The following is a 113433-nucleotide window of genomic DNA, read 5'->3' as shown; positions in this document are numbered from 1 at the left end:
CGCTCTCCGGCCTGCCTCTGGGCGTGCGCGCGGCGATGGTGGAGCGCTCCAACCGCATCGCGCGCCGCTACGCCGGGACGATCATGGACGGCGTCGCCGAAGGCTCAATCCGTCCCGTCGACGCGCTGGTCGCCGCGCAGGCGCTGATGGCGCTCCAGAACGCCGCGTTCGACATGCGCAAATGGGCCGGCACCATGCCGCGCGAGACCGCGATCCGGATGTACGCGTCGACCCTGCTGTTCGGCCTCTTCGGCGGCGACGCGCCCGCCCCGTGAGGGGCCGCCAAACCATGGGGGCGCATCAGAAGCCCAGCTCCGCGCGTACGCCCAGCACCAGCGCGTCGCGGAGCCGCCGGTCGCCGCTCGGGTCGATCACCAATTGCGCGTCGGGCTGCAACGTCAGCCAGCCGGTCAGCGGCGTGCGGTAGGTGAGCTCCACCACCGTCTCGTGGGACGACGGGACGCCGCCCGCGCCCCTGACCGCGCGCCGATAGGACCGGCCGAACGTCGCGCGGGCCACCGCCAAGCCCAACTGGTCGTCGCGCCCGCGCCGGAGCAACCCCGTGCGCACCACCCCCGCGCCGGCGTAGCGCACGATCGGGTTCACCCGCCCGTTCGCGCCCCCGACCCGCGCGAACGCGGCCCATCCTGCGCCGTCCCTCGCGCCCGACGGGGCGATGCGGCGCTCGAGGAGCAGGTACGCGCCCCGGTTGTCGGCCCGGGCGCCGACCGCGCCCGTCGGTCCCGTCCCCAACTCCGGGAAGCGGGCGGTGTAGGCCCAGCCGCCCAGCGCTACCTTCGTGCGCGCATCCGTCCACGCCAGCTCGCCGACCAGCAGCGCGCCCTCGCCCCGGCTCAACCGGACGCGGGTGCGCCGCGGCCGGTCGGGATCGCCCGGCACCCCGTCGAGCACGGCGCCCCGCGCCGCCCAGCCACCGCCCAGCGCCGCTTCGGCGCGCACCGCGAGCGAGGTCACGGGGAATATGGATGGCCCGTTCCGCCCCGACTGGCCCAGATCCGCCCCGACGCCTTGCGAGGACTGGATGAACAGCGCGCCCGCCTCCGTCCTGTCGAACTCGGAAGCGAGGTCGTACAAGCCCGCGCGCAGCGACCCGCCGGTCCATCGCTTCTCGCCCCAGGCCTCGTAGAGCCGCGCCGCGCGTACGCCCGTCTCGATGTTCGACACGATCTGCGCGTCGCCCACCAGGTCGCCCGACAGGGACGCGCCGTTATTGTACAGGCCATAGGCGAACAGCGTCACGCCGCGCCAGCCCGCCACGCGCTCGGCGTCTACAGTCAGCGCCACGTCCAGGCTGTCGAGGTAACGCCCGCCACCCCGACGGCCGCCCCGCGCGACACGCCAGGTCTCGGCGGTGTAGACCACCGACAGGTCCACCGCCGGCGCGCGACCGTCGTCCGCGCGGGCCGCCGGGGGCGCGGTCCCGTCGCGGCTGCCGCTCTGCGCGCGGTCGGGCTCCTGCGGCGGAGCCGCCGCCGCGAGAAGCAGAAGGAGCGGTGGAAGTCGGGCGGCGCGCACCCGACCGCCCCTAGTCCGCCGGCGCGCGTCGAAGAAGAACCCCCGCCCGCCAATAGTGCCAGATCGCCCAGGGCGTCGCCGAGCCGACCGCGACGAGCGCCCAGCGTAGCGATTCCTCCGGACCCGTGACCGGCCGCAGCAGATCGCTCAGGATCCCGATCAGCGTCGGCCCCAGCCCCAGCCCGATGAGGTTGATGACGAGCAGCGTCACCGCCGCCCACATCGCCCGCATCCTGAGCGGCGCGAGGCTCTGGATCAGCGCGAAGGTGGGCCCGAGATAGCTCGACGCGAACAGGTAGTTGAGCACGTAGAAAACCATTGCCAGCGACTGCGATTCGGTCAGGTAGAAGCCGATCATGAACGGCAGCGCGACGAGCTTGAGCACCGCCACCATCCAGCTCTGCGCGTGGAGGCCGTAGCGGGCCGCCGCGCGGTTCGCGATCGCGCCGCCGGCCAGGCCGCCGACCGTGCCCGCGACCGCGGCGAGCGGCGCGAAGATCAGCGCCACCTCGCGCACCGAGTAGCTGAGCGAACGCTGGAGGAAACTCGGCCCCCAGCCCGCGAGCGCATAGCCGATCATCGACGTGATCGTCACCGCCATCACCAGGTGGAACGCCGGCTTGTTCGCCCACATGGCCGCGAACGCCGACCCCACGCTCGGCATGGGCGACGTGTCAGCGGCGCGGGCGGGATCGGACAGCCCGCGCCGCGGCTCGACGACGAACGCCCATACGAACAGCGCCAGCAGGATGCCGGGCACGCCGACAACGACCATCGCCCAGCGCCAGCCATACAGGCTCGCCACATAGCCGCCGATCATCGTGCCAAAGCCGCCGCCCAGCACCACGCCCGTCGAGTAGATCGCCATCGCGCCCGCGCGCTTCTCCGGCGGGTAGAGGTCGGCGATGATCGAGTGGCTGGGCGGGCTCGACCCCGCCTCCCCCACGCCGACGCCGATACGCGCAAGCAGCAGTTGCGCGAAGTTCTGCGCCAGCCCGCACAAGGCCGTCATCGCGCTCCAGAGCGCGAGCGCGACCGCGATGATGTTGCGCCTGTTCGACCGGTCCGCGAGCCGCGCCACGGGCACGCCCAGCGTCGCGTAGAAGATCGCAAAGGCTAGGCCCGACAGCAGCCCTAGCTGCGTGTCGGTGAGCCGGAGGTCCGCCTTGATGAGCTCCAGCAGGATCGCAAGGATCTGCCGGTCCATGTAGCTGAAGAAATAGGTGATCGTGAGCAGCGCGAGCGTCAGCCCGCGCCGCCGCAGCGCGCGCTCGTCGGCGCTTTCGGGGGCGGTCGAAGAAGCCATGGCTGCTGATCCCAACAAAAAGGCCGCCGTCCGGAGATACCGAACGGCGGCCCGATCACTTCATTCCGGACGCCGGATCAGAACCGGAACCGCCCGGTCAGACCATAGGTGCGCGGCTCGGCCAGGAAGGCGGAGAAGATCTGCGTGCCGCCCGGATACTGCGCCAGCGGGAAGGTGCCGGCGAGCGGCGACGTCGGCGCGACCGGGCCGGTGCCGACCGCCTGAAACGGCGAGTTGAACGCCACCTGCGTGTAGTCGACGTCGAACAGGTTCTGCGCCCAGGCCTCAATCGACCAGCGGCTGTCCGGCCCGCGGATGCCGATGCGCGCGTTGACCAGGGTGAACCCGTCCTGCTCCTTCTGCGGGAACAGGTCGGACCCCGTATTGTAGTCGCTGGTCGTGCGCTGGTCGACGTAGAACAGGCCGCTCAGCCCCGTGTCGCCCAGCGGCGGCGTCCAGGTCAGCGAGGTCGTAGTCACGATCTCCGGCGCGTTGGACAGGTTGTCGCCGGGCAGACGCAGCAGCGCCGGGTCGAGCGGCGCGCCGCTCTCGCCGCCGACCAGGTCGTTGCGGAAGAAAGTGTCGGCATAGGTCAGGCCCGCGTTCACCGTCACGTTGCGCACGGGGCTCAGCGACGCCTCGACCTCGAAGCCCTGGCTGATCACGCCCGGCCGCACCTCGTCCGGGTCGCACGCGCCCGTCGCGGCAGCGTTGGGCACGAAGGGCGCGGTGTCGCGGTCGGCGCCGTTCAGGTCGGTTCCGCACGAGTTGACGTTCTGGACCAGGAAGACCGAGCCGTTGAACGTGTTGAGCTGGAAATTGTCGAACTCTTGGCGGAACGCGGCGACGTTCAGGCTGAACGACCCCGTCGAGTATTTCGCGCCGACCTCGAACGCGGTGTTGATCTCCTCATCGAACTGCAGTCGGCCGACCAGCGCCTGCGCCCCGCCGAAGTCCGCGAAGGTGGTGCGCACCGAGGCGGTGCCGACGCCCTCCACTGGAGCCTTCAGCGCCGAGCGGTCGAGGTTGAAGCCTCCAGCCTTGTAGCCCCGCGCGACCGAGCCGTAGACGAGCAGGTCGGGCGTGATCTTATATGACAGGATCGCGGTTCCGGTGAACTCGCTCTCCTTGCGCCGATCGCTGATCGCGACGCCGTTCAGCTCGGAGGTGGAATTGCCCTGGCAGGCCAGGTTGATGAGGCCCGTCGCCGCCGCCGCGAGCGGCGTGCCGAGGAACGGCCGAAGCGCGGCCTGCTGCGCCGGGCAGGCGGTGTTGTCGTTGCCGAACAGCGCGTCGAACGTCTTGACCTCGCGCGTGTAGCGGGCGCCGATCGTGAAGTTCAGGCCTTCCGTGATCTCGAAGATGTTGTGCGTGAAGAACGCGTAGTTCTCGCTGTTCTGCTCGTACCGGTCGGTCGTGGTGCCGCGGTCGTTGACGGTCGCGAGGCGGTCGAACGCGCCCACGATCGCCGCGCCGCCCGCGCCGAAGGGCGACGGCACGCCCGGCACCTGGTTGCTCAGCACCGCGCGACCCGTGGGGCTCAAGCAGGCGGCAGCACCCGGCGCGTAGAAACTGCCCGGAAATCCGAACGCCTGGACGAGGCGGCACGTCGCGAAACGGCCATATTGCGTGCCGAAGCGCAGATTGTCCTTAACCGTCAGGTCCTCGTTGGCGTAATAGGCACCGACCAGCCAGTCCAACCGGTCGTCGAACGCCGTGCCCTGCAGCCGCAGCTCCTGGCTGAACGTCTCGAACCGACGCGCGCCGCCATTCTCGTTAGCCGCGCGGTACAGGATGTCGACGGGCCCGTAATCCGTGTCCGAACCCTGGAAATTGTCGTACACGCGATAGCCGGTGATGGACGTCAGCGTGCCGAAGCCGAAGTCATAGTCGATCTGGCCCGAGAAGCCGTAATCCTCCGTCTCGCCGTCATAAGAGCGGCCCTGATTGACGTAGATGCGCCGCGAGAAGGGATCGGTGAAGGGCTGCTGGCCGTAGCGCTGCGGGTCGAGGTCCTGGAGCACGCGCACGATCGGGTTGAGCGCGGGGTTGGTCAGGTTCCGGTTGGCGGGCGCGACCGAACCGTTGATGTACACCGCGCCGCAGCACGCCTCCTCGCGCTTGGTGTAGTCGGCGATCAGGCGCACGGTGAGCGCGTCGTCGGGCTGGAACAGCAGCTGCCCGCGCGCGAACAGTCGGTCGCGGTCGTTGACGCGCCGGTCATTGGTGACGTCGTACAGGAAGCCGTCGCGCTTGACGTACACGGCGTCGATGCGCCCCGCCAGCGTGTCGCCGAGCGGCACGTTGATGTTCCCCGCCAGGCGGTAATAGTCGTAGTTGCCGTATTCGGCCTGCACGCCGCCGCTGAGGCGGTTGAGGTCCGGCGCCTTGGACACGATGGAGATGATGCCGGCCGACGCGTTGCGGCCGAACAGCGTGCCCTGCGGTCCGCGCAGCACCTCCACGCGCTCGATGTCGCCCAACTCGTTCAAGCCCACGCCCGAGCGCGAGCGGTACACGCCGTCCACGAACACCGCGACCGAGCTCTCCAGGCCGGGATTGTCGCCCACGGTGCCGATGCCGCGCAGGCGCGCCGAGCCATTAGCCTCGTTGCCGGTCGAGCTGACGAGCAGCGAGGGCGCGACCTGCGTGATCTGCCGGATGTCGGTCGCGCCCGTGCGCTCCAGGTTGGCGGCGTTCACGACCGACACGGCGACGGGCACGTCGGCCAGCGCCTGGGCGCGGCCCTGCGCGGTGACAACGATGTCGCCGGTCGACATCGTCTCCTCCGGCGTGCCCTGCGGGTCGTTGGGCCCGCTGATCGAGCCCTGGTCCGACTGCTCCTGGCCGCTCGCGCTCGTGGTTCCGGGCGGCGGCGTCGTGTTCGCGTCGCCGGGCTGCTCCTGGCCGCCGGGAGCGGGCGGGTTGGTCTGCGCGGCGGCGGGCGCGGCGACGGCCAGCGCCAGCGCGGACGCCGCGGTGGCGGCCAGGAACTGCGGCTTCAGCATTGCTCTCTCCCAAATCGCTCGGGCGTTGATCGCCCGTACTCTATCTTCGAAATGACAACGCGCGCGGATGCGCGTCAAGCACGGTTCGCTGCCGCAAATCGACTGCGGCGTCTCACCTGTGACATTTCGGCTACAGCAAACTCTAGTAGCCGTTGAGCCGCGCGAAGCGCTCGCGGTGGTAGGCGGCGTTGCCCCACATCGCCTCCAGCACCGCCGAGCGCTTGAGGTAGAAGCCCGCGTCGTGCTCGTCGGTCATGCCGATGCCGCCGTGGAGCTGGACCGTCTCGCGGCTCACCAGCCTCAGCGTCTCGCCCGCGACCGCCTTGGCGAGGCTCACCGCCTGGTCGACGTCGGAGCGCCCCGCGTCGATCGCCTCCAGCGCCGCCTCCACGACCGAGCGCATCAGCTCCAGCTCGGTCAGCATGCGCGCCATGCGGTGCTGCAGCGCCTGGAACGTCGACAGCTTCTGCCCGAACTGGACGCGCGTCTTGAGATAGTCGTTCGTCATCGCGAACGCCTGCTCGGCCATGCCCAGCATCTCCGCCGCGGTGATCGCGGCGGCGCGATCGACGACCTTCCCCGCCAGCTCCGGCCCGCCGAGGCGGACAGCGGGCGCGTCCTCGAAACGCACCTCGGCATGGCTCCGACTGTCCGCCATGCGCCGGGACGAGCGGGTGACGCCCTCGTCGCCGGCCACCAGATACATTCCGTCCTGCGCCGATACGACGAACAGCTGCGCGCCGTCGCCCTCGGCCACGAACTGCTTGGTCCCGGTCAGCCGGCCGTTACCGACCCTGGTGATGCTCGCCGCGACGCCCCCATGATGCGGTCCCTCGTCAATCGCCAGCGTCGCGACCACCTCGCCCGCGGCGATGCGCGGCAGCCACTCGGCCTTGACCGCCTCATCCTCGCCCAAGATGATTGCGCCCGCCGCGACCGCGGTGCTCGCGAGCGGCGAGGCAACCAGGTTGCGCCCGAGCTGCTCGACGACGAGGCCCAGCGACAGGTAGCCGAACGCCGACCCGCCATATTCCTCCGGCACGACGATGCCGGCCCAGCCCATCTGCCCGATCGTGCTCCAGGCCTCGCGATCGTACCCCTCCGAGGGCGCTGCGTTGCGCAGCTTGCGAAAGGCGGCGACGGGCTGCTCATTATCCGCCCACTCGCGCGCCATGTCGCGCAGCATCACCTGTTCGTCGTTCAGAACGGCCATGTAGTAAACTCCCTCTCCCCTCCGGGGAGAGGGTTGGGGAGAGGGGCAGTGCGCCACCGTCTCCACTCGGCCCCTCTCCCCTCGCTGCTGCGCAGCTTCGCCCCTCTCCCCAGAGGGGAGAGGGAGGCTGCTCAGCCCGCCTCCGTCATCCCCAAGATCCGCTTGGCGATCACGTTGTTCTGGATCTCCGTCGACCCGCCATAGATCGACACCGCCTTGCCCCAGAGCCACGTCCGCGTCTGCGTCAGCTCGGCCTCGGTGAAACCCTCGCCTTCCCAGCCCAGCCCCTGCATGCCCATGATCTCGACGGCCAGCTCCGCCCGGTCCTGCGTCACGCGCGCGCCGACGTTCTTCATGATCGAGCTCGCCGCGCTCGGCCCCGCATTCGACTTCGCCTCCAGCGCCGCGCGCCGGAGCGTCAAGGCGAAAGCGCGCGCGTCCATCTCGTGCCGCACGAGCCGCATCCGCAGGTCGGCGTCGTCGAGCCGCCCCTCCGCGTCCACGCCGCGGTACTTCTTCGCCACCGCGCTGATCGGCTCGCCGCCCATCATCCGCCCCGTCGAGCCGCCGCCCGACAGGCTCGTCCGCTCGTGCTGCAGCAGCCGCGTGCCGATCTCCCAGCCCTGCCCTTCGCGGCCGACCAGGTTCCGCTTCGGCACCTTCACGTCCGTGAAGAACGTCTCGCAGAAGGGCGACGCGCCCGAGATCAGTCGGATCGGCTTCACCTCCACGCCCGGCGAGTCCATGTCGATCAGGAGGAAGCTGATGCCCGCATGCTTGTGGCTCCGGTCGGTCCGAACCAGCGCGAAGCACTTGTCCGCCCATTGCCCGCCGGACGTCCAGGTCTTCTGCCCGTTGACGACGTAATGGTCGCCCGCATCCTCCGCGAACATCTGCAGCGCCGCGAGGTCCGATCCCGCGCCCGGCTCCGAATAGCCTTGGCACCAGCGCACCGTCCCGTCGGCGATGCGCGGAATGTGCTCGAGCTTCTGCTCCTCCGACCCGTATTCCAGCAGCGTCGGGCCGAACATCATCACGCCCATGCCGCCGATCGGGTTCCACGCGCCCGCGCGCGCCATCTCTTCCTGCAGAACGCGCGCCTCGGCGCGGCTCAGCCCGCCGCCGCCATACTGCTTGGGCCAGGTCGGCACGCCCCAGCCCTTGGCGCCCATCGCCTGCTGCCAGCGCGCCTCGTCCTCGCTCTGGTCGCCCGGCCCCTCGACCGCGGACATCGCGTTGTCCTTTCCGCGCAACGAGGGCGGGAAGTTCTCGGCGAGCCAGGCCCGCGCCTCCTGTCGGAACCGCTCCAGCGGGTCGGCTTGTTGGTCGGCGGCGGTCGCCATGGCGCTGCTCTCCTAGCGTTTATCGAAGATCGGGTATGTTTCCCGGCGACATGCCACAGGAGCGCCCCGCTTGCCAAGCGCCGCGCCGATTCGTCGCAAGCCCGTCGCAACCCGCGACGCCCCGCCGGCCGCCAATGGTAATGGGCGCGTCATTCCGAACCCCGGAGCCGATCATGAAGCAGATCACCCTCGCCGCCCGCGCCCTCTTTCCCGTCTCCGGACGCGAGGCCGTGCGCCCGCCGCGCCGCTCGGGCTCGTCGACGCTGCTTCAGCAGTTGCTCGCCGTCACCTTCGCCGCGACGCCGCTCGTCATCCTGATCGACGCGGTCGCCCAGACGGCCTGAACGGGATCAGCCGTCGAGCACCGGCACCGGCATCGCCGCCCGCGCCGCGCGTGCCTTTTCGGTGCGGCGGCTGCGCTCCGCCATCGCGATCCAGGCGGCTTCGGACCTGAGGCAGCGCTCGCGCACATTGGCCAGCGTCGCCGCCGCCGCCTGGTCGCGCGCGGATCGCGCCAGCGCCTCGTAATTGTCGCTGTCGGCCATCGTCGTAATCTCCTTCAGCCCTCGTGCAGGGGAGGTATGGGTGATGCGTCGTACGCGCCGCCGCCCGGTGGCAGCGCCGCGCGCGCCAGGCCGAAGCCGCGCATCCACTCGCGCCGATCGTCCAAGCGCGCCGCGTCGAAGGGGCAGTCGCCCGCGAAGCTCGCGCGGTCGGCGCCCGCGGCCGCGCCCAGCTCGAACGGCGTCGCCCCGTCCGCGCTCATGCGCGCCGCTCCGGGCGAGCGGGCATGACGAAACCGAGGTCGGAGGATGCCCGCACGTTCGGCTCCGGGTAAACAGGCGAAAGCGCGAAGTCTCTCAGTCGGCGAGGCCTGGGACCGAGTCCCGCCGATACGGGCAAAGCGAAGGGAGGGCGTATTGGTTCCGGCGGCGCGGTCGGCCCTGTCCTACAGCGCGCGATCGTGGTTAAGCTTCCCGGTGCACGCCCGACCCGCCCTCCTCCCACCGACACCGGCCAGCGCCCGCGCCGTGCGCAGCCGTCCAGAGGCGTCAAGCAACTGCGGCGCACTCGGCTCTTTGCGGATCAATGACTTAGCGGCGCCGACATGCCGTTCTGACTTCATAAAACCCGCAGATTGGGCGTCTTCACGTAAAGCACGTCAAAGTCGTGAACTTCGGACCGGGCCGCCGAGCCTCATCGCGAGTGTCGAAACACGCGAGTACAACGACTTAGCTCCCGCACGGCCGGAGACGCCGTCGCGGAAGGTGACGCCGACCCGTCGAACGGCCCCTCACATCCGTAAAGTCTTGCGCTACCGCCCGGCTGCGCGACTCGCCCGTCCCGCATCCCCACCCGTCGATCTCGGACGCCCATGACCCGCTTCCCCCACCGCGCCGTCCCCATCGTGCTCGCCGCCGTCGTGATCGACGTGATCGGCTTCGGCATCGTCATGCCCGTGCTGCCCGCGCTCATCACCGATCTGGGCGACGTTGACCTCCCGGAGGCGACGCGCATCGCCGGCTGGATGCTCGCGGTGTTCGCGGTGGCGCAGTTCTTCGCCGGGCCGGTGCTGGGCTCGCTCGGCGACCGGTTCGGGCGGCGGCCGGTGCTGATCTTCTCCATGCTCGCCTTCGCGATCGACTATCTGCTCATGGCGGCGGCACCCACGCTCGCCTGGCTGTTCGTCGGCCGCTTCGTCGCGGGCGCGGCGGGCGCGGTGTTCGGGCCGGCGGGCGCGGTGCTCGCCGACGTGTCGCCGCCCAAGAAGCGCGCGGAGACGTTCGGCCTCATGGGTGCGGCCTTCGGCGTCGGCTTCATCATCGGCCCGGCGGTCGGCGGGCTCGTGTCGGACCTCGGCCCACGCGCGCCCTTCATCGTCGCCGCCGCGCTCGCGGGACTGAACGCCGCCGCGATGTTCTTCCTGCTGCCCGAAACGCTGAAATTCGAGAACCGCCGCCCCTTCCGCCTCGCCGACGCCACAGTCGTCGGCGCGTTCCGCCCGCTGTTCCAGGCGGGCAACGCCGCGCCGCTGCTCGTCGCCTGGTTCCTGTGGCAGCTCGGCACGCAGGTCTATCCCGCCACCTGGTCCTTCTGGGCGTCGATCCGGTTCGGCTGGGACGCGGAGGCGATCGGCTGGTCGCTCGCCTGGGTCGGGCTGCTGAACGTGCTGGTGCAGGTCTTCCTCACCCGCCGCGTGCTGGGGCGCACCGGCGAGCGCCGCGCAGCGATGATCGGGTTGTTCGTCGCGACGGCGACCTTCATGGCCTACGCCTTCACGACGCAAGGCTGGCAGGTCTACGCCTATTACCTGTTCGGCTGCATCGCCGCGCTCGCCTATCCGGCGCTCAATGGCCTGCTCTCGCGCATGGTCGACGCCACGCGCCAGGGCGCGCTCCAGGGCGGCATCGGCTCCATGAACTCGGTCGCGCAGATCTTCGGCCCGCTGGTCGCGGCGCAGTCGCTCGCCGCCGGCTCCGCGCGCGGCTTCGCGGGCGCGGCGTTCCTGGTCGCCGCCGCGCTCAACCTCCTGGCGCTGCTTATCATCGCGTGGCGGACACCCCATCTGCGCCCCGCAACCGAGGGAGCGCCCGCATGATCGACCTGCACTACTGGCCCACGCCCAACGGCCGCAAGATCACGCTCTTCCTCGAGGAGGCGCAGCTCCCCTACCGCATCGTCCCCGTCGACATCCGCCGCGGCGACCAGTTTCAGCCCGACTTCCTGAGGATCGCGCCCAACAACCGCATGCCCGCGATCGTCGACCGCGAGCCCGCCGACGGGGGCGAGCCGGTGAGCGTCTTCGAGTCCGGCGCGATCCTCCTCTACCTCGCCGAGAAGACCGGCCGCTTCCTCCCCGCCGACCCGCGCGGCCGGACGGAGGCGATCCAGTGGCTCATGTGGCAAATGGGCGGCTTCGGTCCGATGCTCGGCCAGAACCACCATTTCAACCGCTACGCGCCCGAGAAGATCCCCTACGCCATCGAGCGCTACAACAACGAAACCAAGCGCTTATACGGCGTCCTGGACAAGCGTTTGCAGGATCGTGACTTCATCGCCGGCGACTACGGGATCGCCGACATGGCCTGCTATCCCTGGGCCGCCGCGCACGAGTGGCACTATGTCGACCTCGCCGACCACCCCAACGTCCGCCGCTGGCACGACGCGATCAAGGCCCGCCCCGCCACCGTCGCCGCTTACGCCCGCGCCGACGAGGTCGGCTCCCAGAACCAGGAGATGACGGAAGAGACCCGCCGCGTCCTCTTCGGCCAGGGCGCGGCCAAGTAGAGCCGGTCGCCCGTTTCCCAATTCTCCGTCATGCCGGACTTGATCCGGCATCCATGCGCGTCCGCTTGTTCGGACACACCTTCGCGAACGGACGCGCCGCGCGTGGACCCCGGGTCAAGCCCGGGGTGACGGGTTAAGTGGATGTGCCTACAAGTCCCGCCCCGGCCGCCGGCTCAAGCCGATGTCCAGGTGTGCGCCCGCGTCGATCAACGTCACCTCGCCCGTGATCGCGCGGCTAGCGGGATCGAGCAGGTGGACGATCGGCCCCGCCACGTCGTCCGACCCGGTCGCGAACCCCATCGGCACCGCCCCCGCGATCCGCTCGTTCAGCCGCGCAAAGCCCTCCTCGCCCAGCCGCTTCTCGAACCAGCCCGTCCCCACATAGCCCGGCGCCACCGCGTTCACCCGGATCGCGGGCGCCAGCACCCGCGCCAGGCTCTTGGTCAGCGTGATCATCGCCCCCTTGGTGCAGGCGTACGCCACCGACGATCCGATCCCGAACACCCCCGCCACCGACGCGACGTTCACCACCGCCCCCATGCCGCCGTCCCGCATCGCCGGCGCGCAGGCGCGGATCATCTGGAATGCCGACACCGTGTTCACCCGGTACAGGTCGAGGAAGTCGTCTGCCTCCAGCGCCTCCAGGTCTTCATGGTTCGCGAACTTGGTCCGCCCGGCGTTGTTGACGAGGAAGTCGAGCCGACCCCAGCGCTCGACCGCCGCCCGCGCCAGCGCCCGGCAGTCCGCGTCGGCCGCGACATCGCCCCTGACCGCGATCCCGCCCGTCTCGCCCGCGACCGCCTCCGCTTCGTCCCGGCTCGACGCGTAGTTGACCACGCACCGGACGCCGCGCGCCGCCAGCTTGCGCACCACCGCGGCGCCGATCCCCGTGCCGCCGCCCGTCACCACCGCCACCGCGCCGTCCATAGCTTCGCTCGCTTTCCGTTTGGAAGATCGCGTATGGCATTCGGCTGGCCGCTCGCCTAGCGTCCCGGCTATGACGGCCGCCGACCTGCTCGCCTCACCCTTCGCGACGCTGCCCGACCTCATCCGCGCCCACGCCGCCGAGCGCGGGGCCAAGACCGCCATCGCCGACGAGCGCCGTGCACTCACCTACGCCGAGCTCGACCGCTTGGTGGACCGCGTTGCCGCCGGCCTGCAACGCGACGGCGTGCCGCAGGGCGCGGCGGTCGCGATCGTGGCGTACCCGTCCGTCGAACAGGCCGCCGTCTTCCTCGGCACGGTGCGCGCGGGCTGCCTCGCCACGCCGATCGCGCCGTCCGCCACCCCCGACCAGATCGCCGCCATGATCCGCGACAGCGGCGCGCCCCTGGCCTTCGCGGACGCGGCCAACGCCGCCGCCGCGCCGGACGCCGTCTGCCTGGAGGAACTCGACACCTGGCTCCCGCCCGACGACGCTAGACCCGCCCCCGTTGAGATCGCGCCGGAGGACGGCTTCAACATCATCTACTCCTCCGGCACGACGGGCACGCCCAAGGGCATCGTCCAGAGCCACGCGATGCGCTGGCAGCACCTCGGCCGCAACAGCGCCGCCGGCTTCGGCGACGCGGTGACGATGGTCGCGACGCCGCTCTACTCGAACACGACGCTCGTCACCTTCCTGCCGACGCTCGGCTGGGGCGGTGCCGCCGTGCTTATGGCCAAGTTCGACGCCCGCCGCTTCCTCGAGCTCGCGGAAAAGCACCGCGCCACCCACGCGATGCTCGTCCCCGTCCAGTACCAGCGCATCATGGCGGTCCCCGACTTCGACCGCTTCGACCTGTCGAGCTTCCGCCTCAAGACCTGCACCAGCGCGCCGTTCAAGCCCGAGCTGAAGGCCGACGTGCTCGCCCGCTGGCCGGGCCTGCTGATCGAATATTACGGCATGACGGAGGGCGGCGGCACCTGCGTGCTCAATTGCAACGCCCACCCCGACAAGCTCCACACCGTCGGCCAGCCGCTCGACGGCCACGACATCCGCCTCATCGACGACGAGGGCCGCGAGGTCGCGCCGGGCGAGATGGGCGAGGTCGTCGGCCGCTCGGCCGCGATGATGAACGGCTATCACGGCCGCGAAGGCGCGACGCGCGAGGCGGAGTGGTACGACGGCGAAGGCCGCCGCTACATCCGCCACGGCGACGTGGGTCGCTTCGACGAGGACGGCTTCCTCATCCTGCTCGATCGCAAGAAGGACATGATCATCACCGGCGGATTCAACATCTACCCCTCCGACCTGGAGGCGGTGCTGCTCCGCCACCCGGCGGTCGCCGACGCGACGGTGGTCGGCGTACCGTCCGAGGCCTGGGGCGAGACGCCCGTCGGCTTCTACGTGTCGCGCGACCCCGGCGCGAACATCGACGCCGTCCTCGCCTGGTTCAACGGCCAAGTCGGCAAGACGCAGCGCCTGTCCGCGCTCCACCAGGTCGACGAGCTGCCCCGCAGCGCCATTGGCAAGGTCCTAAAACGCGAGCTGCGCGACCGCCTGCTGGGCCAGACCGCATGACGTCGCTCCCGCAGCTCCTCGCCGCGCTCGAACCGCTGGAGGATGGCTGGCGCGGCGCGATCCCCGAGACCTGGCTCCAGGGCCGCACCGCCTATGGCGGCCTCTCGACCGCGCTCGCGCTCCACGCCGCCAAGCAGGTCGAGCCCGACCTCCCCCCGCTCCGCTCGGCGCAGGTGTCCTTTATCGGCCCGCTCGCGGGCACGGTGATGCTCCGCGCCTACACGCTCCGCCGCGGCCGCAACGCCGCGTTCGTCCAAGCGGATGTGGAGAGCGAGGCCGGCCTGGGCCTGCGCGCCGTGTTCGTCTTCATGCGCGACCAGGCCTCCGCGATCGACCACGCCGTCGTGCGCGCCCCCGACTTCCCCAAGCCCGACTCCGGCGACCCGATCTACTCGGGCAAGTCGCGCGCCGGGATGCCCGGCTTCCTCGCCAACTTCGAGTTCGTCGACCGCCGCGAGCCTGCGGACGGCGGCGCGGAGTGGCTCCGCTGGTGCCACCTCAAGGAGCGCGACGGCCTCGACCCGGAGGTGGAGCTCGCCGTCATGGCCGACTGCCTGCCGCCCGCCGCGCTCAAGCTCATGCGCGACTTCGTGCCGCTGAGCTCGATGACGTGGCTCCTTAACGTGCTAGGCCCCGTGCCCGCGAACGAGGAAGGCTGGTGGCTGCTCCGCGCCCAGACCGACTACGCGCGCGCCGGTTCATCGAGCCAGGAAATGAATATCTGGTCCGCCGACGGCACGCCCGTGGCGCAGCAGATGCAGAGCGTAGCCATATTCGGGTGAGGCGCCGGGCGCACGCGCCGAGCGAAGCTCGAAGCGAGACGCCCAAGCCCGGCCGGCGTAGCGCAGCTACGTTCGACGACGCGGCTTCGCCGCGGCGCTCCCCCGTTTGAGGATTACGCGTCCCGCGGCACCCTGAGCATCGCCAACGCCGCCAGCACCATCACCCCCGCCGCGAACGCCATCGTATAGATCGGCTCCGTCGGGAAGAACCGCTTGGTGATCGACCCCATCACGGTCGCCACCAGCAGCTGCGGCACGACCACGAACACGTTGAACAGCCCCATGTAGATGCCGAGCTTTCGCTGCGGCAGGCTCGACGCCAGGATCGCATAGGGCATGGCGAGGATCGACGCCCAGGCGATACCCACGCCCACCTCGCTCAGCAGCAGCATCTCGGGCGTTCGAAAGACGAAGAAGCTGGCATACCCCGCCGCGCCGCACAGCAGCGCCACGACGTGCGTCATCACCCGCCCGATCCGCCGGGCGAGGAACGGCAGCAGCGCCAGCGCCGCGATCGCCGCCACGCCGTTATAGACCGTGAACAGCACGTTCACCCAGTTCGCGCCCTCCTGATAATTCGGGCTCTCCGCCGTCGGCGCGCCGAAGAAATACTGCGCCACCACCGGCGTGGTGTTGATCCACATGATGAACAGCGCCGACCAGCTGAAGAACTGCGCCAGCGCCAGCCGCTTCATCAGCTCCGGCATGCCGGAGAAGTCGCCGACGATGTGCCCCAGCATGCCCGCCCCGCCGCCCCGCTTGGCGAGCGCGATCGCGACCGCGCTGGCGAGCCCGTAGGCGGCGAGCAGCCCGCCGAGCAGGTAAACCTCCTTCTCCAGCCCCCAGGCGACCACGGCTGCGATCACCGCCGCGCCGGCCGCGATCCAGACCGCGCTGGAGGTGAAGCCGCGGCCGGCGAGCACGCGGACGTTGTGGTCCGCCGCGGCCTCGTCCGCCGGCCCGTCGAACGCCGCCATCTCGTCCGGCGAGTATTCGTTCGTCGTCAGCACCGTCCACAGCACCGCCGCGAACAATGCCGCGCCCCCGAACCAGAAGGCGTAGCGCACCGTATCCGGTATGCCGCCCGCCGCCGCCTCGTTCGACACGCCCATTCGCTCGAGCAGATAGGGGAAGATCGACCCCACCACCGCGCCCGCGCCGATGAACGCGGTCTGCACCGCATATCCGGCCGCGTGCTGGTCCTTGCCCAGCATGTCGCCCACGAACGCGCGGAACGGCTCCATCGAAATGTTCAGCGACGCGTCCAACACCCACAGCATGACCGCCGCGAACAGCAGCGCGGGCGCGAGCGGCATGACGAACAGCGACAGGGCCGCCATGATCGCGCCCGCCAGGAAATAGGGCCTGCGCCGCCCCAGCCGCCCCAGCCAGGTCCGGTCGCTCATATGCCCGATGATCGGCTGGACGAGCAGCCCCGTCAGCGGCGCCGCCACCCAGAGCGCGGGCAGGTCGTCGAGCGACGTGCCCAGCGACTGGAAGATGCGGCTCATGTTCGCGTTCTGCAGCGCGAAGCCGATCTGGATGCCGAAGAAGCCGAACGAGATGTTCCACAGCCCCGCGAAGCCCTGGCGCGGTTTGGTCTTCAGCGGGATCTCGGCGTTCACGTCCGTCCTTCCGTGGACCGCCGCACCACCAGGCGCGTCGGCAAGGTCATGCTCGCGACAGGCTGGTCGCGGATGCGGCCGAGCAGCGTCTCGACCAAGGTCCGCCCCGCCGCGCCCGCGTCCTGTGCGACCGTGGTGAGCGGCGGGTTGGCGAGGCCGGCCGCGGGAATGTCGTCGAAGCCGACCACCGCCACGTCTTGCGGGACGCGCAGGCCCGCCCCCGCCAGCACGCGCATGGCCGCCAGCGCGATCAAGTCGCTCGCCGCCACGATCCCGTCGAACGCGACGCCGCACGTCAGCAGCTCCTGCGCCGCCCGCGCGCCATCCTCCTCGCTCGACAGCGCGTGGACCTGCGCGACCACCTCCAGCCCCGCTTGCCCCAGCGCATCGGCGCAGCCGCGGTAGCGGTCGCGGAATTCAGGGTAGTGGTCCGTCGCATCGCCCAGGAAGGCGATCCGCGTCCGCCCGCGCTCCAGCAGGTGCCGAGCCGCCGACGCGCCCCCGCCGCGATTGTCGCAGCCCACCGTCAGCCCCGGCTCGCCCGGCTGCACCGACCCCCAGCGCACGAAATGCGTCCCCTGCGCCACGAGCTGGTCGAGCTTCGCCTTGTAATCGGCATAGTCGCCGTACCCGAGCAGGATCAGCCCGTCGGCGCGGTGGCTGTCCTCGTAATCCTTGTGCCAGTCCGACCCCATCTGCTGGAACGACACGAGCAGGTCGTGCCCGTTGTCGGCGCAGGCGCGCATCATGGAACCCATCATCGCCAGGAAGAACGGGTTCACCGCGGAGTCGTCGGGAGAAGGATCCTGGAACAGCAGCGCCGCCAGCGTCCGCGTGTGCCCCGACCGCAGGTTGGAGGCCGCACGGTCGACCGTGTAGTTCAGCCGTTGCGCGATCGCCTCGATCCGCTGGCGCGTCGCCGGGCTGACCGTCGGACTGCCCCGGAGCGCGCGCGACACCGTCGGCTGCGATACGCCCGCTAGATGGGCGATGTCGAAGGACGTCGGCTTACGCTGCATCGGGGGTTACGCACGCTCTCCAGCCCGTCCGTTCACCGGCGGACGTGACGGCGCGACAACAGCCTAGATCAGTGCCTCCGTCAACGCGCACGCGCGGACTTTGAGGCCGATGTGGCCGAAAGAGCACAGCGCCGCCTGCATACGTATGAGAACGATTGAATACGTATGTACCTGTCTTCCCTGCGAATGCGCCTGACTTCATTCCGTTCCGATCCACGAACGAGTCCGTCGGGCACGACGGCCAAGGTCCATCCGGGGGAGGTTTCTTATGTCCAGTCGCGCTACTGCGCCCATCCGCCACCTTATGCTCGGCGCCAGCGTCGCCGCCCTGTCACTCGGCCTCGCGGCACCGGCTCATGGGCAGGCGTCGACCAACCTGCCCGACCCCGCGCAGAGCTCGTCCAGCTCGGGCAACCCGAACGAGCGCGGCAGCGCCGAGGAGGCCCGCGCCGACAACGCCGCCGTGACCGGCGAGACCACGCCCGCTCAGGACCCGACCTCGACGGACGCGACCGAAGGCGGCGACATCATCGTCACCGGCTTCCGCGCCGCGCTGGAGAACGCGGTCGCCGAGAAGAAGAACCGCGACCAAATCGTTGAGGCCATCTCCGCGGAGGACATCGGCCGCCTACCCGACGCTTCCATCGCCGAGTCGATCGCACGTTTGCCCGGCCTGACGTCGCAGCGCGTCAACGGCCGCTCCAACGCCATCTCCATCCGCGGCTTCGCGCCCGACTTCTCGACCACGCTCCTGAACGGCCGCGAGCAGACCTCCACCGGCGACAACCGCGCCGTCGAGTACGATCAGTACCCGTCGGAAGTCGTCAACCAGGTGCTCGTCTATAAGACGCCTATGGCCTCGCTTGTCGGCCAAGGCCTGTCGGGCACCGTCGACCTGCGCACGATCCGCCCGCTCGAGTTCGGGCGTCGCGCCTTTTCGATCGGCGCGCGCGGCACCTATGTCGACCTCGGCAAGCTGAACGTCGAGTCCGAAGAATATGGCTACCGCGTCAACGGCACCTATGTCGACCAGTTCGCCGACGACACGATCGGCATCGCGCTGTCGGCGAGCTACCTGGACGAGCCGTACCAGATCCAGGAGTTCAACGCCTGGGGTTACGCCGGCACCGGCGCGAACGGCGGCCCGCCCTATGTGATCGGCGGCTCCAAATCCTATTCCACCTCGACGACGCTGAAGCGCCTCGGCCTGCAGGGCACGCTTCAGTGGCGCCCAGACCCGCAGCTCACCGCTACGCTGGACGCCTTCTTCTCGGATTTCGAGGATGACCAAATCAAGCGCGGCATCGAGCTCCCGCTCGGCTTCAACGGCAATCCGCTGACCAACACGACGGTCCAGGATATCTTCGTCACCGCCGGCACCTTCGCCAACGTTGAGGGCGTGGTGCGCAACGACGTGTTCCAGCGCAAGGCGAAGCTCTACTCGTTCGGCTACAACGCCAAGTACGAGGGCGACGACGGCTGGAACGCCATGCTCGACGTCAGTCTGTCGCGCACCGAGCGCAACGAGCTGACGCTCGAGACCTATTCTGGTACCGGCCGCGGCCAGGGCGTCGGCGCGACCGATACCATCAGCTTCACCAGCAACGAGAACGGCACCCGCTTCCGTCCGACGCTGAACTACGGCGATTACAACCTGATCAAGCTCACCGGCCCGCTGGGCTGGGGCGGCGACCAAATCCTGCCCGACGGCACCGGGTTTCGGAACGGTCAGGACGGCTATTTCAACGACCGAATCATCATCGACGACCTGAAGCAGTACCGCGTCGAGGTGGAAAAGGAGGTCGAGGGCTTCTTCCGCTCATTCCAGGTCGGCGTGAACTACACCGACCGGCTGAAGGACCTCACGCCCGACGAGTCGTTCCTATACCTGACGGCGCGCAACACCGGCATATCGGACGTCATCGTCCCCGAGCAGTTCCGCCTCGGCACGACCAACCTCGAATATCTCGGGCTAGGCCCCGTCATCAGCTACGACCCGAACGCGCTGCTCGACGCCGGCGTCTACAGCCGCGTGCGGAACCCGTACGGCGACGTGGTCGTGAAGTCCTACCGCGTCGAGGAAAAGCTCATGACGGGCTATTTCCAGGCGAACATTGACCAGGAGCTGGGGTCGGCGCAGCTGACCGGCAACGCCGGTGTGCAGGCGATCTTTACCGACCAGAACTCACGCGGCGCCACCGCCGTGTTCCTGGGCGCGCTGCCGAACGGCGCGCCGATCATCGGCTCCACGCCGCGCAACGAGTCGGTCGACTATCTCGACGTGCTGCCCAGCGCCAACCTGTCGCTGCGCACCGCGAGCGACTTCATCATCCGCGCCGGCGCGGCGCGCGAGATCATCCGTCCGCGCCTGGACGACATGCGCGCGTCATTGAGCTTCGGGTACAACATCCAGGATCCGGACGGCGCCGGCCCGGCGCTCGGTCTGGCCACGGTGACGGGCGGCTCGGGCAATCCCGAACTCCGCCCCTGGCGCGCCAACGCGTTCGACCTGACGTTCGAGAAGTATTTCGGCACCAACGGCTTCATCGCCGTGCAGCTCTTCTACAAGGATCTGAAGAGCTACATCTACAATGCCGACATCGAGATCGACACGGCGTCCATCGCGCTGCCGCCGCCGTCCGTCGACGCGCAAGGCCGCGTGGTGCCTGTCGCGCCGACCGGCTTCCTCAACGTCCCGATCAACGGCGACGGCGGCGAGTTGTACGGCGTCGAGCTCGCGGGCACCCTGCCCTTCGGAACGATCGTGTCCGCGCTGGACGGGTTCGGCCTGACGGGCGGCGTCTCGTACACCGAGTCGAAGATCAAGCCGTCGCCCGACGAGGAGGAGAGCGCGCTTCCCGGCTACTCCAAGTGGGTGGCGAACGGCACCGCTTTCTTCGAGAAGTACGGCTTCAACATCCGCGGCAGCGTCCGCTACCGGTCGAGCTTTATCGGCGAGGTGTCGGGCTTCGCGGCGAACCGCGTGCGCCGTCGCGCCGCGCCGGAGCTGATCGTGGACGGACAGATCGGCTACGACTTCCAGGACGGCTCGACGCTCCAGGGCCTGTCGGTCTTCCTCCAGGGCCAGAACCTGACGGACGAGCCCTTCCGGACGTCGTTCCCGCAGGACGACCGCGCCGCGATCGACTTCCAGCGCTATGGCCGCCGCTTCCTGGCGGGCTTCAACTTCAAGTTCTGATCGACAGGTCGCCCGCGATGTTCCACGTCGCGGGCGGCATCTTCTAGCGTCGGAGGCGGATGGTGGACACCACCGGCCGGACGATCGTGATCGTCGGCGGCGGCACCGCGGGCTGGATGGCGGCGGCGGCGCTCAGGCGCTTCTCGCCGCCGACCACGCGCATCCGCTTGCTCGAGTCGGACCGGATCGGCGCCGTCGGCGTCGGCGAAGCGACGATCCCGCAGATCCGCCTGTTCAACGCCGGCCTCGGCATCGACGAGGACGAGTTCGTCCGCGAGACACAGGGCTCGTTCAAACTCGGCATCGAGTTCATCGACTGGTCGGGCCGGGGCTCGCGCTACATCCACGCCTTCGGCACGATCGGTCGCGGGCTGGGGCTCGTGCCGTTCCACCACTACTGGCTCCGCCACGCGCAGGCGGGCGGCGCGTCTCGCTACTGGGACTACTCCCCCACCGCGCTTGCCGCGTCGCGCAACGCCTTTGCACGTGACTTAGGCCGTCCCGAGCTGCCGAGCGGCGTCGCCTGGGCCTTCCACTTCGACGCCGGCCTCTACGCCGCCTATCTCCGCCGCTACGCCGAGGCGCGCGGCGTCGAGCGCACCGAGGGCGAGGTCGCCCATGTTTCGCTTCACGGCGAAACCGGCCACATCGAGGCCGTCACGCTCCAGGGCGGCGAGCGGCTAGCCGGCGATTTCTTCGTCGACTGCACGGGCTTTCGCGGCCTGCTGATCGAGGACGCGCTTCAGGCGGGTTACGACGACTGGCGTCGCCTCCTTCCCTGCGACCGCGCGCTCGCCGTACCCAGCGCCGCCGCCGGCCCGCTCACGCCCTACACCCGCGCCACCGCGCGCGAGGCCGGGTGGCAGTGGCGCATCCCGCTCCAGCACCGCACGGGCAACGGCCTGGTCTACAGCTCCGCGCACCTGTCCGACGACCGCGCGGCCGAGATCCTGCTCGCCAACCTCGACGGCGCCCCGCTCGCCGAGCCTAAGCCGTTGCGCTTCGTCACCGGCCGCCGCCGCCGCGCCTGGGTCGGCAACTGCGTCGCGCTAGGCCTCGCCGCCGGTTTCCTCGAGCCGCTCGAGTCGACCAGCATCCATCTCATCCAGTCCGGCATCGCCCGCCTGCTCGAGCTGTTCCCGACCGATCCCGTCTCGCCCGCGGACGTGGACGAGTACAACGCCCAGACCGAGCGCGAGTGGACCGCGATCCGCGACTTCCTCGTCCTCCACTATCACGCCAATGCCCGGCCCGAACCCTTCTGGGCCGAGCGCCGCGCCCTCGCGATCCCCGACACGCTCCGTCACCGCATGGAGCTGTTCCGCCAGACGGGCCGCGTGACGGCCCGCGAGCACGATCTGTTCAAGGAGCCCGCCTGGATCCAGGTCCTGCTCGGTCAGGGCGTGGTCCCGCAAGGGCATCACCCGCTCGCCGACGCGCTCCCGGCCGACCAGCTCGACCAGCTCCTCTCGCTCGCCCGCGCGCACGCCGCGCAGGTCGCAGCCCGTATGCCCGCCCACCAAGCCTTCATCGCCGCCCATTGCGCGGCCCCTCGGAAAGCCGCCGCATGATCAAGCATCTCGCCCTCCCCCTGCTCGCCCTCGGCCTCGCCGCGCCCGCCCTGGCGCAGACAGCCCCGCCCGCGGGTGTCACCGACTATCGCGACCGCCTGCCCGAGGACGAGGTGATCTACTTCGTCCTTCCTGACCGCTTCGAGAACGGCGACCCGTCGAACGACCGCGGCGGCCTGCGCGGAGGTCGGCTCCAGACCGGGTTCGACCCGACGCACAAGGGCTTCTTCCACGGCGGCGACCTCAAGGGGCTGACCGCGCGGCTCGACTATATCCGCGGCCTCGGCGCGACCGCGATCTGGCTGGGCCCGATCTTCAAGAACAAGCCCGTCCAGGGCCCGAAGGGCCAGGAGTCCGCCGGCTATCACGGCTACTGGATCACCGACTTCACCACCGTCGACCCGCATCTGGGCACCGAGGCCGACATGAAGGCCTTTGTCGACGCGGCGCATGCGCGGGGCATGAAGGTCTATATGGACATCATCGCCAACCACACCGCCGACGTGATCCAGCTGCGCGAGTGTGGCGTCGGCACGCCCTGCGAGTATCGCGGCCGCGCCGCTTATCCGTATCAGCGCCGCGGCGGCCTCGCCGGCCGGCCGATCAACGGGGGCTTCCTGGGCGACGACGTCCAGACGAGCGAAAACTTCGCGCGCCTGACCGACCCCAACTACGCCTACACGCCCTACGTCTCCGCGGCCGAGCGCAACTCGAAGACGCCCGCCTGGCTCAACGATCTCACGCTCTACCACAATCGCGGCAACTCGACCTTCGCGGGCGAGAGCTCGACCATGGGCGACTTCTCCGGCCTCGACGATCTGATGACGGAGGACCCGCGCGTCATACGCGGCATGATCGAGATCTTCGGCGACTGGATCGACAAGTACGGCGTCGACGGCTTCCGCATCGACACCGCCCAGCATGTCAATCCGGAGTTCTGGCGCGAGTTCGTGCCCGCCATGCGCCAGCGCGCGAAGCTCCGCGGCATTCCCAACTTCCACATCTTCGGCGAGGTCGCGATGGGCGACATCGACCCCGGCCGCCTCGCTTGGCACACGTGGAACGACGACCTGCCGACCGTGCTCGACTTCGCCTTCCAGGTCGGCGTCGGCGGCATCGTCGCGGAAGGCAAGCCGACCAGCGACGCCTTTCGCATCTTCCGCGGCGACCAGCTCTACAAGGGCGGCGAGGAGACCGCGCGCAGGCTTCCCACCTTCCTCGGCAACCATGACGCCGGCCGCATCGGCTATTTCCTTCGCCGAGCGAACCCGAGCGCGAGCGACCAGGAGCTGCTCGCCCGCGACCTGCTCGGCCACGCCATGCTGCTGACGCTACGGGGCGTGCCGACCATCTACTCGGGCGACGAGCAGGGCTTCACGGGCGACGGCGGCGACCAGGACGCGCGCGAGGACATGTTCCCGAGCCGCGTCGCCATCTACAACGACAATAAGCTGATCGGCACCGCCGCCACGACGGCGCAGGCCAATTTCGACCAGCAGCACCCCGTCTATGCCGAGATCGCCCGTCTCGCGCGCGTGCGGCTGGGCACCCCCGCCCTCACCCGCGGCCGCCAGGTCATGCGCGCCTATGGCGACAAGCCCGGCCTGCTCGCCGTATCGCGCTTCGACCCGACCACCAACCGCGAGGTGCTGCTGGCGTTCAACACGTCGAACCAGCCGATCACCACGCCCGTCGAAGTCGAGGTCCGCTCGGCCGCGTTCGACGCGCTCGCCGGCCCCTGCGCCGCGCAGGCGAGCGCGCCCGGCTCGGTCCAGCTGACCCTCCCCGCCTTCGGCTACGCCGTGTGCGCCGCGCGATGAGCACCGCCCCCGACACCGCGGCCGCTTCCGCCCACCCCTGGTGGAAAGGGGCGGTCACCTACCAGATCTACCCGCGCTCCTTCGCCGACTCGAACGGCGACGGCGTAGGCGACCTGCCCGGCATCACCGCGCATCTCGATTACGTCGCGTCCTTGGGCGTGGACGCGATCTGGCTATCGCCCTTTTTCACCTCGCCGATGAAGGACTTCGGCTACGATGTCGCCGACTATCGCGACGTCGACCCGATCTTCGGCACGCTCGCCGACTTCGACGCCCTCGTCGCCCGTGCGCACCAGCTCGGGCTGCGGGTGATCATCGACCAGGTATACAGCCACACCTCCGACGAGCATCGCTGGTTTCAGGAGAGCCGCCGAAGCCGCGACAACCCGTATGCCGACTGGTATGTCTGGGCCGACGCCAAGCCCGACGGCAGCCCGCCCAACAACTGGCAGTCCGTCTTCGGCGGCCCCGCCTGGACCTGGGACGCGCGGCGCGGGCAATACTACCTGCACAACTTTCTGAAGGAGCAGCCGCAGCTCCACGTCCATCACCCGGCCGTGCAGCAGGAGCTGCTGGACACCGCGAAGTTCTGGCTCGACCGCGGCGTCGACGGCTTCCGCCTCGACGCGCTCAACTTCGCGATGCACGACCCGGCGCTGACCGACAACCCGCCCGCGCCCGACACGGGCAAGGTCCGCACGCGCCCCTTCGACTTCCAGCTCAAGATCCACAACCAGAGCCACGACGACATCCCGCGCTTCCTGGAGCACCTGCGCGCGCTCCTCGACGGCTACGGCGACCGCTTCACCGTGGCGGAGGTCGGCGGCGACAACGCGTTGGCCGAGATGCAGCTCTACACCGCGGGCCAGAGCCGACTGAACAGCGCCTACGGCTTCGACTTCCTCTACGCGCCCGCGCTCACGCCGGGAACCGTCGCCGACGCGATCGGCGCCTGGCCCGCGACGGAGGGGGTGGGCTGGCCGAGCTGGGCGTTCGAGAACCACGACGCGCCGCGCGCCGTCTCGCGCTGGATCGAGCCCGAGCACCGCGACGCCTTCGCCCGCGCCAAGATGCTGCTGCTCATGTGCCTGCGCGGCAACGTCTTCCTCTACTATGGCGAGGAGCTGGGCCTGACCCAGGTCGACGTGCCCTATGAGCGCTTGCAGGACCCGGAGGCGATCGCCAACTGGCCGCTCACCCTGTCGCGCGACGGCGCGCGCACGCCGATGCCTTGGGCGAGCGACCGGCCCCAGCTCGGCTTCTCCGACGCCGAACCCTGGCTCCCCGTCGGCCCCGACCACCCGGGCCTCGCGGTCGACCGGCAGGAAGCCGACCCGCGCTCGCTCCTCCACCTCACCCGCCGCCTCGTCGCGCTCCGCCACGCCCATGCGGCGCTGCTATGGGGCGACCTCCACGTCGTCGAGGCGACCGACACGATGCTCGTCGTCGAGCGCGTCGCCGATCACCAGACGATGCTCTGCGCCTTCAACCTGTCCGCCGAGCCAGCCGCCTGGGCTCCCGCCCAGCCCGCCCGCTGGCGCGCGGTGGAGGCCGTGAACGGCGTCGCCGACTGGCGTTTCCCTCCGTACGGCGCGCTCGTCGCGCAAAGGATCGCTTGATGAAACATCTCCTCGCCCTCTCCGGCCTCCTCGCCTCCGCCGCCGTCGCGCAGGACGCGACCCCCACCGTCGCGCAAGGCGCGCAAGCCCCCGGTCCGCGCGTCGAGACCGTCGCCTCGCCCAACGGCGCGATCACCGTGTCGCTCACCACGGACGGCGACGGCCGCGCGCTCTACAGCGTCGCCCGCGGCGGCAAGACCGTCGTGAACCCCTCGCGCCTCGGTTTCCTGTTCACCGACGCGCGCAAGATCGAGCGCGGCCTCCGGATCGCGGACGCGACCCGCACCTCGCGCGACGAGACTTGGGAGCAGCCCTGGGGCGAGTGGCGCACCATCCGCTCGAACCACAACGAGCTGCGCGTCCGCCTGATGGAAACCAGCGCGCTGGGCCGCGTCATGGACGTGGTGTTCCGCGTGCAGGACGACGGCGTCGGCTTCCGCTACGAGTTCCCGGAGCAGCCGAACCTGAGACAAGCCAACATCGCCGAGGAGCTGACCGAGTTCAACTTCGCGTCCGGCGGCGAGGCGTTCTGGAAGCCCGCCTTCCTCTGGAACCGCGAGGAGTATCTCTACAACCGCACGCCGATTAACGCGGTCGGCACCGCCGCCACGCCGATGACGGTGAAGCTGGAGGACGGCATGCACGTCGCCGTCCACGAGGCCGCGCTGGTCGACTATTCCTCCATGGCGCTGCTTCGGAACGAGAACGCCAACGGCTTCAAGGCGCAGCTCACCCCCGGCGCGGGCGAGCCCAAGGTCGTGAAGGCCGGCCCGTTCAACACGCCATGGCGCACGCTCATCATCGCGAACGACGCGCCCGGCCTGTACCACAGCCACCTCATGCTTAACCTCAACGAGCCCAACAAATTGGGCGACGTCAGCTGGGTGAAGCCCGGCAAGTTCGTCGGCGTGTGGTGGAACATGATCAAGGGCGACTGGACCTGGGCTCGCGGGCCCAAGCACGGCGCCACCAACGCCAATGTCCGCCGCTACATCGACTTCGCCGCCAAGAACCGCATCCCCGGCGTGCTGGTCGAGGGCTGGAACGTCGGCTGGGACGGCGAGTGGTTCGGCAACGGCAACGACATGGATTTCGACCGCCCGACCGAGGACTTCGACGCCGACGCGCTCGCCGCCTACGCCAAGCGCCGCGGCGTCAACCTGATCGGCCATCACGAGACCGGCGGCGCCGTCAGCCACTACGAGGACCAGTTCGACAGCGCGTTCAAGTTCGCCGCCGACCATGGCGAGCGCGTCGTCAAGACGGGCTATGTCGCCGATGCCGGCCAGCTCGAGCGCCGCATGCCCGACGGCACCGTCAAGCGCGAGTGGCACGAGGGCCAGTGGATGTCGAACCACCACATCCGCGTTCTCGAGGCCGCGGCCAAGTACAAGGTGTCGATTGACGCGCACGAACCGATCAAGGACACGGGTCTCCGCCGCACTTACCCGAACTGGATGGCGCGCGAGGGCTCGCGCGGGATGGAGTACAACGCCTGGCCGGGCAAGAACCCGCCCGAGCACGAGGCGAACCTCGTCTTCACCCGCATGCTCGAAGGCCCGATGGACTTCACGCCGGGCGTGCTCAGCCTCAAGGGTTCTGGCGACAGCGACATCCTGTCCACCATCGCCAAGCAGCTGGCGCTCTATGTCGTGCTCTACTCGCCCGTGCAGATGGCCGCCGACACGCCGGAGAACTACGCGAAATACCCGCAAGCCTTTAAGTTCATCCGCGACGTCGTCGTCGACTGGCAGGACACGCGCGTGCTGAACGGCGAGGTCGGCGACTATGTCACGATCGCGCGCAAGGATCGCAATTCGGACAACTGGTTCCTCGGCGCGGTCGGTGACGAGCAGCCCCGCACCGCGCCCGTCACGCTCGACTTCCTCGACGAGGGCCGCACCTACACCGCCGAAATCTACCGCGACGGCGAAGGCGCGGACTACCGCACCGCCGCGCGCCACAACATCGCGATCGAGAAGCGCACGGTGCGCAAGGGCGACCGCCTAGAGATCCCGATGGCGCCGGGCGGCGGCTATGCGGTGATGTTCAGGGCGGGACGGCAGTAACTTCTTCCAGTCCCTCTCCCGCCGGGAGAGGGAGGGAGCCGTGCGAAGCACGGCGGAAGGGTGAGGATGAGGGTGACCGGCTGGCGTCGTGCACGTCACCCTCACCCCGCGCCGCTTCGCGGCTTGCCCCTCTCCCGACGGGAGAGGGGTAGGAGTTCAATCCTCCACGATCCGGCTGAACCGCTTTGGATCCGGCATCCTCAGATACACCACCAGCGACACCGCGATCATCGCGGTGGCGTAGCCGTAGAACCAGCGCTCCACGCCCTGCTCCTTCAGCCACAGCGCCACGAACTCCGCCGTTCCCGCGAAGATCGTGTTCGAGATCGCGTAAGGCAGCGCCACGCCCAGCGTCCTGATGTGCGCCGGGAACATCTCCGCCTTCAGCACCCCGCTGATCGACGTGTACCCCGACAGCACCACCAGCGCCGCCGCGATCAGCGCGAATGCTACCCACGGATTCGTCACCCGCTCCAGCGCCAGGAACAACGGCACGGTACCGACCAGCCCTATGACTCCGAACCCGACCAGCAGCGGCTTTCGGCCGACCCGATCCGACAGCGCGCCCGCGACCGGCTGCGCGACCGCGAACAGCGCGAGCGCCGCCGTCATGACCCTGCTCGCCGTCTCGCGGTCGAAGCCGCTCGTGTTGACCAGGAACTTCTGCATGTACGTGGTGTAGGCGTAGAACGCCAAGGTGCCGCCCGCCGTCAGCGCCATCACCGTCCAGGCCTCGCGCGGATGCTCGCGGAACAGGCGTAAGCCGCCTGAACGCCGCTCGCCCTCCACGTTCCGGAACGACTCCGTCTCCAGCAGCCCCCGCCGGATGCGGAACACCACGACCGCCAGCAGCCCGCCGATCGCGAACGGGATGCGCCAACCCCACGCCTCCAGCTCCGCCTCCGACAGGACCGCCTGCAGCACCAAGAGCACGCCCAACGCGGTCAGCTGCCCGCCGATCAGCGTCACATATTGCCAGCTGGCGTAGTAACCGCGCCGCTCCCGCCCCGCCATTTCGGACAAATAGGTCGCGCTAGCCCCATATTCGCCGCCGACGCTCAGGCCCTGTAGCATCCGCGCCAGCACCAGCATCGCCGGCGCCGCCGCGCCCGCCGCGGCGTAGGTCGGCGTCACCGCGATGATGAGCGAGCCGACGCACATCAGTGTGACAGACAACGTCAGGCCCGCTTTCCTGCCATGTCGGTCGGAGTAGACGCCCATCGCCCAGGCCCCGATCGGCCGCATCAGGAACCCGACCGCGAAGATCGCCGCCGCCTGCAACAGCTGCGCCGTCCGGCTCGCCTCCGGAAAGATCACCGGCGCGAAGTACAGCGTGAACGCCGAATAGACGTACCAGTCGTACCACTCGACCAGATTGCCCGCCGATCCGCCCACGATCGAGCGTAGCCGCCCCCTGTCAACGCTCATCCGATCCCCTCTCCTGTTCGAGCACCCTAGCGTGCCCGCCGCGCCGGTGGAACGATCCGCCGTTGCGTCGGCGGCGGCTTGACCTAGAATGGCGGCGATGGGTCGAGTTCGCGTGTTCCGGGCGGAGGTCGTTCAACGATGACCGACGCCGACGTTCAACCGTCCGCCTTTCCCGCCGACGGCGGCGAGATGGGGGCGCTGATGCGCACGCACGACTGGTCGCGCTCCCCGCTCGGCCCGCCCGATACTTGGCCCCAGTCGCTGCGCGCCGGCGTCGCGCTCATGCTCGAGTCCAAGTTCGCGATGTTCATCGCCTGGGGGCCGGAGCTCGGCTTCCTTTACAACGATGTCTACTCCGAGCTGATGGGCGACAAGCACCCCGACGCGCTCGGGCGGCGGTTCGACGAGATCTGGGCGGAGATCTGGCCCGACATCTCGCCCATCATCGACAAGGCGCTCGCCGGCGAGGCGTCCTACTACGAGGACCTGCCGCTCACCATAAACCGGCACGGCCGGGACGAGCTGACCTGGTTCACATTCTCCTATTCGCCGCTCCGCGACGACGCGGGCGCGGTCGCGGGCATGTTCTGCTCGTGCCACGAAACGACGGGGCGCGTCCTCGCCGAGCGCCGCGTCGCCTCCGAAGGCCGCCGCTTCGTCGAGATGTTCGAGCAGGCGCCCGGCTTCATGATCGCGCTGAGCGGGCCCGAGCATCGCGTCGAGTTCGTCAACGCCGCCCATCGCCGTATCTTCGGAAGCCAGGACTGGGTCGGCAAGCCGATCCGCGAAGCGTTCCCGGACGTGCGCGGCCAGGGCTTCTTCACGCTGCTCGACCAAGTGTACCGGACCGGCGAGCGCTACACCGCCGACGCCGCCTCCGCGCGATTCCGCTCGCCCGACAGCGACGAACCGACCGAGCATTTCCACAGCTTCGTCTTCGAGCCCATACGCGACGTCCGCGGCGACGTGTCCGGCATCCTGGTTCAGGGTTTCGACGTCACCGACGCTCACCGCGCACAAGAAGCGTTGCGCGAGAGCGAAGACCATTACCGCCACGCGATCGAGCTCGACCCGCAGACGAGCTGGACCTCGGCGCCCGACGGTCAACTCGACCGCGTCAACCGGCGCTGGTTCGAGTGGACGGGCACGACCGGCCTCGGCGATAGCTGGGCGCAAGGCCTCCACCTCGACGACCGCCAGCGCACCTTCGATGTCTGGGCCCGCTCCGTCGCCACCGGCGAGCCCTATGACATCGAGCATCGCGTCAAGATGCTCGACGGCACCTATCGCTGGATGCACTCGCGCGCTTTCCCGCGCCGCGACGATCAGGGCCGCATCGTCAAGTGGTACGGCAGCACCCGCGACATCCACGACCGCAAGGTCGCACAGGATCAGCGCCGCTCGTCGGAGGACCGCGAGCGCTTCCTGCTCGACCTTTCCGATCGGCTCCGCGGCGCGCCCGACCCGATCGCCGCCGTCGCGACCTCGACGGAGCTCCTCGGCCGACAACTGGGCGTCGCCCGCATCGCCTTTGGCGAGATCGACATGGATCAGCGGGTCACGCGCGTTCCACGCGATTGGACCAGCGGCCCGGAGGTGACGAGCCTGGCCGGCGTGGTCGCGCCGTTCGACGTCGCCGACCCTGTGCTGCTGGCGGAGGCGCGCGCGGGGCGCACCGCCGTGATAGACGACGTGGACACGGACGAGCGCGGCGACCCGCGCGCGACGGCGGCGTGGCGCGAGCTCGGCGTGCGCGCGATGGTCGTGGTGCCGCTGATCCGCGCGGGCAAGCTCCGCGCCACGCTCAACGTCCACGCGGCCGAGCCGCGCCGCTGGTCGGACGCCGAGGTGGAGCTGATCCAGGCTGTCGCCGAGCGCACCTGGGACGCGGTCGAGCGCGCGCAAGCCGAAGCCGCGCTGCTCGAGGAGACGCGCACGCTCGAGACGCTGAACCGCGTCGGCCGCGCGCTCGCGGGCGAGCTCGACCTCGAACGGCTGGTCCAGATGGTCACCGACGCCGGCGTCGAGCTGACGGGCGCGAAGTTCGGCGCCTATTTCCACAACATCCTCGATGAGACGGGCGAGCAGCTTTACCTCTTTACCCTGTCCGGCGCGGAGCGGTCCGACTTCGAGAAGCTCGGCCGCGTCCGGGCGACCGGCGTGTTCGGCCCCACCTTCCGCAACGAGGGCGTGGTCCGCTCCGACGATATCCTCGCCGATCCGCGCTACGGTCAATTCGAGCCGCATCGCGGCATGCCCAAGGGCCACCTGCCCGTGCGTAGCTATCTGGGCGTGCCCGTCGTGTCGCGCGGCGGCGAGGTGCTGGGCGGGCTCCTCTTCGGCCATCCCGAACCCGGCCGCTTCACCGAGCGGCACGAGCGCCTGATGGTCGGCGTCGCCGCACAGGCCGCGATCGCGATCGACAATGCGCGGCTGTTCCAACAGGTGCAGCAGGCGAACGAGACGTTGGAAACGCGCGTTGCCGAGCGCACGCTGGAACTCGAGCAGGCGCACGACGCGCTCCGCCAAAGCCAGAAGATGGAGGCGGTCGGCCAGCTCACCGGCGGCATCGCGCACGACTTCAACAACATGCTGGCCGTCGTGGTCGGCTCGCTCGACCTGCTCGGCCGCCGGATCGGCGCCGACGATCCCCGCGCGCGCCGCTACCTGGAGGCCGCGTCCGACGGTGCGCGCCGCGCCGCGCAGCTCACCCAGCGCCTGCTCGCCTTCGCGCGCCAGCAACCGCTCAGGCCGGAGCCGATCGACGCGAACAAGCTGGTGGCGGGCATGTCCGACCTGCTCCGCCACTCGGTCGGCCCGGACATTCAGCTGGAGGCCGATCTCCAGCCCGGACTCTGGCGCATCCATGCCGACCCGAACCAGCTGGAGAACGCGATCCTCAACTTGGCCGTCAACGCGCGCGACGCGATGCCTGACGGCGGGCGCCTGACGATCGCGACACGCAACGACGGTGACGATCAGGTGGTGATCACCGTGAGCGACACGGGCGTCGGCATGCCTCCGCACGTGATCGCCAAGGCGTTCGATCCGTTCTTCACGACCAAGGAGGTCGGCAAGGGAACCGGCCTGGGCTTGAGCCAGGTCTACGGCTTCGTGCAGCAGTCGGGCGGCCGGATCGAGATCGGCTCGGAGCCGGGGCGTGGCGCCAGCATCGAAATCCGGCTGCCCCGCTATCAGGGCGTGGAGGACGGCGCGGGCGCCGAGGCCGACGCACCCGGCCTCGCGCTGAGCGCCGCCCGGGACGTCGTGCTCGTCGTCGAGGACGAGCCCGCCGTGCGGCAATTCTCGACCGATGCGCTGACGGAGCTGGGCTATCGCGTGCTGGAGGCGGACGGCGCGGCCGCGGCGCTGCGCCAACTCGATGCACACCCGGACGTCTCTCTACTTTTCACCGACGTCGTCATGCCGGAGGTGAATGGTGCCAAGTTGGCCGAGGAAGCGCGCCGCCGCCGCCCCGACCTGCGCGTGCTCTTCACCACCGGCTACGCCCGCGACGCCATATCGAGGGACGGCGCGCTCGATCCGGGCGTCGAGCTGATCGGCAAGCCCTTCACCGTGGAGGAGCTCGCCGCCAAGGTCCGTGACGTGCTCGACGCGCCGGTGGGCTGATCGAGGTTAGCGCCCGGAACAGGAAGCGTTAACGGCGGTTCTCCGGCGGCCTAATCCGGAGAAACGCCATGTCCCAGCCCCCGCAGAGCCAGCCCGTTCCCGGCTTCGAACAAGAGATGACGCCCAAGGCCGACCATGGCGAGGCGAGCTACAAGGGATGCGGCAAGCTGACGGGCAAGGCGGCGGTGATCACCGGCGGCGACAGCGGCATCGGCCGCGCGGTCGCCATCGCCTACGCCCGCGAAGGCGCGGACCTGCTCATCAGCTATCTGCCGGAGGAGCAGGAGGACGCCGACGAGACCAAGCGCCTGGTCGAGGAGGCCGGCCGTCGTTGCGTGCTCTTCTCCGGCGACCTCGCCGACCCCGCTTATTGCCGCTCGATCGTCGATCGCGCGCTGCAGGAGTTCGGCAAGCTCGACATCCTGGTCAACAACGCCGCCCATCAGATGAGCTTCCAGTCGATCGAGGAGATCCCGGACGAGGAGTGGGACCTGACGTTCCAGGTGAACATCACCGCCATGTTCCACACCTGCAAGGCGGCGGTGCCGCACATGAAGCCCGGGTCGGTTATCATTAACACCAGCTCGGTAAACTCGGACAGCCCCAAGCCGACGCTCCTCGCCTACGCGACCACCAAGGGTGCGATCGCGAATTTTTCGGCGGGGCTGGCGCAGATGCTGGGCGACCGCGGGATACGCGTGAATTCGGTGGCTCCCGGCCCCGTCTGGACGCCGCTGATCCCGTCCACCATGCCGCCCGAGGACGTGGCGGAGTTCGGCAAGAGCACGCCGCTCGGCCGCCCCGGCCAGCCGCGCGAGCTGGCTGGGATCTACGTCCTGCTGGCGTCCGACGAGGGCAGCTACATGAGCGGCGGCCGCTACGCGGTCACCGGGGGCGCTCCGATCCTGTAGGGGTTGGTGCGGGCGGTCGGGCTCGAACCGACACTCCTTGCGGAACCGGATTTTGAGTCCGGCGCGTCTACCAATTTCACCACGCCCGCACGCGTCGCGGGTCAGGCCCTTGCCACAGCGCGGGCGGACGCGTCCAGTGGCTTGACGACCGGTCCGCGGCGGCCCCAAGGACCCGGCGAGGCCGCTCGCCCTCCCTAGAAGCGGTCCCGCCCGATCGGATCGCCCACCACCGGCCCATGTTCGTCGACGCCATCCGCCGCTTCAAGCCGTTGCGCGGCCTGCCGATCTGGGCGCGATGGCTGCTCAGCGCGGCCGTCGTGTTCATCGAGTTCGGTCTGCGACTGGCGACCGGCGTGCAGACGGTCCCTTACCTGTGGTTCATCCCCGGCGTCATCGTCACGTCGTTCGTGTTCGACCGCGGCTCGGGCTTCGTCGCGACGTTCCTCTCCGCCGGGCTCGCGCTCTACTTCTTCGTGACCCCGCGCGGGAGCTTCGAGATCGCCGATCTCGACCAGCTCGTCGCGCTGGCGGCCTTCACGCTGTCGGGCCTGCTCGTGGCGGCGGTCATCGAAGCGCTGCGCCATACGGTGGAGGAGCTGGAACGGAAGAGCCAGGCGCTGCAATCGGCCGACGTCCAAAAGGCGCTGCTGCTCGCCGACATAAACCACCGCATCAAGAACCACCTGCAATCGGTCGTCGGCGTGCTGGACATCGCGGCGCGGCGCGCCGGAACGCTCGACGAGGCCAAGGCGGCGCTCGACCAGGCGGCGTGGCGGCTCGGCATGCTGGGCCGGGTCTACGACCAGCTCCAGCTGCGCGACGACGCCACCGCGGTCCCGGCCGACCGCTTCCTATCGGACCTGTGCGGCGACCTGCGCGCGACGCTGGTCGGCCTGCGCCCGATCGCGCTGCGCGTCTACGCCGACCCGGTCGAGCTCGACCCGACGGAGGCGGTGAACGTCGGCCTGATCGTCAACGAGCTGGTGCAGAACGCGCTCAAATACGCCTTTCCCGACGACCGTGCCGGAACGGTGGCCGTGCGCCTGGAGCGGCGGGACGACTGCCTGTTCCTGGAGGTCGCCGATGACGGGATCGGGCGGGCCGACCCTGCGGAAGCGGGGCCGGCGGGCACCGGCTCACGCCTGCTGCGCGCGCTGGCGCAGCAACTCGGCGGCGCGCTGAAATGGTCGGGCCCGCCCGGTACGCGCGCGACGCTCGAGTTTCGGCGTCACGCGACGGCCGATCTTGCGTGAGTTAGCGGAACACCTCGTTCAGGTCCGCCGTGCCGGACGGGTCCTTGGGGTCGGGACCGAAGCGGTTTGGCCCACGCGTGCCTTCGATGCAGAAGAACACCAGCAACACCAGGCCGAGGATGAGGCCGATGCTCGTCAGGATCAGACCCGCTCCTGCACCCGCCGCGGCGCTGTTCGCGCCCGCGCCGCTCGCGGCACCGAATAGCCCGCCCACCATGACGAGAACGCCCAGGATGTATGGCAGGACGGGCGCGAGAAGCCACCAGCCGCTGCGGTTCGTATCATGGAGTCGGCGCATCGCCACAGCGATGCTGGGGATCAGCGATCCGAGCCCGAAGATCAACGATAACAGGCCTATGCCCCCGATCGCTGCGAGCGCTCCCACTCCATCACCGCCGCCCAGCGACAGCCCGAGCACGCCCTGTGTGGCAGTGAGCGCGATGTTCACGATGATGGTGAACAGCAGAAACATCCAGTACTCCTTGCGCCGCGATCGCCCGGAGAACTCGGCGTAGCGCCTGTACGGCAGGATCATCCACTGCACTGCGTCGTCCCCTTTCTCGTTGCCCGACCCAAGCGTGCGCCGATGCTGGCTCGCGCGCAAGCCGGTCCGTTGTCCCCTGACGGAGCGGCCGCTTCAGTTCCGCGGCGGCTGACGACGGTAGCTCAGCGCCTCGGCGACGTGGATGCGGCCGACCTGCTCAGCGCCCGCCAGGTCGGCGATCGTGCGCGCGACGCGGAGCACGCGGGTGTAGCCGCGCGCGGATAGGCGCATCGCCTCGGCCGCCTGGGTGAGCAGCCTGCGGCCCGGCTCGTCGGGCGTGGCGACCGCTTCGAGCACCGGCCCGTCGGCCTCCGCGTTGGTGCGCGCCGCCTCGTCGCGGAAGCGCGCCGTCTGCACCCCGCGCGCGGCGGCGACGCGCGCGGCGACCTCCTTCGATCCCTCGCTGGGCGGGGGCAGCACCAGGTCGGCGGCGCTGACCGCTTGCACCTCGACATGGAGGTCGATGCGGTCGAGCAGCGGGCCCGACACCTTCGCCTGATAGTCCGCCGCGCAGCGCGGCGCGCGAGCGCAGGCGAGGCTGGCGTCGCCCAGATGCCCGCAGCGGCACGGGTTCATCGCCGCCACGAGCTGGACGCGCGCCGGGTAGGTCACGTGCGCGTTGGCGCGCGCGACACTGACCGTGCCGCTCTCCAGCGGTTGCCGTAAGGAGTCGAGCACCGAGCGGTTGAACTCGGGCAGCTCGTCGAGGAACAGCACGCCCAGATGCGCGAGGCTCACCTCGCCCGGCTTCACGCGCAGGCCGCCGCCCGTCAGCGCCGCCATGGACGCCGAGTGGTGCGGGTTCCGGAAAGGCCGCGTCCGCGTCAGCCGTCCGCCCGTTAGCGTGCCCGCGACCGACTGCACCATCGACACTTCCAGCGCCTCCGACGGGTCGAGCGGCGGCAGGATGCCGGGCAGGCACGACGCCATCAGCGACTTGCCCGCGCCCGGCGGCCCCACCATCAACAGATTGTGCCCGCCCGCCGCCGCGATCTCCAGCGCGCGTTTGGCGGTCTCCTGGCCGCGCACTTGGCGCAGGTCGGGGCCGTGGCCCGGCTCCTCCACCTCGCCCGGCTCCGGCCGCCCGAGCAGGCCGTGACCCTTGAAGTGGTTGATCAGGCTCAGGAGGTCGGGCGCGGCGAGCACCTCGGCCAATCCCGCCCAGGCCGCCTCGGGCCCTTGCGCGGCGGGGCAGACGAGGCCCTTGCCTTCGCCGCCTGCGTGCATGGCCGCGAGCAGCACGCCAGGACTGGGCGCGATCCGCCCGTCGAGCCCGAGCTCGCCGACGACGAAATACTCGCTCAAGCTCTCCACATCGACCACGCCCATCGCGCCCAGCAGCGCCAGCGCGATCGGCAGGTCGAAATGCGAGCCCTCCTTGGGCAGGTCCGCGGGGCTCAGGTTCACCGCGATGCGCTTGGGCGGCAGCGCCAGGCCCATGGCGGCGATCGCACCGCGCACGCGCTCGCGGCTCTCGCCCACCGCCTTGTCGCCGAGTCCCACGACGTTGAACGCGGGCAGCCCGGGAATGAGCTGCACCTGCACCTCGACCGATCGCGCCTCCAGCCCGAGATACGCCACCGTGGACACGATCGCCGCCATGCAAGCCCTCCCCCGAGGCGTACCATAGCGGCTCCGGGCCGATTCGATAGCGTATCGATCGTCTAGGCCGCTCGGCGGCTCCGGCGCGCTTCGCTGAAACCTTCGAACCAAGCGGCGCGCAGCTCGGGCTCGCACTGGTAGTCGTACGGGCAGTCGGCGGCGCTGCCCACCTCGAAAGTGCCGATGACCCGCCCGTCCTCGAAGGCGGCGCGGATTTCCGCTTCCCCGCTCTGCACTGCGTCCCCCAGACCTCTCTAACTAATTGCTCCCAAGCTATAATTCTTCACATCCACACCCGCATTGATCAGGATCAAGCGGAGCGGATCGATGCGTCGCGGTTGCGCCCGCCGCCACGTCGGCCCATCTATATCCGACATGGCCCTGTTCTCCCGCCCCACGGCCCGTACAGGGCAGCTCACGCTGGGATTGTTCCTGATGGGCGCGTCGCCGCTCGCCGTGCCTCTGCCCGGCCCCGGCGGTATCATGGTCTTTTCCGGCGGTCTGGTGCTGACGCTGCGCAGCTCGGCCAAGGCCAGGCGCATCTTCGCCCGCCAGAAGCGCCGCTATCCCCGCACGGGCGCGCTGCTCGACCGCGCCATGCGCCGCCGCTCCGCGCTCCGCCGAATCGCGCGGGCGAGAGAGGCCGTCCAGATTGACTAACGGGCGGTTCCGCCCTATGCGCGCCGCCCAAGAGGCCGTCCCCGTGGCGGCCCTTTTCCATTCAGCAGTACCTCGAGGATGAACGATGAAGCGGACCTTTCAGCCGAGCAACCTGGTGCGCGCCCGCCGGCACGGCTTCCGCGCGCGCATGGCGACGGTGGGCGGCCGGGCGGTGATCCGCGCCCGCCGCGCCCGCGGCCGCAAGAAGCTCAGCGCCTAACCGTCCTTAGCCGCCGCCGGGATTTCCTGGCGGCGAACGCCGGTCGGCGGGCGCCCATGCCGGGCTTCGTGCTCCTGGTGCGCCCGCGCGGCGACGACTCGTCGGAGATGCGGGTCGGCTACACCGTCACCAAGAAGATCGGCAACGCGGTCGTCCGCAACCGCATGAAGCGCCGCCTCCGCGCGCTCGCCCGCGAGCTCTTGCCGGTCGAGGGCCTGCCCGGCGCGGACCACGTCCTGATCGGCCGCGAGGGCGGGATCGAGCGGGATTTCGCGCAGCTGCGGACGGAGTTGTCCAAGGCGCTCGCGAAGGCCCGCCAGAAAAAGCCGACGTGACCCGCCTCCTCATCCTCCTCGCCCGCGCCTGGCAGGTCGGCCCCTCCGCCGTCCTGCCGCCCACCTGCCGCTACCAGCCCAGCTGTTCGGCCTATGCAATCACCGCGCTCCGCCGCTATGGCGCGCTCAAAGGGGGCTGGCTCGCGCTGAAGCGCATCGCGCGCTGCCATCCTTGGGGCGGTTACGGCCCCGACCCGGTTCCATGAGGCTCGAGTGACCGAAGACCGTCGCAATTTCGTCCTGTTCGCGGTGATAGCAGGACTGATCCTGTTCGGCTGGCCGCTCGTGCAGGAATATTTCTTCCCGACCGCGCGTCCGCCGGTGACCAAGATCGAGGACGGCAAATCCGTCCCCCTGCCCCAGCCTCAGGCCGATCCCACCGCCGACGCCCCCGCCGCGATCCGCGACCGCGCTCAGGTGCTGCGCGAGACGCCGCGCGTCCGCATCGAGACGCCCACCCTGCGCGGCTCCGTCAATCTTCAAGGCGCGCGCATCGACGACCTGGTGCTCGTCCGTCACCGCGAGAACATCACGCGCGACGCGCCGCCCATCCGCCTGCTCTCGCCCGCGGGCACGCGCGACAGCTACTTCGCCGCCTGGACGTGGCGCGGCCAGGGCCTCAGCCCCCCCGCGCTCGACGCGCGCTGGACGGCGTCGTCGCCGGTGCTGGCGCCCGGCCGGCCCGTCACGCTCACCGCGCCCGGCGGAAACGGCCAGCAGTACCTGATCCAGCTCGCGGTCGACGACGCGTACATGTTCACCGTCCGCCAGACGGTGCTCAACCGCGGCCCGCGGCCCGTGTCCGTCTCCAGCTTCGGCCTCGTCAACCGCCAGGCGCCGCAGGTCAACAACGACACGATGACCATCCACGTCGGTCCGATGTCGGTGCGTAACGGCAACGCGCGCTACGCGCCCAACTACGACGATCTGCGCGAAGATGGCCCGGAGCGTTTCACCACGACCGGCGGGTGGCTGGGCTACTCCGACCTGTACTGGCTCGCTGCGCTGCTCCCCGATCAGAGGCGCCCGTTCGACGGTCAGTTCCGTCCGGGTCCCAACAACGCTTTCCAGGCCGACTTCACCGCCGCCCCTCAGAGCCTCGCCCCTGGAGCGGCTCTGACGCAAACGAGCCATTTCTTTGCCGGGGCGAAAGAGGTCAGGCTGCTGGACCGGTACACGGATCGCGAAGGCGCGACCATGCTGAACCAAGCCATCGATTGGGGCTGGTTCGAGATCATCGAGAAGCCGATCTTCTACTATCTCGACTGGCTGTTCCGCCTCGTCGGCAATTTCGGCGTGGCGATCATCCTCCTGACCGTCACCTTCCGCCTGCTCGTCTTCCCCATAGCGCAGCGCCAGTTCCAGTCCGCCGCCGCGATGCGCCGCCTTCAGCCCAAGATGAAGGCGCTGCAGGACCGCTACAAGGACGACAAGGTCAAGATGCAGCAGGAGGTCATGGCCCTCTACCGCACAGAGAAGGTCAATCCGCTCGCCGGCTGCCTGCCGACGCTCCTCCAGATCCCGATTTTCTACGCGCTATACAAGGTGTTGATGCTCGCGATCGAGATGCGTCACCAGCCCTTCGTCGGCTGGATCAAGGATCTGTCCGCGCCCGACCCGCTGACGCCGGTCAACCTGTTCGGCCTGCTCGACTTCACGCCGCCCGCGTATATCGGCATCGGCATCATCCCGATCCTGCTCGGCGTCTCCATGTACTTCCAGTTCAAGCTCAACCCGCAGCCGATGGACGAGACGCAGCAGCAGGTGTTCAAGATTATGCCCTGGGTCTTGATGTTCGTCATGGCGCCGTTCGCGGTGGGGCTGCAGATCTACTGGATCACGTCCAACCTGCTCGGCATCCTGCAGCAGCGCATCCTGTACGCGCGGCACCCCGAGATGGTGGGAGCGCCGGCGAAGTGACCGACGAGGCTCCTTCCGAGGATCGGGAGGAGCTGATCGAGGCCGCGCGGAAGCTCTTCGCCGGCCCGGTCGGCTTCCTCCGCTCCGCGCCGTCGCTAGAGTTCCTGCCGCCGGCCGACGCACCGGAGATCGCCTTCGCCGGCCGCTCCAACGTCGGCAAGTCGTCGCTCCTGAACGCGCTCGCGAACAGGAACGGCCTGGCGCGCACGTCCAACACGCCCGGCCGCACGCAGGAGCTCAACTTCTTCGACGTGGGCGAGCCGCCTCGCCTGCGGCTCGTCGACATGCCCGGCTACGGCTTCGCGAAAGCCCCGCCGCAGGTCGTCAAGAAATGGCGCTACCTCGTCAACGACTTCCTGCGCGGCCGCGCGGTCCTGAAGCGCGCGCTGGTGCTGATCGACGCGCGCCACGGCGTGAAGGACGTCGACCGCGAGATCCTCGACATGCTCGACCGCGCCGCCGTCAGCTACCGGCTCGTCCTCACCAAGGCCGACAAGGTCAAGGCGACCGATCTCGACGCGGTCCGCCGCGGCACGGAGCAGGAGGCGCGCCGCCGTCCCGCCGCGCACCCGGAGGTGATCGCGACGTCGTCAGAAGGCGGCATGGGCATCGCCGAGCTGCGCGCGGCCGTGCTGGAGGCGATCGGCTGACCCGGAGGTGAGTCCGCCGCGCCACACCCGCAAACGATTTATAACCGACCCGGCCATTCTGCGACGAACCGCGCGCGTCGACTCTTGACGATTTTGTGACGCCGGAGCAGCTTCACGTTCAACGGGCCTTCATCATCCCCTTGCTAACCAGGGACGTTCGTTGATGGCCCGGATGTCCCGGGGGGGATGTGAACATGAGTAAGAGTAGCTATGCGGACGTGCTGTGCCCGGATTTCGGGTTCAGCACGGGGTGCGAGGCCCTGAAGGAGCGGGGCACGCTGGTGCGGATCGGCAGCAACACGGGCCCGGTCTATGAAGTCGTCGCGGTGGAAGGCGGAACCGCATGGGTTCGCGAGCCGCGTACGTTCCGGAACGAAGCGCTGGTGCCTCTCCATCGGTTGCGGCTGGCCGAACCGCTGGCCGCGTGACCCGGGCCGCGCGGACGCGCCGTCGCCGCGCTCGCGCGCTTTCGGGGTCACGTTCCGACGCCCTAACCACCCCTTAACTCTTCCCGCGCATCGTCTCCGCACAGGAGGGGAAAACCATGCACATGACCGGCTACGCCGACGTCCTCTGCCCGGACCACCGCTTCGCCACCGGCTGCAACAGCCCCAAGGAGCGTGGCAGCCTGGTGCAGATCGGCACCAACCGCGGCGCCATCTACGAGATCGTCGCGATCGAAGGCGAGACCGCCTGGATCCGCGAACCCGTCACCTACCGGAACGAGACGCTGGTCCCGCTGTCGCGCCTCCGCCTCGCCTACCCGGCTCTCGGCTGATCCTACCGCAGCGTCCAGACCGCCCATCCGGCGGCGAGGCAGAGCAGGAACAGGAGCGCCGTGCCGACCCACAGCTCGGCGCGCGGCACACGCTCGACGCATTCGCTTTCGATGCGCTTGGCCGTCCTCGTGTAGCGCCGCGCCGCCACGAACAGGATCACCAGCGCCAGCGCGACCGGCACCGTCGCCGCCGCGCGCACAGCCCAAGCGGGCTCCACCTCCTCGTAGATCTTCACCAGCGCGATCGCCGCCGCCAGCGACGCGATCACCGTGCGCCACCACGCGGCCAGCGTCCGCTCGCTCGCCAGCATCGTCCGGTCGCTCGCGAGCGAAGTCCGGTCGTCCGCCAGCTCGGTCCGCTTCTCGCCCCTAGGATGATCGTCCGCCACTTACCCCTCAGAACGGAAAGAACAGCCGGATCGCAACCACCGCCGCCGCCATGGTCAGGAGGTTGAGCGGCAGCCCGACGCGCACGAAGTCGGTATAGCCGTACCCGCCCATCTGGAACACGATCACGTTCGTCTGATAGCCGAACGGCGTCGCGAACGCGGCGCTGCCCGCCATCATCACCGCGACCAGGAACGGCCGCGGGCTCACCCCCAGGCTCTCGGCGAGCGCCACGGCGACGGGCGTCACCAGCACCGCCACCGTCGCGTTGGACAGGAGCTCGGTGAGCACCAGCGTCGCGCCGTAGAGCACGATCAGCGCGGTCAGCGGCCCCACCCCGTCCATCGTGCCGATCAAAGCGCGCGTCGCGTCGGCCGCCAAGCCGCTCTCCTCCATGGCGATGCCGACCACCACCATGCCCGCGATCAGGATCAGTATCTCGGGCCGCAGTCCGCCATAGGCCTCGTCGGCGCTGATCACGCGCAACAGGATCAGCAGCACCGCGCCCGCGAACGCCGCTGCCGCGATCGGCACCACGTCCAGCGCCGCCGCGGCGATCACGCCGACGAACACCGCCAGCGCGGTAAAGGCGCGCGCCGGTTGGAACGGGCGCGGCTCGGCGAACAGCTCGGCCGCGCCGACATGCGCGTCCGACACGTCCGACTCGGCGGGCACGTCCGCGACCGGCTTTCGCCCGTCCTCGCCCCCCATCAGCTTGCCGCTGAACAGGAACAGGTACGCCGCACCCGCTAGCGCGACGGTGACGCCGACCGGCGTGATTTCGAACAGCCCGAACTGCGGCTGCCCCGACACGCGCGCCATGTCGTTGACGAGCAGGTTGGTCGACGTGCCGATCAGCGTGCAGCACCCGCCCAGCACCGCCATATAGCTCAGCGGCATCAGGTAACGCTTGGGCGGCAGCTTCAGCGTGTTCGCCACATCGCGCACCACCGGCGCGCCCAGCACCACGATCGGCGTGTTATTGAGGAACGCGGACAGCGCGCCCGATATGCCGATCAGCAGCCAGATGCCCGCCGCCCCGATCCGCCGGCACAGCGCCACCCCGGCCGCGATCACCCGGTCGAGCAGCCCCGACAGCTCGAGCGCGTAAGCGATGACGAACAGGCTCGCGAGCGCGATGATCGCGGGGCTGGCGAAGGCGCCCTGCACCTCGACCGGCCGCACCACGCCCGTGATCAGCAGCACCGCCGCACCCGCCAGCGCCACCACGTCCGCGCGCACCCGATCCCAGATCAGCGCGGCGACGACCGCGACGAGCACCGCGAGCGTGATGATCTGGTCGACGCTCACGCGCGCCGGTCTCGTGGGGCGGACGGGCCGATGGCGGATGCTCCCGGTCAAACCTCCGGGGTGGAGGTCCAGCCCCGATCTGCTATCAGCGGGGCATGGTGGAGCCAAGCCGCAGAACCAGCCGCCTCGCGCTCGCGGGCGGCGTCGCGGCGTCGCTGGGCCTGCTGGCGGCGGGTTTCCTGCTCGGCCGCGCCGCCGCGCCCGAGCCCGCACCGGTCGCCACCCCCGCGCCCCTCCCCGTTCCGACGCCGACCCCCTCGCCCACCCCCGTCGTCCGGACGGCGCTCGACCGCGCGGCGCTGCTCGAGGCTGCCCGGCTCGCGGCCGACGCCTTCGCGTCCGGCGGGCCCGCGCCGGCGCAAGTCGCCGAACTGGCGGGCCGTCGGTTCGAGCTCAGCATGGCGTTCGGCTGCGCGGGACCGTCGGCGGTGCTGAACGCGCCGCTCGGCTGGCGCTACGACGAAGCCGCGGAAACCCTGCGCGTCCGCGCCCAGCCCGTCCTCTGGGAGCCCAGCGCGTGGGTCCCGCTCCGGTCCGTCGAGCAGGTGGAGACCGTCGAAGGCTTCTGGATCCCGCGGCCCTGGACGGTGAGCGACGCCTGTCCGTCGAACCCGACGCTCGGCGCGGGCGGCGCGCCCGACGAGCAGACGCTGGCCGTCGCGCAGTTTCACACCGTCGGCGGCTCTCGCCTGGGCCGCAGCCGCGGCGAGGCGTTCGAGGCGACCGAGCGCGTCGCGCCCGACGCGTTAAGCCTCGCCCAGGGGCTGCGTCTGCGCCTCACCGGCCGCGTCACCCCCGCGCCCGGCGACGGCCCGATCGTCTGCCGCGCCGTCGGCGGCCCCGAACGCCGCCCGACCTGCCTCGTCTCCGTCTCCTTCGCCGAGGTCGCGATCGAGAACCCGACCACCGGCGCGACGCTGGCCACCTGGGACGTGTCGCGGAGCGGGACGCCCGGCGGCTGACGCCGCGCCGCCGCGTGCACCGCTTCTTTACGCGCACGGCTTAGGCGGGGCGCATGCGCCACGACACGATCCGCGCCGCCGGCCCGGCCAGCCCCATCGACGCCCTCGCCATGATCCGGGCGACGCCGCACAGCCCGCTCGCGCGGCTGCGGCTGTGGTACGAGATGGTGGCGCTCGGGAACGAGCGGCAGGCCGCGCTCGCCAAGGAGGCGGTGCTGCGGCTCGTCGGCGGCAGCCCGGACGGCCTCGCGGCGCTCGCCTTCGACGCGGTGCGCGTCGGCGCGTTCGCCCAGGCCGAGGAGTTGCTCGACCTCGCCGGCCCGCGCTACGACTACGAAACGCTGCTGACCCGCTCGGCGCTGCGGCTGGAAGCGGGCGACCCGGCCACCGCCGCCGCGCTGCGCCGCATCGCCGCCAAGGCCGCGCCCGTGGTCATGTCGCCCTCCGCGCCCGACGCGCCGCTGATCCTCAAGACCCGCAGCATGGACGCGGCCCGATTCGAGCTGCGCTTCCGGGGCGAGCGCGGTTTCGTGGGCAGGTTCAAGGGAGGCCATCTCCCGCTCGAGCGCCTGATCGACGTCTCCGCGCGCCGGATCGCCGCCGTCAACCTGTTCGACGACGAGCGGTCGTTCGCCGTCGCCGGCACGCCCGCGCTCATCATCAACACCGTCGCCAGCCCCGATCTCGGCGCACCCGCGCTCGACGCGATCGGCCGCCATCTGGCCGCCCAACCGCGCGTGCCGGTGATCAACCGTCCCGAAGCCGTGGCCCGCACCGCGCCCGACCGCGCCGCGGCGCTGATGGGCGGCATCGCCAGCGTGCGCTTCCCCACCGTCAGGCGCTACGGTCGCGACGCGTCGGCGGAAGCGATCGAGCGGGACTTCGCCTACCCCTTCCTCGCCCGCGAGGTCGGCACGGAGCCGCTGGAGCTCGTCGCCGACCGCGACGCGCTGACGGCGCGGCTCGCCTCCGCGACCGACTTCCACATCGCCTCCTTCGAGGACGCCCGCGACGCGCACGGCACCTATCGCAAGGCGCGCGCCGTCCTGGTCGACGGCAAGCTCGTGCCGGTCGCCTTGCTCGGCTCCGACGAGTGGCGCGTCCGTTCGACCGATCGCCGCGCGATGCTCGCCGACGAGCGCCTGCGCGACGACGAGCGCGACTATCTCGCCGATCCCGCCAAGCTGCTTGGCGCGCGCCGCTGGTCCGCGCTCCGCGCCGTCTGCGTCGCGACGCGGCTCGATTACGTCGGCGTCGACTTCGCGCCGACCGCCGACGGCGTCCTGGTGTTCGGGCTCGACGCCGCCATGCGCCACGACCTCGGCCCGGCCGACGGGAATGCGGAGCGCGTCTCTGCGGCGTTCCAGGCGATGGTCGACAAGAAACTCCGGTGATTGCCCCGCGCCGCCGCGTGCCTTAGGCCGCGGCGCCATGAAGCTGATCATCGGCAACAAGGCCTACTCATCCTGGTCTTTGCGCGGCTGGCTCGCGTGCAAGCACTCCGGCCTCCCCTTCGAAGAGGTGGTCGTCCCCCTCTACGACCAGGACTGGGACAAGCGCCGCGAGGGCGCGGAGTTCGCGCCATCCAGCGGCAAGGTCCCGATCCTGTGGGACGGCGACGCGGTCGTCTGGGACAGCCTGGCGATCGTCGAGTATCTCGCCGACAAGGTCGGCCGCGACCGCTTCTGGCCCGCCGACGACGCCGCCCGCGCGATGGCGCGCTCCATGGCCGCCGAGATGCACTCAGGGTTCACAAGCCTGCGCCGCAAGCACGCCATGAACATCCGCCAGCAGTTCCCGGCCAAGCGCCCCGACGACGACGTGCTCGCCGAACTCGCCCGCATCATGGAGCTCTGGGCGCAGGCGCGCGCACGGTTCGGCGGGACGGGCGACTTCCTGTTCGGCGAGTGGAGTGCCGCCGACATCATGTACGCGCCCGTGGTGACGCGCATCGTCACCTACCAGCTCCCCGTCGCCCGGTTCGCGCTTCCTTACATGGACGCGGTCCTCAACCACAAGTGCATGCAGGACTGGATCGCCGGCGCGCAGGAGGAAGACTGGGTCATCCAGCAGTACGAGCAGCCGGCCACCAGCTGATGTCAAGTCGTATCGACCCCCTATGTCGGCGAGTGGAACGCCTATCCTTCCCCCGCCGTCATCCTGAACTTGTTTCAGGATCCAGCGCGGTACGTGCGACTGAGCCTGGGTCGTCCGCACGGCCCTGGATGCTGAAACGAGTTCAGCATGACGGCAACGGGCTGATGGCGCGGACCCGTTCCAGTGCTGAATGCCGATATGGTCTAGAAGCTCGAGCCGTCCTTGCGGCGGAAGCCCCGCCCGTCGAACAGGTGCATGTCGATGTCGGGATAGTGGCAGTCGCTCGCCGCCGGCCGTCCGATCGCGACGAACACGCACGGCTCCGCCGAGCGGTTCTGGAGCACATGCCCGTTGCCGTCGCCCTTGGGAAAGGTCGCGACGTCGCCCGCCCGCATGACCTGCTCGCCCGCGTCGTCGACCAGCACCGCCTCGCCCGCCAGCATCACGACGGCCTCGTCCTCACCCTCGTGCCAGTGCCGCTGCGACGACCACGCACCCGGCTCAAGCGTGACGTGGCTCACCCCGAACTCGGACAGCCCGCCCGCCGGCCCCAGCCGCTTGTACCACCGCCCCCGCACCGCCTCGGCGTACTGGGGCGGGTAGCCGGTCGCGTTGGTCGCCGGGATCGCGTCGAGGTTCAGCTTGGGCATGGCGGCTTCGGTCCTCCCCACTTCCGTCATGCCGGACTTGATCCGGCATCCACGCGCGTCCGTTTGGATGCGAACGACGGTCCCGAACAGAGGAGCCGCGCATGGACCCCGGGTCAAGCCCGGGGTGACGCAGAGAGTGTGAGCGCGTGAACCCCCTCCCCCTCGCCCAAGCCCTGCTCCGCGCCGAGAGCGTCACCCCCGCCCGCGGCCCCGTGTTCGACGTCGCCGAAGCCGCGCTCGCCGCTCAAGGTTTCCACGTCGACCGCTTCACCGCGGGCGAAGCCCCCGACGGCCCCGTCGAGAACCTGCTCGCCGTCCGCGGCGACGGCGGCCCGCACTTCGCCTTCGCCGGCCACCTCGACGTCGTGCCCCCCGGAGAGGGCTGGCGCGGCGACCCCTGGTCCGGCGAAGTCCGAGGCGGCCTCCTCTACGGCCGCGGCGCCGTCGACATGAAGGGCGCGGTCGCCGCCTTCATCGCCGCTGCCGACCGAGCCCCGCGCATCGGCACGCTCAGCCTGATCCTCACCGGCGACGAGGAAGGGCCGGCCGTCCACGGCACCCGCGCGCTGATCACCCGCATGGCCGAGCGTGGGCTCAAACCTGCGCAATGCTTGGTCGGCGAGCCCACCTCCGCCCGCCGCCTCGGCGACACCGTCAAGATCGGCCGCCGCGGCTCCGTCAACATCTGGATCGACGTCCCCGGCCGCCAGGGCCACGTCGCCTACCCGCACCTCGCCGACAACCCGATCCCCAAGCTCGTGGCTGCGCTTCGAGAGATCGACGCGATCGAGCTCGACCGCGGCAACCGCTGGTTCCAGCCGTCGAACATCGAGTTCACCGACCTCCACGTCGGCAACCCCGCCACCAACGTCATCCCCGCCGCCGCGACCGCGCGCCTCTCCATCCGCTTCAACGACGAGCAGCGCGGGGACGACCTGATCGACCGCATCCGCGCGATCGTCGCCCGCCACGCTCCGCAAGCGAGCGTCCGCGGCATCGTCTCCGGTGAGGCGTTCCTGACCGAACCCGGCCCCCTCTCCACGCTCGTGTCCGCCTCAATCGAGCGCCGAACCGGCCTCCAGCCCGAGCTCTCCACCACCGGCGGCACGTCAGACGCGCGCTTCCTGTCGAAACTCTGCCCGGTGGTCGAGTTCGGTCTCCTAAATGCGACGATGCACCAAGTTGACGAAGCCGTCGCGGTGGACGACCTCGAAGCGCTGACCGACATCTACGCCGACGTGATCGCGCGGGCGCTCACGAGGTGACCGTCACCCCGGCCTTGAGCCGGGGTCCCGCTTACCTTTCCGCCAGCATAGGCACGAGATATGAGTTCCGGAGAACCGTTTCGTATGGAAAGCGGGTGCGTGAAAAGTGGGGTCGTCAGATGCTTTCGCACATGTTTCAGCCGATCTCGCTGATATCATTGCTGCTTTGCGGATGCGCCAGCATGTCGCTGGATGAGCGACCCTTGGTCGAGTACGGCTGTGGTGACCTCGTTCTGATCGGGCGCGCCGAGACGCTCAGCTACACCGACCTATCTGGTCCAGAAGACGCCCTCAGTCATGGGCTGTACGAAATGGACATCTCAATTCGGAAGGTCCTCCGAGGCAAGGTGGACAGCCGTCGCCTGCGCGCTAGCCGGGCAGCTCATGGACAGCTGCGAAGCGACTTGGACTTCGTTTTCGTTCTGCACCTCGACTGGGACGAGTGGAGGCTTGATAAGGCGCATCTAGCCTCGTCTAAGCCCTTGGTTGCGACGAACTGCACCTGACTTCCATTGAGGGTTGCAAGCAGACCTCGCTGAAACCGCTGTCCTACAGCCCTCCACACGTGCCACGCTCTCCGGCGACTCGGCCCTGTCCGGGCCGCTGGTCTTTCACATCGTCAGCCCCAAGCTCGTCATCCCAGCGCAAGCTGGGATCGAGTGGTTCGGACCGGGTGCCCTCTCGGCTCACGACCCCAGCTTCCGCTGGGGTGACGACCGGAAGTGCCACGCACTCGGTTTGTCGCGTCGAGTAAGTAGGCCTTCCCCGGCGAAGGCCGGGGCCCAGTAACGATGGCCTTCGTGGGTGATCGCCCACGCTTGCGACGTGGCCCTAGCTGGACCCCGGCCTTCGCCGGGGCAGGCGCAGTCGCTGCGACCAGGCAGTCGCGACTCGGCCTACGCTCCCCGAGCCCGCCTGAGGACGATGTACAGCGCCCCCGTCCCCCCGTGCTTCGGGTGCGCGCCCCTCACCGCCGCGATATGCCCCGCATGCCGCGACGCCGCGAGCCAGTCCGCCACCGCCGCGCGGATGGCACCGCGCGCGTGCGGGCGCTCGCTCTCGGGCCGGGGCGGCTTGCCGGTGACGAGCAGGATCACACGGTCGCCCCGCGCCACCGCGCGTTCCAGGCTGGCGTCGAGCAGCGCGTGCGCCGAGCTCAGCGTATGCCCGTGCAGGTCGACCACGTCGTCGGGCGCGACCGTGCCGCGGCCGAGCCGCCGGTCCCATCCGCCGTCCAGCGTCGTGCCCGGCCCCGCGACCTTCCTCGGCGGCGGCAATGGCGCGGGCTTCGGCGCGACCGCTACCCTGACCGGCTCGGGTTTGTGGACCGGCGGCGCGGCGGTAGGTGCTACCGCCCGCAACGGCCGCACGCTCGTCATCACCCGGCGCCAGAGCGCGTCCTCGTCAGGGCTGAGCGAACGCCCCGCCACCGGCCCCTCCCAGCCGCGCGAGCGTGCCCACGGGCAGCAGCAGGAACGCCGTGCCCCGCCCGGACATGCCGCCTGCGATCGCCTCGGCCTCCGCGCCTGCGCCCCAGAAGGTGTCGTAGCGGTTGGCGCCCTTGATCGCGCCGCCCGTATCTTGTGCTACCCACAGCCCCGTCGCGTCCGCGCGGTCGAGCGACAGGAACACGGGCGCGCCCAGCGGCGTAAACTTGGGGTCCGCCGCCGCGCTCACCCGACCCGTGACCGGGTAACCCATCGCGCCGATCGGCTCCGTGGTGATCTCGCGGAAGAAGACGAAGCTCTTGTTCTCGCGCATCAGATCGCGCCCAGCTTCCGGGTTCGCGCGCAGCCACGCGACGATCCCCTGCATCGACGCCTGCCCGGGTGCGAGCAGCCCGCGCTGCCGCATCAGCTGCCCGATGCCGGTGTAGGCCCGCCCGTTCTGCGTGTCGTAGCCGATCCGCATCACCGACCCGTCAGGCAGCCTGAGCCGCCCCGAACCCTGGATCTGCAGGAAGAAGAACTCGACAGGGTCCGCCGCCCAGGCCAGCACGCGCGCCTTGCCGTCGAGCGCGCCCTCCTCGATCTGCGTGCGCTCGTAATAGGGCACGAACTTCGCGCCGGCCACGCGCCCACGGATCGTGCGGCCTTTCAGATTGTCGGCGAACTGGCCGAGATCGACGTCGACCAGGTCGTCGGGCCGCGCGTAGATCGGCACGTCGTAGCCGGGCCGACGCTCGCGCGAGCCCGCGATCTCCGGTTCGTAATAACCGGTCGCGAACGCCTTGCCGTCGCCGACCTGCACCGCCTCGAAATAGCGGGCGAAAAAGTCGCGCGCGCCGCCCGGCTGGACCGCGCGCGCCGCGTCGCAGGCCGGCTTCCAGTCGGCCCCGCGCGCCAGGCCCGACGCGTCCGTGCGGCGCTGGAGCCCGGGACAGCTCGTCAGGAACGCGACGCGCCCGGCTTCCGCCTGCGCCTCGGTCATCGGCAGGTCCGCGACGCGCGGCCCAGGCAGCACACCCGACGCGGCGGCCGTCGCCGCACCCGCGGGCACCACCGCCGGAGCCGCCGGCAACGGCGTCGCGGGCGTGATCCGCACCACGGGGGCCGGCGGCCACACGGCCGGCGCGCCGGCGCTACGCGTAACAGGCGCGCGCGGCGCGGGAGCGGCGACCGGGGCGGAACGAGCAGACGGAGGCGGCGTACCCCCGCCGACACAGGCCGCGAGCAGCAGCCCGGTCGTCAGCGCGGCGACATTCCGCATCAGGCTTCGTCGGTGTCCGCGAGCTTCCAGTTCGGGTCGGGCGCGCCCAGCGTCCGCGTGAAGGTCCACACGTCGTGCGTCTCGACCGCATCGTCCATCGACCCGGCGACGACCTTGCCTTCCGCGTCGCGCGTAACGGCGGCGATCAGCGCGTCGAAGCGGACGGACACGCGAGCCTCGCGGCCCGCCACCCGCGCGTCGGCCACGGCCGCGCGCTCGATGGAGATCAGGCGGTTGTCGAGCGTCTCGCCCGCCTCGCGCCGCGCCGCGATCGCGTCCGCGAAGGCGTCCGCGACGTCGTCGGTCGCCAGCTCGCGCAGCTCCGCCTCGTCCCCGCGCCAGAACGCCTCCAGCGTCATCCGGTACGCGGCCTTGGCACCCTCCAAAAAGCGCGACACGTCAAAGCCCGGCTCGGCGGCCACGATCTGGCGCAGGCCGGCCTCCGCGCCCGCCTCGATCGGGCGGGGACCCACGTCGCGCGGCTCGGGCTGCACGTCGAGAGCGCGCGGCATCGCCAGCGGCGGGCTACGCTCCTCGGCGGGCTTGGGCAGCGGCTGCTCATGGCCCGTGCGCTTGCCCAGCACCGAGTAGAGCCTCAGCGCCAAGAAAGCGGCGACCATGGCGAGGAGAATGACGTAGAACACCCGAGCCTCCGATTGCAGCCTCCCACATAGGCAAGAGACGCGACCTATTCAAACCCGCACGAGCGTTGAAAGGGTCCGTCTGCGCTGCTAACCGCGCCCCTTCTCTGAACAGGGCGAATGGACGATGGACGAGCAGAACAACGGCGGGCAACCGGTCGCGAACGGCGAGGACACCGCGCCCGCGGCGGGCCTGATCTCGCAATATGTGAAGGACCTGTCGTTCGAGAACCCGAACGCGCCCGCCATCTACCAGAGCCAGGCCCAGCCCGCGATCGACGTCCAGTTCAACATCGCCGCCGCCCAGGTCGGCGACGAAGTGCACGAGGTCACGCTCAAGATCGAGGTCCGCGCCGAGGCGGAGGGCCAGACCGCCTTCATCGTCGACCTGTCCTACGCCGGCCTGTTCGGGCTGCGGAACGTGCCGGCCGAGCACGTCCAGCCCTTCCTGCTCGGCGAAGCGCCCCGCCTCATGTTCCCCTTCGCGCGCCGCGTCGTCGCCGACACGATCCGCGACGGCGGCTTTCCGCCGCTGCTGCTCGAGCCGATCGACTTCGGCGGCCTCTACATGCAACAGCTCGAGGCGCAGCAGGACCAGCAGAGCGGCACCGGCTTCGGCCAGGCCTGATTGGGACCATACCGCATCCCCTCTCGCCGTCATGCCGGGCTTGACCCGGCATCCACGCGCGTCCGCTTACCCGCGACTGCCTCCGCGAACGGACGTACCGCGCGTGGACGCCGGCTCGAGGCCGGGGTGACGAAGAGGAAGGTGCGGACACCAACGCTCGCGCTAGCACACTCATGAACCTCGTCCGCTCGCTTACGTCGGTCGGCGGGCTGACGCTCGCCAGCCGGATGCTGGCGCTGGTGCGCGACTCGCTCCAGGCCACGTACGTCGGCGCGGGCTTCGCGTCCGACGCATTCCTAGTCGCGTTCCGCCTGCCCAACATGTTCCGCTCGTTCTTCGCGGAGGGCGCGTTCTCGGCGGCGTTCATTCCCATGTTCAACCGCAAGGTCGGCGAGGAAGGCAACCTCAATGCCGGCCTCATCTTCGCCGAACGCGCGCTGGCGGTGCTGTTCCCCGTCCTCGTTGCGATGACGGCGTTCATGATTCTCGCTGCCTGGCCGATCACCTGGTTGCTGTCGGGCGGCTTCAACGACCCGACCCCGCAGCAGTTCGAGTTCGCGGTGCTCCTGTCGCGGATCACTATCCCCTATCTGGCGCTGATCTCGCTCGTGTCGCTCCTGGGCGGCATCCTCAACTCGCTCGACCGCTATTGGGTGAACGCGGCCGCACCCATCCTGCTCAACATCGCCATGATTGCAGGCCTGTGGTTCTTCCACGGCGACGACCCGTACGAGACCGCACGCGTCCAGGCGATCTCGGTGACGGTGGGCGGCGCGCTCCAGCTCCTCTGGCTCGTGCTCGCCTGCCGCAGCAACGGCGTGAAACTGCGCCTCAGGCCGCCGCGGCTCGACGACGACGTCCGCCGCCTGTTCAAGCTCATCGTCCCCGCCGCCGCGGGCGCGGGCGCGACGCAGATCAACCTCGTCATCTCCACCGCGCTCGCGGGTTCGCTGCTCGCGCCCGGCGCGATCTCCTACATCTATTATGCGGACCGCTTGAACCAGCTGCCGCTGGGCCTCATCGGCATCGGGCTCGGCACCATCCTGCTCCCCACCATCTCGCGCCAGCTCGCCCGAGGCGAAGACGCGCAAGCGATGGACACGCAGAACCGCGGCGTGGAGCTCGCGTTGTTCCTGACGCTGCCCGCGATGGTGGCGCTGATCGTCGCGGCCGAACCGATCGTCCGCGGCCTGTTCCAGCACGGCGAGTTCACCGCGACCGACACTCGGCTGTGCGCCCAGGCGCTCGCCGCCTTCTCCATCGGCCTGCCCTCCTACGTATTGGTGAAGGTGCTGACGCCGGGCTTCTACGCCCGCGAGGACACGCGCACCCCCGTCCGGTTCGCGACGGCGTCGATCGGAATTAACATTCTCGCGAATCTCGCGTTGATTCCCACGATCGGCCATGTCGGCCCGCCGCTCGCCACCGCGCTGGCGTCGCTCGTCAACTTAGGCCTGCTTTACCGAGCCCTGCGCGCGCGCGGCCATTTCCGCGCCGACCGCCAGCTGAGCCGCCGCCTGCCCCGCCTCGCCGTCGCCGCACTGCTCATGGGTGCGGCGATCTACGGGCTCGACAGGCTGCTCAACCCCTACCTCACCGGCTCCGTCCTAGAACGGATCGCCGCGCTGGCGGTGCTGGTCGCGGGCGGCGGCGCGATCTACGGCGCGGCCTGCTTCCTCACCGGGGCCTTCCGCCCCTCCGATCTCAAGGCGCTCCTGCGCCGCCGATCGTCGCCCAAGACAGGATGATAGAATGCGCGTCGTTTCCGGCATCCAGCCCACCGGCAACCTGCACCTCGGCAATTATCTGGGCGCGATTCGGCAGTGGGTCGCGATGCAGGACGGGATGGGCGCGGGCGACGAGTGCCTGTTCTTCCTCGCCGACCTCCACGCGCTCACCGTCTCGATCGACCCCACCGAACTGGCGTCGAATACGATCGAGATGGCCGCGACGCTGCTCGCCGCCGGCATCGACCCCGACCGCTCGATCCTGTTCAACCAGTCGCGCGTGCCCGCCCATTCGGAGCTCGCCTGGATCCTGGGCGGCACGGCCAGGATCGGCTGGCTCAACCGCATGACGCAGTGGAAGGACAAGGCCGGCAAGAACCGCGAAGGCGCGTCGGTCGGGCTGTTCACCTATCCCGTTCTCCAGGCCGCCGACGTCCTCGCCTATCAGGCGACGCACGTCCCCGTCGGCGACGACCAGAAGCAGCATCTCGAGCTCGCCCGCGACATCGCCACCAAGTTCAACACCGACTTCGGCGTCGAGCTGTTCACGCTGCCCGAGCCCTTCGTCTCCACATCCGCCCCGCGGATCATGAGCTTGCGCGACGGTTCGGCCAAGATGTCGAAGTCCGATCCGTCCGACATGAGCCGCATCAACCTTTCCGACTCGGACGACGAGATCGCCGCCAAGTTCCGCAAGGCTCGCACCGACCCCGACCCGCTGCCCGACAACGCCGAGGCGCTCGGTGAGCGGCCCGAGGCGCGAAACCTGGTGACGATCTACGCAGCCTTAGCGGACGAGCCGGTCGACTCGGTGCTCGGCCGATTCGCCGGCCAGGGCTTCGGTCGGTTCAAGCCCGCCCTCGCCGACCTCGCGGTCGCGACGCTCGCGCCGATCCGCGACCGGACGGCCGCGCTGCTCGCCGACCGTGCGGCGGTCGCGTCGGCGCTCGCGCGGGGTGCCGAGCGGGCGCGGGATCTGGCAGCGCCGACGCTGCTGGCGGCGCAGAAGGCAGTCGGCCTGCAAGTCTGAGTGCGGCGCGCAGCAGCAGCGCCGCCCAGGCCCTCAGAACCCTGAGGACCGCACCCACGGCTCAGGCCTCCAGCTGCCGCAGCAGCACGCGCACCGCGCCGTCGACCTCGCGGTCCTGATCGCGCAGTTCCTCGATCTTGCGCACGGCGTGGATCACCGTCGAGTGGTCGCGACCGCCGAACTTGCGCCCGATCTCGGGCAGCGAGCGCGTGGTCAGCCGCTTGGCGAGGTACATCGCGATCTGCCGCGGCCGCGCCACCGCGCGCGCGCGGCGGGCGGAAACTAGATCTAGTGGCTTAAGGTCGAAATGCTTGGAGACGAGCTTCTGGATCTCATCGATCGTGACGCGCCGCTGCGCGCCCCGGAGCGCGTCGCCCAGCGTCGCCACCGCGAAGTCGACGTCGATCCGCTCGCCCGTCAGCTGGGCATAGGCGGCGACGCGGTTGAACGCGCCTTCCAACTCGCGGATCGACGAACCGATGCGGTCGGCGAGCAGGTCTAGCACTTGCGGGGGTACGGGCAGGCCGAGGTCGGCGACGCGGCGCTCCAGCACCGCGCGGCGCAAGCTCGGCTCCGGCGCCTTGATGTCGGCGACGAGGCCCAGGCCCAGCCGGCTCACCAGCCGCGCCTCGACGCCGTCCAGCGCCTGGGGGCAGCGGTCGGCCGAGATGACGAGGCGCTTGCCCGCCGCCATGATCTCGTTGACGGTGTGGAAGAACTCCTCCTGCGTCGCGTCCTTGCCCGCAATGAACTGGAGGTCGTCGATCAGCAGCAGGTCGGCACCCCGCAGCCGCGATTTGAACGCGTAGGTGTCCCGCGCGCGCATCGCCGACACGAAGTCGAACATGAAGCGCTCGGCGGACATGCAAAGCACCACCGCGTCGGGGCTGTGGCGCAGATACTCGTGCCCGATTGCGTGCATCAGGTGCGTCTTGCCCAGCCCCGTGCCCGAGTGGAGGAACAAGGGGCTGAAGCGTGGGCTCCCCGGCTCGGCGAGCGCGCGGGCGGCGTTGAACGCCACCATGTTCGAATTGTCGACGACGTAGCGGTCGAAGGTGAAGCGCGGGTCGAGCGTGGGGCGTTCAGCGGCGACTCGGGGCTCCGGGCTCGGCGCGACCGGCTGGGGCGACTGCGCCGCCGGCGCGGGCTCGACCGCCAGCACGGACACGGCCGCATTGGCGGACCGGGTCTCGATCGACACCGAACGGACCTGCGGCAGTTGCTGGCGGAACTCCAGCAGCAGGCGGTCGGCATAGTGGTTGCGGACCCAATTGGTCGCGAACGGCGTCGGCAGCGTCAGGCGCACCGTGTCCGCGTCGCCGCCGTCCACGAGATCCATCGGCTTCAGCCACTGCTCGAACAGGCGCTGGCCGGCCGACTCGCGCAAGGAGGCACGCACCCGGGTCCAGGCCCTGGCCTGCTCGCTCTCCCGCGTCATCATCCGCCCCTGGTTCACGCGCATCTCTCCTCCCGGCCGGACGCGTCGATCGCGCCGGGCCGGCAATTCAGATCGGCAAAGTCTTCCCCACCGCCGAGTCAGGCCGACTCGACGTCAAAGTAACCGCTGCTGGTCAGTCCGCGCACGGTGATCACCGGCGCTGGTTCGGTCAGTTATGCGCCCATCAACGAGGCGATCAAGTCGCCGCTCCGACCCTAAACTGAAATAAACCGGATTGACTTGCTGTTTGCCGCAGAAATGCGTCGAAAAAAATGACAAGCCATTGAGAACGCTAGGATTAACTCACGCCCGAGCCGCCCGACTCACGCGAGTCGGCTGATTCGACCTGCGACGAATCGCCCGAATTCAGCGCTTTGCCGAAGCGTTTCCGACCTGTTCCGGAGACGCGAAAAGGCCCGCCGGAGCCAGCTCCGACGGGCCTTCCGATGGTTAACGGCGGGCCGTTTCAGGCCAGCGCGGACAGGCGCTTGGTCAGGCGCGAGAACTTGCGGCTGGCGGTGTTCCTGTGAAGCACGCCCTTGGCGACGCCGCGCTGCAGCTCCGGCTGCACGGCGGCGAGCGCGGCGGTGGCGGCGGCCTTGTCGCCCGACGCCAGCGCGGCCTCGACCTTCTTCACGAAAGTGCGGATGCGGCCGATGCGATTGCCGTTGATCTCGGCGCGACGGTCGTTGCGGCGGATGCGCTTCTTGGCCTGCGGCGTGTTCGCCATGTACGTCCTCTAGTCTCTCTGAAACGGAAAGAGAGCGCGGAAGAGGCCTTCTCGCGCTCTCGAAGTGGGCGGGCCTTAGCTTTCCGGCTCCGAATCGTCAACCGCGCTGGCAGACCGGGCACCAGAAGGTGGAGCGCCCGCCCTCTGCCCGCCGCTTCACTGTCGCGCCGCAGCCGCAAGGCTGGCCCTCCCGGCCGTACACGCGCCACTGCTTTGCGAAATAGCCGAGCTCGCCGTCGGGCTGGGCGTAGTCGCGGATCGTCGACCCGCCCGCGGCGATGGCGGCGGCGAGCACGTCGCGGATCGCGTCCACCAGCCGCTCCAGCCTGGGCAGCGCGATACGCCCGCCCGCCCGGTTCGGCGCGATGCGCGCCATGTGCAGCGCTTCGCAGACATAGATGTTGCCCAGCCCCGCCACGACCCGCTGGTCGAGCAGCAGCGCCTTCACCGGCGCGCTCCGCCCGTCGAACGCATCGTATAGATGGCGGGCCGACAGAGCCTCGCCCAGCGGCTCCGGCCCTATGGCGGCGAAAGGCGGGTACGCCGCCAGCGCGTCGGTGCGGACCAGGTCGACGAAGCCGAACCGCCGCGGGTCGTTGAGCGCGGCGACGCGGCCCGCTCCGGTCTCGATCAGCAGGTGGTCGTGCTTGTCCGCCTCGCTCGGATCGACGCGCCAGCGGCCCGACATGCCGAGGTGGAAGACGAGCGTGTCCTCGCGGTCGGTGTGGATCAGCCCATACTTCGCGCGCCGGCCGAGCCCCGTGACGGTCGCGCCGGTGAGCCGCTGGCCCAGGTCGGCGGGGAACGGGTAGCGCAGGTCGGCGCGGCGCATCACCACGCTCGCAAGGCGCTGGCCTTCCAAAACCGGCGCGAGCCCGCGCACGGTGATTTCGACTTCGGGGAGTTCGGGCACGGGCGGGAGCTAAGAGCCGTTTGCCCCGCCCACAAGGCCGGGCTAGGGCGTGGCGCCATGAACGACACCGTCTCCTTCGGCTACGAGGACGTCACGCGCGAGGAGAAGACCGCGCGCGTCGGCGGCGTGTTCACGTCCGTCGCGAGCCGCTACGACCTGATGAACGACGCCATGTCGGCGGGCATGCACCGGCTGTGGAAGGACCGCTTCGTCCGCCGCGTCCAGCCCCGTGGCGGCGAGCAGATCCTCGACATGGCGGGCGGCACGGGCGACATCGCGTTCCGGCTCGCCAAGTCGGGCGCGAGCGTCACCGTCGCCGACATCAACCCGTCCATGCTGGAGGTCGGCATCGAGCGCGCCGCCGAGCGCGGCATCGACGGCCTCGTCTGGACGGAGGCGAACGCGGAGACGCTGCAGTTCCCCGACCGCTTCTTCGACGCCTACACCATCGCCTTCGGCATCCGGAACGTGACGGACATCCCGGCCGCGCTCCGCGAGGCGCACCGCGTGCTGAAGCGCGGTGGACGGTTTTTCTGCCTGGAGTTCTCCACCGTCACCTGGCCGGGCTTCGCCGACGTGTACGACGCCTACTCGCACCACCTGGTGCCGCGGCTCGGTAACCTGCTCGCGGGCGACGCCGACAGCTACCGCTATCTGATCGAGTCGATCCGGCGCTTCCCCGACATGCCCACCTTCGAGCGCATGATCGGCGAGGCGGGTTTCGTGCGCACGCGAGTCGAGCCGATCATGGGCGGGCTGGTCGCGATCCACTCCGGGTGGCGGATCTGACGCGTTGACGTCCACCGCGACGCACGTCTTCCGCCTCGTCCGCTGGGGCCGCATCCTGGCGCGCCACGGCGCGCTGCTCGGCATCGAGCGCGACCCGAACGCGCCTGCCCGCCTGAAGCGGCTCGCGCGCCTCGCCCGTTTCGGCGCACGCCTGCCCGCCCGGCCGCGCTACGCCGAGGCGTTCCAGGCGATCGGCCCCGCCGCGATCAAACTCGGCCAGACGCTCGCCACGCGGCCCGACATCGTCGGCGAGGACGCCGCGCGCGACCTACAGCGCCTCCAGGACCGGCTCCCGCCCCTGCCCTTCCCTGCGATCCGCGCCCAGATGGAGCGCAGCTTTCGCCGCCCCGTCTCCGACCTGTTCCTCTCGGTCGAGGAGGAGCCCGTCGGCGCCGCGTCCGTCGCCCAGGTCCACCGCGCGGTGACGACCGAGGGCGCCCAAGTCGCGGTCAAGGTGCTCCGCCCCGGCGTCGAGGAGGAGTTCGCCGACGCCATCGAGACCTACGAATGGGCCGCCGCCCAGGCCGAGGCGATGGGCGGCGAGCTCGCCCGCCTGCGCCCGCGCCTGACGATCGAGACGTTCAAGCGCTGGACGCAGCGCGAGCTCAACTTCCGCCGCGAAGCCGCCTCCGCGTCCGAACTCGCCGAGGCGATGACCGCGGAGCCGGACTTCACCGTCCCCACGATCGACTGGCGGCGCACCACGACCAAAGTTCTCACTCTCGAGTGGATCGACGGGATCAAGCTGTCGCACCGCCAAGCGCTCCTTGAGGCCGGTTACGACACCGCCGCCATGGCGCGCCTCCTCGTCCGCGCCTTCCTGCGCCAGGCGATCGCCGAAGGCTTCTTCCACGCCGATCTCCACCAGGGAAACCTGTTCGCCATCCCCGGCGACCGCATCGCGGCGATCGACTTCGGCATCATGGGCCGTCTCACCCGCCAAGCGCGCGTGTGGCTGGCGGAGATCCTCTACGGCCTCATCACCGGCGACTACCGCCGCGTGGCGGAGATCCATTTCGAGGCGGGCTACGTCCCCCAGCACCATGACGTGGGCGAGTTCGCGACCGCGCTGCGCGCGGTGGGCGAGCCGATGCGGGGCATGGCCGCCCGCGACATGTCGATGGGCGGCATGCTCGACACGCTCTTCTCGATCACGCGCGACTTCGACATGGTCACGCAACCCCATCTGCTACTACTCCAGAAAACCATGGTCGTCGTGGAGGGCGTCGCGACCGCGCTCGATCCCGACATCAACCTCTGGGAGGTCGCCGAACCCTATTTGCGCGAGTGGGTCCGCAGCGAGCTCGGCCCCGAGGCGCTGGTGGCCGACCGCCTCGTCAAGGACGCGCGCACGCTGGCCCTGCTGCCCGAGCTCGTCCGCCGCGTGGAGAGCCGCTACCTGCCCCCGCCGGGCGGCGAGCCGCCCGCGCCGCCGCTCGCGCGCGTCGAGGTGGTCGGCCTGAAGATCGGCTGGCGCTACGCTGCGGTAGCGCTCGTGACGGCGGCGGCGAGCGTCGCCGCGACGCTGATGGCGGTCGGGTGATCCGGGAGGCCAAGCCCTTCTGGCTTGCCCGGCCGTCGCGCTTCGCCGGCTGGCCGCGCGGATCGGCGCTGCTGACGCTCGGCGTGCTGCTGCTCGGCCTGCTCGCCTCGCTCGACGCGCTCGGCGCCGATGTCGAGTTCGACGCGAGCGCCTATGCCGGTGCGGTCGAGACGATGCGCAACGGCGGCGAGTTCCACCCCGCGCTGGCGAGCTCGCTGCGCGCCGCGGGCGAGCCGGTCGGCCTGCTCGACTTCGCGCCGCCGACGCTCGCCGTCGTCGCCGCGAGCCTGCCCGGCTGGGCGCTGTCGGCTTTGCTGTTCGCGCTGGCGGGCGCGGTGTTCATGGCCTGGGCGCCGCAGCTCCAGGCGGCGACGCGCGGGCGGGGCCGCTGGGCGGCCCCGCTGCTGCTGGCGGCGGGGCTCGCGACCTATATCTGGCTGTCGCCCGTCGCACCTCCCGCGCTCGCGGCCGACCATAGCATCTATCTCCGCCCGCTGCTGCTCCATGCGCCCGAAGCCTGGGCGGGCCTCTTCGTCGCGCTATCGCTAGGGCTATGGGCGCGGGGTGGCTGGCTGGAGGCGGCGGCGTTCGGGCTGGCGGCAGGCGTGGTGCGCGAGGTCGCGGGCGCCTATCTCCTCGTGATGCTTCTCTTCGCCCTCCGGACCGGCCCGCGACGCGAGGCGAGCGCCTGGGCGCTGGCGCTCGCCGTGCTGGCCGGCGTCGTCGCGGTCCACTGGCGCGCGGTCGGCGGCGAGTTCGGCCCGCTGGACCGCACGAGCGTGTGGGAGTTCAACGGCTTGGGCGCGTTCGTTCAGGCGCTCGCGCAAGCGTCGCCGCTCTCCGTTCTGCCGCTCTGGCTCGCCGCACCCGTGATCGTGCTGGCGGCATTCGGCTGGATCGCCCGGAGCGCGCCCGTGGCCCTGCGCGTGGCTACGACGCTCGCGGCGCTGGCGGCGCTCCACGCGCTCGCGCCCGGCGCGGATGCAGGGTGGGCATACTTGATCGCCGCACTACTCCTCGTCGGGCTCGCCTTCGCGCCCGACGGCCTGCGCGACCTTCTCCGCGCAGCGGTCGGCGACCGGCGCCGGATCACCGTCAGGCGGGTCGTTCGGTGAAGCGTGTCCTCCTCATCGTCGGTGGTGGCATCGCAGCGTACAAGTCGTGCGAGCTCGTCCGCCTGCTCCGAAAGCGCGGCCACGCGGTGCGCTGCGTGCTGACGGAGGGTGCGAGCCACTTCGTCACCCCGATGACGCTCGCCGCCCTGTCCGAGGACCAGGTCTACACCTCGCTCTGGGACCTCAAGGACGAGCATGAGATAGGCCATATCCAGCTCAGCCGCCAAGCCGACCTCGTCGTCGTCGCCCCCGCCACCGCCGACCTCCTGGCGCGCATGGCGGGAGGCCACGCGGACGACTTGGCGACTACCGTGCTCCTCGCCACCGACAAGCCAGTGCTCGCCGCGCCTGCGATGAACGTGCGCATGTGGCTCCACCCCGCGATGAGGCGCAACGTCGAGCGGCTGCGCGCTGACGGCGTCGCGATCATGGAGCCCGAAGAGGGCGCGATGGCCTGCGGCGAATGGGGACCCGGCCGGCTCCCCGAACCGGAGGCGATCGCGGACGAGATTGAACGGCGTCTTTCGCCTGGGCCTAAGCCGCTCGCCGGCCGCCACGCCCTCGTCACCGCCGGCCCGACGCACGAGCCGATCGACCCCGTGCGCTACATCGCCAACCGCTCGTCCGGTAAACAGGGCTTTGCTACCGCCGCCGCGCTCGCCAGCCTCGGCGCGCGCGTCACGCTCGTCGCGGGACCCGTGACGCTGTCCACGCCCGCCGGCGTCGACCGCATTGATGTCGAGACTGCGCAGGAGATGGCCGACGCGGTCGAGACCGCCCTGCCCGCCGACGTCGCCGTCATGGTCGCCGCCGTCGCCGACTGGCGCGTCGCCCCGGCGGCGCAGAAGGTCAAGAAGGGCGAGGCCGCGCCCGAGCTCCGGCTCGTCGAGAACCCAGACATCCTGGCCGGCCTCGCCCGCTCGCCCCGCCGGCCGGCGCTGCTGATCGGCTTCGCGGCGGAGACGGAGCGCGTCGTCGAGCACGCGACGGCCAAGCGCCTGCGCAAGGGCGCGGACTGGATCGTCGCCAACGACGTGTCGGGCGATGTGATGGGCGGCGATTCGAACGCGGTCCACCTCGTAACCGCTGCGGGCGTGGAGGAGTGGCCCCGCGTCAACAAGGCCGAGGTGGCCCGGCTGCTCGCCCGGCGCATCGCGGACGCGCTCGGAAACCCGGGTTAACATTGTTCAAGCAATACGTGTTCGCAACGATTTCCGCCCTGCGCTATAGTCGGACGCGATGATCCGCGTGCCCGTTCTTCGCCTGCCGCACGGCGCCGGCCTGCCGCTCCCCGCTTACGCCACCGCGGGCGCGGCGGGGATGGACGTGGTCGCGGCGGAGGACGTGGTGCTGCCGCCCGGCGGCCGGTATGCGGTGGCGACCGGCTTTGCGGTGGCTGTTCCCGAAGGCTACGAAGTGCAGGTGCGGCCGCGCTCCGGCCTCGCGCTCAAGCACGGCGTCACCTGCCTCAACACGCCCGGCACCGTCGACAGCGACTATCGCGGCGAGGTGAAGGTGATCCTCGCCAATCTCGGCCAGGAACCCTTTCACGTGACCCGCGGCGAGCGGATCGCGCAACTCGTCCCCTGCCCCGTCACCCGCGCCGAGCTGCACGAGGCGGACGCGCTCGACGGCACCGCCCGGGGTGCAGGCGGGTTCGGATCGACAGGACGGTGACCGTGCTGGCGGCCCTGCTCCTTCAGGCCGCCGCGCCGCCCCCCATGCCGCCCGCTGACTGGACCAATCTGCCGGAGTTGCCGGTGCCCGCTGCGTCCGGGCCGGTCTCCTCCAGCTTCGTGCGCCGCGAGGTCGCCCGGAACCGCTGCCAGGTCGCGTTCGACGGTGTCGTCGCGGAGATCGAAGCGCCCGTCGCCGTGCTGGTGGACGAGGCCGGCGCGGTGCAGCGCGTCGTGCCGCGCGCGATCGACTGCCCGATCGTCGAGCAGTACACGGCGGGATACGTCTCCTCGCTCGCCCGCCGCGCGGGCGTGCTCAAGCCGGGCTGGTACAAATTCACCATGACCTATCGTTGGCAGGGTTGATCTTCTCCGACAACGAACTCGCCCGCTACGCCCGCCACATCGTCCTCCGGGAGTTCGGGGCCGCCGGCCAGGCGCGGCTCAAGGCCGCCTCGGTGGCTGTGGTGGGTGCGGGCGGCATCGGCTCGCCGGCGATCCAGTATCTGGCGGGCGCGGGCGTCGGTCGGCTCATCATCATCGACGACGACCGCGTTGACGCCTCCAACCTTCAGCGCCAGACGATCTACGCGACCGGCGACTCGGGCGCGCTCAAGGTCGAGGCGGCGCGCGCCGCCGTCGAACGCCTGAACCCGCACGTCATCGTGGAAACCCGCTCGGCCCGAGTCGACGCGGGCAACGCCGCCGCGCTGATCGCCGGCGCGGACGCGGTGCTCGACGGCTGCGACAATTTCGCGACCCGGTTGGCGGTCGCCGACGCCGCGCTCGCCGCGCACGTGCCACTCGTCTCGGCGGCGGTGGCGCAGTTCGAAGGCCAGCTCGCCGTCTATCGCGGCTGGGAACGCGCCCTCCCCTGCTACCGCTGCTTCGTCGGCGCCGCCCCGGAACGCGATGGCGGCACCTGCGCCGAGGACGGCGTACTCGGCCCCGCAGCCGGCGTGCTGGGCACGCTAGCCGCCCTGGAGGCGGTGCGCGCCGTCGCGCCGTTTGGCGAGGACTCGACGGGCAAGCTGCTGCTCGTCGACCTGTTGGCGGGACGGTTCCGGACGATACGGTTGCCCAAGGACCCCGGCTGTCCCGCGTGCGGGGCGTCCGGGACCTAGCTCACCCGCGCCCGCGCGAACTCCCTCACCGCCGGCCCGATATCGTCCCGCTCCAGCGCCAGCGCGAGGTTCGCCTGGATATACCCGGCCTTGTCGCCGCAATCGTAGCGCTCGCCATCGAACGTGTAGCCGTGGAACGGCTGCTTCCCGATCAGCTGCGCCATCGCGTCCGTCAGCTGGATCTCGCCGCCCGCGCCCTTCACCGGGTTGTCGAGCACGCGCATCACCTCCGGCTGCAGGATGTAGCGGCCGGGGATCATCAGGTTCGACGGCGCGGTCCCCTGCGCGGGTTTCTCGACCAGCGCGGTGACTTCCGTCAGCCGCCCATCGACGCGGCCCGGCGAGATCACGCCGTATTTGTGCGTCTCCTCATCCGGCACCTCCAGCGCGCCGACGATGTTGCCGCCCACTTTTTCATACGCCACGACCATTTGCGCCAGGAAGTTGGGACTGCCTTTCATCAGCTCGTCGGGCAGCAGCACCGCGAAGGGCTCGTCGCCGACGATGTCGCGCGCGCACCAGACCGCGTGGCCCAGCCCCAGCGGCTCCTGCTGGCGGACATAGACGGGCGATCCCGGCTTCTGCCGGATGCCCTCGATCGCGGCCAGCGACTTGCCGCGCTGCGTCATCGTCGCCTCGAGCTCGTACGAGATGTCGAAATGATCCTCCAGCGCGCCCTTGCCGCGGCCGGTGACGAAGATGATCTGCTCGACGCCCGCCTCCAGCGCCTCCTCGACCGCGTACTGGATCAGCGGCTTGTCGACGACGGTCAGCATCTCCTTGGGCATCGCCTTGGTGGCGGGGAGGAACCGGGTGCCGAGACCGGCGACGGGGAAAACGGCCTTGCGAACGGGCTTGAAGCTCATGAGTCCTCCCTTTTCGGCCCCGCGCATAACGGCCTTGCTGCGCCGCCGCAATTGACCTGGGCTTAAGATCGGACGGTTAAGGGACGCGCTATGAAGCGCCCCATGATTCTCGTCGTGTTCGGCACCCGTCCCGAGGCGATCAAGCTCTTCCCCGTCGTCCGCGCGCTTCGCGAGGCGGGGGCCATGGAGGTCCGCACCTGCGTCACCGCGCAGCATCGCGGGCTGCTCGACCAGGTGCTCGCCATCGCCGACCTCGCGCCCGACCGCGACCTCGACCTGATGGAGCCGGGGCAGACGCTCGATCGCCTCACCGCGCGGCTGCTCACCGGATTGGGCAAGGTGATGGACGCGGAGAAGCCCGACCGCGTGCTCGTCCAGGGCGACACCGCCACCGCCATGGCCGGCGCACTGGCCGCCTACTACCGCCGAGTGCCCGTCGGTCATGTCGAGGCGGGCCTGCGCTCCCACGACATCTACCACCCCTGGCCCGAGGAGGTGAACCGCCGCATCGTCGCGCCGATCGCGGACCAGCATTTCGCCCCGACGGAGACCGCCGCGGACGCGCTGCGGCGTGAGAGCATCGACCCGCAAACCATTCACGTCACGGGCAATACCGTCATCGACGCGCTCCACTGGACGCGCGGCCGCATCGACGCCGACCCGAGCCTCGCCGCGGGGCTCGACGGCGTCGCCGAGCGTTTCCGGGGCAAGCGGGTCGTGCTCGTCACCACGCACCGTCGCGAGAATTTCGGCGGCGGCATGGAGTCGATCGCGCGCGCCATCGGCCGCATCGCCGAGCGTCCGGACGTGGCGGTGCTCTTCCCCGTCCACCCCAACCCGAACGTCGTGTCGGTGATGGACCGGTTGTTGGGGGACCGCGACAACGTCGCCCGCATCGACCCGCTCGACTACCCGCACTTCATCCGCGCGCTGGGCCTATGCCACCTCGCCCTCTCCGACTCGGGCGGCGTGCAGGAGGAGGCGCCCGCGCTCGGCAAGCCCGTGCTCGTCATGCGCGAGACCACCGAGCGCCCCGAAGGCGTCGCCGTCGGCACCGCCAAGCTCGTGGGCAGTGACGAGGACCGCATCGTTTCCGAAGTCTTCACCCTTTTGGACGATGACCGGGCGTACGGAGCGATGGCCCGCGCCCACAATCCGTTCGGCGACGGCCACGCGGCAGGCAGGATCGCGGAGGTAGTCGCGCGTGGTTTCGGACTCTGAACTCCAGGTCGTCGTCCTAGGGCTCGGTTACATCGGCCTTCCCACCGCCGCGGTGATCGCGCGGACGGGCGCGCATGTGCTGGGCGTCGACGTATCCGCATCGGTGGTCGACACCGTCAACTCGGGCCGCGTTCATATCGAAGAGGTGGACCTGGACGGCCTCGTCTCCGGCGTCGTCGCGCGCGGCACGCTCCGGGCGTCGACGCAGATCGCGCCGGCCGACGTGTTCGTCATCGCCGTGCCGACGCCCTTCGGCAACGATCACGCGCCCGACATCACCTACGTCCTCCAGGCGGCGACCTCGGTCGCGGCGGTGCTGAAGCCGGGCGACACGGTGATCCTCGAATCGACCTCGCCCGTCGGCACGACCGAGCAGGTGCGCGACCTCCTCGCGCGGCTCCGGCCCGACCTGAAGGTGCCCGGCCGCACGGGCGAGCAGGCGGACATCGCCGTCGCCTACTGCCCCGAACGCGTGCTCCCCGGCCGCATCCTCCAAGAGCTGATCGACAACGACCGCGTGATCGGCGGCGTCACCCCGCGTTGCGCGCGCAAGGCGCTCGCCTTTTACCGCCGCTTCGTCCGCGGCGCGTGCGTGACGACCAACGCGCGCGCCGCCGAGATGACCAAGCTGACGGAGAACGCCTTCCGCGACGTCAACATCGCCTTCGCCAACGAGCTGAGCCTCGTGGCGGACACGATGGGCGTCGACGTGTGGGAGGTGATCCGGCTCGCCAACCGCCACCCGCGGGTCAACATCCTCAACCCCGGCCCCGGCGTCGGCGGCCACTGCATCGCCGTCGACCCCTGGTTCCTCGTTCATGCCGACCCGGCCAACACGCCGCTGATCCGCACCGCGCGCCAGGTCAACGACGGCAAGACGGACCATGTCGTCGCCCAGGCCGCCGCGCTGATCGAGAGCGCACCCGGCCCGGTCGCCTGCATGGGCCTCGCGTTCAAGGCCAATATCGACGACTTCCGCGAGAGCCCGGCGCTCAAGGTGGCGCTCACGCTCGCCGAGCGGTTCGGCGACCGCATCCGCGTCGTCGAGCCCTATGCCCGCGCGCTTCCCGCCGCCTTCGCCGGCACGGGCGCGGTCCTGACGGACGTGGACACCGCGATCGAGACCTGCCCCGTCATGATCGTGCTCGTCGACCACGACGTCTTCCGCTCCGTGCCGCTGGAGGAGCGGGCCACCAAGCTGGTGCTCGACACGCGCGGCATCTGGCCGGACCAGCCGCGTCGCCGCGCCCAGCCCGCGCTGCGGGTCGCCGTCTAGCGCCGGTCAGCCGTCCACGAGCAGGTCGGCCAGGGCCCGGCTCTTCTCGCGCCCGTCATAGTGCCGCTCGGCGAAGCGGCGGCCTTCCCGGCCCATGGCGACGATCTCGTCCGGGTGCTCGATCAGGCGAGTCATCGCGCGCGCGAGGTCGGGAACGTCTCGCGGCCGGACGATCAGCCCCGTCCGTCCGTCCTCCACCGTGTCGCGGCAGCCCACCACGTCCGTGGTGATCACCGGCTTGGCCATCGCGGAGGCCTCCTGGCTGCTACGCGGCAGCCCCTCGCGGCACCAGGCGGGCAGCACGAACGCGCTCGCCGCCGCGAGCATGCCCCGCACGTCCTCGACATGGCCGGGCCACTCGATCGCGCCCCGCGCAACCCAGGGTTCGATGTCCTCGCGCGCGAGCGAGTCGGGATTGGCGTCGAAATCGCCGAGCAGCACGAACCGGGCCCGGGGGTGGCGCTCCTTCACCAGCGCGGCGGCTTCCGCATACTCCAGCACCCCCTTGCCGCGCAGCAGCCGCGCCATCAGCAGAAAAGTCGGCGGGTCGGTGACGGGCGGCGCGGGCGCGAACTGGTCCAGGTCGACACCGATCCCGCCGATATTGACCACCTTGCCCGGCGCGACCAGCCGCCCGGCGAGGAAGAAGGCTTGATCGTCGCGGTTCAGGAACACGACCCGGTGCGCGCCCGCGAACGCCGCCCGGTACAGCCCGCGGGCGAGCAGCTTGACGAGCTTGCGCCGCCCGCTCTCGCCCGCGCTGCTGTCGAACACGAATCCCAGCCCCTCAACCATCGCGACGCGCCGCTTCACGCCCGCCGCGCGCGCCGCCAGCATGCCGTAGACGTTGGGCTTGGCGAAATAGGTCAGCACCGCGTCGGGCCGCAGCCGCCGCAGCGTCGCGGTCAGCCGGACGACGTCGAGCGCGTCACGCCGCGGGCTCAGTCCCGTGCGGCTCAACGAGATGTCGACCGGCTCCGCGCCCAGCGCGCCCGCGCGCCGTCGCGTCGCATCGTCCCAATCGGGCGCGAGCGCCAGCACCCGGTGCCCGCGCCGCTTGAGCTCCTCGATCAGCATGCCGCGAAAGTTCGCGACCGAATAGGCGCCGCTGGTCACCAGCGCGACGGTGCTCACCGCCGCGCCTCCGACGCGACGGACGCGAACAGGTCGACCAGCGCGGCGCCCGCGACGTCGATCGAGTAACGCTCCTCGACGCGGCGGCGCCCCGCCTGCCCCATCGCTTCCGTGCGCGCGGGATCGGCGGCGAGCATCCGGATCGCCTCCGCCCACTCGGCCGGCGTAGTGGCGAGCAGCCCGACCTCCCCGTCCACGATCTCCGCGTTGACGCCCACCGGCGACGCGATCACCGCCCGCCCGCTCGCCATGTACTGGATCAGCTTATAGCCGCACTTGCCCCGCTCGAAGGAGCGGTCGGGCAGCGGCATGACGCCGACGTCGACCGTCGAGAGCAGCCGCGCCTCGCTGTCCTCGCTCCAGTCGTGCGCCTCCTGCTCGACCGGGAAGCCGTCGAGCCGCGGCGCGCCGATCGTCACCAGGGTGACGGGCGCCTCGTCGCCCAGCAGGCGGATCGCGTCGGCCACCACCGACAGGTAGCGGGCGTTGGCGGGCGTGCCGATCCAGCCCAGCCTCAGGCTCGCGCCCCGCGCGCGCGGCCTCGGGTCGTAACGGCGCGGGTCCACCACGGTCGGCACCGTCACGACGCGCCGCGCGCCGTGCTCCGCCATGTAGCGGGCGAGGTAGGAGTTGCCCGGCGTCGCCGCCGCCGATCCCCTGAGCGATGCGTCGAACTTGCGGCCCAGGACCCGCCGCACCGCGGAGCAGGGGTGGCGGTCGTAGCGGTGGAACACCGCGTCGTCCCAGTCGACCACGTACGGGATGCGCCGCGCCCTGAGCGCCCGCTCGAAGCCGCCCGGCAGGAACGGGAACAGCTCGCGCTCGATCCAGACCAGGTCGGCCCGCTCCCGCGCCAGCGCCGCCGTGCGCCGGGCGTAGGCGCGGAGCGAGCTCAGCTTCGACTTCGAACCGCTGCCGAACAGCGCGCGGAGGTAATCGTCGTCGAAGAAGGGCGACGACCGCACCGTCGCACCCGCCCCCTCCAGCCGCGGCGCGAACTGGCCCATCCGGAGCCGGCTGCTCGGACCGAGCTCGCCGTAACGCGGCAACATGAGGATGGTGCGGCCCGACAGGTCGCGCCGGAGGTCGTCGGACATGAAGGTCGAGGGAACCCGTGGTGAGCGCTCGGCCGCCCCCTAGCATCGCGCATCCGCAACGCCTAGCCGTGCGGCCCGTTGAGCAGCCGTGGCGAGATCATGGGAAGCGTATGAAGCGTAGATTGCTATTGGCGGCCGCGGTCGCGGCGCCGGCCGCCTGGTCCCTGCGCGGGCTCGCGCGCGGTGCGGCCGACGACGCGGACGGCCGAGCCTCCCTGCCCGACTTCCGGCGCGACGGCGATGTCGACGACTCGGAAGCGTTCCGCCGCGCCGCCGCGACCGGCAGGCCCGTCCACCTCCCCGCCGGCCGCGGCCGGGGACCGGGCGGCCGCTACCTCATCGCGAGCACGCCGCAGGACCGGCTTCCCTCGGGCGTGCAGGTGCTGGGCGACGGCATCGACCGCACGATCGTGGCGCGCTCCTACCGCCGTTCCGCGCCCTTCGTGTTCTTCTTCGACAGCGACTCCGCGGACCCGGCCAGGAACGGCCGGAACATGATCTTCCGCGACTTCACGATCGAGGACGAGGTCGAGAAGCGCGGCTATGCCGAGTTCGACTATCTCATCATGCTCAACGGCGTCTCGGGCGCGCGGTTCGAGCGCGTCGGCTTCCGCGGCTTCCGAGGCGACGGGCTGCACCTCGGCTCCGGCACGGTGCTCGGGCACGAGCGGCACAATCTCGACGTCTCGGTCGTCGATTGCGTGTTCGACGGCATCAACGCCAACAACCGCAACGGCATCTCGGTGATCGACTGCGACCGCCTGCTGGTCCAGGGCTGCCGCTTCCTCAACTGCTCGCGCTACGGCGACGGCACCGTTAATAAGGGCGATCCGTTCAACCCGCGCACCGGAGTCATGGCGCCCGGCCCGATCGACTTCGAACCGAACGACGACGGCTTCGCGGTGATCCGCGCCGTCACGATCCGCGACAACCTGTTCCGCGGCGGCGGCGGCTATGCCGTCACCTTGAACCTGCGCGCCAACGACCGGGTCCGGAACGCGCAGAGCGGCTTCGTGATCACCGGCAACACGATCGAGGACCGAGACGGCGCCTTCACGACCGCCGGCTATGGCGGCGACCAGGCGATCCGCGCGGATCAAGGCTATGGCGTCACTTTCTCGCGGAACACGATCCGGCGGTGCCGCACGCCGTTCATCCTCAACGGCATGCGCGGCGTGACGATGGCGGAGAACCGCTTCACCGACTGCGCCTCGCACTCGGAGATCGGCAACACCGCCTGGAACGCGGAGGTCACGCTGACGGGCAATCGGTTCGAGCGCGTCGGGCTGCGGCCCGCGGGCTACGCGCTCTGGGTGCGCGAGTGCGACCGGCTCCGGTTGGAGCGCAACGAGTTCGTCGATTGCGGTCTCGCCGACCGGCGGTTCGGCGTCGGCCTCGCCTTCGTAGGCGGGCGGATCACGCGCTTGGCGATGCTGGACAACCTTTTCTCAAGCCCCAACGGCCGGATGACGCAGACCGCGGTCGCATTCCAGGACGCGCGCATCGACGCGCGCACCGCCACCGTGGGGCCGCAGCGCGTCACCTTCGCCGCCCCGCCCGTGCGCGAGACGCTGAGGCTAGCGCCCGTCTGACCGCTTGGCGTAAGCGGCGTCCCCTGTCCCGAGGAGACGCCGTCGCCCATGCGCCTGTTGTTCGTGCACCAGAACTACCCCGCCCAGTTCAAGCATTTGGCGCCCGAGATGAAGCGCCGCGGCGCCGAAGTTGTGGCGATGTCCATGTCCGCGCCGCCCGCGGACAATCCCTTTCCCGTGCTGCGCAGCGGCAGCACGTACGGCACCAGCGCCAAGCACCCCTGGGCGCGCGACTTCGAGACCAAGGTCATTCGCGCGGAGGCGACGCTCCGCACCGCCGCCAAGCTGCGCGACGGCGGCTTCTCGCCCGACGTGATCGTGGCGCACCCGGGCTGGGGCGATTCGCTGTTCCTGAAGCAGGTCTGGCCGGAGGCGCGGCTGGGCGTCTATTGCGAGTATTTCTACCGCTCGACCGGCGGCGACCTCGACTTCGATCAGGAGTTCGGGCCGCGCACGGACCCGCTGGACGCCGTCTGCAAGTTCCGCCTGCGCAACCTGCCGCAGCGTCTCAATCTTGAGTACGCCAACGCCGGGATCTCGCCGACCGAGTTCCAGGCCGGCACCTATCCCGATCGCTACCGGCGCATGATCGACGTCATCTTCGACGGCATCGACACCGACCATGTCGCCCCCGATCCCTCCGTCCGCCTCAAGGTCGGCGGCGTCGAGGTCGCCCATGGGCAGGAGGTCATCACCTTCGTCGCGCGCAACCTGGAGCCCTATCGCGGCTACCACATCTTCGTGCGCGCCCTGCCCGAGCTGCTGCGCCGCCGCCCGAACGCGCGCGTGCTCATCGTCGGCGGCGAAGGCGTGAGCTACGGGGCCGCCCCGCTGCAAGGCAAGGGCAGCTGGAAGCAGATCTTCTGGTCGGAGGTCGCCGACCGCGTCGACCGCTCGCGCGTCCACTTCCTCGGCAATCTCGACTATTCGATGTTCCTGTCGGTGATGCGGACGTCGGCGCTCCACGTCTACCTGACCTATCCCTTCGTCCTGTCCTGGAGCCTCATGGAGGCGATGAGCATGGGCGTGCCCATCCTCGCGAGCGACACCGCGCCCCTGCGCGAGGTGGTGACGCCCGGAGAGAACGGCCTGCTCTTCCCCTTTTTCGACCCGGAGGCGCTGGTCGACGGCGCGTGCGCGCTTCTCGACGATCCTCACACCCGCGCGCGCATGGGCGCGAACGCCCGCGCGCTCGTCCACGAACGCTACGACCTGCACCAGGTCTGCCTCCCCCGCCAAATCCACTGGATCGAGAAGCTACGCGCGGCCGACCCCGTCATTCCCGACATGGATTGAGTTGGCCGCGCGCGCGGCTAAAGCGTCCCGAACCTTCTTCTCCGGAGCATCGCCTTGAACCCCGTCCTATCCGTCTTCGACTTCGTCCGACGTCTCGTGAACGGCGATCGACGTCGCGGCGAGGCGGGCTGGAAGGCGAACGACGCCTTCGTCCACCAGGCCCCCTCGGCGCAGCAGGCGGTGGACATCTTCAAAGGCGATTGGGCGTCCAAACTGCCCATCGAGGGTGTGACGAGCGGCGCGGTCGATCTGTTCGACGACACACGCATCCGCTGGCTGCTCGAACGACTGGGCGACGTCGGCGGCTGGAACGTGCTGGAGCTCGGACCCCTGGAGGGCGGTCACACCTCCATGCTGACGCAGGCCGGCGCGGCGTCCATCCTCGCGATCGAGGCGAACAAGGCGGCCTTCCTGCGCTGCCTCTTGGTCAAGGAACTGCTCGGCCTGTTGCGCGCGCATTTCGAGTTGGGCGACTTCGACGCGTTCCTGGCGCAGTCCGACCGCCGCTACGATCTCCTGATGGCGAGCGGCATTCTCTACCATATGGTCGACCCGCTCCAGACGCTGCTCAACATGGTGAAGGCGTCGGACCGCATCTTCGTTTGGAGCCACTTCGTCGACAAGGCCGCCATGCTGCCCGGCGATCGCCGCTGGCGTCCGATGACCGGCGAGGTGACGTCGCGCACGCTGGGCGACGACACCATGACCTACTATGTCCGCAGCTACCGCGGCACGGAGGCGAAGAGCGACTTCTGCGGCGGCGTCATGTCGCGCTCGATCTGGCTCGACAAGGACGAGGTGCTCGCCTTCTTCCAACGGCACGGATACGCGGTTGAGACCGCGTTCGAGGAGCCGCAGGCGGTCGCCGGCCCCTCCGTCTGCATGCTGGCGCGCCGGGCCTAGCCGCCGCGGCCGGGGTTCGCGACCACGCCCAGCCCGAGCACGGGCAGGAAGTACATCCACTGGAACACAAACGACTCGATGTACGGGTTTGTGAACGCCGCGAACGCGGCCGCCGCGAAGCCGCCCGCCATGTACACGTCCTCGGGCCGGAGCAGCCGTCCGCCGCTGCGCCGGGCCAGCTCCAGCCCGTAGACGATGAACGTGGACATATAGACGAGCGTCCCGATGAACCCGACACGCAGCAGCGTCGCCATGGGGATTACCTCATAGCGCCAGGGGAACTCGGCGCTGCGAAGATAGGGCACGCCGATGCCGTGACCCACGCCCAGGCCGTAAGACTGCTGAACGCCCTCCCATAGCGCGCCCACCTGCTCGGTGCGCTCCGACCCGCCGCCGCTGGTGAGCTCGTCGTAGAAGATTTCGAAGATCACGAAGAGGTCGAACCAGTCGACAAACAGGTCGATGACGACGAGCACCGCGAAACCGACGACGCCGAGCGTAATGGTGGGCAGCAGCACCGACAGGCCCTGACCTTCGCCGTGGCCCTTACGGATGCGGCCGCGCAGCAGAGCGCCGACGAGAGCGCCTATCGGTACCGACAGGATCAGCGCCGACCGGCCGGACGTGAGCGCACACAAGATGAGCAAGCCCGGCAGTATGAGGCGCGCGAGCCTGCCCTTGATCATTGTGGGCTGCGCGAAGACCGCACCCGTCAAGAAGATGAGCGACCCGTAGACGAGGATGCTCGCGCCCGCGAAACCCTCCGTCACGTTCACATTGGCGTTTTCGTTGAGGACGCGCACCGCCTCCACGCCGAACGCCAGGAACAGGTAGAAGAACGCCGCCACTGAGGCGATTGCGGCCCAGGTAAGCCGGATCAGGATCCTCGTCACGCGCTCCAGGCCGAACTGCTGGTACAGGACCGTGCCGATCATCAGCCACATGAACGGCGCGACGATGTAGACGATGATCGTCTGGTTGGACGCCGCCCGCGGCGCGCGGTGCACCGTGCCCAGCCAGATGTAAAAAGCGGTGATCGCGACGCCGAGCAGATAGGTCGTCATCAGCCGCTGCAGCCAATCGGATTGACGTACGACCAGGAGCGACAGGATCAGGCTCATGCCGAGCAGCGCGGCGGTGGCGACCTGGAACGAGTGCGGCACCACCACGCAGACGGCGAGCGTCAGCAGCAGTACGATTCGCGCGATCGGCGCGGCGAGGTCGCTCTTGGGAGCGACGGCGATGGGGGAAGCAACTATTCGGTTCACCGCGCCCGCTCCGTCCGACCGCGCGCCCCGCGCAGGATGCGCAACGTCTTGGGCAGGTCGCGATAGACCATACCGAAACCGCGCCACGTGAACCACAGCTCCTCGGGCGATCGCCGGAATAGCGCGCGCGCGGTGCGCGACACGGGCTCCACCAGCAACGTGGTCCCCACCACCCCGACGGCGGCGGGCTTGGGCAGGTGCTTCCAGGCGTAGATCATGTTGCTGTTCATGGCGTAAAACAGGCGGTGCGCCTTGACCTTCTCGGACGTCCCGCCCTGCTTGTGATAAGCCTCGGCGTCGACAAGGTAGTGGATGCTGTAGCCTGCGTCGTAGACGCGGCGCGAGAGGTCAAGATCCTCCAGGTACACGAAATAATCGTCGTCGAAACCGCCGATCGCCTCGAACAGCTCGCGCCGGATCAGGTAGAAGGCGCCCATCACGTGATCGACCCGCCGGCTCGACCCATGATCCCAGTCGAGCATCAGCACGGGCGGGAAGGAGCGCTTCAGCAGCCGCGTCAGGCCCAGGCTGTTGCCGATGAAGTTGCGCCAGGTCGGGAAGCGCGCGCAATGGCGATGGACATGGCCGTGCTCGTCGGTCAGCCTGACGCCGACCACGCCCACCTTCGCGTTGGCGGGATCGCGCATGAAGCCGAGCGCGCGGTCCAGCGTGTCGGGGCGCAGCTCCGCGTCCGGGTTGAAAAATAGGAGGAACGGCGCGTCCGCCCGCTCGGCCGCTAAGTTGCACGCGCGGCCGAAGCCGAGGTTCGCGCCCGCCCTGATCAGTTCCCAGTTTAGGTCCGGCACGTCCACGTCCGCCGACCCGTCCGCCGACCCGTTATCGACGACGTAGGTCCGGCGCACCGCGCCGCCGCCGTGCCGCGCGATCGACCGCAAGCAGTTCGCCAGCAGCGCCCCCGAGTTCCAGTTCACGATGATGATGTCGACGAGCGGGCCCGACGCCGCCCCACGCCGCCGGCCCCCGTCGGCCGCGTCCAGTTCCGTCATGGGCCCGCCCTATGCCCCGAACCGCACCCGTTTACCAGCCGCGGGGCGCGCGCCTCGACACGGGCGCGGGGCGGCCTATGACCCCGCCGATGCTTCTTCGACCGACGCCCGAGCTCGCCGCGTTGCGACAGGACTGGACGTTCGCGCCCAATAAGCCACCATGGCGCGTGCAGGTGCGGCGACTGGGGCAGCGCGTTCTTCGGCGCGTGCCGGCGCCGGCCCGGCGCGTGCTGCGCTCGCCTGCGGGCGTCGGCGCCTGGACCATATATTTCGTCTTCACGCCCGACGGCCTGCTCCAAGCGCCGCACCGGTTTGCGTTGGACCGGCTGCGCGCACTCGGCCGCCCTCTCCTCGTCGTATGCGCCGCGCCGTCGCCCGCCGACATTCCCGCCGACCTCGCCGCGGCCGCCGACGCGCTCGTCTGGAAGGATCTGCCGGGCTTCGACTTCTCGGCCTACACCGCGGGCCTCGCGACACTCGCAGAGCACTGCCCCGGCAGCGACGCCCTGGTGCTGAACGACTCCACCTTCGGGCCGCTCGTCGACCTCGCGCCGTGGCTGGCGCTGGCGCGGTGGGACCTGACCGGGTTCACGGCGACGGCCAACGTGGAGAACCACATCCAGAGCTACGCCTTCCACCTCAAAGGCGTGACGCCCGCCCGCATGCGCGCGCTCGGGCCGGTGCTGATGCCGGCGCATGCCTATGACCGCTTCTGGGGCGTGGTGCTCAATCAGGAGACGCGTTTCGCCCGGGTGGCGAGCCGGTCGATGAGCGTGGGATCGCTCCTGTTCTCGGACATGCTCGAAGCCGAGGACCCGACGCTCCAGCTCGCGCTGCCGCTCGTCCGTGCGGGTTTCCCCTTCCTCAAACGGTCGCTGCTGGGCGGCAAGCTGGCGCATCTCCATCCCGAGCACGAGGTGCGCGACGCGCTACGGGCAGCCGGCTATCCGGCGTGACCCGCACGGCTATGCGCCGTGAGGTCGATCGGATAAGGCGCGGCGATGACCAGCCTCAGTGAAAGGCCGCACGCTGGGCGTCGCCTCTGCTACTTCGCGCACTACGACCCTGACCCGATCGTCGGCGATCATGTGATCCGCTACTTGTCGGCGTTGCGGGACGCGGGCTTCTCCATCGCGTTCGGAACGCCGTGCGCGCTGGACGAGACGGAGCGCGCCAAGGTGGCCGCCGTCGTCGACACGGTGTTGTTGCGCGACAATATCGGCCTGGATTTCGGCACCTGGATCGACCTGCTCGACCGTCAGCCGCCCGGCGAAGATGACCTCGTCCTCCTGTGCAACGACTCCGTTTACGCGCCGATCGGCGACCTCCGCGCGTTCGTTGACGACCTCCTCTCCCATCGGGCCGATTTCTTCGGCGCGGTGGCGAGCGGTGAGGTGACGTCGCACCTGCAGAGCTGGTTCATGATCTTCGGCTCGCAGGCGCATCGCTCCGCCGCGTTCCGCTCGCTGCTGCGGCCTGGCGCCATCACCGCCGAAACGACCAAGACGGAAATCGTGTACGGGTTCGAGATGGGCCTGACCCGGCGTCTGGTGGAGGCGGGCTTCCGCTACCATGCGGCTTACGACTGGCGGCGCGACAGCCGGATCGCCAAGCGCACCCCTTTCAACCCCACGCACCTGCTCTGGGACGAGCTGGTCGCAGCCGGCGTTCCGTTCATCAAAGTTGAGCTGCTGCGCTACAACCCCGCTTCGGTCAGGGGCGTGGAGGACTGGCGGTCGCTGGTCGGCGCGCGCGCGCCAGAGATGCTCCCCTTGATCGAACAAGACCTCGCGCGCCGGGGTGGACGGGGCCGGGCCGCGCCCATTGGGACCGCGCCGTCGGGATCGCGCCTGAAGGGGGCGCCGGATCCCGTCTACCGACGGCAGATGCGCCGGTTGCTCATCCGGGACTACAGGGCCGTGCGGCGCGGCCGCCGGACCGCAGCCGCCGTCAACGCGGCGCTGGCGCATGCCGCGTGGCAATATGCGCGGTTCGGGCGGGTCGTGAAATGGACGGTGCTGGACGGCTTGGCGGCGCTGGCGCGGCGCGCGCGGCGGGCCGCCTGATGGCGCGGAAACGGCGGGGCCGGTGAGCCTGGCCCGCAACACCGGCGTGAACCTCGCCTCGTCCGTCCTGCTGGTCGGCGTGGCGCTGGTCTCGGTGCCGCTCTACATCGAGCTGGTCGGGCTGGAACGATACGGCGTGTTGTCGATCTGCTGGCTCCTGCTCGGCTATCTGGGCCTGTTCGACTTGGGGCTCGGGCGCGCCGTGACGCAGGGCATCGCGGCGCTGCCTCCAGGCCACAGCCCCGAGGCCAACCCCGACCCGATCTTCTGGACTGGCTTGTTCGCCAGCGTGGCGCTCGCGCTCGTCGCCTTCGCCGTCGCGCTTCCGGCCGGCTATCTCGCGCTGCGCTCGATCGACTTCACGGATCCGGCGCTGGCGGACGAAGCGCGGCGCGCCGTGCCGCTGATCGCCTGCGCAGTGCCCGTCAACATCGTGGCGGGCGTGTGCACGGGCGCGCTGATCGGCCGCTCGCGCTTCGGCGTGATCGGTTTGATTGACACCGCGTCCAGCCTCGCCGCAACCGCGGCCCCGCTGGTCGTCGCGGCGCTGGGCTCGTCCGACCTGCCCGCGCTCGTCGCCGCTTCGCTCGTAGCGCGCGCGCTGTCCGGCCTGTGCGCGGCGCTCGCGGCGCGGCGTTTGGTTCCGATCGGCCCCGTCCGACGACCGTCGCGCGCGCTGCTGCGCCGTATGCTATCGTTCGGCGGGTGGGTCAGCCTGTCCAACACCGTCGGTCCCATCCTGTCGATGTGGGACCGGTTCGTCATCGGCGTGATGCTCGGGCCCCGCGCGGTGTCCGTCTACGTCATCCCGTTCCAGGCCGTCACCCGGTTGCTCATGGCGCCCGAAGCATTGCATCGCGCGCTGTTTCCCCGTCTGTCCGGGATGGATCAGGACGATGCGGCGAAACTCTGCTCCGTGAGCGTCGGAGCGTTGTCGCTCCTGATGACGCCCGCCGTGCTGGCGGCGCTTCTCGCGATCCACCCCTTTTTCGAATTGTGGATTGGCCCGGCGCTGGCGCTCGAGGCGGCGCGGATCGCCTACCTGCTCGTGCCCGGCATCTGGGCCAACGCGTTGGCGCTGGTCGCGTTCGCGCTGCTCCATGCGCAGAGGCGCGCTTCCGCCTCGGCGCTGCTCCATCTCGCGGAGGTCGTTCCTTACGTCGTGCTGCTCTGGCTCGCGATACGCTGGTTCGGCGTCGCGGGCGCGGCGGCCTTGTGGAGCCTCCGCACGGTCGTCGACGCCTGGGTGATGTTCCGGATTTCATCGGCGGGCGTCGCACCGGTCGCCGGCAACCTCGGCCCCTTCGCGGCGGTCCTGTCGGCTAGCGCGGCCGCGGTGCTGCTACCGCCCGGCGGCGGCGCGCAGGTCGCGGCGCTGCTCGCGGCGCTCGCGCTCGGCTCGGCGTTGGCGTATCGCGCGACGCCGCCCGAAGCGCTCGCGCTGCTGCGCGTATTGGCGGAAGGCGTCCGCGGCCGCCTCGCCGCACGCCCACTCAGGGCTCGCGGAAGCAGCTGATGTTGAGCTGGAGGTCGAATCCCTGGTCCGACCGCTCCACGAACGGCAACCGGACGCAGTGCGCTCCGTTGATGATGTAGCGGAAGCCCGCCCGGCCTACTAGATTCAGCAGGTCGCCCAGCCTTTGCGGCTCGCCCGTGTGGCTGTGGTATTCGAAGAACAGCTGGTCCACCTGCGCCAGCTCGGGCTCGATGTCGAACAGGACGCGGTTCTCCGCCCCTTCGATATCGATTTTGAGGAAATCGACTGGTCGCTTGGCGAGCTCGTCCTTGAGCCGCTCCGCCCTGACCGTGACGGGCGCCGCCTTGTGCGCGAAGTCGGTCGTAACCGACCCCGCAAGCGAACCTTCGGCGTAGAAGGTGAGCTCCGTATCTTCGATCCAGGCGGCCGCCTGCCGAACATCGACGCCGGGCAGGTCGGCGACGTTCCGACGCAACATCGCGCAGATCGCCGCGTCGGGCTCGTAGGCGACGACCGTGGCCTGAGGATAGAGACGTTTGAAGTACAGGACGCTCAAGCCGATATTCGCGCCCGCGTCGATGATGTGCGGCGCGTCCGTTTTGGCGCGAAAGCGGTACACCTCGTCGTAGAACAGTTCCTGGACCGAATGGAGGAAGCCCTGCCGGTCCGAATAGACGACGGGCCGGTCTAGCAGCCGCGTCTCGCCCGGGGTGAAGAGCGGCTGCCCGCGTACATGCCGATATGCGCGCGCGCTCATCACCTCGCGCATGGGCGAGAGACGCCGCCTCACCCGTTCGATCACGCTCATCAGCCCGCTTTCCCTCCGTTGCGCTCCGCCGCGGACGTCACCGCGCGCCATGCCCCGTCAGCATCGTACGGATCGTCTTGGCCACGATCAGCAGGTCGATCCAGGGCGAGTAATTCTTGATGTAGTAGAAATCGTAGTGGAGCTTGCTGCGCACCTCCTCCACCTCGGCGACATGGCCCTGGACGACCTGCGCCCAGCCGGCGATCCCCGGCCGCACGATATGGCGGTACAGGTAGAACGGGATCTCAGCCTGGTACCAGCGCGACAGCACTTCCGCCTCGGGCCGCGGGCCGATCCAGCTCATCTCGCCGCGCAGCACGTTGATGATCTGCGGCAACTCGTCGATGCGCGTGTAGCGGAGGAACCGGCCCAGCTTGGTGACGCGCGCGTCCGCGTCGCGGGTCATCGCGGCGGCGCGCGCGTCGGTGGGATCGTCCGCCACCGTCATGGTGCGGAACTTGTAGACCTGAAACGGCCGGCCGCGATAGCCGATGCGCGTCTGCCGGAACAGCGCGGGCCCGGGCGAGCTCAGCTTCACCGCCACCGCCACCGCCAGCAGGAACGGCAGCAATAGGAAGCCGGCGACCAGCGCCGCCACCCAGTCGATCAGGTGTTTGACGGTCATCCACGCCGACACGGGCGCCAGCGAGCCGAAATTGTTCTCGGACAGGTGCTCCAGCTCGACGCGCCCCGACAACGATTCGAACAGGTGCTTGATGTGGAGCACGGGCATGCCGTCCAGCGCATACTCCGCCAGCCGGCGCTCCCAAGCCTCCGGCAGATCGACGCGCAGGTCCGCCGCCACGGCGTTCAGGCCCGACACGTCCGCCGTCGGCGACGACAGCGGGACCCAGGTGATGCCTTCGACCTCGGGCCGCTCCTTCGCGCTGCCGAAGGTCAGGAGGCCGATGCGCAGCCTCTGCTCCCGCTGTGCGCGGCCTTGCGTGAAGAACAACCAGGTCAGGCTCCCCGCAAAGGCGAGCGATAGCGTAAGGCGGCTATAGTCGAAGCGCGCGAGCAGGAACACGAGCAGCACCGCGCCGTAGGACAGCGACATGGCCGGCAGGACGTATCCGCTCGCCTCCACGCCCGGATAGGTGCTGACGTTGCGCAGGAGCCAAATGCCCAGCAGGTTGGCGACGACCGCGCCGAGGAACGTCTCGTGGACCGGCCCGATCGCCTCCAGGGGACCGAGCGTCGCGATCCTGATGAGGTACGGCACCAACGCACCGAACAGAAGGCATCCGGCCATCTGGGTACGTAAGCGTTGCCATGGGGAACGGTGGATGCCGACCGCGACCATATTGTCCTGAAAGGTCTCACTATTGCCGGATCGGCCGCCCGCCCCGTTCCTGAAACGGCGACACCGGCCTCCCGTCCGACGCCTGTCCGCACCGGCGCGGGGGACGCGCCGGACATGCCCGCATAAGCGCTCGGCGCGCGGGGCGCAATGCGGGCGCGCGAGTGCAGGCGGCGATTGAGTGCGGGCCGCCCCGCCCTATATGCGGGCCTTTTTCCGAGGATTAGCCGTTCGTGCTGAGTAAGTTGTTCCGAAAGTCCCGAGCCGTCGCCCTGCCCCGTGCAGCTGACGGCGAGCGCGTCTATGCGATCGGCGACATTCACGGCCGGCTCGATTGCCTCAACGACATCTTGGACCAGATCGCCACCGACGACGACGGCCGCGGCCCGGCGTGCACCGTCCTCGTCTTCCTGGGCGACTATGTCGACCGCGGCCCGGATTCGCGCGCGGTGGTGGAGCGGCTGATGGCCGTCGAGGCCTCGGACACGCCCTGCATCTTCCTCAAAGGCAATCACGAAGAGATGCTGCTCCGCGCCGCCAAGGGCGACCGCAGCATCCTGTCGACCTTCGACCGGGTCGGCGGCCGGGAGACGCTGATCAGCTACGGCGTCTCACCCGAGCTGTACGACGATAGCGGACTGGCCGATCTCCCGGCCCTGATCGAGGAGCATGTGCCGCCCGAGCACCTCGCCTTTCTCGACCGCGCCCAGGACCATCATCTCTCGGGCGATTACCTGTTCGTACACGCGGGCGTTCGGCCCGGCGTCGAGCTGGAGCAGCAGAAGCCGACCGAGATGCGCTGGATCCGCGACGAGTTCCTCCGATTCCGCCAGGATTTCGGCCATGTCGTCGTCCACGGCCATACCGTGACCAACGACATCGACGTCCATCACAACCGCATCGGGATCGACGTCGGCGCCTACGCCACGGGGCGGCTCGCCGCCATCGGCCTGGAAGGTGCCGACCGCTGGTTCCTGCTGAGCGACGCCGACGAGCGCGACTGAGCGCGTCAGCGCACCGCGACCCTTCCCACCGAGCCCGACACCGGCGTAGGGCCCTCGGCGGAGGGCACATGCAGCTCGAGCCACTGGGCCGGACAGCCTGAAGGCACCGAGAACCGTGCGCGGAACGCCGCGCCCGTCGAAGCTGCCGAGGGCAGCGGCGCGTCGGACAGCACCCGCGCGCCGCCCGCGCAGACAAGCCGGAAGCTGGGCGACACGCCCCCGCCACCCAGCACGACATCGTACGCCGTGCCCGAGAGCTCGTGGGCTCCGGGTGCGAGCAGCAACAGCTGCCGCGCGGCGACGCCCCCGGCCCCCGACGTAGCCTCGAAGCGCAGGGTGCCGCCGTTGTCGCCCAGCGGCTCCGCGGCCAGCCCGGGCAGCTGCGACAAGTTCCAGTCGAACGGGGTCGGCGCTTCTTCCGTGCGGGCGAAGTCGCCGTTCCGCACGCCGGCGCGCGGCGTTCCCGGATTGAAGCCGGCGTAGAGCGACCACGCCTGTCCGAACGCCCCCGCCTCCACCATGCGCGCGGTCGCCGCCGCGATCGTGGGCTCCGGCACCAGCCCGCCCTTCCGGCGGACGGCCTCGTACAGCGCCGCCATCGCCCGGTAATCCGTCCCGGTCTGCGCCAGCTGCTGCATGAACTGATATGACCAGACCGGCCGACGCGCGAGCGTGGTCGACAGCGGCGCGATCATGTCGTCGCCGGTCACCGCCTGGACGAGGACGGGGAACAGCACGGAAGGGGCGAGCCTCGACGTCCGCAGCGCCACGTCATAGTGGTGGAGCGCGCCCTCGACGTCGTTGCGCCGCACCGCGTCCTCGATTAGCCAGATCCGCGTCGCGAAATCGCGCCGGGACAGCTTTCCCGAGTAGCGCATGAGCCGCGCCGCCTCCGCGGGCCGCCTCGCCAGGTCTTTGACCAGGCCCGCCGCCACGACCGCGTCGACATTGCCCGGATCACGCGCCAGCGCGCGGGCGGCGAGCGCCATCGCCTCCGCGCGAGCCGCGGGGCTCTGCTCCGTCTGGATACGCTTGCGCGCCTTCTCGCCCAGCGCGCGCGCGTTGCCGGGCGACAAGCGGAGCGCGAAGTCGGGATCGCGCCCGGCGAAGACGTTGCCCGCCGTGACGCGCGCAGCGAAGACGAGCAGCGCCGCCAGCCCGGCGAGCAGCAGCACGCGCGCGATCAGCCCGCGACCCATGAACCCGGCCCCCGACGACCCGGCCCCCGACGACCCGGCCATAATCAGGCCCGAGCCGCCCCCCGGCTGGCGTCGCCGTAGCCGTAGCCATACTCGTAGCCATAGCCGGTGCTGGCCCGCTTGGGCTCGAATTTAGTGAGCACGACGCCGATGATGCGCGCGTTGGCCGCCGCGAGCCGCTGCAGCGCGGTGCGGGCCAAACCGGCTCGGATACCGTGCGACTCGACCGCGAACACGACCGCCTCGGTCCGGGTGCCGATCAGCGGCGCGTCGGCCAGGCCCATCACCGGCGGCGCGTCGATGATGACGTGATCATACGTCCGCAGCAGCGCGTCGATGAGTTGCGGCAGGCGCGCGCCGGTCAGCAGCTCGGCGGCGTTGGGCGGGATCGGCCCGGCCGTGATCGCGTCGAAGTCGAACTCGTCGACATGGACGACCAGCGAGCCCAGATCGTCCGTGCCGGTCAGGTAATTGCTGACGCCCCGCTCGTGCCCGGTGCCGATCAGGTGGTGGACCGACGGCGAGCGGAGGTCGCCGTCGACCAGCACGACCTTGCGCTTGGAGCGCGCGAGCAGGGTCGCCAGCGCGAGCGCGGTGGTAGACTTGCCTTCGGCGGGCCGCGTGCTGGTCACCGCCAGGGAGCGCGGAACGCCGCTCTCCGTCGAGAACTGCAGGCTCGTCTGGATGGCGAAATAGGCATCCACCAGCGGCGACTTGCGATCGCGCAGCGCGTCGATGGGCGCGCGGCCGGTCAGCTTCGGCACCGTACCCAGGAGCGGCACGCCCAGGCTCCGCTCCACTTCCTCCGCATCGTCGATCGACTCGTGCGTCTGCTCCAGGTAGAAGGCGAGCATCACGCCGATCGCCGAGCCGGCCAGCAGCGCCAGGATCATGTTGAGCACCAGGCGCGGGCTCGACGGACGCTCCGGCACGTCGGCGTCGTCGACGACCGACACGTTGTTGACGCCCACGCCGCCGGCGACGCCGATCTCGCGGTAGCGCTGGAGCAGCGCGTTGTAGAGCAGGCGGTTGGTGTCCACCTCGCGCTGCAGGATGTTGTACTGGATGCTGCGGCGACGCAGGTCGAGCACGTCGTCCGTCAGCTGCTGGACGCGCTCCTGTAGCGCCCGCTCGCGCTCCACCGCGCCGCGATAGACGCCCTCGAGCGAGCCGCCCACGCGCTGCTCCTCGCGCGCGATGCTTCGGTCGAGCTGAGCGAGTTGCGTGGCGATCGCCCGTGCGCCGGGATACTCCGGCTTGAACTGCAGCAGGAGCCGCTGGTAATCGGCCGCGAGCTCCGCGCGCTTGCTGCGCAGCGTGTTCAGCGCAGCGTTGCCGAGCGCCTCCGACGTCTCACCGCTCCGACCGCGCGTCTCTTCATAGCGCGCCTGCGCCTGGACGCGGTCAGCGGTCGCCTTGAGCAACTCGTTATTGAGCGTTTCGAGGTTGGTGCCTAGGATTGAGTTGGAGTCCTTCTCGGTGCCCACCGAAAGGATACGCTGCTGCGAGGCATAGTTCACCAGAGCACGCTCCGACTGCTCCAGCCGGCCGCGCAGCTGCCCGATCCGGTTCTCCAGGAACTGGCGCGCGTAGGAGGTCGCTTCGTAGCGTCGCTCCAGCGTCGCCTGAATGAAGTTGGCGGACCAGGCGTTGGCCACCTTGGCCGAGATCTGGGGGTCCGGGCTGGTGAACGATAAGTCGATCAGCCGCGACGCGCGCAGCGGTGATACGTCCACGTTGTCGAGCAGGAGCGCGCCAGCCACGCGGATACGCCGCGCGCGGTCTCCCGCGGATCCCCCGCGGTCGCCGGCGGGGAACAAGGTGATCGGATCCACGTCAAACATTTCGAAGAAGCGCGGGTCGTCGACGAGTCGCAGCTGCGTGGCGACACGCTCGGCAAGCGAGCGCGCCTTCAGTAGGCCATACTGGGTCTGGTAGAATTCCTGATCACCGGCCGTGGCATCCCGCTCGACGCCCTGGATGTTGACGATCGCGTTGCCCTCGCGCGCGATCTCGATCGTGCTCTGCGCGGTGTATTGCCGCGTCATCAGCAGGGTGACGATAATGCCGGCCAGCAGCGCCGCGGCGATCGAGCCGGCGATGACCTTGCGCCAGCGCCAGGCGATCCGTGTATATTGCCGGACGAGCGAGACCTGCTCCTCCTGCCCTCCGAACGCGTCGGCCGGCAGCAGCGCGACGCTGCCGCTGGTGAACTGCCGAACACTTTGTGCTTGGTTCATGTCGTGTCCAGCCCGTTACTGCAGCGCAACGATCAAGGGCGCGGAAAGAAGCGGCGCGATCGCGAGGAAATCTTGGAACATCCGCCGCTCCTTCGAGTCGCCGACGATGACGAGGTCGTTGGCGAAGATGGGCGGATCCTCATAGGTCCCGCGGCGGATCGCGTCGAGATTATACAGGCCGGCTATGCGACGGTTGTTGACGGTGCGGAGAATGACTACGTCCTCGCTGCGCCCGAACTCGCTCAGCCCCTTGGCGGAGGCGACGGCGCGCACCAGCGTGGTCTGGTTCGTGACGGGGTAGAGCCCCGGCTCGTTGACCGACCCGTCCACCGTGACGACCTGGCTTACCGAATTGCGTACGTTCACCGTGACTTGCGGGTTGCGCACGTAGCGGTCGAGCTGCGCTTCGATCATCGCCGCAACCTCGTTAGCCGTCTTGCCGCGCACGTCCATCTCGCCGATCAGCGGCATAGAGATGCGGCCGCTGGCGTCCACGCGCAACTCGCGCGTCAGGTCCGGCACGTTGAACACGTCCACCCCAATCGTGTCGAGCGGCCCGATGAAGCTGGCGCGATCGGCGGCGACCAGATCGGGCCGGGTCGGCGCCGGTAAGCGCTCCATCCGGACCACGTCCAGGTTCGGCGTGCTCACCAGCCGGGGGCCGGACGAACAGCCGGCGAGAAGGATCGCGCTCGCCAGAGCGCAGCGGTTCATACGCATTTCTACAGAAAGCTCTTCCGGTTACATCCCCTGCGGCCTCGCCATAGCGGGGACGATCATTTCGGTAAAGTTGACCTACCCCGCCCACCATCGGCGCGCAAGCGCGAGCTGTAGAGCTGCAGCCATGACGCCACCACCGTCGCGAGCACCATCATCAGCGGCGTGCGCAGGGGATAGTCGGCGAGGCTCGCCAGGAAGATAAGCAGCAACAGGCCGGACGCCACCCGCCCCATCAGCACGAACGGCGCGGACGCCGGCGCGCGCCAGAGCGCGGCCGTGCGCCACGCCCACCAAACCAGCACCGCCGCCAGCAGCGCTGCGCCGGCCGCACCCACCTCGATCACCAGCTGGAGCACGTCGTTGTGCGCCTGGTTGAGATAGGTGAAGCTCAGCAGCTCGAACGGCTGGAAGCGCCGGTACACGGGATCGAACGCGCCGAAGCCGATGCCGGCGGGGAAGAACCGCTCCGTCATCGCCCAGAGCGTGGGCAGCACCCGGCTTCGCAGATCGTCGGACGCGTTCAGCAGGAAGAAGCGCTGCACGGACGCCGCCTGCCCGAAGGTCAGCGCCACCACGAGCAGCGCCGCCGTGCCCGCCGCGGCGCCCGCCAGGGTCAGCGTGCGCGTCCTGCGCGGCAGCCGCGCCAGCCCGCCGGCCGCGCGCCGCGCGACGACCGCCAGCGCCATCACCAGCGCCAGCCCGCCCAGCACAAAGCCGGAGCGCGAGCCCGTGGCGGGGATCGCCAGCACGAGGAGCACGCCGAGCCCCAACCCCAGCCACGCCCGCTGCCGGCCGGGCCGGCTCCGCCCGCCCTGCCCGAGAGCCCAGAGCGCGATCAGCGGCAGGCCGAGCACGAGCAGCAGCGCCCCGTGGTTCCGGTTGGCGAAGAAGCCCGCCGCGGCCGTAGGCGCGTTGGTGGCGTAGGGCTGGAACAGGCCGGGCGCCGCGCCCGACAGCTGGGCCACGCCCAGCACCGCGCTCGCGCCCACTACCAGCAGCACGGGCGTGACCAGCCGCGCCCGCTCCTCGCGCGACAGGCAGCCCAAGCCGATGGCGGCGGCGGCGGGCGGCAGCAGCGCCAGCAGCGCGTTCCAGCCGCGATCCGGCGACAGGTGCAACGGCCGCCAAGGCTGCGCGGCGCCCAGTCCCGCCGCGAGCTCGCGGTAAAGGTCGCGGCCCGGCAGCGCGGTCCAGATGTTCGGCGGCAGGGGCACGAGCTGTACCGCGGCGAGCAGCGCCATCACGCCTAGGATCGCGAACACGGGCGTCAAGCCGCGGGCGGAGAAGCGCGGGCGGATGAGCACCAGCGCCGCCACGAAGAGGATGGAGGCGGACCGCACGAACACCTGCGCGAGCGAGTCGGCCCGCGACGAGCCGCCGGTCAACGCCACGATCGCGAGGAATGCATAAAAGGCGAGCAGCGCGAGCGACGGGCGCGACGCCTCCACTCTCGTGCGGCGTCTCGCGCCGGAAGGTGATCGATCCATCATGTGCCCAGTAGCCGCGGAGCCGTCGGGACGCCATCAGCGCGACTGACGCGCCGCGAATGCCCACCCGACAGGTGCGAAAGGCAAGAAAAAAGCGCCTCTATCGCTAGAGGCGCTTTTCCTGGTCCGGCTTGCGCCGGAACGGCTTAGGGGCTGTCGGGATCGTCGTCGGAATCGGCGACGATGATGATGCCGGCGATCACCGCGGCCGCGGCGAGGATCGCCACGAGCACGCCACCGCCGACGGCCTCGTTGGCCTGGGCCGACGCGGCGCCCTGACGCGCGACCGGGGCGACCGACAGCTTGCTCGCGTCGGCGGCCTGCGCGGCGACCGGAGCGCCGGCCAGCGACAGCGCCATCGCGGCGGCCGCGGCCTTACCCAACATCTTCATGACTCACACTCCCTTTTCATGAGCTCTGAAACTCAATGAGAACTCTCGACGTGATCGAGATGAGGTGCCCCTATTGCATGGCAGCAAACGCTTGCCAACCCTTTGAACGCCCCTCCCCTACGCCGCGGGGACCATCCTGTGCCCCGACCGCGACATTTTAGCAACGCCCTAGTTAACGGCTTAGCTTGAACTAGGCACGTTGCATGGTCGCCGGAAGCAGTGTCGAGCGACCATCGTGGGCCGTAAAATGATCGAAGAAGAGCTAGGTTCCAGAACCATTTACCTTGCGTCCTGGCTGCAAATCGGACGTCGTTCGATGGCGTCGCCCCGCTGCAAGCGCGACCGACGGCCAAGCGCCTAGGGCGTTAACCACTCATCTTGCTGAAAAAACAATTTGGTTGTGTTGCTTTACTTGCCTCGGCGGGCACTTGCCATGCGTTCGGCGCTCGGTTACCCGTGCCGGGCCAATTCGAGAGGGAGGAGCTTGTCCAGAGCGGCGAAGCCGCGGGATTGAACCGGACTGGCTGGCGGAACGGGGGATCTCGCCGTCGCCGGCATTCTTGCAATGGCAGCAAGCGTTCGCCTCTCCGGGCAGCGCGTAATCTCTTGAGTTCTAAAGGGAGCAAATGATGGCCACTTTCACTGGCACTGAGAACAACGACGCTCTTACCGGCGGCAATGACAATGACTCGCTCGTCGGCCTGGGCGGCAACGACACGCTGAACGGCGGTCGCGGCAACGATACCATGGAGGGCGGTGACGGCAACGACACTTATGTCGTTGACGCGCAGGGCGACGTCGTGACGGACGCCGGAACCGGCTCAGACATCGTCTTCGTGGACGTGGCCAGCCTGCTGGCGAATTCAAACACGCTGACCACGACCTACGACGTGTCCGGCCTCGCCAACATCGAAGCGATCTCGGCGCAGAACCAGGCGGGCACCCAAGGTTTCAATCTGTCGGGCACCAGCGCGGCGGGCACCATCGTCGGCAATAACGGCGTCAATACCTTCAATATCACGACCTCCACGGCGCAGACGTTGATCGGTCTGGGCGGCAACGACACCTACAATGTCGGCGCGGCTACCACGGTCGTTCAGGAATCGGCGAGCGGCGGCACCGACACGGTTAACGTGGCCTTTGCCGGTTCGTTCACCTCCTACAATCTGACAGCGGGTAATTCGGTCGAAGTCGTCAACCTCACGGGCGCGGTCGCGGGTACGGTCAACGGTAACGAGCTGGCGCAGACGATCAACGGCTCGACCGGCAACGACACGATCGGCGGCGGCGGCGGTGCCGACGTGCTCAACGGCGGCGACGGAAACGATCTCTTCTCCGTGCAGCAGGGCGTGATCGTCAATGGCGACGCGGGTACCGACCGCGTGATCTCGACCACCAGCTTCGCGCTCGCGACCGGCACTGACGCCGGTGTCGAGACGTTGGAGCTCGCCGGCCGGGCTATTACGGGTACCGCTTCCGCCAACATCTTGACGGCCAACACGTCGGCTAACGAAGGAGCATTCCTCGTCGGCGACAGGGGCGCGCAGACCATCTTCGGCGACGCGGGTTCTAACACCCTGCTCGGCGCGGCCAACAGCACCGACTCGACCGGCGCCGACACCCTGGTTGGTTTGGGCGGCAGCGACATCTACCGCGTCTACAAGCAGACCGACGTAGTCGTCGAGGGCTCGAGCGCGGCGAACTCGTCGGCCTCCACCGGCGGCTTCGACACGGTGTATACCTCCGTCAGCTATGACCTGGCCGCTAACGACACGGCTGCGGCCGCCGCGGCGACCGCGCTCGGCTTCGCCAACGGCGCCTCCGTGCAGGAGATTGAGGTTCTTTCGGCGGCCGATCAGACGTCGACCACCGGCCTCGCCCTCACCGGCAACACCTACGCGCAGAACGTCATCGGCGCCGCGGGCAACGACACCCTCAACGGCGGCGGCGGATCCGACAACCTGATCGGCCTCGACGGCGACGACACCTATAGCGTGTCCAACGCGAACGTGGGCATCCAAGAGGCTGAGGATGGCGGCGTCGATACCGTCAACGTGTCCTTCGGCACGGGAGCCGGCGCGTTCACCGCTTTCGTCCTGAGCGCGAATGCGGAAGTCGAAGCCATCGTCAATACGTCGACCAACGCGGGCAGCATCACCGGCAACGCGTTCGCGCAGACCATCACCGGCAACTCGGGCGCTGACAGCCTGATCGGCGGTGGCGGCACGGATACGCTGGTCGGCGGCACGGGTGCGGACGTCTACACCGTCGATAGCGCGGGCGACATCATCATCGAAGCTGCCAGCGCCGACATCGATACCGTGCTCGTGTCCTCGGCGATCACCGACAGCTTCTACGCCCTGAACGCGGGCGCGGACGTTGAGGTCCTCCGTGCGGCTCCGTACTCCGGCACGGCGACGACGTTGGCGGCCCGCGCGACGAGCACGACGGGCGTTGACCTGGTGGGTAACGACACCGCGCAGCTCATCACGGGCGACAACGGGTCGAACACCATACTGGGTGCGGCGACCGCCGCGACTACGGGCGGCGTCAACGACACGCTGGCGGGCCTGAGCGGCGACGACATCTACCGCGTCTATGACGATGCGGACGTGGTGGTCGAGGGCACGAACGGCGGCAACGACATCGTCTTCACCAACGTGAACTTCAGCTTGGCCGACAATGCCGGTCGCGCGGTCACGTTCACGGGCGGTCTCTCGACCGCGGTGACGGACGGTCCGACGGCCACCAACGGCCAGATCGAGACGTTGTCGGCGGCGGACCAGGCCAGTGTGACCGGCCTGACGCTGCTGGGCGATGCGGGCGCCAACCGCATCATCGGCAACAACGGCTCGAACACCCTGGGCGGTGGAGCCGGCAACGACGTCCTGATCGGCCTTGGCCGTGGCGACCAGTTCTACTTCGCCGAAACCGGCGCGGCGAATGCGGACGTCATCCAAGACTTCAACGCCGTCAACGGCGGTGACCGTCTGTTGCTCAACAACACCGTGTTCGCTGTGGGCGCGGCCGGTACGACGTTGTCGGACGACCAGTTCTTCACCACGTCGGGTGGCGATACCACGTCGGCGGCGGGTACGGCGCAGATCGTTTACGATGCGGCGACCGGCCGTCTGTTCTACGATGCCAACGGCGGCTCGATCACCGATGCGGTCTTGTTCGCCACGGTGTCGCCGAACACGGACCTGATCGCGTCCGATATTCTGCTGACCGCTACCGCGCCGGCGCTTTAAGCTTCGGACGACAGCAGAGTCTTACTGGAGACCCCCGTCGCGAGACGGGGGTCTTTTTTTGCCTGATCTATTCGCCGGCGCGCGGCTATTTGGGTCGTTCCGCATGGCACTCGTGCTTGACCCGTTCGAGGCGGCGCGCAGCTCGGACTCCTGTTTTCCTCCCGAGTGGACCGAGCCGCTTCCTCACCCCGATCGGCGTCGAAGCCGACATGATGGGGAAGCCTCCCTCCCCGGCATATCCCGATACGAGTTCGCGCCTACCGCTCGAACATCTGCCATTCCAGGCGAAGGCCGGGTCCCAACAACGATGATCGTCGATTGTTGGGTGGCACGCTCGACGACGACACCCCAGCTGGACCCCGGATTTTACCGGAGAGGGTCGTCCATCCTCAAAAGGTGCAAGCGCCGACCGCGTTCAGCGCCGTCGGCGTATATGCCCTCGCCTGAGCTCTCCACGCCGGCATGCGGGCTGAGGCGAGCTCGGCAAGAGCATGGCGGCGGACGAGTAAGTCGAAGGTAGTGCGCTGATACAGCCTCGATCAACGACACCAGCGCGGGGTCGGTCCCGCGGACGAGTGACTCCGTGCCGAACTGTTCGGCGCCATACGTCGGTCGAGCAAGAAGGCCGCCGTACTTAGGGTACGACGGCCTCTCCGATCCCACTTCTAAGCGTAAGCTGGCACTCCGCCCTGCGCCGATCCCGATCAGCGCGGCGGCGGGGCGCCCATGCCCGGCGGCATGCCGCCCATGCCCTGCATCTGCTGCATCACCTCGGCCTGCGAGCGGAAGTCGAGGAGCTGGACGTCGAAGACCAGCGTCGAATTGGGCGGGATCGCGCCGTTGCCCGCGCCCTGCTCGCCGTAAGCGAGCTGCGGCGGCAGCCAGAAGCGGTAGCGCGAGCCGCGTGGCATCAGCTTCAGCCCTTCGGAGAAGCCGGGCACTACGCCCGCGACCGGCATCGGGGTCGGCTGCTGCGATTGATCGAACGTCCTGCCGTCGAGGAACTGACCCTGATAGTTCACCAGCGCCAGGTCGCTGTCGGTCGGACGCGGTCCGCCCGCCTGCCCCGGCTCGATCACCTTGTATTGCAGACCGGAGGCAGTGGTCACCACGCCGCTCGCGCGCGCGTTGCGCGACAGGAAGTCGTCGCCCTGCCGCGCCAGCGCATAGGCCGACACTAGCGCCAGCGCGAGGCCCAGCCACAGCCAGACGAGGTAGCCGCGCTTGACGGGGCGCAGGGGAACGGCGGTGACGTTGGACATGATGCTACTCCGCGCCGACAGGAAAGGCGGGCGGAAACGGGCCCGCGACCCGCGACAAATTGGGTGGGGAACGGCGGCGCGGCGGTGCCGCCGCGCCGGGCCGGGACGTTCTTAGCGCGCCCCGTCGCGCTCGGCGCGCTTGCGCTCCAGCTTGCGGGCGCGGCGCACGGCGGCGGCGCGCTCGCGCGCGCGCTTCTCCGACGGCTTCTCGTAGTGGCGGCGCAGCTTCATCTCGCGATACACGCCCTCCCGCTGCAGCTTCTTCTTGAGCGCGCGCAGTGCCTGGTCGACGTTGTTGTCGCGAACGATGATTTGCATAAACCGCTTGGACTCCGGATCAAATGGGTATCGCGGCCGTGGACGCCCGTCCACGCCGTGGATCGGCGGCGCTTACCAGCGACGTGCCCGCAAAGCAACCTGCCTCTAGCGCAGCGCTACGTCCCGATTGGCGAGCACGGGCGGCAGATAGGGCGTCGGCGCCCCCGCCGGCAACCGCGCCAGCTCGGCTTCCAGCATCCGCGCCCGCGCGCCCGACGACGGATGCGTCCGGCTCCGGAACAGCCCGTGGTCGATGTCGCCGCCATGCTCGCGCCAGAAGCGCGGGGCCGAGGCCGGGTCGTACCCCGCGTTGCGCAGGAGGTGCAGGCCGAGCAGGTCCGCCTCCTCCTCCGTCCGGCGGAACAGCCCCCGGTTGCGCCCGAACTCGGACCGGAAGCCCCATTGCGCGCCCGCCGCCTCCAGCCGCACCCGGTGCCGCAGGATGATGTGCGCCAGCTCGTGCGCGATCACGACCGCCACGTCCTCGTCCCCGTAGCGTTCGAGAAAGCGCACGCCGATCTGGACGATGCGGCCGTCCGCCTTGGCCGTCATCTTCGGGCCGAGCAGCAGCTCGAACGCCGCGCGGCAACCGGGGCTCGCCGCCACCGTCACCGTCCGCGCGACGCCGCCCTGCACCAGGTCGAGCCGCAGCGGTGCGTCGGCGGGCTGCTCCGCCAACACCGCCAGCGCCGCGTCGCGTGTCGCGCCCGTCGGCTCCGCGCCGCCCGCGGGCGCGGGCATCGCCCGGCCGTTCACCGCCGTCACCGCCGCGTTCGCCGGCACGCCCGCGGCCGCGGCCGCCGTGCCCGGCACCACCAGCTCCACCGCGACCGGCCGCTCGAAGCCGAACGCCGCCCGCGCAGCCGCGCGGGTCGCGGGCGCGTACTGGTCGACCGCGTGCAGCACCATGCCCGTCGCCGGCTGCCGCTCCGCGCACAGCGCGACGTTGCCCGTGACGAGCCGGTGCGCGATCGTCGCCAGCCGCATGTCCGCCGCGCGCAGCCGCTCGAACCACGCCGCGTCCGGCTGCTGCGCCGACGCCCGCACCGGCGCGGCGACGAGGAGGAGCGCGAGGAGAAGACGGGTCATCCCCGCGTCATAGCCGCCTCCCCGACCTAGCCAAGCCCGACGCGCGAGACTAAAGGGCATGCCGGCCGGAAAGGGGGCCACATGACCGACATCCACCCACGGGCCGGGTCCGACAGCCCGGTCCAGCTCATCGAGCCCAAGCGCTTCGGCGACGCGCGCGGCTGGTTCACCGAAACCTATAGCGAGCCCGCCTTCGCCGCGCGCGGCATCGCCTGCCGCTTCGTGCAGGACAACCACTCGCTCTCGCGCGCGCCGTTCACGCTGCGCGGCCTCCATTTCCAGACGCCGCCGCACGGCCAGGACAAGCTGGTGCGCTGCATCCGCGGCCGCATCTTCGACGTCGCCGTCGACGTGCGCCGCGGCTCGCCCACCTACGGCCGCTGGGTCGGCGCGGAGCTATCGGCGGAGAACGGCCGCCAACTCTTCGTGCCTGTCGGCTTCGCCCACGCCTTCCTCACGCTCGAGCCCGATTGCGAGGTCACCTACAAGGTGTCGGACGTCTACGCGCCGCAGTGCGACGGCGGCATCCGCTGGGACTCGGCGGGCGTCGACTGGCCCATGCCCGCGGGCGTGCGGCCCGAGCTCTCGGCCAAGGACGAGAAGCTGCCCGGCCTCGCCGAGTTCGAGAGCCCCTTTCCTTACGACGGCCGCCCGCTCGGCCCCCTGCCACAGGACTGATCCAAGCCCATGCGTATCCTCGTCACCGGCGGCGCCGGGTTCATCGGCTCGGCGCTGGTGCGCCACCTCATCGAGAACACCGACCACGAGGTGCTCAACCTCGACAAGCTCACCTACGCCGGCACGCTGTCGACGGTGGAGCGCGTGGCGGACAGCCCGCGCTACCGCTTCGTCCAGGCGGACATCTGCGACGCCGCCGCGGTGCGCGCCGCGATCGCGGGGTTCCGCCCCGACGTGATCACCCACCTCGCCGCCGAGAGCCATGTGGACCGCTCGATCGACGGGCCGGGCGCGTTCATCCAGACCAACCTGGTCGGCACCTTCGTCATGCTCTCGGAGGCGCGCGCCTATTGGCAAGGGCTGGACGACGCCGCCCGCGCCGCGTTCCGCTTCCACCACATCTCGACCGACGAGGTGTACGGGTCGCTGGGCGAGACCGGCCTGTTCACCGAGGACACGCCCTACGACCCGCGCTCGCCCTATTCGGCGTCCAAGGCGGGCTCCGACCACCTCGTCTCCGCCTGGGGCCACACCTACGGCCTGCCGGTGCTGATCACCAACTGCTCCAACAATTACGGCCCCTACCACTTCCCCGAAAAGCTGATCCCGCTGATGATCGTGCGCGCGCTCGCCGGCGAGAGCCTGCCCGTCTACGGCAAGGGCGACCAGGTGCGCGACTGGCTCTACGTCGAGGACCATGTCCGCGCGCTCCAAACGGTGTTCGAGCAGGGCGAGGTAGGCCGCACCTACAATGTCGGCGGCAACAATGAGAAGCAGAACCTGGAGGTCGTGCGGACCGTCTGCACGATCCTCGACCGGCTGCGCCCGCGCGCCGACGGCAAGGGCTATGCCGAGCAGATCGCCTATGTCGCCGACCGCCCGGGCCACGACAAGCGCTACGCCATCGACGCCGGCCGCATCCGCGACGAGCTCGGCTGGGAGCCGCGGGAGACGTTCGAGACCGGCATCGAGAAGACGGTGCGCTGGTACCTCGACAACGAAGCCTGGTGGCGGCCGATCGTCGAGGAGCGCCAGGCGGCGACGCGACGCGGGCTCGCGGCTTGAGAGAGATCCTCGTCACCGGCGGCTCGGGCCAGGTCGGCCGCGAGCTGGCGCGGTTCGCCTGGCCGGAGGGCTGGCGCGCGCACGTCCTGACCCGCGCCGATCTCGACCTCTCCGATCCCGCCGCGATCGCGGCCAAGGTCGCCGAACGCCCCTGGGCGGCGGTGGTCAACGCCGCCGCCTATACGGCCGTCGACAAGGCGGAGGGCGACGCGGCGGCCGCCTGGCGGGTCAACGCGCTCGCCCCCGCCGCTTTCGCGGACGCGTGCCGCGCGGCGGACGTTCCGCTCGTGCAGGTCTCGACCGATTACGTGTTCGACGGGTCCAAATCCGGCGCGTGGGAGGTCGACGACCCCGTCGGCCCGCTCGGCGTCTACGGCGCGTCCAAGCTCGGCGGCGAGCTCGCCGTCCGCACCGCCCATCCCCGCCACGCGATCATCCGCACCGCCTGGGTCGTGAGCGCGCACGGGTCGAACTTCGTGAAGACCATGCTCCGCGTCGGGGCCGAGCGCCCGCAGCTCCGCGTCGTCGCCGATCAGCACGGCAGCCCGACCTCGGCCCCCGACCTCGCCGCGGCGCTCGCGCGGGTCGCGATCCGCATGGCCGACGATCCCGCCGCGCCCGCGGGCCTGTTCCACTTCGCCAACGCCGGCCCGACCACCTGGCACGGCTTCGCCGGCGCGATCTTCGAAGCGGCGGCGGCGCGCGGCGGCCCTTCGCCCGCGCTGGAGGCGATCACGACAGCCAATTATCCCACCCCGGCGCGCCGCCCCGCCAATTCGCTCCTCTCCACCGCTCGCATCGAGGCCGAATACGGCATACGTCCGCGACCCTGGCGCGAAGCGCTCGACGACATCCTCGACGAACTGATCGGACCAACGAAGTGAAAGGCATCATCCTCGCCGGCGGCTCCGGCACCCGGCTCCACCCGGCGACGCTGGCGGTGAACAAGCAGCTGCTACCCGTCTACGACAAGCCGATGATCTATTATCCGCTGTCGGTGCTGATGCTCGCCGGTATCCGCGACATCCTGATCATCTCCAGCCCCGAGTTCCTGGACAATTACCGCCGCATGTTCGGCGACGGCTCCACCTGGGGCCTTGCCATGTCCTATGCCGAGCAGCCCAGCCCCGACGGCCTGGCCCAGGCGTTCACGATCGGCGCGCCCTTCGTCGGCGACGATCGCGCCGCGCTCGTGCTCGGCGACAACATCTTCTTCGGCGCCCACCTGACCGACCTGCTCGCCAGCGCCGTCGCGCGCGAGCAGGGGGCGACCGTCTTCTCCTATCGCGTCGAAGACCCCGAGCGCTACGGCGTCGTCGAGCTCGGCCCCGACGGCCGCGCGCTGTCGCTCGAAGAGAAGCCCGCCCAGCCCAAGAGCAACTGCGCGGTCACGGGCCTCTACTTCTACGACAACCGCGTCGTCGACTTCGCGCGGAACCTGAAGCCGTCCGCGCGCGGCGAGTACGAGATCACGGACCTCAACCGCCTCTACATGGAGCTGGGCGAGCTCCACGTCGAACAGATGGGCCGCGGCTACGCCTGGCTCGACACGGGCACGCACGATTCCCTGCTCGAGGCGGGCGAGTTCGTCCGCACCATCCAGCACCGCCAGGGCATCCAGATCGCGTGCCTGGAGGAGATCGCGTTCCAGCAGGGCTGGATCGGCGCCGACGAGGCGCGCGCGCGGGGCGAGCAGCTGAAGAAGACCGCCTACGGCCGCGCCATCCTCCAGGCCGTCGACGGCCACCCCTGACGCCGACGCGGGCGGGCGGCTTTGCGCCCCCCGCCCGCCGCGGCTAAGGCGCGCGCATGCCCGGCGCACCGCTTACGCTCTACAACAGCCTCTCCCGCCAGCTCGAACCGTTTCGGCCGCTCGATCCGGCGAACGTGCGCGTCTATTCGTGCGGGCCGACCGTCTACAACTACCCGCATATCGGCAACCTGCGCGCCTATGTCTTCACCGATACGCTGGCGCGCGTGCTGCGCTGGCGCGGCTTTCCCCTCACGCACGTCATCAACATCACCGATGTCGGCCATCTCCAATCGGATGCCGACACGGGCGACGACAAGATGGAGGCCCGCGCCCGCGAAACGGGCCAGGACATCTGGGCCATCGCCCGGCACTATACCGACGCGTTCAAGAAGAACCTGCGCGACCTCAACATCCGCGAGCCCAGCCGCATGCCGCTCGCGACCGACCATGTGCCGCAGATGATCGCCTTCGCGGAAGCCATCGCGGAGAAGCACTGCTACCTGCTCGACACCGGCCTCTACTTCGACGTGTCCACCGTGCCCGACTATGGCCGCCTCGCCCGCTCGGCCGACGACGAGGGGGAAGGCCGGATCGACCCCGTGGCCGGCAAGCGCCACCCGCAAGACTTCGCGATCTGGCGCCGCTCGGCGCCGGGCGAGACCCGGCAGATGGAGTGGGACAGCCCCTGGGGCCGCGGCGCGCCCGGCTGGCATCTCGAATGCTCGGTCATGAGCAAGATGTATCTCGGCGACCGGTTCGACATCCACACCGGCGGCATCGACCATCGCGAGATCCACCACCCCAACGAGATCGCGCAGAACCAGGCGCGCTGCGGCTGCTCCGATACGGGCGCGGCCTTCTGGATGCACAACAACTTCCTGGTCGAGCGCGCGGGCAAGATGTCGAAATCGTCGGGCGAGTTCCTGACGCTCCAGCGCCTGATCGATCGCGGCTTCCACCCGCTCTCCTACCGGCTCATGTGCCTCCAGGCGCATTATCGCTCCGAGATGGAGTTCGGCTGGGACGGCCTGCTCGCCGCGCAGACGCGGCTGAAGCGTCTGGTGCAGACCGTGGAAGGCCTGCGCGCCCGCGCCGGCCCCGCGCTGGAGGACGCGGAGCCGACGCCGCACATCCGCGAACAGCTCGACCGCTTCGACGAGGCGGTCGCCGACGACCTCGCCACGCCCCGCGCGCTCGTGGCGCTCGACCAGCTGCTCGGGGCGAAGAAGCAGCCGCCCGGCGCGGTGCTCGACGCGGTCGCGCGGATGGACGACGTGCTGGGCCTGAACCTCGTCGCGCTTCACCGCGCCGACCTGCGCGTCCGGCCCGCCGACGCCCTGCTCGACGAGGCGGCCGTCGAGGCGCGCCTCGCCGAGCGCCGCGACGCCCGCGCCGCCAAGGACTTCGCCCGGTCCGACGCGATCCGCGACGAGCTCGCCGCGGCCGGCGTCGAGGTGATGGACGGCGACCCGCTCGGCTGGGACTGGAAGCCGCGCCTCCCGTGACCCTTCCCGAGCGTTACAACCAGCTCACCCAGTGGATCGAGCGGTTGACGGGCCAGCCCGACGACCTGCTCCACATCCACGCCGGCATGGCCGTGTTCATGGTCGCGCGGCTCGCGACCGGCCGCTCGTTCGGCAGCTTCATCCCTTTCGCCTTCGCGGTCGCCGCGGAGCTCGTGAACGAGCTGCTCGACTATCTGCACGGACAGGGCTGGACCGCGTCGGGCAGCGCCGTCGACCTCGTCAACACGCTGTTCTGGCCGGCGGTCATCTCCGCGGGCGTGCGCTGGCGTCCGATGATCCGGCGCGACCGGCCCGCGCCCGACCGGCCGGGGATTGACGACGCGGCGTGACGGGCCGCACGGCCGCGTCATGAAGGCCGTCCTCCCCGCCCTCGCCCGCCCGCTCCTCGAGCCGCACCTGCCCGCCGACCTCGATGTGGCCTGGTTCGCCTCGCCGGCGCAGGCGAACGCCGGGATCGCCGACGCCGAGATCGCCTGGGTCGACATGCAGCCGACCGCGCTCGTCGCCGACGCGATCCGCCACGCCGGCCCCCGGCTGCGCTGGGTGTCGACCATCTACGCCGGCCTCGACGCCTTTCCCCTGGACCTGCTCCGCGAGCGCGGCGTCCTCGTCACCAACGGCGTCGGCATCAACGCGGTCGCCGTCGCGGAGTACGCCGTCATGGGCGTGCTCGCCGCCGCCAAACGCTTCGACCGGGTCGTCCAGGCGCAGGCCCGGCGCGAGTGGCTCGCCGACGCGCCCGGCAAGGTCGAACTGCCCGGCACCCGCGCCTTGGTCATCGGCTACGGCGCGATCGGCCGGCTGATCGGCGACCGGCTCGTCGGGCTGGGCGTCGAGGTGACGGGTGTCACCCGCTCCGGCCGGGACGGCACGCTCGCGGCGGACGCGTGGCGCGGCCGCTTGCCCGAGTTCGACTGGATTGTCCTCGCCGCGCCCTCGACCGCCGAGACCAAGGCGATGATCGGCGCGCCCGAGCTCGCAGCGATGAAGCGGAGCGCTTGGCTCGTCAACATCGCGCGCGGCGACATGGTGGACGACGCCGCGCTCCTGGACGCGCTCCGCTCGGGCGCGATCGGAGGCGCGTTCCTCGATCCCACCGACCCCGAGCCCCTGCCCGCCGACCACCCGCTCTGGGACGCGCCCGACTGCATGATCACCATGCACCTGTCCGGCCGCAGCCAGACCAGCATGTTCCGGCGCGCGGCCGACCTGTTCCTGGAGAACCTCCGCGCCTATCGGGAGGGCCGTCCCATGCGCAACGTCGCCGACCTCGCCGCCGGCTACTAACGATTGAAACAATTGCGCCGGCGGGAAAACAGGCGCAGGGATGCGCCCGCAACGGAGCTGACGTGATGGCCGCCGACTGGTCTCCCGACAGCTGGCGGCGCTTCGAGGCGCGCCAGCTGCCCGATTACCCCGATCCGCAGGCGCTCGACGCGGCGGTGGAGAGCCTGCGCTCCTATCCCCCGCTCGTCTTCGCGGGCGAGGCGCGCAATCTCACCGCCGACCTGGCGCGCGTGTCGGCGGGCGAGGCGTTCCTGCTCCAAGGCGGCGACTGCGCGGAGAGCTTCGCCGAGTTCCACCCCGACAACATCCGCGACACGTTCCGCGTGATCCTGCAGATGGCGGTGGTCCTGACCTTCGCGTCCAAGCTGCCCGTGGTGAAGCTCGGCCGCATGGCGGGCCAGTTCGCCAAGCCCCGCTCCGCGCCGCTGGAACGCCAGGGCGACGTCGAGCTGCCGAGCTATCGCGGCGACAACGTCAACGACATCGCCTTCACCAGCGCGAGCCGCATCCCCGACCCGCAGCGCATGCTGCGCGGCTATTCGCAGTCGGCGGCGACGCTCAACCTACTGCGCGCCTTCGCGCAAGGGGGCTACGCCAACCTCCACCAAGTCCATCGCTGGACGCACGACTTCCTGGGCCAGAGCCCCTGGGCGAAGAAGTATCGCGAGACCGCCGACCGCATCGGCGAGGCGCTCGACTTCATGCGCGCCTGCGGCATCGACCCGGAGACCGTGCCCCAGCTCGCGCAGACGCAGTTCTACACCAGCCACGAGGCGCTGCTGCTCCCCTTCGAGCAGGCGATGGCGCGCCGCGACTCGCTGACGGGCGGCTGGTACGACACCAGCGCGCATTTCCTCTGGATCGGCGACCGCACGCGTTTCGAAGGCTCGGCGCACGTCGAGTTCCTCCGCGGCGTCGGCAATCCGCTGGGCGTGAAATGCGGCCCGTCGCTCGACCCCGACGTCCTGCTGCGCCTGTTGGACATCCTCAACCCGAGCCGCACGCCAGGCAGGATCACGCTCATCACCCGCTACGGCCATGACAAGGTCGAAGCGCACCTGCCGCGCCTGATCCGCACGGTCGCGCGCGAAGGCCACCCGGTCGTCTGGTCGTGCGACCCCATGCACGGCAACACCGTCCAGTCCGCGAGCGGCTACAAGACCCGCCCCTTCGAGCGCATCCTGTCCGAGGTCCGCGCCTTCTTCGCCGTCCACCGCGCGGAGGGCAGCCACGCCGGCGGCATCCACGCGGAGATGACGGGCCGCAACGTCACCGAATGCACGGGCGGCGCGGTGGACGTGACCGACCAGTCGCTCGCCGACCGCTACCACACCCACTGCGACCCGCGGCTCAACGCGGGGCAGTCGCTGGAGCTGGCGTTCCTCTTGGCGGAGATGCTCAACGAGGAAATGGCGGAGCGCCGCAAGGCGGCGTAAGCTGGTTCGAGACGCGCCGCATGCCGCCCGGCGGGTCGGCCGAGCGGAGCGGCCGATCCCGTCCGACGTCGGAGCGCGGGCTTCGCCCGCGCCGACCCCGCCCCTCAAGCCGCGTAGCGTCCGTCTCCCAACTTCCGCAGCCGCCCCATCCCCGCCAGCGCGTCCAGCACCGGCGCGACCGTCGCCGCCCGCTTGCCCCGGAACGCGCGCGCCACGTCGTTCGCCGCCACGGGCCGAGCGGCGCGCTCGACCACGCCCGCCACTGCCACCACCTGCTCGGGCAGCGCGCCCGGCCATTCCAGTATTTCGGCCGAAGGCTTCGCCGCCTCGGCCAGCGGCATCGCGACCTGCTCCGCGGGCGCGACATAGCCCGGCGCCTGAAACTCGGGACGTAGCCAGCGGACCTTGCCACCCGCCTCCTCGGCGGCGCGCTCCTTGTTCAACGCGACCAGCCGTTCCAGCACCTCCTCGTCGGGCAGGTCGGCGGGCCAGTCATAAGCCTCCGCCACCGCGGCATCGATTTCGTCGTGGTACTGCCGGATCAGCGACACGCACCCGCGCGCCGCCACGTCCTGCGCCTTGGCGTCGAGCACGCCGCCCGCAGCCTCCGCCGCGCGCAAGGCGTCCAGCGTGTTGTACAGCTTGGTCAGCGTCAGGTCCGGATGCGCCGCCAGCACCTGCTTGCGGAGCGCGTCCAGCTTTTCGGCGGCGTCGCGGATGCGGTCGCGGAGCGCATCGCCGGGGATGTCAGGAAAGGGAAATGGGTCGAAAGCGACACTATTTTGATATCGCGGTCTGTCCTCAAGGGTGCCGGCGGCCCTCAGCGACCAGAGGACGTGAGGACGACTGGACAGCAGCCCCAGCATAAGCGCGTCGTCCGAGCTGACGACTATGACCGACCCGTCCGGGAGTACTCTCTCTCTCTCTCTCTCTCTCTCTCTCTGCGCAAACGTGAATACCCGGTGCTTCGCAACCTCCGACGTCGCGATCCAGCGCGGCAAGCCGTCCAGCGCGCGACGCATCCTCGGCCGCGGCTCAGCGAACACCCACCAAAGGTCGCGGTAAGACGCTCGCTTAAGCTGCTGACGCCCAGGACGAACGGCGTTGTAAAGGTGCTGGTAAGCGGCCGGGAACTCGTCTCGTAACCTAGCTTCGCTCAGCCCGAACGCATCGAGCACGTAACGTCTAGATGCCACGCCCGTGACGTCACTCCCAGCCACGAGCAGCGGCATCATCGCCTCAGGAACACCCGCCGATGCCAGTAGCGCCCGCTGTTCGGACGAAAGGCGGAAACCGTCACCGGCGAGCTTCACGCCCATAAACGACATTCCCGCATTGCTGCGCAGCGGCTTCGCCGCGGTGACGTCGACACCTAGCGAGAGGTCAGCGCTGATCACGCCGACCCGCGTCTCCAGCAGCGCGGCGTCGATCGGATGAACCTTCAGCGCCTGCCCTGGGGATCTACCAGGCCCCACAACTGTCATCGAAACGCGAACGGCGGCGTCGGTGTGGAGGTCACGCCACGGATGATCCTTTATGGCGAACAACAAGCTGACTGGGTTCAAGCGGCCGAGCGCCTCGGCGATGATTGCCGAACCCGACGATTGGCTCAGCGTATTTGTCGTGATCAACCCCGCTCGGCGCACACGTTCTTGCGCCACCAAGGCCGCCGCGGTTCGCCACCAGTAGAATACAAGGTCTGCGTCGCCTCGCACCTTCTGATGGGCACGCCGCAACGCCTCAAAATAGCCGTCGCCGAGCTGGTCCCGCATCCGCTTATTGCCGATGAAAGGCGGATTCCCGATGATGAAGTCCGCCCGCGGCCATTTCGCCGCCCGCGGGTTCACGTACCGGTGCACTTCCGCCCGCGCCGCGTCGTCCGGCACGTCCTTGCCCGTGACGGGGTGCTTCTTAAACGTCTCCCCGTCCCAGCGCGTCACCGGCCGCCCGTACTGGTCGCGCTCCAGCTCCAGCCGGTCCCACTCGATCAGCGCGTCGCGGTTCTCGATGGTCTTGACGTCGCGCAGCACCGGCGGCTCGGGCATGCGCTCCTCGCCGTTCACGCGGAAATGCCATTGCAGATAGCCGATCCACAGCACCAGCTGCGCGATCGCCGCCGCGCGCGGGTTGATCTCGATCCCCAAGAAGTTCGCCGGCGTGATCGTGTGGCTGCCCAGCTCGCTCAGGTAGCGCTCGTCGTCCAGCTCCTCCAAGAGCTCCAGGACCTCGCCTTCCAGCTCCTTCATCCGCGCCATCGCGACGTAGAGGAAGTTGCCGGTGCCGCACGCCGGGTCGAGCACCTTGGTGTTCGCCAGCTTGGTGTGGAATGCCTCGACCAGCCCGCGGGCGGCTTCGCGGTCGCCGCGCTCCGCCGCCTCCGTCGCCGCCGTGCGCGCGCCCAGCCAGTCCTCGCGCAACGGCTCGATGATCGTCGGCCCGACCAGCCGCTCCACATAGGCGCGCGGCGTGTAATGCGCGCCCAGCTTGGCGCGCTCCTTGGGGTTGAGCGCGCGCTCTAGGAGGGTGCCGAAGATCGCCGGCTCCACCTGCCGCCAGTCGGCCTTGGCCGCCTCGATCAGCACGTCGATCTCGGGCGTGGTCAGCGGGATCGCGCTCGTGTCCTTGAACAGGTATCCGTTGAACCGGCGCACCGTCTCGCCCGCCTCGCCCAGCGCGCCGACGAAGCCGCCCGTGTCCATCGCCGCCCACAGGGCCGTCAGCTGCGGCGCTAGATTCTCCGGCCGCTCGCGCACGCGGGTCAACAGCGCGCTGAAACTCTTCTTGGGGATCAGCCCCGTATCCTCGGCGAACATCGTGAACAGCAGGCGCATCAGATACGCCGCCACCGCGTCCGCGTTGCGCTCCCCCGTTCCCACCGTGCGGGCCTCGATGCCGCGCGCCAGCTCCGCCAGGTGTGCCGCGACGCCGCGCGTGACCCGCGCTGCCTCCGCGGAGGGATCCAGCGACAGGGGCGCCGTCCAGATCGCCCGCAACCGGTCGCGTATCGCCTCGTCCCTCAGGTCCTCCAGCGTGATCCGGAACCGCCGCCGGTCGGGAAACGGCGCGTATTCCTTCCCGTCGCGCTCGAACCGTGCGTAGACGTCGATGCAGTGGCCGATGTCGCTGACCAGCAGGAAGGGCGGCCAGCCGTGCTCGGTCGGCAGCGCCTTGGCGTAACCGGCGGCCTGGCCCGCCGCGCGCTGCATGGCGCCGGTCCACTGTCCCGTGCCGCGCTTGGCCATGCCGCGCTTGAACCGCTCGGCCGCCGTCTGTCCGAACAGGTCGCGCCGGCTGTCGCCGGCTTGCGCGTCGACCGCCGCGATGTCGGCGGCGCTGCCCTGCTTCGCCTCCAGGATGAAATGGTCGCGCTTGTAGCAGTCGATCCAGCCGCTCGATTCCGTCCCGTCGATCTCGCGTTTCACGACGTAGCGCTCGAACACGTAATCGTTCAGCGCCGTGTCGGACTGCGTCGGCTGCGGCGCGTCCACGCCCAGCATCTGCGCCAGATCCGTGACGAACAGCTGCGTGTTGGCACGCTCGTTCCCGCCCGAAACACGCCATTTTACGATGAATTGCTCGACGTCCACGCGGCCCCCTGTTCTCGGGTGCACCCTTCCGAAAAAACCGCTTTCCTACAAGCCCCCGTTCGTGATCCGTTCCGCACATGGACAAACCCGAGTCACCACCGCCCGCCGGCACCGCGCCCGACGACCTGCTCCTCTTCACCCCCGTGGCCATGACGCTGACCCGCGTCGACGGCTGGACGACCGAGCGGCAGCGCGCCTTCATCGACGCGCTCTCGCGCATGGGCGTGGTCGCGGCCGCCGCGCGCTCCGTCGGCATGAGCGCGACCTCGGCCTACAAGTTGCGCGAGCGGGCGGGGCCGGGCAGCTCCTTCGTCCGCGCCTGGGACATGGCGCGGGAGGTCGCAGGGAGCATGGCGCTCGACCGCGCGCGCGAGATCGGGCGCGAGCGCCTGTCCGCGCCCATCTATCATCGCGGGCGCCAGGTCGGCGTGCGCCACTACTGGGACAACCGCATCCTCCTGGCCGCGCTGAACGCGCTCGACCGCCAGGAGTCGCGCGAGCTCCGTCTGGTCCACGCCGCCGCCGAGCGCCGCCGCGCCCGCGACAGGAAATAACAAGGACGCGCAACGGAATTGCCGGATCCACATCAACTTCATCAACTTCCCCGGGCCACGCGTGCGCCCTTGACGCCGCCCCGCCCGCCCTCTAGGTGCCGCGCCTCACGCTACGCACGGCCCCTTCGTCTAGCGGTCTAGGACGTCGCCCTCTCACGGCGAAAACACGGGTTCGAGTCCCGTAGGGGTCACCATCCCTCGCGAGAGCGTTACGTTCAACGTCGCAGGCGCGGCGCTCGGGATGGTGCGTCTCTTGCCTTACCGCACCATCCATCTCGCGGACGCCCCAGAAGTGGAACGTCAGGCGTTTGCCTGACCGGCACGGAACCGCGCGACACGCAACCGCTCCACCAGGAAGCGCATGTCCAGCAGGTTGCCCACGCGCAGCGCCAGCTCGAACACGTCGAACGGTTTGGTCATGACGTCCTTGGCGCCGAGCGATAGGGCGCGACGCTTGGCGTCGATCGTGGTGTCGGCCGTCAGCACCAGGATGGGCATGAGCGCGTCCGCCGGCGTGAGCCGGTGCAGCGCATCGAGGAGCGCGTAGCCGTCGATGCCCGGCATCATCAGGTCGAGCACGATGAGGTCGGAGCCGAACGCCAGGTGGCGCGCCACCGCCTCGTTCGGATCGGTCACGCGCTCGATCGCACGGTAGCCCTCGCGCCGGAGCACCGCGTCGAGGAGCGCGAGGTTGGCCGGCTCGTCATCGACGAGCAGGAGGCGCGCCTCGAGCAGGCGCTCGGACGGGGTCATGCCGGCTCCTTCGCGCTCAGCAGCCGTCGCATGGCGTCGAGCAAGCGCGCGACGTCGAGCGGCTTGGTGAACACCTCCGCTGCTTGGCGGGGCCGCCCGCCCTTCGCCGCGGCAGGCGCATCGGCGGTCAGTACGAACACGGTGGGCGCGTCCGGCCCGGCCAGCCGCTCCAGCACCCACTCGCCCGGGTGGTCGGGTAGGTGGAGGTCCAGCAGCACCAACCGCGGCCGGTGCTCGCGCGCGAGCGCCAACCCGATCGTCGCCTGCATCGCCAGCAGCAAGCGCGCGCGCGGAAAGGCGCGCGACACGATCGTCTCGATCAGCCGGGCGTTGGCCAGATTGTCCTCGATCAGCAGGATGGTGGGCGCGTCGTGCGAAGCGTCGCCCGACGGCGGTGCGGGTATGTCGACGGCGGGCGCGGACGGGGGCGGCAGGGCGCGCGGCAGCCGGAACCAGAACCGGGCTCCCTGCGATCCGTCCGCCGGGCCTAGATAGCCTATCTCGCCTCCCATCGCTTCCACGAGCCCGCGCGAAAGCGCCAGTCCCAGGCCCGTCCCTTCGCTCGCTTGCGCCGCCGCGCCGATCCGCTGGAACGGCTGGAACAGCCGCGCCTCCCCATCGGGCTCGACGCCGACCCCGGTATCGGCGACGGTGACCGAGACGCCCGGCCCACGCGGCTCGGCCGTGACGCGGACCCGGCCGCCAGGGTGATTGTACTTGACCGCGTTCGACAAGAGGTTGAGCAGCACCTGGAGAACGCGCCGCCGGTCGGCTGTGGCCGCGAGATCGGGATCGCCAGTCACCTCGACAGCCACTCCCTTCGCGTCGGCCTGCGGCGCGGTCAGCGCCACCGCCTCGTCGATCAGCGCGCGCAACGCCACTGGTTCCAGCGATAATTGAAGCCCGCCCGCCTCGATCCGCGCGATGTCCAGCACCTCGTCGATCAACGACAAGAGATGCCGCCCGCCGCGCAGGATCTGCGCCACAGCCTCGCGCTCTCCCTTCGGCCGGCCGACGGCGTCCAACTCCAGGAGTTGCGCGAAGCCGAGCACGGCGTTGAGCGGCGTGCGCAGCTCGTGGCTCATGCGCGACAGGAACACGCTCTTGGCGCGGTTCGCGGCCTCCGCCTCCAGTCTGGCGGCGTCCAGCGCCTCCTCCGCCCGGCGCCGCTCGGTTATGTCGCGCGTCACTTTGGAGAAGCCGCGCAAGCGCCCCGCATCGTCGCGCAGCGCGGTGATGACCACGTTGGCCCAGAAGCGCGTGCCGTCCTTGCGCACGCGCCAGCCCTCGTCCTCGGCGCGCCCGTTCGCCGCCGCGTCCGCCAGGTTGCGGCCCGGCCACTCGGCACGCCGGTCCTCCGGATAGAAGACGGAGAAGTGGCGGCCGAGGATCTCGTCGGCGGTCCAACCCTTGATCCGCTCGGCGCCTGCATTCCAGCTGACCACGCGCCCGTCCGGATCGAGCGCGAAGATGCCGTAGTCGCGCACGCCCTCGACCACGAGTCGGAACCGCTCCTCACCCTCGCGCAGCGCCTTCTCCCGCGCGCGGAGCAGCTCGCCGGCGCGTTGCATGCGATGGGCGAGCGCGCCTACCTCGTCCCGCGCGTCGGGAAACGGGGGCAGCGGCTCGCCCCGCGCCAGCAGCTCGGCATCGCGCTGGAGCCGCTGGACGCGCCGGACGATGCCGCTCGAGAAGAGGAAGACCGCGATCAGCCCGCCCGCGACGCCCAGCAGCGCCGCGGCCGCGGTCAGCACGAGCGCGCGGCTCCGGACCGTTTCAGCGCGGCGCTGTCGCTCGGCCAGCAGCACGCGCTCGCGCGCCTGCAGCTGGGCAATCTCTCGTCGCAGCGCGTCGAGCACCTGCTTGTTGCGGACCAAAGCTGCGAGCAGCGCCGGATCGGCGGCGTCGGCCCGCCCCGCGCCCGGCGCGTCGCGCAGCACCGCCAGGCCGTCGCGCTTGCGGGCCGCCAGCGCCTCGATCCGATCGAGCCGGCGGCGCGCCTCCGCGTCGCGCACCATGGTCCGCAGCCGGGCAAGCACGCTGGGCAATGCGGCTTCCGCCTTGACATAGGGTTCCAGGAAGCGTCCCTGCCCCGTGAAGCGATAACCCCGGACGCCGCTCGCCGCCTCGGCGAGCAGAGCGTGGACCTGGTGCACGTCGGCCTGGATCGCGAACGTGGTGCTGACGTCGCGTTCGGCACTCGCCTCCGCCTGACCGATACGATGTAGCGAGAGGACGGACAGGAGCAGGATCATCAGCGGCAGCGCCACCACCACCAATCCCTTGGTCGCGAGCGGCCGGTCGGCCCACCAGCGCGTCCATCGCGACCCGGCGCGCGGAAGCGCCGTCATCGACGCGCCTGCACCGCCAACACTGCGGCCTGCGTCCGGTCGCGCACGCCGAGCTTCGCGATGACACGTTCCACATGCGCCTTCACGGTGCCGGGACTGACGCCCAACGCCTGCGCGATGTGCTTGTTGGTGCCGCCCTCCGCGAGCAGGTCCAGCACTTCGCGCTCGCGGGGGGTCAGCCGGCCTAGCGCATCCGGCGCGCCGGCCGTCCGCCGGCTCTCCACGGCGCGGCGCATCAGCTCGGCCGGCACCGCATAGCCGCCCGCCAGAACCTGCCCGATCGCGCGGAGCAGCGCGTCGCGGCTGGCGTCCTTGGTGACGTACCCCATCGCGCCCGCCTCCAGCGCGGCACGCGCATATTCGGGGGCGTCGTGGAGGGTCAGCATGACCACGCGCACGTTCGGCGCGACCTCGACGATCCGGCGCGCGGCCTCCAGCCCGTCCATCCCCGCGCCGTAGCGAATGTCGAGCAGCGCCAGGTCCGGCTCGTGCGCCTCCGCGAGGGCCACCGCCTGCTCACCGGTCGACGCCTCCGCGACGACGACGAGCCCCGGCTCGCGGTCCAGAAGCGCGCGCAGTCCCTCACGAGCCAGCTCATGATCGTCGGCGATCAGCACACGCGCGGGCGTCATGCGGCCGGCACCGTCGCCATCACCCGGACGCCCGCGCCGGGAGCCGCATCCACCCGAAGCGTGCCGCCGAGCGCCGCGACCCGCTCGCGCATGAACGCTAGGCCCAGATGCTCGCGCCCATGGTCGCCGCCCATGTCCGGCGCGAACCCCCGTCCCGCATCGCGGACGCTCAGCGCGACCTCCGCCCGGTCCGCCGGTCGCCACAGCGCGACGTCGACTCGGCACGGGCCGCCGGCATGCATGCGCACGTTGTTCAGGGCCTCCTGCGCGACTCGGAACAGCCCGGCCTCCAGCGGGAGCGGCAACGGGGAGACGAGCTCCAGCGACAGACCCACCTCATACCCTTCGTCGCCCAGGTCGGCGGCGAGCCGCTCGATAGCGGCGGCGAGGCCCAGATCGTCGAGCGCGGTCGGACGCATGCCGGCTATCACGCGCCGCAGCTCGGTGACGGTGGTCCGCATCAGCTCGGCCGCGCGTGCGATGTCCGCCGGCTCGCCGCTCGCCTCGGCCAGCTCCGCCCGCCTCAGCGCCGCGGTCGCGACCTGCGCCACGCCATCGTGCAGCTCGCGCGCGACATGCGCCCGTTCACGCTCCTGCGCGCTGAACAGCTCTGCGAGCAGGCCCGCGAGCCGCTCCTCACGATCGCGCGCGGCGAGCGCACCGGCGATAAGCTGCAGCAGGACGTCCACCGCCGCGCGGTCTTCCGCGTCGGAACCGTCGGACGGACCCAGCCGGTCGGCTAGCGCTAGCGTGCCTACGGGTCCGCCCGCCGACCCCGGCGGCAGCAGGGCGAGCGTCACGCAGTCGGTCGGGTCGAGCGCATCGCCGGACCGGACGACACGGCCGCGCGCATAGCCCATCAGAAAAGCCGCCGCCTGTGCCGCGCCCGCCGCGGCTCCGTCGAGCGCAGGCCCTTGCGCACCCGCCAAACGCCGACCCGCTTCGACGAGCAGCCTGAGTCGAGCGGCGCGCGCCTCCGCCTCCCGGTATAGACGGCGCAGATCGCCCGCCGTCCCCGGCGGCGTGGCGGCGGAACTTGCGAGAACGGTCTGCTCCATAAATCGCGACCTTAGGATCCGCGAGCAGGCTTGTCATATGCCGTCCGGCATAGGCCGAGAGACCCGCCGCCTAGCCGACGACCGTCCGCGCGGGCTGGACCATATCCGGGAGCGTTCGTAGAGGAGCCAACCCGATGTGCACGACACACCATCCGTCTGCCCCCGCCTTGAGCCGCCGCTCGCTGGTCGCGGGCGGTTTGGGCCTAGCCGCTCTCGGCGTGACGAGCACGGCCGCGGCCCGGCCCGCGCCGGTCGAGGCCTATGAGGCGGCGCCCGTCCAGAACGGCAAGTCGGCGCTTACGCCCGACCAGGCGCTGCAGCTGCTGATGGACGGCAATCGCCGTTTCTTGGCGAACGAGCTACCCCAGCCCGACCTGAGCTCGCAGCGTCGCCTGGAGCTCGCCAAGGGACAGGCGCCGTTCGTCGCCTATGTGTCTTGTTCCGACAGCCGCGTGCCGCCCGAGCTTCTCTTCGGCCGCGGACTGGGCGAGCTGTTCATCATCCGTAACGCCGGCAACACCATCGACACGGTGGCGCAAGGCTCGCTCGAGTTCGCGGTCGCCGTGTTGGGCGTGCCGCTGGTCGTCATCATGGGCCACGAGAGCTGCGGCGCGGTCAAGGCGGCCATGGACATCGTCGACAAGAACGCGCGCTTTCCCGGCCGCATCGGCGACATGGTCGAGCCGATCGTCCCCGCCGTGCTGGAGGCGCGGGGGCGCGCCGGCGACAAGCTGGTGAACGCGACGAAGGCCAACGTATCGCGCACAGTCCGGCGGCTCCGCACCGAGAGCGACCCGCTGCTGCTGCGGCCGCAGGCGGAGGGCAGGTTGAAGGTGGTTGGCGCGTTCTATGAGCTGGGCACGGGCCGCGTCGACTTCTTCGACCGTCCGCAGGCCGCCTGATGCGACGGTTGGCGTTTGCGCTGGCGACGTCGGCCGCGTTCCCCGCGGCCGCGCACGCGCAGGAAGAGGACCTGCAGCAGTGGACGCTGCTCGCGGCGCAGGGTCCCGTATCCGACAAGGTCGTGATCTACGCCGAGCTGCAACCGCGCTTCACCGACGATGTCAGCCGGTTGGGCCAGCTTCTGATCCGGCCCGCCATCGGCTACCGCCTCTCGTCGGACGTGACCGCGTTCCTGGGCTACGCCTATGTCCGCACGGAGCCGCTGAACGGGCGTGCGACCGACGAGCACCGCATCTTCCAGCAGCTCAGCTTCCCGATCCTCAAGGGTGCGGGCGGGTTCACCGTCACGGCGCGGACCCGATTGGAACAGCGGACCGTGGTCGGCGCCGACGAGATGGGTTGGCGCTTCCGCCAGCAGGTGCGCGCGCAAGCGCCGATCCGGCGGGGTGGCCAGCTCCAAGCGATCGCCTGGACGGAGCCTTTCTACAACTTCGACACGACCGATTGGGGACAGCGCCGCGGCTTCGACCAAGTCCGCACCTTCATCGGCCTGGGCGTGCCGATCACGCAGGGGCTGACCGCCGAACCGGGCTACCTCAACCAGACGGTGTTCCGCCGCGGCGAGGATCGGGTCAACCACATCGCCAGCCTAACGCTGTTCTACCGGTTCTGAACGGAGCCGATTTTAGCCGCCAGGCATCGTATTCTCCGGTTACAATAAGGCTGTCGGCCGCTATTGTCCGCCGTCTCTGTTTCTGTTCTGGCGTCGGGCGTCCAGAAGAACGGGGTGGGACTGTTCTTTGCCGTGCCGGCCTGAACCGCCCCACCCTCCTTTTCTCTTCAGGGGAGGGGCTTGGAAGGCTAAAAGGCCGCTATTCCAGTGATCGCCCTACCCAGGATCAGCGCGTGGACGTCGTGTGCGCCTTCGTAGGTGTTGACCGTCTCCAGGTTCATGAGGTGGCGCATGACGTGGTACTCGCCCGAGATGCCGTTGCCGCCGTGCATGTCGC

General features: G+C 70.0%; 100 protein-coding genes, 2 tRNA genes and 1 pseudogene (1 of these 103 only partly in view). 58 read left to right on the top strand and 45 right to left on the bottom strand.

What is annotated here, in order from left to right; genetic code table 11:
* Positions 1–275, top strand: partial view of a TetR/AcrR family transcriptional regulator gene (locus CKY28_RS00510; RefSeq protein ID WP_095996387.1) — the end only. The gene continues 970 nt to the left of window position 1, outside the view; 275 of the gene's 1245 nt are visible here — the last part of the coding sequence; the start codon falls outside the window, past its left edge; the stop codon is at positions 273–275.
* Between the two features lie 25 nt (positions 276–300).
* Here CKY28_RS00510 and CKY28_RS00505 read toward each other — a convergent pair whose 3' ends face one another.
* From CKY28_RS00505 to CKY28_RS00485, 5 genes are all read right to left on the bottom strand, one after another.
* The gene (locus tag CKY28_RS00505) at positions 301–1536 is read right to left on the bottom strand and encodes a carbohydrate porin (RefSeq protein WP_176472903.1); all 1236 of its coding nucleotides are present in this window, start codon (positions 1534–1536) and stop codon (positions 301–303) included.
* Positions 1537–1546: 10 nt separating this feature from the next.
* On the bottom strand, positions 1547–2842 hold the full coding sequence (locus tag CKY28_RS00500; protein WP_095996385.1) for a spinster family MFS transporter: 1296 nt from the start codon (positions 2840–2842) through the stop codon (positions 1547–1549).
* 77 nt (positions 2843–2919) lie between these two features.
* Positions 2920–5850, bottom strand: coding sequence for a TonB-dependent receptor (locus tag CKY28_RS00495; protein ID WP_095996384.1), 2931 nt, complete (start codon positions 5848–5850; stop codon positions 2920–2922).
* Between the two features lie 142 nt (positions 5851–5992).
* Positions 5993–7063, bottom strand: a complete 1071-nt coding sequence (locus tag CKY28_RS00490) for an acyl-CoA dehydrogenase family protein (RefSeq protein ID WP_095996383.1) — start codon at positions 7061–7063, stop codon at positions 5993–5995.
* A gap of 131 nt (positions 7064–7194) precedes the next feature.
* Complete coding sequence (locus tag CKY28_RS00485; RefSeq protein WP_095996382.1) at positions 7195–8406, bottom strand: acyl-CoA dehydrogenase family protein; 1212 nt, start codon at positions 8404–8406, stop codon at positions 7195–7197.
* 173 nt (positions 8407–8579) lie between these two features.
* Here CKY28_RS00485 and CKY28_RS18455 point away from each other — a divergent pair, with 173 nt between their 5' ends.
* Entirely contained in the window at positions 8580–8750 is a 171-nt protein-coding gene (locus tag CKY28_RS18455) for a hypothetical protein (protein ID WP_176472902.1), read from the top strand.
* Between the two features lie 6 nt (positions 8751–8756).
* Here CKY28_RS18455 and CKY28_RS00480 read toward each other — a convergent pair whose 3' ends face one another.
* Complete coding sequence (locus CKY28_RS00480; RefSeq protein ID WP_095996381.1) at positions 8757–8951, bottom strand: hypothetical protein; 195 nt, start codon at positions 8949–8951, stop codon at positions 8757–8759.
* 14 nt (positions 8952–8965) lie between these two features.
* A complete protein-coding gene (locus CKY28_RS00475; protein ID WP_095996380.1) occupies positions 8966–9172 on the bottom strand; it encodes a hypothetical protein in 207 nt (68 codons plus the stop codon).
* 609 nt (positions 9173–9781) lie between these two features.
* On the opposite strand from CKY28_RS00475, the gene CKY28_RS00470 reads away from it, so the two are divergent.
* Positions 9782–11005 (top strand): MFS transporter, encoded by a 1224-nt coding sequence (locus tag CKY28_RS00470; protein ID WP_095996379.1) that lies wholly within the window; start codon positions 9782–9784, stop codon positions 11003–11005.
* On the top strand, positions 11002–11694 hold the full coding sequence (locus CKY28_RS00465) for a glutathione S-transferase N-terminal domain-containing protein (protein ID WP_095996378.1): 693 nt from the start codon (positions 11002–11004) through the stop codon (positions 11692–11694). Before CKY28_RS00470 ends, CKY28_RS00465 begins: the two co-directional genes overlap by 4 nt.
* Positions 11695–11841: 147 nt before the next feature.
* Here CKY28_RS00465 and CKY28_RS00460 read toward each other — a convergent pair whose 3' ends face one another.
* Entirely contained in the window at positions 11842–12621 is a 780-nt protein-coding gene (locus CKY28_RS00460; protein WP_095996377.1) for an SDR family NAD(P)-dependent oxidoreductase, read from the bottom strand.
* Between the two features lie 70 nt (positions 12622–12691).
* Between CKY28_RS00460 and CKY28_RS00455 the strand changes: the two genes are divergently transcribed.
* On the top strand, positions 12692–14197 hold the full coding sequence (locus tag CKY28_RS00455) for a class I adenylate-forming enzyme family protein (RefSeq protein WP_095996376.1): 1506 nt from the start codon (positions 12692–12694) through the stop codon (positions 14195–14197).
* A complete protein-coding gene (locus CKY28_RS00450) occupies positions 14194–14979 on the top strand; it encodes a thioesterase family protein (RefSeq protein ID WP_095996375.1) in 786 nt (261 codons plus the stop codon). Before CKY28_RS00455 ends, CKY28_RS00450 begins: the two co-directional genes overlap by 4 nt.
* 113 nt (positions 14980–15092) lie before the next feature.
* On the opposite strand, the gene CKY28_RS00445 is transcribed toward CKY28_RS00450, so the two are convergent.
* Together CKY28_RS00445 and CKY28_RS00440 are read right to left on the bottom strand one after the other, a co-directional pair.
* Positions 15093–16604 carry an MFS transporter gene (locus CKY28_RS00445; RefSeq protein WP_245841458.1) on the bottom strand — a complete coding sequence of 504 codons (1512 nt, stop codon included), beginning with the start codon at positions 16602–16604 and terminating at the stop codon, positions 15093–15095.
* Positions 16601–17623, bottom strand: a complete 1023-nt coding sequence (locus CKY28_RS00440; protein ID WP_095996374.1) for a LacI family DNA-binding transcriptional regulator — start codon at positions 17621–17623, stop codon at positions 16601–16603. The genes CKY28_RS00445 and CKY28_RS00440 overlap by 4 nt, the downstream gene beginning before the upstream one ends.
* Positions 17624–17891: 268 nt before the next feature.
* On the opposite strand from CKY28_RS00440, the gene CKY28_RS00435 reads away from it, so the two are divergent.
* Genes CKY28_RS00435 through CKY28_RS00415 form a run of 5 tightly spaced genes read left to right on the top strand, consistent with a single transcriptional unit; the run spans position 17892 to position 27901 of the window.
* On the top strand, positions 17892–20822 hold the full coding sequence (locus CKY28_RS00435) for a TonB-dependent receptor (RefSeq protein ID WP_245841457.1): 2931 nt from the start codon (positions 17892–17894) through the stop codon (positions 20820–20822).
* Between the two features lie 59 nt (positions 20823–20881).
* Positions 20882–22393 (top strand): tryptophan halogenase family protein, encoded by a 1512-nt coding sequence (locus tag CKY28_RS00430; RefSeq protein ID WP_095996372.1) that lies wholly within the window; start codon positions 20882–20884, stop codon positions 22391–22393.
* On the top strand, positions 22390–24213 hold the full coding sequence (locus CKY28_RS00425) for an alpha-amylase family glycosyl hydrolase (RefSeq protein WP_095996864.1): 1824 nt from the start codon (positions 22390–22392) through the stop codon (positions 24211–24213). The genes CKY28_RS00430 and CKY28_RS00425 overlap by 4 nt, the downstream gene beginning before the upstream one ends.
* Entirely contained in the window at positions 24210–25832 is a 1623-nt protein-coding gene (locus CKY28_RS00420; protein ID WP_095996863.1) for an alpha-amylase family glycosyl hydrolase, read from the top strand. Before CKY28_RS00425 ends, CKY28_RS00420 begins: the two co-directional genes overlap by 4 nt.
* Positions 25832–27901 (top strand): glycoside hydrolase family 97 protein, encoded by a 2070-nt coding sequence (locus tag CKY28_RS00415; protein ID WP_095996371.1) that lies wholly within the window; start codon positions 25832–25834, stop codon positions 27899–27901. Before CKY28_RS00420 ends, CKY28_RS00415 begins: the two co-directional genes overlap by 1 nt.
* A 156-nt stretch (positions 27902–28057) precedes the next feature.
* Here the strand turns inward: CKY28_RS00415 and CKY28_RS00410 are convergent, their stop codons facing one another.
* Positions 28058–29329 carry an MFS transporter gene (locus tag CKY28_RS00410; protein ID WP_095996370.1) on the bottom strand — a complete coding sequence of 424 codons (1272 nt, stop codon included), beginning with the start codon at positions 29327–29329 and terminating at the stop codon, positions 28058–28060.
* A 138-nt stretch (positions 29330–29467) separates the two neighbouring features.
* Between CKY28_RS00410 and CKY28_RS00405 the strand changes: the two genes are divergently transcribed.
* Complete coding sequence (locus tag CKY28_RS00405; protein ID WP_095996369.1) at positions 29468–32959, top strand: GAF domain-containing protein; 3492 nt, start codon at positions 29468–29470, stop codon at positions 32957–32959.
* A gap of 68 nt (positions 32960–33027) precedes the next feature.
* Positions 33028–33870 (top strand): SDR family oxidoreductase, encoded by an 843-nt coding sequence (locus CKY28_RS00400; RefSeq protein ID WP_095996368.1) that lies wholly within the window; start codon positions 33028–33030, stop codon positions 33868–33870.
* 4 nt (positions 33871–33874) lie between these two features.
* Here CKY28_RS00400 and CKY28_RS00395 read toward each other — a convergent pair.
* A tRNA-Leu gene (locus CKY28_RS00395) sits at positions 33875–33959 on the bottom strand.
* A 147-nt stretch (positions 33960–34106) separates the two neighbouring features.
* Between CKY28_RS00395 and CKY28_RS00390 the strand changes: the two genes are divergently transcribed.
* Positions 34107–35123, top strand: coding sequence for a sensor histidine kinase (locus CKY28_RS00390; RefSeq protein WP_095996367.1), 1017 nt, complete (start codon positions 34107–34109; stop codon positions 35121–35123).
* 1 nt (position 35124) lies between these two features.
* On the opposite strand, the gene CKY28_RS00385 is transcribed toward CKY28_RS00390, so the two are convergent.
* The 3 genes from CKY28_RS00385 to CKY28_RS18450 all read right to left on the bottom strand — a co-directional run bounded on the left by CKY28_RS00385 (position 35125) and on the right by CKY28_RS18450 (position 37505).
* Positions 35125–35658, bottom strand: a complete 534-nt coding sequence (locus CKY28_RS00385; RefSeq protein WP_095996862.1) for a DUF805 domain-containing protein — start codon at positions 35656–35658, stop codon at positions 35125–35127.
* 102 nt (positions 35659–35760) lie between these two features.
* The gene (locus tag CKY28_RS00380; protein ID WP_095996366.1) at positions 35761–37269 is read right to left on the bottom strand and encodes a YifB family Mg chelatase-like AAA ATPase; all 1509 of its coding nucleotides are present in this window, start codon (positions 37267–37269) and stop codon (positions 35761–35763) included.
* A 62-nt stretch (positions 37270–37331) separates the two neighbouring features.
* On the bottom strand, positions 37332–37505 hold the full coding sequence (locus tag CKY28_RS18450) for a hypothetical protein (protein ID WP_176472901.1): 174 nt from the start codon (positions 37503–37505) through the stop codon (positions 37332–37334).
* Positions 37506–37644: 139 nt separating this feature from the next.
* Between CKY28_RS18450 and CKY28_RS00375 the strand changes: the two genes are divergently transcribed.
* From CKY28_RS00375 to CKY28_RS00340, 8 genes and pseudogenes are all read left to right on the top strand, one after another.
* Positions 37645–37929: a PGPGW domain-containing protein gene (locus CKY28_RS00375; RefSeq protein ID WP_176472900.1), complete on the top strand. Its 285-nt coding sequence runs from the start codon at positions 37645–37647 to the stop codon at positions 37927–37929.
* A gap of 85 nt (positions 37930–38014) precedes the next feature.
* Complete coding sequence (rpmH, locus tag CKY28_RS00370; RefSeq protein ID WP_028056723.1) at positions 38015–38149, top strand: 50S ribosomal protein L34; 135 nt, start codon at positions 38015–38017, stop codon at positions 38147–38149.
* Positions 38150–38160: 11 nt separating this feature from the next.
* Positions 38161–38484 (top strand): annotated as a pseudogene (rnpA, locus tag CKY28_RS00365) (ribonuclease P protein component); the annotation flags it as partial.
* On the top strand, positions 38481–38690 hold the full coding sequence (gene yidD / locus CKY28_RS00360; protein WP_095996364.1) for a membrane protein insertion efficiency factor YidD: 210 nt from the start codon (positions 38481–38483) through the stop codon (positions 38688–38690). The pseudogene rnpA and the gene yidD, both read left to right, overlap by 4 nt.
* Before the next feature lie 7 nt (positions 38691–38697).
* Positions 38698–40404 (top strand): membrane protein insertase YidC, encoded by a 1707-nt coding sequence (gene yidC, locus CKY28_RS00355; RefSeq protein ID WP_095996363.1) that lies wholly within the window; start codon positions 38698–38700, stop codon positions 40402–40404.
* Complete coding sequence (gene yihA, locus CKY28_RS00350; RefSeq protein ID WP_095996362.1) at positions 40401–41054, top strand: ribosome biogenesis GTP-binding protein YihA/YsxC; 654 nt, start codon at positions 40401–40403, stop codon at positions 41052–41054. The genes yidC and yihA overlap by 4 nt, the downstream gene beginning before the upstream one ends.
* Before the next feature lie 194 nt (positions 41055–41248).
* Entirely contained in the window at positions 41249–41482 is a 234-nt protein-coding gene (locus CKY28_RS00345) for a hypothetical protein (RefSeq protein ID WP_095996361.1), read from the top strand.
* Between the two features lie 116 nt (positions 41483–41598).
* Positions 41599–41832: a hypothetical protein gene (locus tag CKY28_RS00340; RefSeq protein WP_095996360.1), complete on the top strand. Its 234-nt coding sequence runs from the start codon at positions 41599–41601 to the stop codon at positions 41830–41832.
* 2 nt (positions 41833–41834) lie between these two features.
* On the opposite strand, the gene CKY28_RS00335 is transcribed toward CKY28_RS00340, so the two are convergent.
* Both CKY28_RS00335 and CKY28_RS00330 read right to left on the bottom strand, forming a co-directional pair.
* Positions 41835–42221 (bottom strand): DUF202 domain-containing protein, encoded by a 387-nt coding sequence (locus CKY28_RS00335; protein ID WP_095996359.1) that lies wholly within the window; start codon positions 42219–42221, stop codon positions 41835–41837.
* 7 nt (positions 42222–42228) lie between these two features.
* Positions 42229–43530, bottom strand: a complete 1302-nt coding sequence (locus tag CKY28_RS00330) for an SLC13 family permease (RefSeq protein WP_095996358.1) — start codon at positions 43528–43530, stop codon at positions 42229–42231.
* 95 nt (positions 43531–43625) lie between these two features.
* Here CKY28_RS00330 and CKY28_RS00325 point away from each other — a divergent pair, with 95 nt between their 5' ends.
* Genes CKY28_RS00325 through CKY28_RS00315 form a run of 3 tightly spaced genes read left to right on the top strand, consistent with a single transcriptional unit; the run spans position 43626 to position 46589 of the window.
* On the top strand, positions 43626–44492 hold the full coding sequence (locus CKY28_RS00325) for a hypothetical protein (RefSeq protein WP_095996357.1): 867 nt from the start codon (positions 43626–43628) through the stop codon (positions 44490–44492).
* A gap of 53 nt (positions 44493–44545) precedes the next feature.
* Positions 44546–45886 (top strand): ATP-grasp domain-containing protein, encoded by a 1341-nt coding sequence (locus CKY28_RS00320; protein WP_095996356.1) that lies wholly within the window; start codon positions 44546–44548, stop codon positions 45884–45886.
* Positions 45887–45923: 37 nt separating this feature from the next.
* Positions 45924–46589 (top strand): glutathione S-transferase family protein, encoded by a 666-nt coding sequence (locus CKY28_RS00315; RefSeq protein WP_095996355.1) that lies wholly within the window; start codon positions 45924–45926, stop codon positions 46587–46589.
* Between the two features lie 203 nt (positions 46590–46792).
* Here CKY28_RS00315 and CKY28_RS00310 read toward each other — a convergent pair whose 3' ends face one another.
* Positions 46793–47239, bottom strand: a complete 447-nt coding sequence (locus tag CKY28_RS00310) for a cupin domain-containing protein (RefSeq protein ID WP_095996860.1) — start codon at positions 47237–47239, stop codon at positions 46793–46795.
* A 146-nt stretch (positions 47240–47385) separates the two neighbouring features.
* Here CKY28_RS00310 and dapE point away from each other — a divergent pair, with 146 nt between their 5' ends.
* Entirely contained in the window at positions 47386–48504 is a 1119-nt protein-coding gene (dapE, locus tag CKY28_RS00305; protein ID WP_095996354.1) for a succinyl-diaminopimelate desuccinylase, read from the top strand.
* 896 nt (positions 48505–49400) lie between these two features.
* On the opposite strand, the gene CKY28_RS00295 is transcribed toward dapE, so the two are convergent.
* From CKY28_RS00295 to CKY28_RS00285, 3 genes are read right to left on the bottom strand one after another with little or no spacing between them, the layout of a single operon-like run.
* Positions 49401–49883, bottom strand: coding sequence for a Smr/MutS family protein (locus tag CKY28_RS00295; protein ID WP_095996859.1), 483 nt, complete (start codon positions 49881–49883; stop codon positions 49401–49403).
* A gap of 25 nt (positions 49884–49908) precedes the next feature.
* Positions 49909–51213, bottom strand: coding sequence for a murein transglycosylase A (gene mltA, locus CKY28_RS00290; protein ID WP_095996352.1), 1305 nt, complete (start codon positions 51211–51213; stop codon positions 49909–49911).
* Positions 51213–51857 (bottom strand): Tim44/TimA family putative adaptor protein, encoded by a 645-nt coding sequence (locus CKY28_RS00285; RefSeq protein ID WP_141243822.1) that lies wholly within the window; start codon positions 51855–51857, stop codon positions 51213–51215. Before CKY28_RS00285 ends, mltA begins: the two co-directional genes overlap by 1 nt.
* A 124-nt stretch (positions 51858–51981) precedes the next feature.
* On the opposite strand from CKY28_RS00285, the gene secB reads away from it, so the two are divergent.
* From secB to trpS, 3 genes are all read left to right on the top strand, one after another.
* Complete coding sequence (gene secB / locus CKY28_RS00280) at positions 51982–52482, top strand: protein-export chaperone SecB (protein WP_095996351.1); 501 nt, start codon at positions 51982–51984, stop codon at positions 52480–52482.
* A 173-nt stretch (positions 52483–52655) separates the two neighbouring features.
* Complete coding sequence (murJ, locus tag CKY28_RS00275; RefSeq protein WP_095996350.1) at positions 52656–54230, top strand: murein biosynthesis integral membrane protein MurJ; 1575 nt, start codon at positions 52656–52658, stop codon at positions 54228–54230.
* A gap of 4 nt (positions 54231–54234) precedes the next feature.
* On the top strand, positions 54235–55239 hold the full coding sequence (gene trpS, locus CKY28_RS00270) for a tryptophan--tRNA ligase (RefSeq protein ID WP_095996349.1): 1005 nt from the start codon (positions 54235–54237) through the stop codon (positions 55237–55239).
* 61 nt (positions 55240–55300) lie between these two features.
* Here the strand turns inward: trpS and dnaA are convergent, their stop codons facing one another.
* The 3 genes from dnaA to mutM all read right to left on the bottom strand — a co-directional run bounded on the left by dnaA (position 55301) and on the right by mutM (position 58320).
* Positions 55301–56701: a chromosomal replication initiator protein DnaA gene (gene dnaA / locus CKY28_RS00265; protein WP_095996348.1), complete on the bottom strand. Its 1401-nt coding sequence runs from the start codon at positions 56699–56701 to the stop codon at positions 55301–55303.
* A gap of 442 nt (positions 56702–57143) precedes the next feature.
* Complete coding sequence (gene rpsT, locus CKY28_RS00260; RefSeq protein WP_095996347.1) at positions 57144–57407, bottom strand: 30S ribosomal protein S20; 264 nt, start codon at positions 57405–57407, stop codon at positions 57144–57146.
* Positions 57408–57504: 97 nt separating this feature from the next.
* Positions 57505–58320 carry a bifunctional DNA-formamidopyrimidine glycosylase/DNA-(apurinic or apyrimidinic site) lyase gene (gene mutM, locus CKY28_RS00255; protein ID WP_095996346.1) on the bottom strand — a complete coding sequence of 272 codons (816 nt, stop codon included), beginning with the start codon at positions 58318–58320 and terminating at the stop codon, positions 57505–57507.
* A gap of 57 nt (positions 58321–58377) precedes the next feature.
* On the opposite strand from mutM, the gene CKY28_RS00250 reads away from it, so the two are divergent.
* Genes CKY28_RS00250 through CKY28_RS00220 form a run of 7 tightly spaced genes read left to right on the top strand, consistent with a single transcriptional unit; the run spans position 58378 to position 64567 of the window.
* Positions 58378–59109: a class I SAM-dependent methyltransferase gene (locus CKY28_RS00250; protein WP_095996345.1), complete on the top strand. Its 732-nt coding sequence runs from the start codon at positions 58378–58380 to the stop codon at positions 59107–59109.
* A 4-nt stretch (positions 59110–59113) separates the two neighbouring features.
* On the top strand, positions 59114–60652 hold the full coding sequence (gene ubiB, locus CKY28_RS00245; protein ID WP_095996344.1) for a 2-polyprenylphenol 6-hydroxylase: 1539 nt from the start codon (positions 59114–59116) through the stop codon (positions 60650–60652).
* Positions 60649–61767 (top strand): hypothetical protein, encoded by a 1119-nt coding sequence (locus CKY28_RS18995; protein ID WP_095996343.1) that lies wholly within the window; start codon positions 60649–60651, stop codon positions 61765–61767. Before ubiB ends, CKY28_RS18995 begins: the two co-directional genes overlap by 4 nt.
* On the top strand, positions 61764–62948 hold the full coding sequence (gene coaBC / locus CKY28_RS00235; protein ID WP_095996342.1) for a bifunctional phosphopantothenoylcysteine decarboxylase/phosphopantothenate--cysteine ligase CoaBC: 1185 nt from the start codon (positions 61764–61766) through the stop codon (positions 62946–62948). Before CKY28_RS18995 ends, coaBC begins: the two co-directional genes overlap by 4 nt.
* A gap of 58 nt (positions 62949–63006) precedes the next feature.
* A complete protein-coding gene (dut, locus tag CKY28_RS00230; RefSeq protein ID WP_095996341.1) occupies positions 63007–63444 on the top strand; it encodes a dUTP diphosphatase in 438 nt (145 codons plus the stop codon).
* 2 nt (positions 63445–63446) lie between these two features.
* On the top strand, positions 63447–63809 hold the full coding sequence (locus CKY28_RS00225; protein WP_141243821.1) for a hypothetical protein: 363 nt from the start codon (positions 63447–63449) through the stop codon (positions 63807–63809).
* Positions 63806–64567 carry a HesA/MoeB/ThiF family protein gene (locus CKY28_RS00220; RefSeq protein ID WP_095996339.1) on the top strand — a complete coding sequence of 254 codons (762 nt, stop codon included), beginning with the start codon at positions 63806–63808 and terminating at the stop codon, positions 64565–64567. Before CKY28_RS00225 ends, CKY28_RS00220 begins: the two co-directional genes overlap by 4 nt.
* On the opposite strand, the gene galU is transcribed toward CKY28_RS00220, so the two are convergent.
* A complete protein-coding gene (galU, locus tag CKY28_RS00215; protein WP_095996338.1) occupies positions 64564–65433 on the bottom strand; it encodes a UTP--glucose-1-phosphate uridylyltransferase GalU in 870 nt (289 codons plus the stop codon). The genes CKY28_RS00220 and galU overlap by 4 nt on opposite strands.
* 90 nt (positions 65434–65523) lie before the next feature.
* Here galU and wecB point away from each other — a divergent pair, with 90 nt between their 5' ends.
* Both wecB and wecC read left to right on the top strand, forming a co-directional pair.
* Positions 65524–66654 (top strand): non-hydrolyzing UDP-N-acetylglucosamine 2-epimerase, encoded by a 1131-nt coding sequence (gene wecB, locus CKY28_RS00210; protein WP_095996337.1) that lies wholly within the window; start codon positions 65524–65526, stop codon positions 66652–66654.
* Positions 66638–67930, top strand: a complete 1293-nt coding sequence (gene wecC / locus CKY28_RS00205) for a UDP-N-acetyl-D-mannosamine dehydrogenase (RefSeq protein WP_095996336.1) — start codon at positions 66638–66640, stop codon at positions 67928–67930. The genes wecB and wecC overlap by 17 nt, the downstream gene beginning before the upstream one ends.
* A 6-nt stretch (positions 67931–67936) precedes the next feature.
* On the opposite strand, the gene CKY28_RS00200 is transcribed toward wecC, so the two are convergent.
* On the bottom strand, positions 67937–69064 hold the full coding sequence (locus tag CKY28_RS00200; protein ID WP_217989536.1) for a glycosyltransferase family 4 protein: 1128 nt from the start codon (positions 69062–69064) through the stop codon (positions 67937–67939).
* The gene (locus tag CKY28_RS00195) at positions 69061–70161 is read right to left on the bottom strand and encodes a glycosyltransferase family 4 protein (RefSeq protein ID WP_095996335.1); all 1101 of its coding nucleotides are present in this window, start codon (positions 70159–70161) and stop codon (positions 69061–69063) included. Before CKY28_RS00195 ends, CKY28_RS00200 begins: the two co-directional genes overlap by 4 nt.
* Before the next feature lie 110 nt (positions 70162–70271).
* On the opposite strand from CKY28_RS00195, the gene CKY28_RS00190 reads away from it, so the two are divergent.
* Genes CKY28_RS00190 through CKY28_RS00180 form a run of 3 tightly spaced genes read left to right on the top strand, consistent with a single transcriptional unit; the run spans position 70272 to position 73952 of the window.
* Positions 70272–71753, top strand: a complete 1482-nt coding sequence (locus CKY28_RS00190; protein WP_095996334.1) for a right-handed parallel beta-helix repeat-containing protein — start codon at positions 70272–70274, stop codon at positions 71751–71753.
* Between the two features lie 48 nt (positions 71754–71801).
* A complete protein-coding gene (locus CKY28_RS00185) occupies positions 71802–73049 on the top strand; it encodes a glycosyltransferase (protein ID WP_095996333.1) in 1248 nt (415 codons plus the stop codon).
* A 54-nt stretch (positions 73050–73103) separates the two neighbouring features.
* Positions 73104–73952 carry a class I SAM-dependent methyltransferase gene (locus CKY28_RS00180; RefSeq protein WP_095996332.1) on the top strand — a complete coding sequence of 283 codons (849 nt, stop codon included), beginning with the start codon at positions 73104–73106 and terminating at the stop codon, positions 73950–73952.
* On the opposite strand, the gene CKY28_RS00175 is transcribed toward CKY28_RS00180, so the two are convergent.
* Positions 73949–75220 carry a hypothetical protein gene (locus CKY28_RS00175; protein ID WP_095996331.1) on the bottom strand — a complete coding sequence of 424 codons (1272 nt, stop codon included), beginning with the start codon at positions 75218–75220 and terminating at the stop codon, positions 73949–73951. The genes CKY28_RS00180 and CKY28_RS00175 overlap by 4 nt on opposite strands.
* Entirely contained in the window at positions 75217–76227 is a 1011-nt protein-coding gene (locus CKY28_RS00170; RefSeq protein WP_217989535.1) for a glycosyltransferase family 2 protein, read from the bottom strand. Before CKY28_RS00170 ends, CKY28_RS00175 begins: the two co-directional genes overlap by 4 nt.
* 89 nt (positions 76228–76316) lie before the next feature.
* On the opposite strand from CKY28_RS00170, the gene CKY28_RS00165 reads away from it, so the two are divergent.
* Genes CKY28_RS00165 through CKY28_RS00155 form a run of 3 tightly spaced genes read left to right on the top strand, consistent with a single transcriptional unit; the run spans position 76317 to position 79809 of the window.
* The gene (locus CKY28_RS00165; protein WP_095996330.1) at positions 76317–77183 is read left to right on the top strand and encodes a hypothetical protein; all 867 of its coding nucleotides are present in this window, start codon (positions 76317–76319) and stop codon (positions 77181–77183) included.
* 45 nt (positions 77184–77228) lie between these two features.
* Entirely contained in the window at positions 77229–78293 is a 1065-nt protein-coding gene (locus CKY28_RS00160) for a rhamnan synthesis F family protein (RefSeq protein WP_095996329.1), read from the top strand.
* Positions 78294–78315: 22 nt separating this feature from the next.
* Entirely contained in the window at positions 78316–79809 is a 1494-nt protein-coding gene (locus CKY28_RS00155) for an oligosaccharide flippase family protein (protein ID WP_095996328.1), read from the top strand.
* Here CKY28_RS00155 and CKY28_RS00150 read toward each other — a convergent pair.
* Together CKY28_RS00150 and CKY28_RS00145 are read right to left on the bottom strand one after the other, a co-directional pair.
* Positions 79787–80578 carry an FkbM family methyltransferase gene (locus CKY28_RS00150; RefSeq protein ID WP_176472898.1) on the bottom strand — a complete coding sequence of 264 codons (792 nt, stop codon included), beginning with the start codon at positions 80576–80578 and terminating at the stop codon, positions 79787–79789. The genes CKY28_RS00155 and CKY28_RS00150 overlap by 23 nt on opposite strands.
* A gap of 37 nt (positions 80579–80615) precedes the next feature.
* The gene (locus CKY28_RS00145; protein WP_217989534.1) at positions 80616–81830 is read right to left on the bottom strand and encodes a sugar transferase; all 1215 of its coding nucleotides are present in this window, start codon (positions 81828–81830) and stop codon (positions 80616–80618) included.
* A 281-nt stretch (positions 81831–82111) separates the two neighbouring features.
* Here CKY28_RS00145 and CKY28_RS00140 point away from each other — a divergent pair, with 281 nt between their 5' ends.
* Entirely contained in the window at positions 82112–82882 is a 771-nt protein-coding gene (locus CKY28_RS00140; RefSeq protein ID WP_095996325.1) for a metallophosphoesterase family protein, read from the top strand.
* A gap of 5 nt (positions 82883–82887) precedes the next feature.
* Here CKY28_RS00140 and CKY28_RS00135 read toward each other — a convergent pair whose 3' ends face one another.
* The 5 genes from CKY28_RS00135 to CKY28_RS00115 all read right to left on the bottom strand — a co-directional run bounded on the left by CKY28_RS00135 (position 82888) and on the right by CKY28_RS00115 (position 88920).
* Positions 82888–84081, bottom strand: a complete 1194-nt coding sequence (locus tag CKY28_RS00135; protein WP_141243820.1) for a hypothetical protein — start codon at positions 84079–84081, stop codon at positions 82888–82890.
* Between the two features lie 44 nt (positions 84082–84125).
* Positions 84126–86321 carry a GumC family protein gene (locus CKY28_RS00130; RefSeq protein WP_095996323.1) on the bottom strand — a complete coding sequence of 732 codons (2196 nt, stop codon included), beginning with the start codon at positions 86319–86321 and terminating at the stop codon, positions 84126–84128.
* Positions 86322–86336: 15 nt separating this feature from the next.
* Positions 86337–87035, bottom strand: a complete 699-nt coding sequence (locus CKY28_RS00125; protein ID WP_245841451.1) for a polysaccharide biosynthesis/export family protein — start codon at positions 87033–87035, stop codon at positions 86337–86339.
* Positions 87036–87097: 62 nt separating this feature from the next.
* Positions 87098–88489: an O-antigen ligase family protein gene (locus tag CKY28_RS00120; RefSeq protein WP_095996322.1), complete on the bottom strand. Its 1392-nt coding sequence runs from the start codon at positions 88487–88489 to the stop codon at positions 87098–87100.
* Between the two features lie 185 nt (positions 88490–88674).
* Positions 88675–88920, bottom strand: a complete 246-nt coding sequence (locus CKY28_RS00115) for a hypothetical protein (RefSeq protein ID WP_095996321.1) — start codon at positions 88918–88920, stop codon at positions 88675–88677.
* Positions 88921–89546: 626 nt separating this feature from the next.
* On the opposite strand from CKY28_RS00115, the gene CKY28_RS00110 reads away from it, so the two are divergent.
* On the top strand, positions 89547–92171 hold the full coding sequence (locus CKY28_RS00110; RefSeq protein WP_095996320.1) for a beta strand repeat-containing protein: 2625 nt from the start codon (positions 89547–89549) through the stop codon (positions 92169–92171).
* Positions 92172–92875: 704 nt separating this feature from the next.
* On the opposite strand, the gene CKY28_RS00105 is transcribed toward CKY28_RS00110, so the two are convergent.
* From CKY28_RS00105 to CKY28_RS00095, 3 genes are all read right to left on the bottom strand, one after another.
* Positions 92876–93433, bottom strand: coding sequence for an FKBP-type peptidyl-prolyl cis-trans isomerase (locus tag CKY28_RS00105; protein ID WP_095996319.1), 558 nt, complete (start codon positions 93431–93433; stop codon positions 92876–92878).
* A 111-nt stretch (positions 93434–93544) separates the two neighbouring features.
* Positions 93545–93751, bottom strand: a complete 207-nt coding sequence (gene rpsU / locus CKY28_RS00100) for a 30S ribosomal protein S21 (protein ID WP_007404630.1) — start codon at positions 93749–93751, stop codon at positions 93545–93547.
* A gap of 105 nt (positions 93752–93856) precedes the next feature.
* Positions 93857–94840: a M48 family metallopeptidase gene (locus CKY28_RS00095; protein ID WP_095996318.1), complete on the bottom strand. Its 984-nt coding sequence runs from the start codon at positions 94838–94840 to the stop codon at positions 93857–93859.
* Between the two features lie 81 nt (positions 94841–94921).
* Here CKY28_RS00095 and rfbC point away from each other — a divergent pair, with 81 nt between their 5' ends.
* The 8 genes from rfbC to CKY28_RS00055 all read left to right on the top strand — a co-directional run bounded on the left by rfbC (position 94922) and on the right by CKY28_RS00055 (position 102585).
* Positions 94922–95518 (top strand): dTDP-4-dehydrorhamnose 3,5-epimerase, encoded by a 597-nt coding sequence (gene rfbC, locus CKY28_RS00090; RefSeq protein ID WP_095996317.1) that lies wholly within the window; start codon positions 94922–94924, stop codon positions 95516–95518.
* A gap of 9 nt (positions 95519–95527) precedes the next feature.
* Positions 95528–96583 carry a dTDP-glucose 4,6-dehydratase gene (rfbB, locus tag CKY28_RS00085; protein WP_095996316.1) on the top strand — a complete coding sequence of 352 codons (1056 nt, stop codon included), beginning with the start codon at positions 95528–95530 and terminating at the stop codon, positions 96581–96583.
* Positions 96580–97467: a dTDP-4-dehydrorhamnose reductase gene (gene rfbD / locus CKY28_RS00080; protein ID WP_095996854.1), complete on the top strand. Its 888-nt coding sequence runs from the start codon at positions 96580–96582 to the stop codon at positions 97465–97467. Before rfbB ends, rfbD begins: the two co-directional genes overlap by 4 nt.
* Positions 97464–98336, top strand: a complete 873-nt coding sequence (gene rfbA / locus CKY28_RS00075; protein WP_095996315.1) for a glucose-1-phosphate thymidylyltransferase RfbA — start codon at positions 97464–97466, stop codon at positions 98334–98336. The genes rfbD and rfbA overlap by 4 nt, the downstream gene beginning before the upstream one ends.
* 56 nt (positions 98337–98392) lie before the next feature.
* Positions 98393–99841 (top strand): cysteine--tRNA ligase, encoded by a 1449-nt coding sequence (gene cysS, locus CKY28_RS00070; RefSeq protein ID WP_095996314.1) that lies wholly within the window; start codon positions 98393–98395, stop codon positions 99839–99841.
* The gene (locus CKY28_RS00065) at positions 99838–100191 is read left to right on the top strand and encodes a hypothetical protein (protein WP_176472897.1); all 354 of its coding nucleotides are present in this window, start codon (positions 99838–99840) and stop codon (positions 100189–100191) included. Before cysS ends, CKY28_RS00065 begins: the two co-directional genes overlap by 4 nt.
* A 19-nt stretch (positions 100192–100210) precedes the next feature.
* Positions 100211–101149, top strand: a complete 939-nt coding sequence (locus tag CKY28_RS00060) for a D-2-hydroxyacid dehydrogenase (protein ID WP_095996852.1) — start codon at positions 100211–100213, stop codon at positions 101147–101149.
* Positions 101150–101214: 65 nt separating this feature from the next.
* A complete protein-coding gene (locus CKY28_RS00055; RefSeq protein ID WP_095996313.1) occupies positions 101215–102585 on the top strand; it encodes a class II 3-deoxy-7-phosphoheptulonate synthase in 1371 nt (456 codons plus the stop codon).
* A gap of 104 nt (positions 102586–102689) precedes the next feature.
* Here CKY28_RS00055 and CKY28_RS00050 read toward each other — a convergent pair whose 3' ends face one another.
* On the bottom strand, positions 102690–106172 hold the full coding sequence (locus tag CKY28_RS00050; protein ID WP_095996312.1) for a class I SAM-dependent DNA methyltransferase: 3483 nt from the start codon (positions 106170–106172) through the stop codon (positions 102690–102692).
* A 77-nt stretch (positions 106173–106249) separates the two neighbouring features.
* Here CKY28_RS00050 and CKY28_RS00045 point away from each other — a divergent pair, with 77 nt between their 5' ends.
* Positions 106250–106726 carry a hypothetical protein gene (locus CKY28_RS00045; RefSeq protein ID WP_095996311.1) on the top strand — a complete coding sequence of 159 codons (477 nt, stop codon included), beginning with the start codon at positions 106250–106252 and terminating at the stop codon, positions 106724–106726.
* A 118-nt stretch (positions 106727–106844) separates the two neighbouring features.
* A tRNA-Glu gene (locus CKY28_RS00040) sits at positions 106845–106920 on the top strand.
* Positions 106921–107026: 106 nt separating this feature from the next.
* Here the strand turns inward: CKY28_RS00040 and CKY28_RS00035 are convergent.
* Genes CKY28_RS00035 through CKY28_RS00020 form a run of 4 tightly spaced genes read right to left on the bottom strand, consistent with a single transcriptional unit; the run spans position 107027 to position 111520 of the window.
* A complete protein-coding gene (locus CKY28_RS00035; protein WP_095996310.1) occupies positions 107027–107479 on the bottom strand; it encodes a response regulator in 453 nt (150 codons plus the stop codon).
* Complete coding sequence (locus CKY28_RS00030; RefSeq protein ID WP_095996309.1) at positions 107476–109830, bottom strand: ATP-binding protein; 2355 nt, start codon at positions 109828–109830, stop codon at positions 107476–107478. Before CKY28_RS00030 ends, CKY28_RS00035 begins: the two co-directional genes overlap by 4 nt.
* Positions 109827–110462 (bottom strand): response regulator, encoded by a 636-nt coding sequence (locus CKY28_RS00025; protein ID WP_095996308.1) that lies wholly within the window; start codon positions 110460–110462, stop codon positions 109827–109829. The genes CKY28_RS00030 and CKY28_RS00025 overlap by 4 nt, the downstream gene beginning before the upstream one ends.
* Positions 110459–111520, bottom strand: coding sequence for a sensor histidine kinase (locus CKY28_RS00020; protein WP_095996307.1), 1062 nt, complete (start codon positions 111518–111520; stop codon positions 110459–110461). The genes CKY28_RS00025 and CKY28_RS00020 overlap by 4 nt, the downstream gene beginning before the upstream one ends.
* A gap of 134 nt (positions 111521–111654) precedes the next feature.
* On the opposite strand from CKY28_RS00020, the gene CKY28_RS00015 reads away from it, so the two are divergent.
* Both CKY28_RS00015 and CKY28_RS00010 read left to right on the top strand, forming a co-directional pair.
* Complete coding sequence (locus CKY28_RS00015; protein ID WP_095996306.1) at positions 111655–112422, top strand: carbonic anhydrase; 768 nt, start codon at positions 111655–111657, stop codon at positions 112420–112422.
* Positions 112422–113096 carry a DUF2490 domain-containing protein gene (locus CKY28_RS00010; protein ID WP_095996305.1) on the top strand — a complete coding sequence of 225 codons (675 nt, stop codon included), beginning with the start codon at positions 112422–112424 and terminating at the stop codon, positions 113094–113096. The genes CKY28_RS00015 and CKY28_RS00010 overlap by 1 nt, the downstream gene beginning before the upstream one ends.
* A 188-nt stretch (positions 113097–113284) precedes the next feature.
* Here CKY28_RS00010 and CKY28_RS00005 read toward each other — a convergent pair.
* On the bottom strand, positions 113285–113433 hold a 149-nt coding region (locus CKY28_RS00005; protein WP_281253194.1), incomplete at its 5' end, for an acyl-CoA dehydrogenase family protein.

It is taken from the genome of Sphingomonas lenta (genome assembly GCF_002288825.1).
Classification (GTDB): domain Bacteria; phylum Pseudomonadota; class Alphaproteobacteria; order Sphingomonadales; family Sphingomonadaceae; genus Sphingomonas; species Sphingomonas lenta.
This window is presented reverse-complemented; position numbering and strand designations above follow the sequence as displayed.

What these genes read in the sequence shown, in the direction of transcription:
- CKY28_RS00195 (WP_095996335.1), bottom strand. Translation starts at nt 70,161, where the DNA reads ATGTCCGACGACCTCCGGCGCGACCTGTCGGGCCGCACCATCCTCATG.
- CKY28_RS00145 (WP_217989534.1), bottom strand. Translation starts at nt 81,830, where the DNA reads ATGGCCGGATGCCTTCTGTTCGGTGCGTTGGTGCCGTACCTCATCAGG.
- CKY28_RS00460 (WP_095996377.1), bottom strand. Translation starts at nt 12,621, where the DNA reads ATGGACGGCGCGGTGGCGGTGGTGACGGGCGGCGGCACGGGGATCGGC.
- CKY28_RS00010 (WP_095996305.1), top strand. Translation starts at nt 112,422, where the DNA reads ATGCGACGGTTGGCGTTTGCGCTGGCGACGTCGGCCGCGTTCCCCGCG.
- CKY28_RS00485 (WP_095996382.1), bottom strand. Translation starts at nt 8,406, where the DNA reads ATGGCGACCGCCGCCGACCAACAAGCCGACCCGCTGGAGCGGTTCCGA.
- CKY28_RS00125 (WP_245841451.1), bottom strand. Translation starts at nt 87,035, where the DNA reads ATGAACCGCTGCGCTCTGGCGAGCGCGATCCTTCTCGCCGGCTGTTCG.
- rfbB (WP_095996316.1), top strand. Translation starts at nt 95,528, where the DNA reads ATGCGTATCCTCGTCACCGGCGGCGCCGGGTTCATCGGCTCGGCGCTG.
- CKY28_RS00170 (WP_217989535.1), bottom strand. Translation starts at nt 76,227, where the DNA reads ATGACGGAACTGGACGCGGCCGACGGGGGCCGGCGGCGTGGGGCGGCG.
- CKY28_RS00490 (WP_095996383.1), bottom strand. Translation starts at nt 7,063, where the DNA reads ATGGCCGTTCTGAACGACGAACAGGTGATGCTGCGCGACATGGCGCGC.
- wecB (WP_095996337.1), top strand. Translation starts at nt 65,524, where the DNA reads ATGAAGCGCCCCATGATTCTCGTCGTGTTCGGCACCCGTCCCGAGGCG.
- CKY28_RS00400 (WP_095996368.1), top strand. Translation starts at nt 33,028, where the DNA reads ATGTCCCAGCCCCCGCAGAGCCAGCCCGTTCCCGGCTTCGAACAAGAG.
- CKY28_RS00320 (WP_095996356.1), top strand. Translation starts at nt 44,546, where the DNA reads ATGCGCCACGACACGATCCGCGCCGCCGGCCCGGCCAGCCCCATCGAC.
- CKY28_RS00420 (WP_095996863.1), top strand. Translation starts at nt 24,210, where the DNA reads ATGAGCACCGCCCCCGACACCGCGGCCGCTTCCGCCCACCCCTGGTGG.
- CKY28_RS00385 (WP_095996862.1), bottom strand. Translation starts at nt 35,658, where the DNA reads ATGATCCTGCCGTACAGGCGCTACGCCGAGTTCTCCGGGCGATCGCGG.
- dnaA (WP_095996348.1), bottom strand. Translation starts at nt 56,701, where the DNA reads ATGCGCGTGAACCAGGGGCGGATGATGACGCGGGAGAGCGAGCAGGCC.
- CKY28_RS00450 (WP_095996375.1), top strand. Translation starts at nt 14,194, where the DNA reads ATGACGTCGCTCCCGCAGCTCCTCGCCGCGCTCGAACCGCTGGAGGAT.
- CKY28_RS00055 (WP_095996313.1), top strand. Translation starts at nt 101,215, where the DNA reads ATGGCCGCCGACTGGTCTCCCGACAGCTGGCGGCGCTTCGAGGCGCGC.
- CKY28_RS00495 (WP_095996384.1), bottom strand. Translation starts at nt 5,850, where the DNA reads ATGCTGAAGCCGCAGTTCCTGGCCGCCACCGCGGCGTCCGCGCTGGCG.
- CKY28_RS00470 (WP_095996379.1), top strand. Translation starts at nt 9,782, where the DNA reads ATGACCCGCTTCCCCCACCGCGCCGTCCCCATCGTGCTCGCCGCCGTC.
- CKY28_RS00425 (WP_095996864.1), top strand. Translation starts at nt 22,390, where the DNA reads ATGATCAAGCATCTCGCCCTCCCCCTGCTCGCCCTCGGCCTCGCCGCG.
- CKY28_RS00185 (WP_095996333.1), top strand. Translation starts at nt 71,802, where the DNA reads ATGCGCCTGTTGTTCGTGCACCAGAACTACCCCGCCCAGTTCAAGCAT.
- CKY28_RS00430 (WP_095996372.1), top strand. Translation starts at nt 20,882, where the DNA reads ATGGTGGACACCACCGGCCGGACGATCGTGATCGTCGGCGGCGGCACC.
- galU (WP_095996338.1), bottom strand. Translation starts at nt 65,433, where the DNA reads ATGAGCTTCAAGCCCGTTCGCAAGGCCGTTTTCCCCGTCGCCGGTCTC.
- CKY28_RS00030 (WP_095996309.1), bottom strand. Translation starts at nt 109,830, where the DNA reads ATGACGGCGCTTCCGCGCGCCGGGTCGCGATGGACGCGCTGGTGGGCC.
- CKY28_RS18455 (WP_176472902.1), top strand. Translation starts at nt 8,580, where the DNA reads ATGAAGCAGATCACCCTCGCCGCCCGCGCCCTCTTTCCCGTCTCCGGA.
- CKY28_RS00345 (WP_095996361.1), top strand. Translation starts at nt 41,249, where the DNA reads ATGAGTAAGAGTAGCTATGCGGACGTGCTGTGCCCGGATTTCGGGTTC.
- CKY28_RS00440 (WP_095996374.1), bottom strand. Translation starts at nt 17,623, where the DNA reads ATGCAGCGTAAGCCGACGTCCTTCGACATCGCCCATCTAGCGGGCGTA.
- CKY28_RS00130 (WP_095996323.1), bottom strand. Translation starts at nt 86,321, where the DNA reads ATGAACCAAGCACAAAGTGTTCGGCAGTTCACCAGCGGCAGCGTCGCG.
- CKY28_RS00060 (WP_095996852.1), top strand. Translation starts at nt 100,211, where the DNA reads ATGAAGGCCGTCCTCCCCGCCCTCGCCCGCCCGCTCCTCGAGCCGCAC.
- CKY28_RS00435 (WP_245841457.1), top strand. Translation starts at nt 17,892, where the DNA reads ATGTCCAGTCGCGCTACTGCGCCCATCCGCCACCTTATGCTCGGCGCC.
- CKY28_RS00115 (WP_095996321.1), bottom strand. Translation starts at nt 88,920, where the DNA reads ATGAAGATGTTGGGTAAGGCCGCGGCCGCCGCGATGGCGCTGTCGCTG.
- CKY28_RS00455 (WP_095996376.1), top strand. Translation starts at nt 12,692, where the DNA reads ATGACGGCCGCCGACCTGCTCGCCTCACCCTTCGCGACGCTGCCCGAC.
- CKY28_RS00190 (WP_095996334.1), top strand. Translation starts at nt 70,272, where the DNA reads ATGAAGCGTAGATTGCTATTGGCGGCCGCGGTCGCGGCGCCGGCCGCC.
- CKY28_RS00295 (WP_095996859.1), bottom strand. Translation starts at nt 49,883, where the DNA reads ATGACGAGCGTGCGGCCGTTGCGGGCGGTAGCACCTACCGCCGCGCCG.
- CKY28_RS00250 (WP_095996345.1), top strand. Translation starts at nt 58,378, where the DNA reads ATGAACGACACCGTCTCCTTCGGCTACGAGGACGTCACGCGCGAGGAG.
- CKY28_RS00480 (WP_095996381.1), bottom strand. Translation starts at nt 8,951, where the DNA reads ATGGCCGACAGCGACAATTACGAGGCGCTGGCGCGATCCGCGCGCGAC.
- dut (WP_095996341.1), top strand. Translation starts at nt 63,007, where the DNA reads ATGATCCGCGTGCCCGTTCTTCGCCTGCCGCACGGCGCCGGCCTGCCG.
- CKY28_RS00310 (WP_095996860.1), bottom strand. Translation starts at nt 47,239, where the DNA reads ATGCCCAAGCTGAACCTCGACGCGATCCCGGCGACCAACGCGACCGGC.
- cysS (WP_095996314.1), top strand. Translation starts at nt 98,393, where the DNA reads ATGCCCGGCGCACCGCTTACGCTCTACAACAGCCTCTCCCGCCAGCTC.
- murJ (WP_095996350.1), top strand. Translation starts at nt 52,656, where the DNA reads ATGAACCTCGTCCGCTCGCTTACGTCGGTCGGCGGGCTGACGCTCGCC.
- CKY28_RS00405 (WP_095996369.1), top strand. Translation starts at nt 29,468, where the DNA reads ATGACCGACGCCGACGTTCAACCGTCCGCCTTTCCCGCCGACGGCGGC.
- CKY28_RS00415 (WP_095996371.1), top strand. Translation starts at nt 25,832, where the DNA reads ATGAAACATCTCCTCGCCCTCTCCGGCCTCCTCGCCTCCGCCGCCGTC.
- CKY28_RS00340 (WP_095996360.1), top strand. Translation starts at nt 41,599, where the DNA reads ATGCACATGACCGGCTACGCCGACGTCCTCTGCCCGGACCACCGCTTC.
- CKY28_RS00465 (WP_095996378.1), top strand. Translation starts at nt 11,002, where the DNA reads ATGATCGACCTGCACTACTGGCCCACGCCCAACGGCCGCAAGATCACG.
- CKY28_RS00160 (WP_095996329.1), top strand. Translation starts at nt 77,229, where the DNA reads ATGACCAGCCTCAGTGAAAGGCCGCACGCTGGGCGTCGCCTCTGCTAC.
- CKY28_RS00045 (WP_095996311.1), top strand. Translation starts at nt 106,250, where the DNA reads ATGGACAAACCCGAGTCACCACCGCCCGCCGGCACCGCGCCCGACGAC.
- secB (WP_095996351.1), top strand. Translation starts at nt 51,982, where the DNA reads ATGGACGAGCAGAACAACGGCGGGCAACCGGTCGCGAACGGCGAGGAC.
- CKY28_RS00015 (WP_095996306.1), top strand. Translation starts at nt 111,655, where the DNA reads ATGTGCACGACACACCATCCGTCTGCCCCCGCCTTGAGCCGCCGCTCG.
- CKY28_RS00110 (WP_095996320.1), top strand. Translation starts at nt 89,547, where the DNA reads ATGATGGCCACTTTCACTGGCACTGAGAACAACGACGCTCTTACCGGC.
- mltA (WP_095996352.1), bottom strand. Translation starts at nt 51,213, where the DNA reads ATGCGGAATGTCGCCGCGCTGACGACCGGGCTGCTGCTCGCGGCCTGT.
- rpmH (WP_028056723.1), top strand. Translation starts at nt 38,015, where the DNA reads ATGAAGCGGACCTTTCAGCCGAGCAACCTGGTGCGCGCCCGCCGGCAC.
- CKY28_RS00020 (WP_095996307.1), bottom strand. Translation starts at nt 111,520, where the DNA reads ATGGAGCAGACCGTTCTCGCAAGTTCCGCCGCCACGCCGCCGGGGACG.
- rfbC (WP_095996317.1), top strand. Translation starts at nt 94,922, where the DNA reads ATGACCGACATCCACCCACGGGCCGGGTCCGACAGCCCGGTCCAGCTC.
- CKY28_RS00375 (WP_176472900.1), top strand. Translation starts at nt 37,645, where the DNA reads ATGGCCCTGTTCTCCCGCCCCACGGCCCGTACAGGGCAGCTCACGCTG.
- rpsU (WP_007404630.1), bottom strand. Translation starts at nt 93,751, where the DNA reads ATGCAAATCATCGTTCGCGACAACAACGTCGACCAGGCACTGCGCGCG.
- CKY28_RS00025 (WP_095996308.1), bottom strand. Translation starts at nt 110,462, where the DNA reads ATGACGCCCGCGCGTGTGCTGATCGCCGACGATCATGAGCTGGCTCGT.
- CKY28_RS00315 (WP_095996355.1), top strand. Translation starts at nt 45,924, where the DNA reads ATGAAGCTGATCATCGGCAACAAGGCCTACTCATCCTGGTCTTTGCGC.
- CKY28_RS00380 (WP_095996366.1), bottom strand. Translation starts at nt 37,269, where the DNA reads ATGGCGGCGATCGTGTCCACGGTGGCGTATCTCGGGCTGGAGGCGCGA.
- rpsT (WP_095996347.1), bottom strand. Translation starts at nt 57,407, where the DNA reads ATGGCGAACACGCCGCAGGCCAAGAAGCGCATCCGCCGCAACGACCGT.
- CKY28_RS00135 (WP_141243820.1), bottom strand. Translation starts at nt 84,081, where the DNA reads ATGGGTCGCGGGCTGATCGCGCGCGTGCTGCTGCTCGCCGGGCTGGCG.
- trpS (WP_095996349.1), top strand. Translation starts at nt 54,235, where the DNA reads ATGCGCGTCGTTTCCGGCATCCAGCCCACCGGCAACCTGCACCTCGGC.
- CKY28_RS00390 (WP_095996367.1), top strand. Translation starts at nt 34,107, where the DNA reads ATGTTCGTCGACGCCATCCGCCGCTTCAAGCCGTTGCGCGGCCTGCCG.
- CKY28_RS00105 (WP_095996319.1), bottom strand. Translation starts at nt 93,433, where the DNA reads ATGTCCAACGTCACCGCCGTTCCCCTGCGCCCCGTCAAGCGCGGCTAC.
- CKY28_RS00500 (WP_095996385.1), bottom strand. Translation starts at nt 2,842, where the DNA reads ATGGCTTCTTCGACCGCCCCCGAAAGCGCCGACGAGCGCGCGCTGCGG.
- CKY28_RS00035 (WP_095996310.1), bottom strand. Translation starts at nt 107,479, where the DNA reads ATGACCCCGTCCGAGCGCCTGCTCGAGGCGCGCCTCCTGCTCGTCGAT.
- CKY28_RS00325 (WP_095996357.1), top strand. Translation starts at nt 43,626, where the DNA reads ATGGTGGAGCCAAGCCGCAGAACCAGCCGCCTCGCGCTCGCGGGCGGC.
- CKY28_RS00150 (WP_176472898.1), bottom strand. Translation starts at nt 80,578, where the DNA reads ATGAGCGTGATCGAACGGGTGAGGCGGCGTCTCTCGCCCATGCGCGAG.
- CKY28_RS00165 (WP_095996330.1), top strand. Translation starts at nt 76,317, where the DNA reads ATGCTTCTTCGACCGACGCCCGAGCTCGCCGCGTTGCGACAGGACTGG.
- CKY28_RS00475 (WP_095996380.1), bottom strand. Translation starts at nt 9,172, where the DNA reads ATGAGCGCGGACGGGGCGACGCCGTTCGAGCTGGGCGCGGCCGCGGGC.
- CKY28_RS00095 (WP_095996318.1), bottom strand. Translation starts at nt 94,840, where the DNA reads ATGACCCGTCTTCTCCTCGCGCTCCTCCTCGTCGCCGCGCCGGTGCGG.
- CKY28_RS00410 (WP_095996370.1), bottom strand. Translation starts at nt 29,329, where the DNA reads ATGAGCGTTGACAGGGGGCGGCTACGCTCGATCGTGGGCGGATCGGCG.